Below are 111,812 nucleotides of genomic sequence, written 5' to 3' on the forward strand. Positions count from 1 at the left end.
CTGCAGGCGGCGATGGACCGCCACGAACTGCAACCGGGCCCGGCCGAGGTGCTGGCGCTGCAGTTCTTCAGCCTGGTGCGCTCCGAAGTCGAGCTGCGCCTGTACCTGCGCGACCCGCCGCCGCTGCAGCCGCACCAGGTCAAGGCGATGGCACGGCGCGCGGTCGAGATGTTCCTGGGCGGCTGTCGCGCCGTCAGCACGCCCGAGCCGGCGGCCTGAGCGGCGCGCTCACAGCGCGTACTTCAGCGGCAGCGCCGTCGTGTACTTCAGCTGCTCCATCGCGAAGCTGGAACTCACGTCGTGCAGGTGGGTGCCGGCGATCAGGCGCTTGTAGACGGCGTCGTAGGCCTTGATGTCGGGCACGACGACACGCAGCAGGTAGTCGACGTCGCCGCTCATCCGGTAGAACTCGACGACCTCGGGGATCGCCTCGCAGGTCGCGCGAAAGCGCTCGAACCACTCCTCGGTGTGCACCGCCGTGCGCACGCTGACGATCACCGTCACGCCGACGTTCACACGCTCGGCGTCGACCAGCGCCACCTGGCGCGTGATGACGCCCGCCTCCTTCAGCCGCTGCAGCCGCCGCCAGCACGGCGTGCTCGACAAGCCCACGGCCTCGGCCAGCTGGGCCAGCGGCGTCGTCGCGTCCTCCTGCACCAGCTCCAGGAGGCGGCGGTCGATGGTGTCCAGCGAAATGGCGGCGCTCACGGTGTCCTTGGAATCTGATTCCGGTTATCGGATTCTATGGAGCATCCACTTGCGCCACACGGGCCCGTGACGCGAAATTGAGCAATCGCCTGCCCTGCCCCCGCGCGCACAGTGTCGTCATCACCAAACTCTCTCGCGCAGCATCGTGAAGACCATCGGCCTGATCGGCGGCATGAGCTGGGAAAGCACCCTGCTCTACTACCAGACCCTCAACCGCGAGGTCGCACGCCGCCTCGGCGGCCTGCACTCGGCGCGTGTGCTGATGCACAGCCTGGACTTCGAGGAAGTCGTGCGCGGCCAGCGCGCCGGCGACTGGGACGCACTCGCCGCGCTGCTGCGCCAGGCCGCCGAAGGCCTGGCCGCGGCCGGTGCCGACTGCCTGCTGATCTGCACGAACACGATGCACAAGATCGCCGCCCAGGTGGCCGGCGAGGGCCTGCCGCCGCTGCTGCACATCGCCGACGTCACCGGCACCGCAATCCGCGCGCGCGGCCTGCGCCGCGTGGCGCTGCTGGGCACGCGCTACACGATGGAGCAGCCCTTCTACGCCGAGCACCTGGCGCGCCTGGGTGTCGAGTGCATCGTGCCGCCCGAGGACGAACGCGCCGAGGTGCACCGCATCATCTTCGACGAGCTCTGCCGCGGCCAGGTGCTGCCGGCGTCGCGCCAGACGCTGCAGCTCATCGTCGCCGGACTCACGGCACGCGGCGCCGAAGGCGTGGTGCTGGGCTGCACCGAGCTGCCGCTGATCCTGGCCGAGGACGACGTCGCGCTGCCGGTCTTCGACACGACGACGCTGCACGCGCTGGCCGCGGTCGACTTCGCGCTGCACGGTGCGCAGCCGGCGCTGGCCGCCGCCTGAGCCGCGTCAGGCCGGGAAGTCGAACAGGCCCCGACGCAGCAGCGCCGGCGTCGAGCCGGTCCAGCGCTTGAACGAGCGCCGGAAGTTGGCCGCATCGTGGAAGCCCAGGTGGCGCGCCGCGGCTTCGTTGTCCAGGCCGCCGAAGCGGAACAGGCGCAGGCACTCGTGGCGCCGCACCTGGTCGAGTTCGGCCTGGTAGTGCGTGCCCTCCAGCGCCAGCCGGCGCTTGAAGGTGGCGGGGCTGAAGCCGAAGGCGGCGGCCGCCTCCTCCAGCGCCGGCGGGTCGCCGACGCGGTCGAGCAGCAGGTCGTACAGCGCGGCCAGCAGCGCACGCGGCATGGCCTCGGCGCCGGCGGCCTGTTCGGCGGCGCGGCTGGCGGCCACCGCACCGGGGTGCGCGGCGGCGGGCCAGGGTTCATCGAGCCAGTGGGCGTCGATCAGCATCGCGTCGAGCTGGCAGCCGAACCGCAGCGCCGTGCCCAGGTGCACCTCGTGCTGCTCGGCGTGGCGCGCGGCGGCGCGGTCGAAGCAGAAGGTCCAGGGCAGCGCGCGCCCTGCCAGCCAGCGGCAGCACGACGCCACCGCGCTCATCTGCATCTCCACCAGCGCAGGGCGCAGCGCGCCCAGGCGGCAGGCGTCGGTCCAGTACAGCACTGCCAGGCCGCCCTCGACGTGCAGCCGCGGCACCAGCAGCGGCGACAGCCGGGGCTGGAAGCGCACCAGGCGCTCCAGCGCGTCGCGCAGGCTGGCGGCTTCACGCAGCGCGTGGCTGGCGGCGCCGTAGTGGCCGGGCAGCAGGTGGCGGCCCAGCACGAACGGCGCTTCGGCCGAGCCGAAGGCGCGCAGCGTGGCGGCCAGCAGCTCGCGCCACTGCGCCAGCGTCAGCGCCGCCGGCATGTCGGCCAGGCCGGCGGCGGCACGGATGGCCCCGACGTCCAGCTCCTGCGCACGCGCCAGCTCCAGCACCAGCGCCGGCTGGTGCGTGAACGGCACCGTGGCCGCGGTGTCGCCGGCGGGTGCGGCGGCGCGCATGGCGGCCCTCAGGACGCGGCCCGCGCCGGGCGGGCGCCGGCGAGGTCCAGCGCCTCGAGCTCGCGGTTCAGGCGCGTCAGCAGCGCCTGGGCGTCGTCGTCGCCCAGCGCGACGGCGCTGCGCATCGCCAGCGCCACCGGGTGCTCGGCGTCGCGCGGGCTGAAGCGCATCGCCTCGACCATGCCCACGAGGTGCTGGGCGCGCCGGCGTGCCGTGCCCAGCTCGGCCTGCGGCAGCAGCAGCACGAAACGCGCGCCGGCGTAGCGGCACAGAAGCTCGCGCGGCGGCAGGTTCAGCAGCAACTGGTGGGCCACGGCCTGCAGCACGCGGTCGGCCTCGGCGCGGCCGTGCGTGCGTTCGATCTCGGCCCAGTTGGCCAGCTCCAGCACCGCCAGGGCGCAGGGCCGGCCGGGGTGCGCGGCGCGCTCCAGCTCGATCTGGCGGCGCAGGTAGTCGGCGTCGGCGAGCTGGGTCACGCGGTCGTAGGCGCGGTGGTCGCGGAAGACACGTTCGCGGCGCTGCAGCTGCTCGCTCAGCACAGCCTGCTCCTGGCGCCACAGCAGCAGGCCCCAGGTCAGCGCCAGCATGCCCAGCGGCGAGAACACCGACTCGATCCAGCTCAGCGGCAGCGGCGAAGCCGCGACGGCGAAGAGCTCGTCCAGGCTGTCGGCGAAGGCGCCCAGCATGATCGCCGCCAGCCCGCCGGCCAGCCACAGCGTCACCCGCCCGCCGGGCCGGCTGCCCAGCACCAGCCAGGCCCAGACGCCGGCCATCAGCGCGGTGCCGCCTTCGGCGGCGATGTCCAGCCACTGCCAGGTGGCCACCGGCTTGGCCGGCGCGAACGCGGCGAACAGCGCCAGCAGCAGCGTGGCGCCCAGCGGCAGCAGCGGCTGCCAGGAACGGGGAGAGGTCGACATCGGCGGCCAAGGTAACGACGGCAGATGACAGGCGTGCGTCAGCGCCGGGCCACGTCCGTCGGTGCGATGAACAGCCGCCACGCCACGGCAGCGTCGGCGCTGGTCGCTCCGGACAATGGGTCGCCATGCCCGCCGCGTCCCGCCCGCTGTCACGCCGCCTCGTCCGTGCGCTGCAGGCGCGAGGCCTGGCGCGGCCGGGGCGCCCTTTCGGCTGGTTCACGGACGCGCTGGGCGCGGGCTCGTTCCGCGGCTTCTGGCAGCACTGGAACCCGCTGTACGGCGCCGTCCTCCAGACCCTGGTCTACCAGCCGCTGCGGCCCCGGGTGGGCCGCGCAGCCGCCGGGCTGCTGACCTTCGCCGTCAGCGGCTGGCTGCTGCACGACCTGCCGGTCAACCTGATCGTGCACGGCGCGGCGCCGTCGCGGTGGTGGCCGCCGATCGTCACGGTGTCCTTCGTGCTCTGCGCGCTGCTGGCGCAGGCAGGCGACCGCGCTGGCCTGCGCTACGCCGCGTGGCCCGCCCCGGCACGCGTGCTGGCCAACCTCGCGCAGGTCGCGGCCTGCGGGGCGGCCGGCAGCGCGATCTGCCGGCTGTTCTGAGGGGGCGACGGCCGGGCCGCCGCCCCCCGCACTCAGGGCAGCTGCGTGATGCGCGGCTTCTTCAGCGCCGCGGCGGCCGGGTCGTAGGCCGCGGCCGGGGCCTTGTAGCCGGCGAGGTAGGCCACCAGCGCGTCCAGGTCCTGGGCGCCGCCCAGCACGTCGGCGCCGCCGGTCAGCGTGCTGAAGCCGTCGCCGCCGGTGGCCAGGAAGTTGTTCACCGTCACGCGCCAGGTCTTGGCCGGGTTGACGACGGTGCCGCCGCTGACGATGAGCTCGGTCGCCCCGGTGGCCACCGGCGGCACGACGCTCACGTCGGTCGGCGTGAAGCTCAGGTCGACGATCTTCGAGCAGGCCGGCGCCGACGCGCTCCAGCGGTAGGCCACGCCGTTGCTGACCTGCAGGATGCGCTGCGAGGTCTGGCCGGCACAGCCCGGGAACTGCTGCTCCAGCAGTTGCTTGAGCTGGGTGGAGCTCAGCGTCATCGTCACCAGGCTGTTGCCGAAGGGCTGCACGGTGAAGGCCTCGCCGTAGGTGACCTGGCCGTCGCCTTCGCCGGCGCTGCTGCCGGCGTAGCTGAAGCCGGGGCTGCGCACGCCGCCCGGGTTCATGAAGGCCATCACCGCGCCGCCCAGCGGCGAGGGCTGGGTGGCGGCCAGCTGGGCGTCGGCGATCAGGTCGCCGGCGGGCATCTCGCCGGCGGCGTTGGCACTGTTGGGCAGCTCGGCGGTGATCGAGCCGATCACCGCGTTGGCCAGCGGCGCCTGCATCGTGTTGTAGGCGTCGACGATGGCCTTGACCTCGGCGTTCGGCGTCACCGTGGGGTCGCTGCGGTCGACGAGGCGGTTGGTGGCGGCCACCGAGATCACGTCGTGCGTGCGCGGGTCGATCTGCAGGTCGATGTCGGTGAGCACGCGGCCGAAGGCGCTGGCGCCGGTCACCGGGATCTTGCGGCCCGCCTTGTTGGCCAGGCCGGTGGCGCGCGGCGTCGTGCCGTTGTCCACCGTGCTGGCCGAGCAGTTGTAGGCGTTGTGGGTGTGGCCGGTGAGCACCAGGTCGACGGCGTCGTCCAGGCGGCCGACGATCTCGGCCACCTCGCTGCCCGCGAGGTCGCCGACGCAGCCGTTGATGTCGCTGAGGTTGCCGCTGCCGCTCTGCCCGCCGCCCTGGTGCAGCGCGAGCACGATGGCCTCGACGCCGGCCTGGCGCAGCCGCGGCACCAGCGCGTTGACGGTCTCGGCCTCGTCCTTGAACGTCAGGCCCTGCACGCCGGTGGGCGTGACGATGCCCGGCGTGCCGCGCAGCGTCAGGCCGATGACGGCCACGCGCACGTGGCCGAACTTGCGCAGCACGAACGGCGGCAGCAGCGGACGGCCGGTCTGGTCGCGCACGACGTTGGCCGCCAGGTACTGGAACTTCGCGCCCTCGAACGGCACCGGCGTGCCGGCCTCGGCGCCGCGGCAGCTGTTGGGGTCGGTCGAGCGGTCCTCGAGCTTCTTGCAGCCGCCGCGCTGCAGGCGCAGCAGCTCCTTCCAGCCCTTGTCGAACTCGTGGTTGCCGACGGCGCTGACATCGACGCCGATGCGGTTGAGCACCTCGACGGTCGGCTCGTCGTGGAACAGCGCCGAGATCAGCGGCGACGCGCCGATGTTGTCGCCAACGCTGACGACGATCGAGTGGGGCTGCGTCGCGCGCCACTTGGCGACGTGGCCGGCCAGGTAGTCGGCGCCGCCCACCGGCGGGCGCTGGGCCGAAGGCACGCCGGTGTTCTGGCCGAAGCTGCCGGGGCTCAGCAGGTTGCCGTGGAAGTCGTTGAACGCCAGGATCTTGACCGGGATCGGGGCGCGTTCGCGGGCCTTGGGCGGGTCGGCCTGGGCCGTGGCGGCGCAGGCGGCAAGCGCCGCGGCGACGAGGATCGAGCGCTGGAACATCGGGTGTCCTCCTGTGGATGTCGTGCCGGGATGCCGGCCGCGCCGCGCACGATCGCGGCGCAGCATGACGCCCGCATGACCCGGCGCTCGGCCGACTTGGGGGGGCCCCGCGGGCCGGGGGTCCGAACGGCTCACGGCCGCGGCACCGGGGCCCGCGGGGGCCACCGGCTGCGAGGTGGCGACGCCGGGGCCGGCCGGCTCAGCGCCCGCCGCGGGCGCCGCAGACGGCCGGCACGGCGCGGCCACCGTCACCGGACGGACACGGGCGCTGCCTACCGTGCGCCGCCGAACCCACCCCGCTGCCGGCGCCTGCAGAGCGCCGCGGCTCCACCGGAGTCTTCCCGTGTCCCTGAACCCCAAGCGGCCGCGCACGCCGCACACGCTGCTGGCGCTGGCCGCCGCGGCCGCCTTCCCGGCCATCGCCCAGACCCTGCCGGTGGAGACGATCGTCATCACCGGCCAGGCACTGGCCACCGACCGCGCGCTCAAGGACCAGGCCGCCGCCGACAACGTGGTCAGCGTCGTGCGCGACGACGGCATCGGCCGCCTGCCCGACAAGAACACCGCCGAGGCCCTGCAGCGCCTGCCCGGCGTGTCGATCGAGCGCGACCAGGGCGAAGGCCGCTACGTGCGCATCCGCGGCCTGGGGCCGGACCTCAACAGCGTCACCTTCGACGGCAGCCTGCTGCCTTCGCCCGAACGCGACCGCCGCGCGGTGATGCTCGACGTGCTGCCCTCGGCGCTGGTGCGCTCGCTGACCGTCAGCAAGACGCTGCTGCCCGAGCAGGACGCCAACTCGATCGGCGGCACGGTGGACGTGCAGACCGTCTCGGCCTTCGACCGCCCGGGGCGTTTCGTCGCCGCCGAGCTGGGCGAGTCCTACGAGACCAACACCGAACGCTCCAGCCCCAACGGCTCGCTGCTGTGGAGCGACCGTTTCCTGGGCGGCAAGCTGGGCCTGGCGGCCGGCTTCAGCCACGAGGTGCGCAAGTTCGGCTCGGACAACGTCGAGACCGGCGGCGCCTGGGACGGCGACGCGCTGGAGGAGTTCGAGCGCCGCGACTACCGCATCACACGCGAGCGCACCGGCCTGGCGCTGAACGCCGAGTACCGCCCCGAGGCGGGCACCGAGTACCACGCCCGCTACCTGCACAGCCGCTTCAGCGACGACGAGCAGCGCCAGGCGCACGTCATCGAGTTCGACGAGGCCCAGGAGCCCGGCGCCGTCGGCGAGGCCGAGTCCACGCGCGAGCTGAAGGACCGCAAGGAGACGCAGACCATCCGCTCCTTCGTGCTCGGCACGACGCAGGCGCTGGGCGACTGGAAGCTCAAGGCCGAGGCCGGCACCAGCCGCTCGGAGGAAGACACGCCGCTGCACATCGCCACCGCCAAGTTCGAGGCCGAGGACACGTTCGACGGCGTCGGCTACACCGGGCGCTCGCGCCCGCGGCTGGTCGCGCCGGCCGGCATCGACGACGCCTCGGCCTACGAGCTCGACGAGATCGAGATGGAGAAGTCGCTGGTGCAGGACCGCGAGCACAACCTGCGCCTGGACCTGTCGCGCCCGTTCGAGCTGGCCGGCATCGACGGCGAGCTGAAGTTCGGCGCCAAGACCAGCCGGCGCAAGAAGACCAGCGAGCAGACCACCTGGGTGATCGACGACTTCGGCAGCGCCGACACCAGCCTGGCGGCCTACGCCTCGGGCAGCGTCGACTATCCCTGGGGCACGTTCGGGCCGCGCATCGCCGCCAGCCCGCTGTACGCCCTGGCGCGTTCGGTGGACCTGGGCGACTTCGTCGACGATGAGGAGTCCACCGTCAACGACTACCGCATCGACGAGCGGGTCGACGCCGCCTACCTGCAGACCACCATCGACCTCGGCGCCACGCACCTGATCGCCGGCCTGCGCCACGAACGCACGCGTTTGGACGCCGCCGGCACCGGCGTCACCGACGGCGTCTTCGAGCCCATCCGCGCGCGCCGCGACGACCACCACTGGCTGCCCGGCCTGCACCTGCGCCAGGACCTGGACAAACGCACGACGCTGCGCGCCGCCTGGAGCAACTCGGTCGTGCGCCCGGCCTTCGGCCAGATCGCGCCGGGTTACGTCATCGACGGCGACGAGGCCAGCTTCGGCAACCCGGACTTGAAGCCGCTGCGCTCGGCCAACCTCGACCTGGGCATCGAGCGCAGCCTGGGTTATGCCGGCGTCGCGTCGGCCTACGTCTTCCACAAGCGCATCCGCGACTTCTCTTACCAGACCGACGTCGCCGGCACCGGCGCCTGGGCCGACTTCGACGAAGCCGTCACCTGGGCCAACGGCGACACGGCGCGTGTCAGCGGCATCGAACTCGCCTATTCCAAGGCGCTGCGCGAGCTGCCGGCGCCGTGGAACGGGCTGGTCGTCGGCGCCAACGCCACCTTCTCCAGCTCGCGCGCCAGGATCGCCGGCGCCGACGGCGGCTCGACGGTGTCGCGCAACATCCCGCTGCCCAGCCAGTCCAAACGCGTGTTCAACGCCGTCATCGGCTACGAGACCGCCGACTGGAGCCTGCGCGTGGCCGCCAACTACAAGTCGCGCTACCTGCTGGAGGTGGGCGACACCACCGACGCCGACCAGGACCTCTACGTGAAGGCCCAGACGCAGTGGGACCTGTCGGCCCGATACTCGCTGACGAAGAACCTCTCGCTGGGCCTGGAGGCGCTGAACCTCACCGACCAGCCCTACGAGGTGACGACCGGCCGCACCGACCGCAACGCGCAGTACGAGACCTACGGCCGCACCGTGCGCATGAACCTCAAGTGGGCGATGCAATGACGCGAGCGAGGACGCTGAAGACGCTGGCCGGCGCGCTGGCACTGGCCGCCGCCACCACGGCGCAAGCCGCACCCGCGGCGCCTCCGGCCGCCGTGGCTGGCGCGCGCGAGATCGCCGCGCTGTCCGACGGCGCCTGGCTGGCGCTGGACAAGAAGGCGCTGCGCCTGCTGGACGCCGACGGCAGCGAACGCGCGCGCCTGGCGCTGCGCGCCAAGCAGCTGGACACGCGGCCGGCGCCGCACGGCGCGCTGGCCGTCGTGCTGGACGCCGACACCCAGCGCACGCTGGCCATCACCGTCGACACGCGGGCGATGACGCTGGCCGCGCGGCCTGCGCTCGAGTCGCCGGCCTTCCCGGTGGAGGCGAGCTGCCTGTTCCGCGACGCCCAGGGGCTGGATCACCTGTTCGTCGTCGGCGACGAAGGCCTGGCCGAGCAGTGGCTGCTGGGCGCCCAGGGCGCGCGCCTGGTGCGCCGGCTGGCGCTGCCGCCGCAGACCGAGGCCTGCCGCGTCGACGACGCCGCAGGCTGGCTGTACGCGCAGGAAGAGGACGCCGGCGTCTGGGCCTACCGCGCCGAAGCCGAAGGCGTGCCGCACCGGCGCGCCGTGGCGCTGGCCGGGCCGCTGGGCCCGCTGCGCGGCGGCGCCCGCGCGATGGCCGTCGTGCCCGGTGGCCTGGCCACCGTCGACGGCCGCGGCCGGCTGCAGCTCTGGCGCGAGGCCGACGGGCGCTGGCGCGCCGACGGCCAGCCGCGGCCCACCGGCGCCGAGGCCGTCGAGGCGCTGGCCGCCAAGGCCGACCGCACCGGCCTGCGGCTGGCCTGGCACGACGAGGCCGCCGGCCGCTGGGCCACACGCGCCCTGCCCTGGGCCGCGCCGGCGCCGCGCGCCGTGCTGCCGGTGGTGCGCGCCATCGCCCAGACCGACCCGGTGCCGCGTTTCGGCGACGCCGCCGACGACCCGGCGATCTGGGTGCACCCGGCCGACCCGGCGAAGTCCCTCGTGCTGGGCACGAACAAGAAGCAGGGCCTGTTCGTCTACGGCCTGGACGGCCGCCAGCGCCAGGTGCTCGAAGCCGGGCGGCTGAACAACGTCGACGTTCGCCAGGGCCTGCGTTTCGGCGCGCTGGCGCTGGACCTGGCGCTGGCCACCCAGCGCGACGAGAAGGCGCTGGCGGTGTTCACCATCGCCGCCGACGGCACGCTGGCCGACGCCGGGCGCATCGCCACCGGGCTGGACGAGGTCTACGGCACCTGCCTGTACGCGCCGCCGGCCGGCGGGCTGGAGGCGCTGGTCAACGACAAGGACGGGCGCGTGGAGCGCATCCGCGTCGAGGTGGCGCCGGGCGCCGACGGCAGGCCGGTCTTCAGCGGCCGCGTCGTGCAGCGCTTCAAGCTGGCCTCGCAGCCCGAAGGCTGCGTCGCCGACGACGACAGCGGCCGGCTGTTCATCGGCGAGGAGGACCGCGGCGTCTGGGTGCTGGACCTGAACGCTGCCGAGCCGAAGCCGCAACTCGTGCTGAAGGTCGGCGGCCTGCTGCAGGCCGACGTCGAAGGCCTGGCGCTGTACCACGACCGCGAGGCCGGCCGCCGCTGGCTGGTCGTCAGCAGCCAGGGCAACGACAGCTACGTCGTCGCCGAGGCCGCGCCGCCCTGGCGCGTGAAGGGTGCGCTGCGCATCGGGCTGGACCCGGTGGCCGGCATCGACGGCGTGTCCGAGACCGACGGTCTGGAAGTCACCAGCACGCCGCTGGGCCCGGCGCTGCCGCGCGGCGCGCTCGTCGTGCAGGACGGCTTCAAGCGCCTGCCCGACGGCGCGCAGAACTTCAAGATCGTCGACTGGCGCGAGGTGGAGCGCGTGCTCGGGCTGCGCTGAACACGCGCAGGGCGGCGGCCGATAATGGCCGCCGCCATGCGAGTGCTCATCGTCGAAGACGACCCCGACCTCGGCGACGCGCTGCGCGCCGGCCTGCGCCAGGCCGGCCACGCCGTCGACCTGTTCCCCGACGGCCAGCTGGCCGACGCCGCGTTGCGCGACGCGCCCTACGACGCCGTCGTGCTGGACCTGGGCCTGCCCGGCACCGACGGCGTGACCTGGCTGCGGCGCTGGCGCGAGCGCGGCGTCGCCAGCCCGGTGCTGATCCTCACCGCGCGCGACGGCATCGAGCAGCGCATCGAGGGCCTGGACAGCGGCGCCGACGACTACCTCGTCAAGCCGATCGCCATCGCCGAGCTGGCCGCGCGGCTGCGTGCGATGGCGCGGCGCAGCGCCGGGCGCTCGCAGTCGGTGTGGACGCACGGCGCGCTGCGCTACGACCCGGCCAGCAAGCAGGTGCACTGGCGCGGCCAGCCGGTGGAGCTGCGCGGGCGCGAGCTGGCGCTGCTGGAGGTGCTGCTGATGAACCCGCAGCGCGTGCTGAGCAAGGTGCAGCTGCAGGAGAAGCTCTACGACTGGGGCGGCGCCGAGCCCGAGAGCAACGCGCTGGAGGTGCACATCCACCACCTGCGCCGCAAGATCGACCCGGCGATCGTGCGCACCGTGCGCGGCGTGGGTTACGCGCTGGGCGCGGCCGACGGGGACGAGGCGTGAGCGAGGACACCGGCCGCCGGCCGCAGAGCCTGCAGCGCCGGCTGCTGCTGGCGGTGCTGGTGGCCGCGCCGCTGCTGTGGGCCGTCACGGTGGGCGTGGCCACCGACAGCGCGCAGACCGAAGTCGACGAGATGTTCGACAGCGAGCTGATCCGCCTGGCCGGCACCGTGCACGGCGCGCTGTCGGGCATGGCGGCCAAGGGCGAGCTGACCGAGATCGAGCTCAAGCCGCCGGCCGAAGGCGGCACCGGCGCCGCCGAGCTGGAGGACATGGGCCTGGCCGCCTGGGACGCCGAGGGCCGGCGGCTGCTGTACGACGAGCAGGGCGCGCGCCTGCCCTGGCGGCGCGACGCCAGCGGCTTCGTCGACATGCAGGTCGACGGCATCGCCTGGCGCGTGTACTACCAGCAGGCGGCAGACGGCCGCTGGAGCGTGGCCGCCGCGCAGCGCCAGGAAGAGCGCGACGAGCTGATCTGGGGCCTGCTGTCGGGCCAGCTGGTGCCCTGGCTGCTGATGCTGCCGGCGCTGCTGCTGGCGCTGGCCTGGGCCTCGCGGCGCGCGCTGGAGCCGGTGCGCCGCATCGCCGGCGACCTGGAAGGCCGCGACGCCGACAGCCTGCGCCCGCTGCCGCTGGACGAGACGCCCGCGGAGCTGCGGCCGATCGTCGGCGCGATGAACGCGCTGTTCGAGCGCATCGAAGCCGCGCGCCAGCGCGAGCGGCGTTTCACCGCCGACGCCGCGCACGAGCTGCGCACGCCGCTGGCGCTGCTGCGCGCGCAATGGGACGTGGCGCGCAACAGCAGCGACCCGGCCGAACGCGCGCACGCCGAAGGCCGGCTCGAAGCCGGCATCGCACGCATGGACCGGCTGGTGTCGCAGATGCTGGCGCTGTCGCGCGTGGAGGCGGCCGAAGGCCTGCCGCAGCGCAGCCCGGTCGACTGGCCGCCGATCGTCGGCCAGGTGATGAGCGACACGCTGCCGCTGGCCGAGCGCCGCCGCATCGAGCTGGGCTGCGACTGGCCCGAGCCGCCGGCGTTGCCGCTGCCGCTGGACGGCGACCCGGCGCTGCTGGAGATCCTGCTGCGCAACCTGGTCGACAACGCCACGCGCTACGCCCCGGAAGGCGGCAGCGTGACGGTGGTCTTCGAGCCCGACGCGCTGCGTGTCGAGAACGACGGCCCGCCGCTGGCGCCCGAGCTGCTGCAGCGCCTGGGCGAACGTTTCCGCCGCCCCGAAGGCCAGGCCGAGAGCGGCAGCGGGCTGGGCGTGTCCATCGTGCAGCGCATCGCGGTGCTGCACGGGCTGGAGATGCGCTACGGGGCGCGGGCGGATGGGACGGGGGTGGTGGCGCGGGTGGGGCGCGACACTCGGCGGGCCATCAGTCGCCCAGTTCCTTCTGATGGCGAACGGCGAGGATGACGACGCTGTCGGGGCCGATGCGGTAGCGCGCCACGTAGCCGCTGTCGCCGAAGTCGATGATCCAGTCGCGGAACTCGTCGGGCAGATCGTCGACGGGGCGACCGATGGCGGGATGCTGCCCCAGCAGCCTGGCCCCCAGGCGGATGGCCTTCACCGCGCGCTTCGCGGCGTCGGGGTTGTGCGGCGAGAGAAAGCGGTACAGGCGGTGATCGTCGAGCAGCGCCGCCTGCGACCAGATCAGCCGTGGCATGCCGGGGGGGCGAGGTCTTCACCCTCTTCCAGCTTGGCCAGCCAGGCGTCGGCCTCTTCGGCGGACAGGTGCAGCCCGGTCGCGCGGTACGTCTCCCAGGCCTTCAGCGTGTCCTGCCGGAAGGCCTCGCGCTTCTCCTCCCGCTCCACGTACTGCGTGATCGCCTCGCGCATCAGCCAGTGGGACGTGCGCTGACGCGCGTCGGCCAGGCGCTTCAGGCGCGCCTTGGTGTCCTCGTCGAGCTTGATCGCCACGGGGCGGACAGTGGCGGCGGGCATGGCGGCCTCCGGCGGGATGTTGAGGTAATACCTAAGGATACCTGCGGGTGGAAAGGCGTGAGGAGGGACGTAACTGCCGCCCCTCAGGGCAGGCCACCAGCGGCAGCGGGCGCGGCAGCCGGCTGAGCCGCGCCAGTTCGTTCGGCGACCACCCGGCTGCGGGGCGGTCGCCGTCGAGAACAGCCGGTCAGCGCAAGCCCGCCCGGCGCCGAACAAGCCACCATCCCGTTGCCGTGCCCCAGCGTCGCACGCGCCTTTCACAATCACATCGATGAGCACTCCCGAAACCCCGCCGGCACGCAAAGTCAAGCAGCCCCCCGTCCTCTTCGCCAGGACGCAGTCGGTCATCGCCCGCGTCAGCGCCCTGGTGGGCGGGCCGCTGGTGACGTACTGGAACAACCCGCGCGGCTCGGTCTGCGGCAGCGACGTCATCGCCCTCAACGAGATCCTCGGCCAGCTCGGCTGGCACGAGACGATCTACCTCTTCATCAAGTCCGACGGCGGCAGCGGCCAGGTCTCGCTGCGCTTCGTCAACCTGCTGCGGCAGCACTGCCGCCGGCTCGTCGCTCTGATTCCGCTGGAATGCGCCTCCGCGGCGACGATGATCACGCTCGGCGCCGACGAGATCCGGATGGGGCCGACGGCCTTCCTCACCGCCGTGGACACCTCGCTGAACCACGCGCTGTCGCCGGTCGACCGCGACAACGACCGCGTCAGCGTCAGCCTCGACGAGCTGAACCGGGTGATCCGCCGCTGGCGCAGCGAGCAGCACGACTCGACCGAGAACCCGTACAAGAGCCTGTTCTCGTACGTCCACCCGCTGGTCATCGGTGCCATCGACCGGGCGGAGTCGCTGTCGGTGATGCTGTGCCGCGAACTCCTGGCCTACCACATCGCCGACGAGGCCCGCGCCCACGAGATCGCCGCCACGCTGAACTCCAAGTACCCGTCGCACAGCTATCCCATCCTGCTGAACGAGGCGCGCAAGATCGGCCTGAGGGCCACCGCGCTGGAGCCCGAGGTCAACGCGCTGCTGCTGGAGCTGAACCGCCTGTACAGCGAGATGGGACAGAAGGCGACCACCGACTTCGACGAGATCCGCGCCCACGGCAACGAGATCCTGAACATCCTCGAAGGCCCGGATCTCCAGGTCTTCTACCAGCACGACAAGGACTGGTTCTATCGCAGCGAGGAGCGGCGCTGGATCACGATGAACGACGAGAGCAGCTGGCGGCGCATCGCCCGCGTCCGGGGCCGGCTGCAGCGCAGCATCATGCACGTGGCCTAGCCGCGCCCCGGCAAGCACCGGACCGGCCCGCCCCATGCACGCACGCCTGATCGCCCTGCTCACGCTGCTCGCTGCCCTGCTCTGCGGCTGCGACCAGAACGCCGTCTTCGACCGCCTCATCCCCCAGGAAGAAGCGCGCCAGGCGCAGGTCTTCGTGGCGAAGATCGCGGCCCGCGACTACGCGGCCCTCGACGAGGCCCTGGACCCTGCCCTGAAGACGCCGGACCTGGTGCCGCGCCTGGAGGAGATGAGCCGGATGCTGCCGCCGGGCCCGCCGGCTTCGGTGAAGACCGTCGGCGCCCACACGATGAAGACCGACGCCGCCACGACGTACACCATCACCCTCGAGTACGAGTACCCGGACACCCGGCTGCTCGCGGCGGTGGTCATGGAACGGCGCGACGACAAGCTGCAGCTCAAGGGCATCAACTTCGTGCCGCGCACCCAGTCGCTCGAAGAGGAGAACCGCTTCACGCTCGACGGCAAGGGGCCGCTGCACTACCTGGTGCTGGCCCTGGCGGTGGCGATCCCGCTGTTCGTGCTCTACGCGCTCGTGCTGTGCGCGCGCACCAGGTTCCCCCGCCGCAAGTGGCTCTGGCTGCTGTTCGTGGCCGTCGGCTTCGTGCAGTTCCAGTTCAACTGGAGTACCGGCGACTGGGGCGTGCAGCCGCTGAGCTTCCTGCTGCTCGGGTCGGGTTTCGCCAAGAGCGGGCCTTACGCGCCGTGGATCTTCACGCTCGCGCTGCCCGTCGGCGCCGTCGTGTTTCTGCTGCGCCGCCCGTCGTTGCAGCGCCCCGCGGCCTGACATCACCAGCAGCCGCGGCCGGGAGTTCATGAGCACGGTGTCGACACGCCGGGCGGCCAGGCCATCAGGCAGACTGCCGCCAACCTAGAACCTGCCGCCATGCCCACCCGCCTCGCCTCCTGCTCCTGCGGCCGCCTCACCGCCACGGTGAGCGGCGAGCCGCTGCGCGTCTCGATCTGCCACTGCCTGGCCTGCCAGCGCCGCACCGGAAGCGTGTTCGGCCAGCAGGCGCGCTTCCGTCGCGAGGACGTGGTGCTCGCCGGCGCGTCGACCGAGTTCGTGCGTGTCGGCGACGACGGCGGCCGGGTGCGTTTCCACTTCTGCCCGGCTTGCGGCGCGACGGTCTGGTACGTCGTCGACGACATGCCGGAGTCCGTCGCGATCCCCGTCGGCGCGTTTGCCGACCCGGACTTCCCGGCCCCCATCGTCTCGGTCTACGAAGCGCGCAAACACGGCTGGGTGCAGCCGCCGCCCGACGCCGAACACATCCCCTGAGCCCGGCGCCGCCGGCCCATCGACGATGAAACCCCTGCTTGTCTCGCTCGCCCTGGCGCTGGCCGCGGCGTCGGCCACGGCCGCCGAACCCGTGCGCCGCATCGGCGTCTACGTGCTGCCCTACTACGCCGCCGCGGCCGACGACGGCGGGCGCCCGCAGGTGGCGGTCGGCAAGGCCTTCGACGAGCGCCTGGCGAGCGACGACCCGGCCGTCATCGCCGAGGTCGAGAAGTCCATCCGTGCGGCACCCGAGCTCGTCACGCCGATGACGCTGATGGTGCTGGCGATCCGGCTCTACGACGTCGGCCTGCGCGACGAAGCCGTGTTCTGGTTCTACGCCGCCAAGGACCGCTACGCGACGCTGGCCGCGGTGCTGGACATGTCGCATCCGGCGCGGGCCCAGGTGGCCCAGGCGACGAGGGACTTCGCCGTCACCGCCGGGCCCGACCTCAACGGCTATGCCTTCTGCGACCTGGGCCGCCAGGCGCGGCAACGGCAGGCGGCGCTGGACTGGGTGGCGGCGAACCCGTACCGGGCGCTGTTCATCGACGCGCTGCCGGCGCGCCCGGGGGACCGCCAGGCCCACCTCGAGGCCGCGCTCGCCGAGCTGCGCACGCAGGCCGCGCGCGAACGCGACGCGCTGGCGACGCCGGAGCTTCGCGCCCGCGTCGCGGCCACCCGCGAGGCCAACCGGATGCAGGACAAGTACTGCTGGTAACTGCTGGTAAGGGGGTCAGGGTCGCCGGGCGTGCGCCGGCTCAGCCCGCTGCGTCCCCGGCCTCGTAGGCCGCGGGCGTCACGCCAGCGCGGCCCAGGAAGGCGCGCACGTGCAGCACCGACTGCCGGTCGATCTCGTCGCCACCATGCGGCCGGTGCAGGATGTCTTCCACCCGGCCCAGCGTGACGCGCAGGCGCGCACCGGAGATCGGCTCCAGCGTGGCCCCGACGTGCTTGAGCAGCGACTCCACGTCGCGCCAGTGCAGGTTGTGCGGCGGCGGGTCGTGGAACAGCGCGCGGATCAGGTTCGTGTGATGACGGCTCATGCACGGCTCCCCGGAACTGGAGCACGAGCGTAGCCGATGGTCGCCGCGCCGGGCCGCGAAGGATCAAGCCTCGTCCGGTTCGCGCAGCCATGCCGGGAGGTCGCGCTGGCCGTGCAGCACGCGCCAGACGTCCACCTGATCGTCATGCTCGACGTAGAACACGAGGTACGGGTAGCGCTTCAGCGGCCAGGCGCGCAGGCCGGGGAGGTTCAGCTCGTGCCCCAGGCGCGGCGAAGCGCTCGCCGGATGCCGGCCGATGTGCGCATACGCCTGCTCCAGCGCGTCGACGAAGCCTGCAGCCGCCGCCCCTGCCCCTTCGGCGAGGTAGAAATCCAGCGCCTGCGCGACATCGTCGACGGCCTGCCGGCGCGCGACGACGGCCTTGCGCTTCACGCTTTGCGGCGCGATGCAGTGGCCGTACGCACGCGCTCGCGCAGCCCGTCGAAGTAGGCGTCGTCAGCCACCGCGGCCGGCGCCGACGCGGCACCGGCCAGCAGCAGGCCGCGCAGCTGCTGGCGCTCCTGGTCCTGGCGGATCAGCTCGCGCACGTACTCGCTGCTGGTGCCGTAGCCACGCTGGCTGACCTGCTCGTCGACGAAGCTCTTCAGCGCATCGGGGAGGGAGATGTTCATCGTGCCCATCGCACGAGCCTAGGTGCTTTGGCAAAAATTGGCAAACGTGCGACTGCAAACCGCTTGCAGGCAGCCCGGAAACCAGGGCGCCACGGCGTCCCTCCGGCAAGCGACGCCCCGGCGCCACGCCACCCGAAGCAGGGGATGCCGCGGCACGGCCGCCGCCTATGCTGTCGGCCGCACACCCTGCCCCCATGCTCCGCCGCCTGCTCGCCCCTCTCGCCCGTCTGGCCCTGCTCCTGGCCACCGCCACTGCAGCCACTGCTGCCGCCGCGCAGCCTGTCCCGCTGGACGAGGACGGGTTCACACGCCACGCCGCCGGGCTGCTGCAGCGCACGTCCTCGTCCGGGGCGGTCACCGTGCTGGGCCCGCTGACGCTGGGCCTGGGCGACGCCCAGATCAACCTCGACCGCATCCACGCCTTGTGCCAGCGTGACGACGAGGGCTGTGCCGAGCGGCTGGACGCCTTCCTGCACGACGTCACCACGGCGATGGGCGACGCCCAGGCCAAGCCCAGCGCCGACGCGCTGCGCGTCGTGCTGCGCTCGGCCGCCTATGTCACCAGCGCCCGGGCCTCGATCGCCCGCGGCAGCGTCCCGGGCCGGCTGGACGCCCGGCCCTTCTTCGGCGGGCTGATGGCCGTGCCGGTGCTCGACGGCGAACGTTCGGTGCAGCTGCTCGGCAGCAAGCAGCGTGAAGAGCTCGGGCTCGACGACGACCAGGCCTACGCCCGCGGCCTGCAGAACCTGCGCACGCGCCTGGTGCCCCTGGCGGTGGCAGCGCCGCCGGTCGCGCCGGGCCGGCTGGGCGTGCTGGCCGACGACGTCTACCAGCCCAGCCGGCTGCTGCTGCACGATAGCTGGGCCGGCCTGGCCGAGGCCCAGGGCGGCGTGCTCGTCGTCGCGGTGCCGGCCACCGATCTGCTGCTGTACTCGGCCGACGACTCGCCGGCCGGCCTGACCGCGTTGCGTGCGCTGGTGGCCGACACGATGGCGCGTGCGCCCAACCCGCTGGCCCCGCTGCTGCTGCGCTGGCGGCCCGAGGGCTGGGAACTCGTGCCCGCCCGCTGAAAACCTGTTTCAACGCCGAACGACATGTTCCGACGTCTCGCCACCCTCGCCACCCTGCTCGCCGCCTCGCTGATCGCCGGCTGCGCCGTCACGCTCAACGGCGTGACCGTCCCTCCCGCCACGCTGCAGAAAGCCAAGTCGATCGCCGTCGTCTCGGTGCTCGGCGACACCGTGCGCTACACGCGCCAGGGCTTGCTCCAAAGCGACGACGTTCCGTTCGACGTGCCCGGCTGGGGTTTGGACGAGCGCTATGCCGACCTCTACGCCGAAGCGATCACGCATTCGTTCGGCATCAGCGCCCGGCCCGTGCACGGGCCACTGCAGAAAGACCTGCTGCGCACGCTCTACGTGCGCAAGGGCATTACCGGCAAGGACCTGCCCAACTGGGAAGTCGCGGCACCGCAGCTGCGGGCCATCGTGCAGCAGACGCAGGCCGATCTGCTGGCCGTCGTGGTGCGCGACTGGACCCAGGCCCCGGTGGCCTTGGCCCAGTACGTGGTCGAAGGCCTGGGCTTCACCGGCGGGCGGGGTCTGTGCGCCACGCACGCCTACATGCTGGTGGCGCTGGTCGACGGCAGCAGCCTGGAGCCGGTGGCCGGCGCGGCGCTGAGTTGGCGCGATCCGCAATCGCGGTGGCACATGCCCGTCGCGCCCTTGCCACCGGAGATCTGCGCCCACGCCGCAAGCGGCAGCCTGTCGCCGCAGGAGCTGGACATCGTGCATCGGTCGGTCGTGCAAGCCGCCGCGCCGGAGGTCATCGAGCAGACGGTCAAGCGCCTCGTGAAGGCGCGCTGAGGCGAGCCCTTGGCCGGCGCGCGCCGGGTGCTCGGGCAAACTCCCGGTTCACGCCCATCGCCACCCGCCATGCGCATCGACATCGACACCCTGGACGAAGCCCAGCTGCTCGACCTCAACCGCCGCATCGTCGCGCGCCTGAAGCTGCTGCACGACATGAAGGCGCACGTGCAGATGATGGACTTCCGCGTCGGAGAGAAGGTGTCGTTCCAGCCCGACGGGCACCCGGTGCTGTTCGGGATCATCACCAAGTACAACCGCAAGACGGTCACCGTGATCACCGAAACCGGCATGCAGTGGAACGTCGCGCCGGCCTTCCTGCGCAAGCTGAAGACGGTGGACGAAGCCCCGGCCGCGGGTGCCGTGGCCCGGCATCACCCGGGCTGAAGGCCGGCCCGGCCTCAGCCGCCGCAGTCCACGACGCGCAGGCCCAGACTCTCGAATGCCTCGAAGTCGCGGTCGGCGTGCAGCAGCGTCAGCCCGTCAAGCAGGCAGCGCGTCGCGATCAGCATGTCGACCGTGCCGCGCACGGTGACGCCGGCCGCACGCAGACGGCGGTACAGCCGCGCCGCCTGCACCGCCACCTCGAAGCCGCCGATCTCGACCGGCTCCAGGCGGCCCAGCAGTTGCCTGGCCTCCTCGAAGCCGCGCTCGTCACGAAAGCCCTGCAGCACCTCGGCCAGGATCAGATCGCCGATGGCGAAACGTTCGAGGCCCAGGTGACGGTCCAGCCACTCGGCCTGGGCCGTAGGCTTGCCGCGGAAGAAGTCGATCCAGACGCTGGAGTCGACGAGGATCATGCGTCGCGCCGCATCGCGTCCAGGTCACCGACCCACTCGTACTTGCCACGCAGCCGCCGCAGTTCGGTCTGCTGCTGCAGCCGCAGCAGCGTGCGCAAGCCGGCCTCGACCGCCTCGCGCTTGGTCTTCAGCCCCGTGGCCTTCAGCGTGGCGGCCATCAACTCGTCGTCGATCACGATGTTGGTGCGCATGTGTGTACTCCATGTCGACTGAATACACATCATAGCGCCGCGCGCTTCACGCGAGGCGCTGAGCCTCGCCCTTCCGGGCCCGGCCTCAGCGCTTGATCTTCACCAGCAGCTGCCGCGCCTCCTCGCGCCGCCCGGCGTCGGCGATCTGGCGGCCCGGGCGGGCGGGCGCGTCGATGGCGCGCTGCAGGTAGGTCACGGCGTCGGCCTCGTGGCCGGTCTCGACCAGGTACTCGCCGTAGAAGTAGTTGGCGTCGATGCCCTGCGGGTTCAGCGCCAGCGCCTTCTGCAGCATCTGGCCGGCACGCGCCTTGTCGCCGAAGCCCAGCGGCCAGCCCGGCACCTTGTAGTACAGCACGCCCAGGCTGTTGTAGGCCGAGCCGTCCAGCGCGTTGCCGTCGATCTGGATCGCACGCTCGTACAGCGCCCGGGCCTGCTTGACCAGGCCCAGCGCGCCCAGCCCGCCCTTCTCGCCGGCCAGCGAGCTGACGATGATGCCTTCCCAGACCAGCGGCTCGGCGCGGCCGGGGAAGCTCTCGCTGGTCTTGTGGGCGTTGGCCACCAGCGTCTCGAAGCGCTTCTCGCGCTCGGCGGCCGGGGTCTGGTAGCGGATCACTTCCCAGTCGTGCTGCAGCGCGGTGACGGCGTCCTCGACCGGGCCGGCCAGCGCGGCGGGCAGCGCGCCCAGCAGGGTGGCGGCAGCGACGAGGGTGCTCAGCAGGGTGCGGCGGATGTTCATCGGGTCTGTCCTTGGGTGGGGGCCGCGGCCGGCAGGCTGCGGCGATGTTTGTTGAAGCCGGCGTCCATCCAGGCGCCCAGCAGGCCGTTCAGGCGGGCGAACACGCGTTCGCCGCCGCCCAGCGTGCGCTCGGGCGCCTCGCTCTCGATGAGCTGCAGCAGCGCCTGGGCGACGAGCTCGGGCGTGTCGCTGGCGGCGCCGGTGGAGACGTTGTAGGCCTGCGCCGCCGGGTCGTTGAAGCCGGTGCGCGTGGTGCGCGGGGCCAGCGTCTGCACGCACACCGGGCCGTCGGCCAGTTCGCGCCGCAGCGCCTCGGCAAAACCGTGCAGCCCGGCCTTGCTGGCGCCGTAGACCGAGAAGCCCGGCAGGCCGATGCGCCCCAGCACCGAGCCGACGAAGACGATCTGCGCCCGCGGCAGGCGCTGCAGCTGCGGCAGCAGCGCCTGCGTCAGCAGCATCGGCGCCAGCAGGTTGGTCTGCAGCACCTGCTCGATGCGCGCCGCCGGCACCTGGGCCAGCGCACCGAAGGCCGGCACGCCGGCGGCGTGCACGACGACGTTGGCGTGCCAGTCGGCCGCCGCCTGCACGACGGCCTGACGGCCTTCGGGCGTGGCCAGGTCGGCACGCAGCCAGGACGCGCCGGGGCCGCTGGCGCCGCGGCCGACGCCGAGCACCGCGGCGCCCTGCCCGGCCAGCGCCTGCACCATCGCGCGGCCGATGCCGCCGGCCGCGCCGGTCAGCACGACACGGGTCTGGGCGATCTTCATGCCGTCTCCTTCACGGGCTGCGGCTGCGGCAGCGGCAGGCTGCGGAACACGTCGCCGTACAGGCGGTAGAACACCCGCGCGGCGTGCACGATGGCGGCCTGGTCGGCGGGGTCGTGGATCTGGTCCATCAGCAGCTCGAAGTGCTGCACGTGCTCCTGGTCCAGCGTGCCGTGCGAGCGCAGGTAGCTGAACGCGGAGTCGGGCAGCGCCAGCGCCTGCTGGATGGCGTCGGCGGCGTGCAGCGCCAGCGACACGCTGGTGCCTTCGAGCACCAGCACCATGCCGAAGAAGCCCAGCGGGTTGCGCCGCGCGATCGTGTCGTAGGCGTAGGCGACCATGACCTCGGTGGCGACGCCGGGTGCTCCGTGGCGCACGGCCTCGGCGTCGCCGCCGGCGTGGGCGATGTCGTCGAGGATCCACTCGTCGTGGCCGGACTCCTCCTCGATGTACTCGTCCAGCGGGCCTTCGAGCCAGGCGTGGTGCGCGGGCAGCGCGGCGCGCACGGCCTTCAGCAGCGGCACCGTGTGGCGCACGTGGTGGAAGGCCTCGCGCAGAAAGGCCAGGTAGCTGGGCCGCGAGACCTCGCCGCGCAGCGCGCCCTGGATGATCGGCGTGGCGAGCAGGCCGTTGCGGGCCTCGGTGGTCTGTTCGAGCAGGGTGGCGTGGAATCCCATGGCGTGTCAGCAGGTGGCGATGGCAGGGGCCGCGCCGAGCCCGAGGGCGTCGGCATGGCGGGCGAGGATGGCGTCGCGGCGCGGGCGGCCGTTGGCGGTGGCCAGGCCCGAAGCGGCGTCGAAGGCGTCGGCGGCGCGGGTCCAGCGGGCGACGCGGGCGTAGTCGGGCAGCGAGGCGTTGGCGGCGGCCACGGCGGCGGCGAGCTGGGCATCGTCAACCGCCGGCGACGACGGCCACAGCACCGCCGACAGCGCCGGCTGGCCGTCACCGAGCACCACGGCCTGGGCGACGGCCGGCTGGCAGCGCAGCGCGGTCTCGGGCCATTCGGGCGAGACGTTGCGGCCGTAGCCGGTGATCAGCAGGTTCTTCTTGCGGCCGACGACGTGCACGAAGCCGGCGTCGTCGACGCGGCCGAGGTCGCCGGTGGGCCACCAGTCGACGTGGCAGGCGGCGGCGTCACCGACGTAGCCGGCGAACAGCGGGCCGCCGACCTCCAGCTCGCCGTCGGCGGCGACGCGCACGCGGGCGTGCGGCAGCGGCCGGCCGGCGCTGCCGGCGCAGTCGGCGCAGTCGGCGCAGTCGGCGCCGGGCAGGTTCAGCGTCTGCACCGAGGCGCCTTCGGACAGGCCGTAACCTTCGTAGGCCGGCAGGCCCAGCGCCCGCGCGGCCTGCAGCACCGGGGCGCCGACCGCGGCGCCGCCGACGGCGACGAAACGCAGCGAGGCCGGCGCGCGCCGGCCGCTGGCGGCCAGCCAGCCGCACCAGGCGCGCAGCATCTGCGGCAGCAGGATCAGGCTCTGCGCCTCGTGGCGCTCCACCGCGGCGTGCAGCCGCGCCGGATCGAAGCTCGACGAACCCGTCAGGCCGACCTCGGCCAGCGGCAGGCAGATCACAGTGCTGCCCTGGCGGCGCGGCGCCATCAACCCGGCGACGTTCTCCAGCAGCACTGCGTAAGGCAGCGCGGCGAGGTGGCGTTCGATGGCCAGCGGCGCCAGCGCCTGCACCAGGCCGTCGGCCACGGCGTCCATCGCCGCGGCCGTCAGGCACACGCCCTTGGGCGTGCCGGTGCTGCCCGAGGTGTAGGTGATCTTGGCGGTGCCGGCCGGCAGCGTCGGCCGCAGTGCCGGCAGGCGCGCGGCGGCGAGCGTGCCGGCAACGCTCGCCAGCGGCTGCCAGTGCAGCCCGGGCCAGCGCGCGGCCAGCGGCGCGGCGGCCACCAGCGTGTCGACGCCGGCCGAGGCCAGCACGTGGCCCAGCATCGCGGCGTCGAAGAACAGCGGCAGCGGCACGTGCACCACGCCGGCGGCGCGCGCGGCGTCGTCGAGCACGGCGAAGGCCGCGCCGTTGTCCAGCAGCGTGGCCAGCACCTGCGTGCCCTGGGCACGCAGCCAGCCGGCGGCGGCCTCGGTCGCGGCGGCGAGTTCGGCGGCGCTCCAGGCGCGGGCGCCGTCGACCAGCGCCGGCTTCAAACCGTGCCCCCGCGGCGGCGGAAACGCATGATCGCGGCGTCCAGCCGGCCGGCCAGCACCAGCGGCCGGTGGTCGTAGTAGGTGCCCCAGCGCACGGCATCGCGGCCCAGCACCGCCGGGTCGGCGACGCCCAGCGTCACCGGCGCGATGCCCAGGCGCACGAAGAGATGGCGCAGCTCGACGGTCAGCGTGCAGACCACCCAGTCGTAGCCCTGCGCGGCCAGATGCGGGCCGATGCGCGTGATGAGGCGGCGGCCTTCGCCGGCGCGCGCGGCGGCCAGGTGGCCGACCTCGACGATGCGCTCGCGCACCGCCGGTTCGCCCAGCAGCTGCTCGACCGGCGCGTCGAGATAACGTTCGAGGAACAGCGCGCCCTCGCGCGCCGGGCGATAGCCGGCGGCGGCGACGAGCTCGCCGCTGCCGTCGTGCAGCCCGACCATCGCCGGCGCGAACTCGCGCACGTCGGCTTCGTAGCGCTCGCGATAGACACGGCGCACCAGCGCCTCGACCTCGGGCCGGCCGCCGGACCCGCCAGGATGGACGCGCAGGCGCGGCTCGGCGCCCGGACGCTGGACGAGGCTCATGGCCGGCTCCCGCAGCATGCTCGGCATGCAGACTCCCTTCAGGCGCTGCCGCGGAATGCGGCAGCTGACGGGACGCATGCTCGCGGCCGACGATTAGCGCGGCATTAACGCAACGCGCACCGATGCCGCGCGGATGTGCGGCGCGTCACGCGCCGAGCACCGAAAACCCGCGTCTTGGCAACGCTTTGGCGCGTAACCCACGGGTCCGAGCGGTTTCCTGCCCCGGCCCGGTGCAGAGCCTGACAAAATCGAACGATCGTTCGAAAAGACCGTCCATTGCGGCATGTCAACGCAGCACTCCCCCGCCCTCGATCTCGATCCCGTCCGCACCCTGCCCGAGCTGCTGCGCTGGCGCGTCGCGCGCAGCCCCGACGCCGAGGCCTACCGTGAGCACGACGACACGCGCGGCTGGGTGAGCTGGACCTGGCGCGACTTCGGCGACCGCGTCGAACGCTGCGCCGCGGCGCTGGACGTGCTGGCGCCGGCGCGCGGCGCGCGCATCGCGATCCTGCTGCCCAACGGCCTGGACGCGGTGACGCTGGACCAGGCGGCGCTCGCGCGCGGCTGCGTGCCGCTGCCGATGCACGCGCTCGACAACCCGCTGTCGATCGCCTACATCCTGGCCGACAGCGGCGCCGAGCTGCTGGTCACGCAGACCGAGGCCCAGTGGCAGGCGATCGCCGGCTGCGGCGCGCTGCCGGCGACGCTGCGCCAGGTGGTGATCCGCGAACGCGACGAGGGCGCGCCGGCCGCCGCCGGTGGCCCCGAGCGGCTGTCGCTGGCGCAGTGGCTGGCACGCGGCCACGCCGCGGCGCCCGCCGCCGTCGAGCCGCCGCACGAGGACGACCTGGCGGCGCTGGTCTACACCTCGGGCACGACCGGCAAGCCCAAGGGCGTGATGCTCAGCCACCGCAACGTGATGGCCAACGTGAAGGCGGTGCTGGCGCGCATCGCGCCGCGGCCCGACGACGTCTTCCTGTCCTTCCTGCCGCTGTCGCACACCTTCGAGCGCACCGCCGGCTACTACCTGCCGATCGCCGCCGGTTCGACGGTGGCGTTCGCGCGCTCGACGCAGCACCTGCCCGAGGACCTGAAGACGGTGCGGCCGACGGTGCTGATCTCGGTGCCGCGCATCTACGAGCGGGTGTTCGTCAAGCTGCAGACGATGCTCGAAGGCTCGGCGCTGAAGAAGCGCCTGTTCGAGACCGCGCAATCGGTCGGCTGGCGGCGCTTCTGCCGCGAGCAGAAGCTGCCGGTGCCCGGCTCGGTGCCGGCGGCCTGGGACGCGCTGGTCTGGCCGCTGCTGGCACGGCGCGTCAGCGCGCCGCTGCAGGCGCAGTTCGGCGGCCGGCTGCGGCTGGCGGTGAGCGGCGGCGCGGCGCTGTCGGCACCGATCGCGCGCTGCTTCCTCGGCCTGGGCCTGCCGATCGTGCAGGGCTACGGCATGACCGAGAGCACGCCGGTCATCAGCTGCAACACGCCCGAGGACAACGACCCGGCGACCGTCGGCCGGCCGCTGGACGGCGTGGAAGTGTGCATCGGCGACAACCGCGAGCTGCTGGTGCGCGGCGCCAACGTGATGCGCGGCTACTGGAATCGCCCCGAGGACACGGCGCGGGCACTCGAAGGCGGCTGGCTGCACACCGGCGACCAGGCCAGCCTGGACGGCGGGCGCATCCGCATCGTCGGCCGCGTCAAGGAGATCATCGTCACCGCCACCGGCGAGAAGATCGCGCCGACCGACCTGGAAATGGCCATCGTCGCCGACCCGCTGTTCGAGTCGGCCTGGGCCTTCGGCGACAACCGGCCGTTCATCGCCTGCATCGTGGTGCTGGCCGCCGGGCCGTGGGAGCGGCTGGCGCGTTCGCTGGGCCTGGACCCGGCCGACCCGGCGTCGCTGCAGGCGCACGCGGCCCGCGAGGCGGCGCTGGTGCGCATCCGCGCCGCGACGGCGGCCTTCCCGCACTACGCCCAGCCACGGGCGGTCTGCCTGACGACCGAGCCCTGGACCATCGAGAGCACGATGATCACGCCGACGCTCAAGCTGAAGCGCAACAACCTCGAGTCGCGCTACGGCGAGCAGGTCGAGGCGCTGTACCGGCGCTGAAGCTCAGCGCGCGACGCGGAACACCGCCACCGCACGCGCCAGCGTCGCAGCACGTTCGCGCAGCGCCTGGCCGGCGGCGGCCGACTGCCCGGCGAGCACGGCGTTCTCGCCCGCGGCCGCGTCGATGCGCGCCACCGCCCGCGTGGCTTCGGCGACACCACGCGCCTGCTCGTCGGTGGCGGTGGCGATCTCGCGCTGGCGGTCTGCCACGCAGCCGACGGCGTCGACCGCGGCCTCGACGTCGGCCAGCGCCGCGCCCGCCCGGCGCGAGCCTTCGGCGACCTGCACGGCACAGGCCGAGACCAGCCGCGACACCTGCTGCGCCGACGACCGGCTGCGATGCGCCAGGGCACCGATGCGCGACGCCACCACGGCGTAGGCGATGCCCTCCTCGCCGGCACGCGCCGCCGCGGCCGAGGCTTCACGCGCCAGCAGTTCGGTCTGGTCGGCGATGTCCTCCATCAGCTCCACGGTCTCGGCAGCGGCACGCGTGGCACGTTCGATCGCGCTCATCGTCGTCAGCATCTCGGCCACCGACTGGCCGCCGCGCCGGGCGGTCTGGCGCGCGCCGGCCGCAGCCTGGTCGACCTCGCGCGCGGTGGCCGCCACGGCCTCGGCCGAACGCGTGATCTGTTCCATCGCGACGGCCGTCACCTGCACGTCGTCCGACTGCAGCGCGGCCAGGCGCGACAGGCCCAGGCTGCCCTGGGCGATGCCGTCGGCACCGCTTTCGATCGTGCGGATCTCGTGGCGCACGTCCTCGACGACGGCGCGCATGTTCAGGTTGGCCAGCCAGATGCCGTGCAGCAAGGTGGACAGCGGCTCGGCACGCGTGTGCTCGCAGTGCATGGCGAGATCGCAGCCGGCCAGGCGGCCGGCTGCGTCGGTCGCGGCCTGCAGGCCGCGCGCGACACGGCGCTCGAACCGCAGCACCAGCCACGCGGCCACCCCCAGCAGCAACGCCGCGTGCACGGCCATGCCGAGACCGAGCGGCGCGAGGGCGAGCACGACGAGCAGCAGCAGCCCGGCGGCCAGCTCCAGCGTCAGCCGACGCGGCGCATCCGCGCCGGGCGGCGCCGGGCGCGGCGCGGCGCCGCCCCCGTCCCGGGCGCGGGCGAAAGCCGCAAAGCGCGCTTCGGCCGCCTGCACCTGCCCCGGCGTGGGCCGGTGGCGCACCGACATGTAGGCGGCGACACGGCCGGCGTCCAGCACCGGCGTGACGTTGGCGACGACCCAGTAGTGGTCGCCGTTGCGGCAGCGGTTCTTGACCACCCCGCTCCAGGGCCGCCCCGCGCCGAGCGTGGCCCACATGTCGGCAAAGACCTCCGGCGGCGTGTCGGGATGGCGCACGACGTTGTGCGCACGGCCCAGCAGCTCGTCGGCGGTGTAGCCGCTGAGCTCGGCGAACGCGGCGTTGCAATGCGTGATGCGGCCCTGGGGGTCGGTCGTCGACACCAGGGTCAGGTCATCGGCGTACCGGCGCTCCACCTGGGTGACCGGCAAATTGAGCTTCATGGCGGAGCACAGCCCGTCGGGCAAGGTCGCAGGAATATCAATTTTGGCATTTCAACGCACAATCCCCGAACGGGACGCCTTCGGCGCCCGGGCATTTCCGCACGATCGGCACGGCCTTTGCCCCGGCTTGGCATGGACCCCGACATCCCTCCCCCTGCCCCCGACGCGGTGATCGACCTCCACGACGATGCTGCGCTGCACCACTGGGCCGAACACTTCGGCGTCACGCCGACCCAGATCGAGGAAGCGGTACGCGCCGCCGGGCCGCGTGTGCACGACGTGCAGCGCCACCTGCTCGACCAGGGAGCGAGCGCCGGCGCCGGCTGAACGCACTCAGCCGAGCCGGGCGCGCAGCGCCTGCACGAGTTCCGACAGCGGGGGCCAGGGGGCGGCCGCGAGGGGCTCGCGTGGCTCGTAGTCGACCCGCACGACGCGCTCGGGCACCGCTTCGTGGCGCGCATGGCCCTGGGCGTCGAGCCGTCCTTCGACCGTGCCACCGCCTTCGAAGTGGATGACGTAGCGCTGGCCGGCGAACGCCTGGCCGTCGGCGTCGTGGTGCTCGATCTCGATCCAGTTGGGTTGCGCCTGCGTGCACTGCTGCGGCAAGGCCGGCCGCGGCGCCTGCACCCGGCCCGGGCCGGGAAAACGGTGTGCGGCCGCGGCCAGCGTCAGCGTGCCGGGCGTCGTGATGTGGACGTCGGCCCCGTCGAGCACGATGCTGGAGCCGCCGCCGCGCAGCACCAGCCGGCGCCGTGCCACCAGGCGCAGTTCGCCACCCTGCGCGTGTACGCGCACCGCGCCTTGCGCCCGCAGGGCCAGCGTGCCGCCATGCGCACGCACCGCTGCGTCGCCGCGCGCGGCCACGAGGCTGGCGTCGCCGGAGCAGGCGAGCAGCTGCAGCGCGGCGCCTGCCACCAGCGCCGCGTCCTGCCCGGCGCTCTCGTGGCAGTCGGCGCCGACGACACCGGCCAGGTCGGCAGCGGCCGTGTGCACGATCTCCGCGCCGCTGGACAGCGCCAGCGTGGCACCGGACGCCAGCGCGAGCCAGGCGTCGGCCGCCTGCGGCGCCGCCTGGCCGTCCGGCGGCGCCGCCCCCGGCCGCTGCAAGGCCTGCACACCCGCAGAGAACACATCGCCCGCGCCCAGCGCCGCCGGAAAGGGGCACGGTGCCGCCTGCAAGCTGCGCTGCAAGGCCAGAGCCGACGCCTGGGCCCGGTCGAGCCGGGCGCTGGCCTCGGCGGCGTCCATCTGGCAGCCTTCGCAGGAGCCGCCGCGGGCGTGCCGGGCGTGGGTGGACAGCAGCAGGCCGCCGGCGGCCCGCAGCGTCACGCGCCCGGCGGTTGCGGCTTCGAAGCCGGCGCCGCGCGCGGCCCCACGCGACGTGCTGCCGCTGCCCTGCGCCACCAGCCATCCGAGGCCCAGTTCGGCCGCCAGCGGCAGAGTGGCAAGGCGTGTGCGCAGCTGTCCGGTGGTGTCGTCGAGCACCCATTCGCCCGAGGCCCCGGCGCCCGGTGCCAGACAGGCGCTGAGCACGCCGGACAGCGCCGAAGCGGCGTACGGCGGCCGGTCGCGGCCGTTGAACAGCGCACCGAGCACGACCGGGCGGTCGAGGTCGCCATCGAGATGGCCCACCAGCACTTCGGCCCCCACACGCGGCACGAACGCCGCGCCCCAGCCGCTGCCGGCGGCAGGCTGGACGACGCGCACCCAGGCGCCGCCACGTCGCCCGGCGGGCTGACGCAAGGGCCACGGCTGCTGCATCACGCCGTCCGCGGCCGTGTCGACATCGGCATCGGCCTGCCAGGCATGGCGAAGCTTGACGCGCAAGGCGCCGTCGGTCATCGGCCAGGCGTGTTCGACGCCGACGACGGTGGCCGTCTGCAGGCCAGGCGCCGTCGGCCGACGCGGCGCTGGCGGGGCCACGGGCAGCTCGGCCGGCACGGCGTCGAAACGGTTGCGATAGCGGCCGGCTTCGAGCTCGGCGTCGGCCAGCGTGCGCGCCAGGCCCGGGCCGAGTGCGTTGGCGGCCTCGTGCTGCACACGTAGCAGCAGCAGGCGGCGCGGGGGGCCGGGCAGGTCCTCCAGCGTGAACACCGCGCCGGCTGCCAGGTGGCGCACGCTGCCGCCCCCCTGGACCAGATGGCGGCGCAGATCGAAGTGGCGCAGCCGGCGCTCGGCGCACGCGGCGGCGGCCTGACGGTCGGCAAAACGGTCGACGCCCTGGCCGTCGTAGTGCTCCAGCCGCGGCCCGGGCGCGGTCTCGGACTCGCGGCACGCGGCGTGGCCGCCGCGCACGCCTGGGGCCCAGGAGCCGACGGTGACACGCGCCGGGGCACCGAACCGGTGCTCGGCGAACGCACTGACCGCGTCGCGCTGGCCCGGCAGCACCGCGGTCGGGTGTTCGGCGGCGAAACGCGCCGTCCCGAGGTCCACCCGCGTGGCGGCCTCGTCGGCGACGACCAGGCGGTGGCGCCAGCGTGCCGACTCCGCCTCGGCCGCGCCGAGGGCCTCGAAGTGCCAGCTCCAGCCTTCCTCGGCCATCAGCCGGGTGCAGAACTCCCAGTCGGTCTCGGCGTACTGCGTGCACGAGGCACGGCGCGCCGGCTCGCCCGACAGGGCCAGGCGCCAGCAGGCGCCGGGCACGGCGCGAAAGACACGTTCCAGGATCTCGGCGGCCGTCCTGTCCTCGTGACGCACGCAGTCGTGGCGCCGCTGCAGCAGGGTGGTCCAGGGACGCAACTCCAGCCGCCAGCGCACACCCGGGCCGGCGCGGCCGACACGCGTGGTCTCGACCGCGAGCCCGAACCAGCGGCGCTCTTCGCCATCGGCCTGGCGCAGGTGCACACCGACCTCCAGGCCGAGCAGCAGGTCGATCTCGGCGTCGGCCGCGGCAAGCGCGTCCACCCGCAGCACGAAGCCGTCGCCCAGGGCCTCGTCGGCGACGAGCCGTTCGGCCAGCATCGCGGCGCAGCCGGCCGGCGTCTCCAGGCGCAGCAGGCGCCCGTGGAGCGACCAGCCGCAGACCGTGTCGTCGAAAGCGGCCGCAACGCTGCCGGTCACGGCGCCGGTGAAGCTGCTCACGGCCAGGTGACCGTCAGCCGGGCGGGCTCGGGCAGCGGCTGCACGACGGCCGGAACCTGCGCCAGCTCATGCTCCGTCCGGTGCACGAGATGCAGGTGCAGCCCCGCCCACGCCAGCAGCACCAGCCCCGCCAGCACCGCCGCCACGGCCCAGCCCGGCACCTGGCGGCGCAGCCGGTGCACGACGTGGTCGGGCGCCTGCGCCCGCGGCGCGAAAGGCGCTCGGCCGCCGCGCCAGCGCAGGATCTCGTCGCCCAGCCGCTGCAGCAGCCAGGAGCGCGCCTCGGGCGGCTGGAACGCGTAGCGGCCCTGATAGCCCAGCAGCAGACACATCCGGAACACCTCGAGCACGGCCAGGTGCCTCGGGCCCTGCTCGCGCAGGCGCTCCAGGTGCTCGAAGAAACGCTCTCCGGCCAGGGTCTCGTCGAAGAGTTCGTGCTGGAGCGGGCGCTGCAGCCAGGCCTCGCGCAAGGGCCCCGGCGTGCCCAGCGCCAGTTCGTCGGCCAGCGCGGCAAACGCGAAACAGGCCAGCCGGACGTCCTCGGCGTCGAGGCCGAGCCTGCGCGCCTGCGCCTGCACGCCGCCCAGCCAGTCGCACAACGCCCGCCGGAACGCCGTGCCATCGGCGGGGCCGCAGCCGCGGCGCACCAGCAGCAGCGCGTAGAAACCTTCGTGCAGCAGGTCGAGCAGGTCGCGGCCGGGCGGCGAGGCGACTGCTTCGGCGGTGCCCGCGTCCATCGTTCAGCCGGCCAGCACGTGAAGCGCCAGCCGCAGCTGCGGCAGGCCCTCGGGCACGTGCACCGCGAGCGCGCGCGCGTCGAGCAGGCGCTGGTACCACGGCCCCAGCGGCTCGACGAGGAAACAGCAGGCCCCCGGTGGCAGCGGCAGACCCGGTGGCAGCTGCGCCGCGTGCACCAGGCGCACGCCGGCCACCGCGGAATGCACGAGGCGCTCGAGGTCATCCGGCGCGCCGAGCTTCAGGCGCGCCGGCACGGCCTCGATCAGTGCCGACAGCGGCATCTCGGCCTGCGCCGACAGGTACAGCGCCGCGCCGGGGCCGGGTTCGGCGGCGTCCAGCCGCGCGAGCTGCCAGGACGGGCGCGTCGCGTCCAGGCGCAGCGTCGTGCAGCGCCTGGGCACGGCGGCGTCCAGCAACTCCCGCAGCAAGGCTTCGAGCGCCTGGAAGCCGGCCGCCGCGGCCACATGCCCATAAGCCGGCAGCTCGGCCAGCGAGCGCCCGGGCACGAAGGCGACCAGCGCGCCGGCCAGTTCGAGCATCACGCCGAACAGGCTGTCCGGCGTGGCGGACGGGCCCAGGTGCGACAGCCGGGCGTAGGCGGCGCAGCAGATCTGCAGCAGACGCGAGGCGGGGCCGTCGGCGGGGTGGCCGATGACGCCCTGGCCCTCGGCGCCCGGGCCGCTGCCCTGCAACGCCGCGACCTTGGCACGCAGCCGGTCGAGCAGACGGCGCTGCAGCGCCTGCAGCGCCGGCACCGCACACAGCACCAGCGCCGGCGGAACGAAGGTGGGGTCGAGCTCGAAACCGCCGGCGGCTCGGCGGCGCAGGCGCAGCAGCGGCAGGCCGGTGCCGGTGTCGCCGGCCGGCTGCAGGCGGGGCCGGCGACGCAGCACGACGAGCTCGGCCTCGGGTGCGCCGGTGAACCAGTCGGTGGCACTCAGCACGTGCGCCCCGTAGCGTGCGCCGACACGCCGGTCCTCGCCCGCGGCGTGGTTGGCGGCGTCGGCTCGGAACGGTTCGAGCACGACCTCCCAGACGGCCGGGGCGGCAGCGCCCGGTTCCAGCGCCACCGGCTCGGGCAGTTCGTCGTCGCGCGGAGCGCAGACGAACTCGCCGTCGGGCATCACGGCGCGCAGCGTGTGCACCCGCAGCAGGCCGGCAGCGAGCGCGTCCTCGTCGACCTCGAGCGCGGCCAGCCCCCAGGCGTGCGGCAGCAGCCAGTGCATCGCCTGCGCCAGCCGGGCCTCGTGGTAGGCGTCCTGGCGCTGGAAATGCTGCGGCCGCAGGAACAGGCCTTCGCCCCAGAGGATCTTGGCGGACGCGATCATGGCAGCCCCGTGGCGGTCAGTCGGTGGAGGGGCAGCGCAAGTCGCCCAGGCGGTCGGCGCCGGCCGGGGCCTGCCAGGCGGTGCCGGAGGCGATGACGAGCGCGCAGCGGTGCAGCGACAGCCGGATCGGCTGCATCGCCGGCAGCGGAAACACCAGCTTCCAGCGCCCGGGCGCCGGGGCGCGGAACAAGGCCACGACACCCAGTGCCCGTGCACCCGCGGGGGCACGCTCGCGCAGCGTCACGCTGCGCCCGGGTGCGACGACGAGTTCACGCGCGCCGTCGCCGCCCGCCAGGCGTTCGTACGGGGCCCGCTGGAACGCCGCCGGATCGTCGAGCCAGCGCAGCTGCACGACCGCCGGCACCGCCACGCCGTCGGCCGCGGCGTTGAGCAGAGGGCTCGCGTGGAGTTCGAGCACCGTCTCCGCCGGCGGCGGGGGCGCCACCGGGGCCAGGCCCAACGCGGCCAGGGCCCGCGTCGTCCAAGGCGCGGGCGCCTCACCCGGGGCGGCGCAACCGCACAGCAGGCAGGACAGCAGGCAGGACGGCAGCGTGGACAGGAAGGCGTGGATGCGCATCGCGGGACCTCGTGGTGTGCCATTGCAGCGCGCCACGGCGCCGGTGCACGCCCCCCGCGTGGGCGGCCCGTGAGGGGGAGTCGGCGCGCCCCACGGCCTCCTAGAGTGCCCGGCATCGGTCTCGCACCGCCGCCCCGGAGGTCGCCCTCATGTTCAGCACGCCCCCGCCCGCTTCGCCCGGCGCCCTTGCCGCCGGCCTGTTCGCCGTCGTGTCGCTGCTCGGCGCCTGTGCGTCGCCCCCGGCCCAACCGAGTGCGCCGCTGCCGCTGGCCGAGCAGCTGCGCCAGGCCGAGGTGGCACGCGCCGAAGGCGTGCCGGGCCAGGCGCGCAGCCTGTGGCTGCAGGCCGCCCGCGACCACCCGACGAGCAAGCAGCCCTGGCTGCAGCTGGCCGACGACCACGTGCGCGCCGGCGAGCACGGCGGCGCCATCGCCGCCGCCCAGGAGGCCGTGCAGCGCGACCCGCTGGACCGCGAGGCCCAGAGCATCCTGGCGCTCAGTGGCCTGCGCATCGCCACCGTGGCGCTGGCCGGCCTGCGCGAGCACCCCGAGGGCCTGCCCGGCACGACCCGCGGCGAAGCGAGCGCGCTGACACGCCTGCTGAGAGAGTCGCTGGGCGAGCCGGCGCCGCCCGTGGCACCGGCCGCGCCGCCACCCAAGGCCCGCACCCGCGGCACGCGCCCCGCGGCCGCGCCACAGCCAGCCGCGGCTAAGCCCGCCGCACCAGCTCCGGCCGCACCCGCTCCGGCGCCAGCAGCACCGGCCGCACCGGCCGCAGCGGCACTTCGCAGCACCGTCGTGCTGCCTGCCGCCGTGCCCGGCCGGCCACCGGCGGCGGCCGTGCCAGCGCCCAACCCCTTCGACCGCCTGCGCTGAACGCGCCCGCCCCGACACGCAGCTTCTGCGAGGAGTCCACATGCCCCGATACGACAGCATCCAGTCGCGGCTGGAAACGGTACGCCCACCGCGCGTGCGCCTGACCTACGACGTCCAGGTCGGCGACGCGATCGAACACAAGGAACTGCCCTTCGTCGTCGGCGTTCTCGGCGACTTCAGCGGCGCCGACGGCGGCACCGCGGCAGAGCGGCCCCGGCTGAAGGACCGCCGATTCGTCCCGGTGGACGTCGACAACTTCGACGAGGTGCTGCGCGGCATCGCGCCGTCGCTGCGCCTGCGCGTGGCCGACCGGCTGTCGGCCCAGGTCGGCGGCCCCGGCGGCGAACTCGGCGTGGAGCTGCGCTTCGAGCGCCTGGAAGACTTCCGCCCGGAGTCGGTCGTGCGCCAGGTCGAGCCGCTGCGCCGGCTGCTCGAAGCGCGCACGCGGCTGGCCGACCTGCGCAACAAGATGGCCGGCAACGAACGTCTCGAAGAGCTGCTGGTGCATGCACTGCGTGAACCGGCGACGCTGGTGGCGATCGGCCACGACGCCCCGGCGGCATCGGAGTGAGCACCATGGAAGACGCCGTCCTGACGCCGGTCACCGCCCCGCCCCGCGACCTGCTCGACCGCATCGTGCTCGACAGCCGCGTCGCACGCGGCGACGCCGAACACGGCCGCGCCCGCGACCTGATCGTGCATCTCGCGCACGAGGTGCACGCCGGCACGGTGGCGGTGTCCGAGAACCTCGGCGTCGCGCTCGACGCACGCATCGCCGAACTCGACGAGCTGATCTCGGCCCAGCTCGACGAAGTGCTGCACCACCCCCGCTTCCAGCGCCTGGAGGCGGCCTGGACCGGCCTGCACTACCTCTGCCGACACGCCGCCGGCGGGCCGCAGCAGAAGATCGCGCTCTTCGACGCCACCCGGCACGAGCTGGTGCGCGACTTCTCCACCGCGATCGACTTCGACCAGTCGGCGCTGTTCCGCAAGGTCTACGAGGAGGCCTTCGGCAGCTTCGGCGGTGCGCCCTTCGGCGCGCTCGTGGGCGACTACGAGTTCGGCCGCGGCGCCGAGGATCTCTACCTCGTCGAGCAGATGTCGCACGTCGCCGCGGCGGCCCACGCACCGTTCCTGGCCGCCGCGGCGCCCGAGCTGCTGGGGCTCGAGGACTTCACCGCGATCGGCCGCCCACGCGACCTGGCCAAGGTCTTCGACACCGCCGAGTACGCGCGCTGGAAGAGCCTGCGCGCCAGCGAAGACGCGCGCTACGTCGGCCTGGTGCTGCCCCGTTTCCTCGGCCGGCTGCCCTACGACGCACGCCACGGCCGTTCGGTCGAAGGTTTCAACTACGTCGAACGCGTGGACGGCAGTGAGCACGCTCGCTACCTCTGGGTCAACGCCGCGTTCGCGCTCGCGGCGCGTCTGAACGCGGCCTTCGCGTCCTACGGCTGGTGCGCGGCGATCCGCGGCGTCGAAGGCGGCGGCCTGGTCGAAGGGCTGCCCACGCATGCCTACCGCACCGACGACGGCGAACGCGCGCTGAAGTGCCCCACCGAGGTCGCGATCACCGACCGGCGCGAGAAGGAACTGGCCGACCTCGGCTTCATCCCGCTGGTGCACTGCCGCAACACCGACTACGCGGCCTTCTTCGCGGTGCAGTCGGTGCACCGGCCGCGGCGTTACGACAGCGACGCCGCCAACGCCAACGCGGCGCTGGCGGCCCAGCTGCAATACGTCTTCAGCGTCTGCCGCATCGCCCACTACCTGAAGGCGATGATGCGCGAGAAGGTCGGCAGCTTCGCCTCGGCGGCCAACGTCGAGGAGTTCCTCAACCGCTGGATCCGCCAGTACGTCGTCGAGGACGACGGCGCGACCCAGGAGACCAAGGCCGCCTACCCGCTGCGCGAGGCGAGCGTGCAGGTCAGCGAGATGCCCGGCCGCGCCGGCGCCTACCGCGCGGTCGCCTTCGTGCGGCCGCACTTCCAGCTCGACGAACTGACGGTCTCGCTGCGCCTGGTCGCCGACCTCGCGCCGCGTGCCGCCTGAACCCACCCACGGAGCACGTTCATGAAGGACATCTACGTCAAGTTCGAAGGCGCCAGCGAACTGCAGGGCGACAGCAGCGACAGCCGGCACACGCAGGAGATCGAGGTCTCGGCCTTTCGCCACCGGGTGTTCCAGCCCAAGTCCTCGACGGCTTCGTCGGCCGGCGGGCACACGGCCGAACGCACCGAACACGGCGAGATGCTGTTCACCAAGCTGATCGACCGCGCCACGCCCAAGCTGCTGCGTGCGGCCTCGGCCGGCACCGTCTATCCGAAGGTGCAGGTCACCTTCTACCGCGCCTACGGCGGCAAGAACGCGACGGCGACCTCGCAGACGCGCATCGACTACTTCCGCATCGCGCTCGAGGACGTGGTCGTGTCCTCGGTCGAGACCAGCGTCGACGGCTCGGAACTGCCCTGCGAGACCTTCGGCCTGCGCTACGGCAAGGTGGCCTGGGAGTACAAGCAGCACAAGCTCGACGGCTCGGCCACCAGCACCGGCGTCGCCGGCTGGGACCTGCGCCGCAACGTCGCCGTCTGAGGCCGGCATGCGCCCACCGTCGCTGCTCGATGCGCTGCTTGGTGATGCCGGGCCTTGCGGAGCCGCTGCCGCGGACGACACGCTGCCGCAGCGGCTGGCGCGGGATCTCGAGCGGCTGCTCAACACCCGCTGCGCCTGGACACCCGAGCAGCTGGCGCCGTGGCCTCGAAGCGCGCGCTCGGTGCTGGCCTTCGGCCTGGCCGAAGGCGCGGGCCCGGGAGCCGACGGCGCCGAAGCGCTGCGGCGGGTTGCCGAACGCATCCGCCAGAGTCTCGCCGCACACGAACCGCGCCTGGCCGAGGTGCGCGTGGCCCCGCGACCGGGCGCCGGGCGGATGCCGGGCTTCAGGATCGAGGCTGCGCTGCGCCGCGGCGCACACACCGCCGGCCTGTGTTTCGAAGCCGAACTCGGCGCCGGCACGCGCCACTACCGCGTCAGGCCCGCCACCGGGCCGGCCGCCTGACGATGCAGGCGCTGCTGCCGCACTACGAGCGCGAGCTCGCCTGGTTCGACGAGGCGTCCAAGGCCTTCGCGCGGCGTTACCCGCGCATCGCCGGCCGGCTGGCCGCCGGCGGCGAGCTCGCCCAGGACCCGCACGTCGAGCGCCTGATCCAGGCCTTTTCGCTGCTGGCCGCCCGGCTGCACCGGCGCCTGGACGAAGACCTTCCGCGCATGGCCGAAACGCTGCTCGAACTGCTGCACCCGCTGGCGCTGCGCCCGTTTCCTTCCTGCAGCATCGTGCGCTTCGACGCGGCGCGCAGCCTGGCGCAGCTGAGCACGGCGCGGCGCATCCCGCGTGGCACGCTGCTGCACAGCACGCCGGTGCAGGGCGTGAGCTGCCGCTTCACCACCGCCTACGAGCTGGCCCTGGCGCCGCTGCGCGTGGCCGCGGCGGCAATCGGGCCACCCGCCAGGCCGGGCCTGCCGGCGGGCGCGGCGGCGGCCTGGTTCTCGGTGCGGCTGGAACTGCTGTCGCCCGCGGCGCAATGGGCGACGCTGGACCTGCCCTGCCTGCGCCTGTTCCTGGACCTGCAGCCCTCGCAGGCCGCGGCGCTGCGCGAGGCGCTGTTCGAGCGGGTGCGCGGTGTCTGGCTCGACGACGGGAACGGCGCCGCGCGGCCGGTGGCCGGCGCCGCACCGCGGCCTGTGGGCCTGGCCGACGACGAGGCGCTGCTCGACGGTGCCCCGCGCGAGCGCGGCGCCGAGCGGCTGCTGGCCGAGTACTTCGCGTTTCCGTGCAAGTTCGACTTCGTCGACCTGCCCCTGCCGGCCGCGCTGCGGCACGGCCAGAGCCGCAGCGTCACGCTGCACTACGCGCTGGCCGAGCGCCCGCGTGCACGTGCCGCCGGCTGGCCCGAGCTGGAGGGCATCGGCGCCGGACAGCTGCTGCCGGGCTGCACGCCGGTGGTCAATGCCTTCCGCCAGCGCGCCGAACCGATCCGCGTGACCCAGGCGCGCGAAGCCTATCCGGTGGTCGTCGACGCACGCCACCCCGGGGCCTACGAGGTGCTGCGCGTCGACCGGGTACGCCGCATCCGCCAGGACGCACGCGGCGCGGCCTTCGAGGACCTGCCACCGCTGTACTCGCTGCGCCACGCGTCGGCCACCGCGGCGGGCAGCTCCGACAGCTGCTTCTGGAGCCTGCGCCGCGACGCCGAACGCGCCGAGCTGGCGCCCGGCCACGAGGCCGAGCTGACGCTGGTGGACATGCGCCTGGATCCCGCGCTGGCTGCGGCCGAGACCTTGTCGGTGGACGTGACCGCAGGCAACCGCGACCTGCCGTCGCAGCTGCCGCTGGGGCGCCCCGGCGGCGACCTGCAGGCCGACGACGGTGGGCTGGCCGAGCAGATCGTGCTGTTGCGGCGGCCGACGCCGGGTTCCCGGCCGGTGCGCCTGGCCGATGCACCGTGGCGGCTGGTGTCGCTGCTGGCGCTGGACCGCTGCGCGGCTGCCGACGGCCTCGAACGCCTGCGCGAGTGGCTGGCGCTGCACGATCCCGGCAGCGACGCCTCGGGGCGGGGCCTCGCGTCCAGCCTGCTGAGCGCCGAGCGGCGGCCGGCACTGGCCTGGCTGCCCGGGCCGCCGGCGCCCTGCCTGGTGCGCGGCAGCGAGATCCGGCTCGTCGTCGACGAGGCCGCGTTCGTCGGCTCGGGCGTGGGCCTGTTCGGGCGTTTGCTGGCCCACGCGCTGGCGCTGCGTGCGCCGGTCAACGGCTTCACGCGGCTGACGCTGCACTCGGGCGCCGACGGGGCGCTGCTGTACGACGGCGGGCTGCCGCGGGCGCAGCCGGCAGCGGCCTGAAGCGGCGCCGGGGACTGCGACACGATGACCCGCTCACCGATCGAACGTCTGCTGGCCGAGCCAGGCGCCTTCGCGCCGTATCCGGCCCTGCGTCTGCTGCGCCGCTGGCTCGCCGACGAGGACCCGCGGACCTCGCGGCGCGTGCGCAGCCGCACGAACCCCTCGCTGTCGCCGTCCCCCGGCGAGATCGAATCGCTGCGGCTGCTGCCGGCGGCGTCTGGCGAGGCGCCGGCCGTCGAACTGGTCGCGGCCTTGGGATCGCTGCTGGGGGTGCACGGGGCGCTGCCGCTGCTCTACACCGAGACCCTGCTCGAGCGCCGCGACCCGCAGGCCCTGGCCTTCGTCGACCTGTTCCAGCAGCGGCTGGGCGCGCTGGGCGAACAGGTCTGGCGCCACGGCCGCCTGGCGATGGGGGCCGAGGCCGCGTCGGGCGACCGGCTCCTGTCGGTGCTGCTGGCGCTCGGTGGGCGTGGCGCCGCGCCCGGGCTGGCACCGCCGGCGCTGGCGTTCCATGCCGGCGCGCTGGCCTCGGGCCGGCCGTCGGCGGCCACGATCCAAGCCGTGCTGGGGCACTACTTCGACACGCGCGTGGACCTCGAACCCTGGCAGGGACGCTGGCACCCCCTGCCCGAAGGCGCGCAGGCGCGGCTGGGGCTGCGTGCCGTCACGCCGGGCCACGACGCGACCGTCGGGGCCCGCGTCTGGCAGCGCGACCTGTGCGTGCGGCTGCGGCTCGGGCCGCTGGCACGCGCGCGTTTCGACGCGCTGCTGCCCGGCGGGAGCGGGGCCCGCGCGCTGCAGGCCTGGTGGCAGGCCCTGGTCGGCGACACGCTGTGCGCCGAGCTGCGCCTCGTGCTGCGCGCCGAAGACGTCGTCACGGCCACGCTGGGCGCCGCCGCCGGCGCACGCCTCGGCCTGGACGCCTTCCTGCCGTCGTCGAGACTGGCGCAGGATCGCGACGACGCCGGCTACCGGCTCGGCGGCATCGGCGACGCACGATGACGGCGCTGTCGCAGCACGGCCGCCTGCTGCGGCTGCACACCGCGCTCGGCCCCGAACGCCTGGTCGTGCACGACGCCACGATCTGGGAGTCGATCGGCCCCGGAAACGATCCGGACCTGGAGCCGCCGCCGCGACTGGCCCATCCGGCCGGCGGCGGCGAGCACGAGGCGGCGGTGGGTTTCTGCATCGAGATCGTGGCGCTGGCCGCCGACCGGGCGCTGGACCTGAGCACGCTGCCCGCAAGCCCGGCGCTGCTGGAGATGCAACTGCCCGACGGCACGCAGCGCCCCTTCCACGGCCTGGTCAGCGAAGCCGGCTGGGTGGGCGGCGACGGCGGCCTGGCGCAGGTGCGGCTGCTGCTCGAACCCTGGCTGGCCTGGCTGCGCCACACCCGCGAGGCCTGGGTGTTCCACGAGGCCGACGTCGTCGAGATCGTCGAGCAGGTCTTCACGCGCCAGCGCCCGGGCTGGCAGCCGCCGGCCTGGCGCTGGGACCTCGCCGAAGCGGCGGCCCTGCCGCGGCGCGGCTGCTGCGTGCAGGCGCACGAGTCCGACCTCGCGTTCGTCGAACGGCTGCTGCTCGAAGAAGGCCTGTGCCACTGGTTCGAACACGAGGCCGATCCGCAGGCGCCTGGCCTGGGCCGGCATCGCCTCGTCATCGCCGACCACGCCGGGGCCTTTGCGACGAACCCGCAGCCCCATGTGCGCCTGGCCCCGGGCGGCGGCGGGCCGGGTGAAGACCTGTTGACGAGCTGGAGCACCCGCCACCGCCTGGGTTGCACGGCGCTGCGCTGGGCCAGCCGAGACGACCGCAGCACCCGGCTGCGGCCGGTGACCGCCGGCACCCAGGGCAGCCCGGGCACGCCGCGGCTGGAAGGTGTCGACGTGGCCGAAGGCTATGCCTATCCGACGCGGGAGCACGGCGAACGCCGTGTGCGCGACCGGCTGGACGCGCTGGCCGCCGCCGCAACGCGCTGCCATGCGCGTGGCCGCTGGCGCCAGGCGGCCGCGGGCACGAGCTTCACGCTCTGCGATCACCCTCGGCAGCGCGGGCAGGAGGCACCGCGAGATCGCTTCGTCGTCACCGCGTCCTGGCATCGTGTACACAACGATCTGCCCACCGGCGCGCCGGCCACCCGTCGGGCCGACGCCGGGCCGGGGCATCGCTGCGAGCTGCTGGCCCGTCCGGCGGCGCTGGCGCCGCGGCCGCTGGCGCTGGACGAGTCCGGCCGCCCCGAGCTGCGCGTCGTGGGCAGCGGCGACACCGCGGGGCCCACCAGCGCCCTCGTCGTCGGCGACGGCAGCCCGGTGACGACCGACCGCGACCACCGCGTGCAGCTGCAGTACGCCTGGCAGCGCGGGCGGCACTCCGCCCTCGGCCTGGCGTCGCCGCACGGCGACAACGCCAGCGCCGCGGCCCGCACCGGCGGCTGGGTGCGAGTGGCCACCCCGGTGGCCGGCGACGACTGGGGCGGCGTGCATCCGCCTCGCGCGGGCCAGGAAGCACTGCTGGCCTTCGTCGGCGGGCGGCAGGACCGTGCGCTGGTTCTGGGAGTGCTGTACGGCACCTCGGCCGACGAAGCCGGCGTCGGCACTGGGGGCACGACCCCACCCTGGCGGCCCGAGCCGGCCGCCGGCGATCCGGCGCCCGGGCCGGCGAATGACGGCCGGTTTGCCGGCTGGCGCAGCCGCAGGCTGCAGGCCAGCGGCGCCGCCGCCGGCGACGGCAACCAGCTGGTATTCGACGACAGCCCCGGCGCCGAGCGTGTCGAACTCTCGAGCGACGCCGCCACCACGCGGCTGCAGCTCGGGCGGCTGCGGCACCAGCAGGACGGCCGGCCGCTGGTGCCTCGGGGTGAAGGCCTGGACCTGCGCACCGCCGCCTGGGGTGCGCTGCGCGCCGGCGCCGGCCTGCTGCTGAGCGCGCATGCCCGTCCGGGCAGCCAGGAGGCCGGCCAGCAGCTGGACGCCGAGGAAACCACCGCGCGCCTGCAGGCGGCGCAGACGATCGCCGGGCAGCTGGGCCAGGAGGCGGCGGCTCACGCCGCCGGGCCGGCGCCGGTGCCGACGCTGGACGCCCTGTGCACCCGCCTGGCCACCGCCGCTCGGGCCGCGCCGGTGGCCTGGACACAGCCCGACCTGCTGCTCGCGGCGCCGGGCGGCGTGCTGCTGGGCTGCTCGGGCCACCGCGCCGACGCGGTGGACGGCAGCGCCGAACGTGTCGCCGGGCGGCTGCAGCACCTGGCCGGCCGCGACCTCGGCCTGGTGGCCGGCCGCGGACTGCAGTGTTTCGCTGCCGGCCACATGGCGCCGGGCGCGGCCGTCCTGCCGACGCTGTGCCTGCACGCGGCCCAGGGCCCGGTAACGCTCGAACTGGCTCGTGAAGCGCGGCTGCAGGCCAGCGGCGACGTGCGCCTCGCTTCCAGCGAAGACTCGCTGGAACTGGCCGGTGCACAAGGCCTCGTGATCGAGGCCGGCGGCGCGACACTGCATCTGGGGCCGCAGGGGGTGCGGCTCGGGGCAAGCGGCGCGGTGGTGCTCGGCGGCGCCCCGGTGCGCTTCGAGGCGCCTGGCACGGCGCCGCCCTGAAGCGGCACGCCCGGGCTCAGGAGACGAAACGCAGCGTGGCCGCCAGCGCCAGCGCCACCAGAACCGCCCAGCCCGAGAACAGCCAGCGCCAGAGCACGAAACGCGGCACGAAACCGACGCCGCGCACCAGGCCGGCGCTCATCGCCCACAGCAGCGCCATCGCCAGGCCGTGGTCGGCACGGCCGGCGGCGTCGGCCAGCAGCGGCGGGTAGACCGAGCCGCCGAACATCAGCACCAGCCCGACCAGCAGGCAGGGCCCGTGCAGGCGCGGCCGCGCCGCGCCTGCCGGCTCACTGGCCGCCGTCTTCATGGGCCCGGGCACGCGCTTCCTCGTGCTCGCCCCACATCGCGTTCATCACCGCCAGCAGGATCGCGAAACCGACCCCCAGCATCCAGGTGAAGTACCACATGGCTCGTTCCTTTCGTGCCTTCAGTAGGCGCTGTGCGTGTTGGCGCGGATCTGCTCGACGGTGACCTTGCCGCGCATCACGCGGTAGGCCCAGCCGGTGTAGAAGACGATCAGCGGCATGAAGATCAGCGTCGCCCAGAACATCAGCGACAGCGTCAGGTGGCTGGAGACGCTGTCCCAGACGGTCAGGCTGGCCGAGGGCGTGGTCGAAGAGGGCATGACGAACGGAAACATCGCCGCGCCCGCGGTGCCGATGACGCCGGCCAGCGCCAGCGACGAGGCGACGAAAGCCGTCAGCGTGCGCCGCGCCGCCACCAGGGCCGCGGCGGCCAGCGCGCCGGCGATGCCCAGCGCCGGCAGCACCCAGATCGCCGGCTGGCGCTCGTAGTTGATCCACCAGGCGCCGGCGTCGCGCAGCACGGTCTTGGCCAGCGGGTCGGGCAAGGCCGCCGGGTCCAGCGCCGAGCTGATCGCATAGCCCTCGATGCCGCCCCAGCGCAGCCAGGCGCCGGCGGCGACGAAGCCGACGACCGTCAGCACCGCCGCGCCCACCGCCGCCTTCACCGCCCTCGCCTGGATCGCGCCTTCGGTGCGGTGCGCCAGGTAGACGCCGCCGTGCATCGTGATCATCGCGCTGGAGACCCCGCCGGCCAGCAGCGCGAACGGGTTCAGCAACTGCCAGAAGCTGCCGGTGTAGGTCGGCACCAGGAAGCGGTCGAAGTGGAAAGGCACGCCCTGCAGCAGGTTGCCGAAGGCGACGCCGAAGATCAGCGGCGGCACCGCACCGCCGACGAACAGCCCCCAGTCCCAGGTGCGGCGCCAGGCCGGATGGGCGATCTTGCTGCGGTAGTCGAAACCCACCGGGCGGAAGAACAGCGCCCACAGCACCGCCAGCATGGCCCAGTAGAAACCGCTGAAGGCGCTGGCGTAGACCAGCGGCCAGGCGGCGAAGATCGCGCCGCCGCCGGTGATGAACCACACCTGGTTGCCGTCCCAGTGCGGGCCGACGGTGTTGATGACGACGCGGCGCTCGTCGTCGCCCTTGCCGACGAAGGGCAGCAGCGTGCCCACGCCCATGTCGTGGCCGTCCATGATGGCGAAGCCGACGAGCAGCACGCCCACCAGCACCCACCAGATGATTTTCAGGGTCGGATAGTCGAACACGTGTCGCTCCTTCAGGCGTGCGTGGGTTCCATCGCGTAGCGGCCGGTGCCCAGGCTGCCCGGGCCCTGGCGCGCGAACTTGACCATCAGATAGACCTCGACGACGAGCAGCAGCGTGTAGAAGCCGATGAAGCCGGCCAGCGAGCCGTACAGGCTCTGCACGCTGAGCGTCGAGACGCTCAGGTGCGTGGGCAGCACGCCGTAGATCGTCCAGGGCTGGCGGCCGTACTCGGCGACGTACCAGCCCAGTTCGCAGGCCAGCCAGGGCGCCGGCAGCATCAGCAGCGCCCAGCGCAGCAGCCAGCGGCGGTCGAAACGCCCGCGCACGGTGGACCAGAACGCCAGCGCGAACAGCGCCAGCATCAGGAAACCCAGCCCGACCATCGCGCGAAAGCTCCAGAACAGCGGCGCCACGCGCGGCACGGTGTCGTCGACGGCACGCTCGATCATCTCGGGCGTCGCCGCGCGAACGTCGGTGGTGTACTTCTTCAGCAGCAGGCCGAAGCCGAGGTCGGCCTGGTGGCGCTCCAGCGCCGCGCGCGCGGCCTCGTCGCCGCGGTCGGCGCGCAGCGCCTCCAGCGCCGCGACGGCCTCGATGCCGGCGACGATGCGCTGCCGGTTGTGGGCCTTGATCTCGCCGATGCCGGGGATCTGCTTGTCCAGCGAGCGCGTGCCGATCAGGCCCATGACCCACGGGATCTCGACTTCCCAGGTGTTGCGCTCGCCGGCCTCGTCGATGCCGGCGGCGAGCTTCAGGCCCGCGGGCGCGGGCTCGGTCTGCCACATCGCCTCGATCGCCGCCATCTTGGTCTGCTGCGCCTCGCCGACGGTGTAGCCGCTCTCGTCGCCGAGCACGATCACCGAGCAGACGCTGGCCAGGCCGAAAGCCGCGGCGACGCGGAAGCTGCGCTTGGCGAACTCGATGTCCCGGCCCTTGAGCAGGTACCAGGCGCTGACCGACAGCACGAACATCGCCCCGGTGACGTAGCCGGCCGAGACCGTGTGCACGAACTTGGCCTGGGCGTCGGGGTTGAAGACGATGGCCCAGAAGTCGGTCATCTCCATGCGCATCGTCTGCCAGTTGAACTCGGCGCCCACCGGGTTCTGCATCCAGCCATTGGCCACCAGGATCCACAGCGCGCTGAGGTTGGTGCCGATGGCCATCAGCAGCGTCACCATCAGGTGCTGGGCCTTCGTCAGCCGGTCCCAGCCGAAGAAGAACAGGCCGATGAAGGTGCTCTCCAGGAAGAAGGCCATCAGGCCCTCGATGGCCAGCGGCGCGCCGAAGATGTCGCCGACGTAGTGCGAGTAGTAGGCCCAGTTCGTGCCGAACTGGAATTCGAGCGTGATGCCGGTGGTCACGCCGAGGGCGAAGTTGATGCCGAAGAGCTTGCCCCAGAAGCGGGTCATGTCCTTCCACACCGTCTTGCCGGTCATGACGAAGACGGTCTCCATGATGACCAGCATCCACACCATGCCCAGCGTCAGCGGCACGAAGAGGAAGTGGTACATGGCCGTCGCGGCGAACTGCAGCCGCGACAGGTCGACGAGTTGTTCGGATATCAAGGTCGTGCTCCTGCGCCGCCCGCGGGCGCCGGCGCCGTGACCCGCAGCGCGGCGGTGTCGGCGTCGACGTCCACCCGGGCGTCGCGTACGAAGAGCCACCACAGGCCGGCCAGCAGCACGAGCTTCACGAGCACGGCCAGGGCGAGGTGGCGGAGAAGGCGGTGGTCCGCGCCGGCGCGCCCGGTGCGCGCCGGGCGGGCCTCAGGGGCGCAGCTGCGCATGGCCGTCGGCGTCGAAGGACCAGGGCGGGGCCTGGTCGCGCGGGTCGGCGGCACGGCGCGGCACGGGTTCGGCCGCCGGCTCGAGGCGCGCCGGCGCGACCTCGGGCGATGCGGCGGCGACGGCCGGATGTTCGTCCGGCGGCAGCGCGTCGACCCAGCCGCCGCCCCACCACAGGGCCAGGCCCTGGAAGGCGGTGAGGCCGGCGACCAGCGCAACCGCCTGGCGACGAGGACGAGTTCGATCGGCGTCACGCTGAAGCGGACGCGGCTCAAGGCTTGTCACGGTGTTCTCCCGTGGACCGGGCGCGAGGCCCGGTGGTCGACGAGGCACCGCGCGTCGACCGACGCGCGGCGGCGAGCGCTCAGACCGGGAGCGGAGGTGCGCGTGGGTGCGCGTCGGGCCAGCCGGGTTCGGCCGGCAGCGGGGTCGCGGCCGGCGGCACCGGCAGCGGTCGGCGATCGGGCCCGGGCTGCACCGCCACCGGCGCCGGCAGCGGCGCCAGGTCGGCCGCCTGCACCGAGCAGTAGGCGCAGTGTTCCGCGAGCTGCAGCGCCGCCGGGGCGACCGGCTCGCCACCTTCGTCGATCAGGAGGCGCTTGGGGCCCTGGGCACCGCAGATCTCGACCCAGGACACGCCGCGCGCCGACTCCAGTGCATGCGAGACGGCGGGCGCCAGTGCCGCGAACAGCATCGCCAGGACGGCGACCCAGCTAGCACAACGGACCCGGGCGCGAAAGCGGAACATGTCAAGCCAGTATAGGCAGCCAGCCGTGATCCGGACGAATGTCTGACCAGGCTCAATGCCGCTGGCATGATACCCACAAGGGTATCGAATGTCACGATCCGCGGCGTCCTGCCGCGGGCCTCAGAAGCGGGCGCGGGCGGCGAAGAAGTCGTAGATGGCCCGGTCGTCCATCTGGCGCGCGTTGGCCAGCTCGCCGGCCTGGGTGACGTAGAGCACGCGGCCCTCGGGCGAGAGCACGGCCACCGCCGGGATGCCCTGCTTGAGCGGCACGCCGTAGCGCTCGGCGAGCGCGACGTTGCGGTCGAAGCGGCCGACGTCGACCTTGACGACCTTGAAGCGGCTGGCGATCAGCGGCGCCGCGGCGCCCTGCTTGAAGGCCATGTCCAGCACCTTGCAGTCGCCGCACCAGTTGGCGCCGAAGACGACCAGCACCGGCTGGCGCGTGCCGGCAGCGGCCTGCAGCGCCGCGGCGATCTGCGCCGGCGCGTCGGCCCGTTCGTCGTAGGCCGGCTCGGCCGCGGTGGCGGTGGCGGCCGCGAGGGCCAGGCAGGCAATCAGGCGTCGCATCGTGTTCACTCCCGGGGCGCGACTGTACGTCAGCGCCGCGCCGGCCAGGCCAGGCGCAGCAGCGCCGGCCGCCAGGCCAGCGCCAGCGCGACGGCCAGCGCGGCGCCGGCCAGCAGCATCAGCCAGACCAGCACCGCCATGCTCGGCGGGTCGGCGCGCAGGCAGGCCACCAGGGACAGCACCACCGCGGCGGCGCCCAGCAGGCGCAGCGCGCGCCGCGGCAGCGCCGCAGCACCGCCCTGCACACGCTCCCAGTGCTCGTCCATCGCCAGCGCCAGCCAGGCGAAACCCGCCAGCGCGCACAGCGTCGCGGCCACCAGCATCCACGCGGGCTCAGACATGGCCTGCCTCCACGACGGCATTCGGCACGGCGGCTTGCGCCGGCCGGCGACGCGACAGCCGCCGCGCGGCCCAGGCCGCGACGCCGGCCGACACCAGCAGCGCCAGGTCCAGCCCGGCCACCGGCCAGTAAGGCTCGGAGATCGTCTTCAGCAAATGGTCGCCGGTGGTGACGGCATTGAGCACGACGGCGGCCACGGCCAGCGCGGCGATCGCGATGCACTGCTCGCGCCAGGCCGGGTTGGGCCGCCCCAAGGCCACCGGCGCGCTGCGCCAGGCGGCGTGCAGCGCGGCCAGCGCCCAGGCGCCCCAGAACACCCCCTGCTCCCAGGTGCCGCGTGCCGGCAGGTCCTCGGGCAGCAGCCGGTTGGCGACGAGGATCGCCGCCGTCGCCACCAGCATGCCGGTGACGGTGGCCACCGCCAGCGCGTCGACGACGCGTGCGCCCTGGCCGCCGTCGCGGGCGTGCTGGCGCTTGCGCTTCTCGACGAAGAGCACGAAGCCGGTGGCGATGCAGACCGCACCCAGCAGCCCGCCCAGCACGTACAGCCAGCGCAGCAGCCAGTGGCGGAAGTGCTGCAGGTGCAGCCCGGTCAGGAACTCGTTGACGCTGTCCACGGCCGTGCGCGGCGGGTCCTCGCGCAGCAGCTCGCCGGTCGAGGCCTTGAAGTGCATGCCTTCGCCGGTCAGCGCGATGCGGTCGGTGCCGGCGCGGTAGATGCTGACGTAGCCGTTGGCGTCGCCGACGTGCTGCAGCCACAGGAAGCCCACCTCGCCGGCGCGCCCGCGTTCGGCCCAGCGCCGCTGCGCCTGGGCGACCATCGCGTCGACCGAGGCCAGCGGCGCGGCGACGCCGGCGCGCTCATGCGGCAGCCCGGTCTCGACGGCTTCGATGCGCTCGTGCATCTCGTGCAGTTCGTGCAGCTGGGTGTGGCCCACCGGGAAGTACAGCCCGGCGAAGATCACCAGCCCGGTGAAGGCGAAGAAGAAGTGGAAGGGCAGCGCCGCGACGCCGCTCAGGTTGTGCAGGTCCAGCGTCGAGCGGCCCAGGCTCTTCCAGGGGCGGAAGGTGAAGAACTCGCGGAACAGCCGGCGGTGCATGACGATGCCGCTGACCAGCGCCGCCAGCATCACCAGCGCCGCCAGGCCGACGATCCAGGTGCCCAGGTCCTTCCAGTGCAGGTTCAGGCTGTAGTGCAGCGGGTAGAAGAAGCGGCTGCCGATCTTCAGACGGTCGTCGCTCAGCAGCGCGCCGCTGCGCGGGTCGACGGTGCGCGTGCCCCAGACGAGCTGCTCGGGGTCGTGCGCGTTGGGCACCTCGTAGGAGGCGAAGACCGACAGCACCGGGTCGCGGTGCGTCGTGTACGCACCCCAGCTGGCGACGGTGTCCCAGCGTTCGGGCAGCGGGCCGTCGACCAGGCCGCGCAGCGCCTGCACGTTCTCGGCGTCGGGCTGCATCTGCTCGAAGATCGGCCGCAGCATGCGGTCGAAGGACGGCATCGGCTGGGCCTCGAAACGCGTCTGGGGAATCGCCCAGCGGTCGATCTCGCGGTCGAAGACCGACAGCGCGCCGAAGAAGAAGGCGACGGCGAGCACGTAACCCAGCACCAGACCGAACCAGGTGTGCAGCCAGGCCATCGCGAGGCGGAAGTTGGCGAACATCGGCGGCTCCTTCAGACCAGCAGCGACTGGATGAACGACGCCGCGCCAGCCAGCGCCGCGCCGCCGGCCAGCAGCACCGCCCAGACCCGCACCAGGCTGCGTGCCGCGATCGCCCACAGGAAAACGACGAGGTAGGCGACGAAGGCCAGCATCGCGCTCAGGTGTTCGGCGTCGTGGAAGTCCATGCCGGCGGCATAGAACCCGGCCAGTCCGAAGGCCGTAAGCCCCCAGCAGAAGGCGTAGCCGCCGACGACGGCGGCGAGCACGCGCGAAACGACTTGCACGCGGGAAGGAGATGCGAGGGTGGCGGCCATGCGGTGGATCCGGTCGGGTGCCGAGGGGCCGGCCGGCAAGGGGCGCCACCGCCCCCCCGCCGGCCGGTGCGTCAGAAGCGGTAGTCCAGGTTCAGCGCGACGGCGCGCGCCTCGCCCCAGCTGTAGGTGCTGTAGACACTGAAGATCGTGTAGTACTTCTTGTCGAACAGGTTGGTGACGTTCAGCCGCCCGGTGAGCCGCGGGCTGAAGCGGTAGCTGACCATCGCGTCGGCCACCCAGTAGCCGTCGACCTCGTGGCGCACCGAGCCCAGCGTCGGGTGGCTCACGTCGCCCCAGGTCTTGTCCTGCCAGCGGGCGCCGCCGCCCAGCGTCAGGCCGGGCACGGCAGCCGGCTTCCAGCTGCTGAACAGGCTGAACTGGTTCTCCGGCGTCAGCGTCGAGACCTTCTCGCCGTCCTGACGCGAGACCTTGTGGCTGTAGCCCGCGTGCAGCTGCCAGTTCGGCGCCACCTGGCCCGAAAGCTCCAGCTCGTAGCCCTTGGTGCTGACGCCGTCGATCGCGCGGTAGGCCGTGCCGCCGCTGGGCGTCAGGCCGCCGGTCTCCTGGGCGTAGTTGTCCTGCTTCAGGTGGAAGACCGCGGCGCTGGCGTTGAGCCGGCCGCCGAAGAACTCGGCCTTGACGCCGGCCTCGAGGTTGCGGCCTTCCTGCGGGTCCAGCGTCTTGCCGGCTTCGGTCTGCGCCGACTGCGGCATGAAGATCGTCGTGCCGCTGGCGTAGACCGAGAAGCGCTTGTCCAGGTCGTAGACCAGGCCCAGGTAGGGTGTGAAGACACCGGACTCGTCGATGTCCGGGGCGTCGTAGTTCAGCACGCGCGCGCCGCTGATCAGCTTCAGGTCGTCGCGCAGGTTCCAGCGCACGGCGCCGTAGAGGCCGTTCTCGCGCGTGGTCTCGCGGTTGCGGCCCTTCCAGCTGGCGTTGTCCCAGTCGGGTTCTGGCAGGCTGCCGTCCCAGGCGTCGTAGTCCGGCACCTCGTTGCTGCCGGCCCAGTAGCCGCGGTTGGTCCAGCGCCGTTTGGTGACGCTACCACCCAGCACCAGCTCGTGGCGCCGGCCGAGCAGCTGGAACGGCCCGCTGGCGTAGACGTCGACGGCGTCGGCCACCGTCTTGCCGACGTACTTGCCTTCCCAGGTCGTGATGCCGCTGCCGTCCACCGGGTCGGGGAAGCCCGAGCCCGCGGAGCCCAACTCCGCGTCGTAACCGTTGATCTGGTGATTGAACTGCGCCTTGAGCACCCAGTCGTTGTCGAAGAAGTGCTCGACGGTGGCGAAGACGGTGCGCGTGTACTGGTCCCAGTGGCTCCAGTCGGCGCCGTTGTTGAAGGAACGCGGCCGCTCGTTGAAGCTGCCGTCGGCCGCGAAGATCGGGATGCCGCCCCAGGTCGAACGTTTCGGATCGTTGTTCTGGTAGTCGGCACCGACGGTCAGCAAGGTCGAAGGCGTGATGTCGGCCTCGACGACGCCGTAGAGCACCGCGGTCTTGCGCTCGTGGCCGTCGAGCTGCGACTCCTTGTGCTGGTAGGCGGCGACGCCACGCGCGCGCACCCGGCCGGCCTCGTCGACCGCGCCGCCGACGTCGACCTGGCCGCGCAGGTCGCTCCACGAGCCGACGCCGACGCTGGCCTGGCCCTGGAACTCGCGTGTCGGCTTCTTGCGGATCAGGTTGATCGTCGCGCCGGGCTCGCCGCTGCCGGTCAGCAGGCCGGTGGCGCCCTTCAAGACTTCGACGCGGTCGTAGATCGCCATGTCGCTGAGCGTGTTGCCCGCCGAGTAACCCGAGTCGCGGCGCATCGGGATGCCGTCGTACTGGAAGTTCTGGATCGCGAAGCCGCGTGCGTAGTACTCGGTGCGTTCGGTGTCGTAGGTGACGATGCTGACGCCCGGCGTGTGCGCCATGACCTCGTCGATCGTCGTCAGGCCGAAGTCCTCCATCTCCTGGCGGGTGACGACGCTGACGGTCTGCGGCGTCTCGCGCGGCTTGAGCACCAGCCGCGTCGCGGTGGCGATCGCGCCCGGCGTGTAGTTCCCCGAGCCTTCGGTGATCTCGCCGAGCTGGTTGGCCGTCGCGGTGAGCGCCGGCAGCGCCGCCGCCGAGGCCTGCACCACGGCCGGCGCCTGCGGCGGCGCGGCGCGCAGCACCCAGCCGCCGCCGTCCTGGCCCACCGCCTGCAGCCCGCTGCCGGCGAGGATGGCCGTCAGGCCGTCGGCGACGCCGTAGCGGCCGGCCAGGCCGGGGCTCTTCTTGCCGGCGGTGAGCGCGGCGTCGATCGTGATCATGAAACCGGCGCGCGCGGCGAAGCGGTTGAGCACCTGGTCCAGCGTGCCGGCCGGGATGTCGACCTGCAGGCCGGCGGCGGGCGCGGCGGCCTGGGCCTGGGCGGCGGGCAGCTGGGCGAAGGCCAGGCCGGCGAGCACGGCAGCCTGGGCAAGCGGGTGGCGAACGAAACGACGGCGCGGGGCGCGCGGCAGGCCGGAAGGCATCGGGATTCCTTTTCGTCGGGAGTCAGGGCGGCCCACCGGACGGCAGGCCTCATCTGCATTCCCGGACGAGCCGAAAAAAGTGCTACGCCCGGCCACGGGCGGGCTCCACGGTCAGCCACCAGCGCGTGGCGCGCGTCACGCGCACCGGCAGCGCGCGCACCAGCGATCGCAGCACGGCGTCGGTGTCGGCGAGCGGAAACACGCCGGAGACCCGCAGCTCGGCCACGGCCGGGTCGCAGCGCAGCACGCCGCGGCGGTAGCGCCCGAGCTCGGCGACGAAGTCCGCCAGCCGCAGACGCTCGGCCACGAGCAGGCCGCGTGTCCAGGCCGAGGCGGTTTCGTCCAGCACCTCGGGCGCGCCGACGGCCGAGGCGTCGAACGAGAGCTGCCCGCCGGCGTCCAGGCGCCGCGGCGCGCCGCCGTCGCGCGGGCGCAGCTCGACGGCGCCTTCGAAGACCTGCACGCGTGTCGCCGCGTCCAGGCAACGCAGCGCGAAACGTGTGCCCAGCGCCTGCACGCGGCCGGCCGGCGTCTCGACGACGAAGGGGCGGCGGGCGGCGTCGGCCGCGGTGCTGATGAGCACCTCGCCGGCGAGCAGGCGCACCCGGCGTTCGGTGGCGTCGTAGCGCAGGTCGATCGCGGTCGCGGTGTTCAGCATGAGGCGGCCGCCGTCGGGCAGCACCAGCTCGCGGCGCTCGCCGGTCGCGGTGCGTTCGTCGGCACGGGCAAGCTGCCAGGCGGGTGTCTCGCGCAGCAGCGCGGCCGAGCCCCCGGCACCGGCCAGCAGCAGCAAGGCGCGCAGCGTGCGACGCCGGCCATTGCCGGCGCTGGTCGCGCGCAGCACCGCGCCGGCAACCCCGCCAGGCAGCGCCTGCAGGCGGCCGCCGGCGCGCTGCAGGCGTTCCCAGGCAAGGCGGTGGGCCTCGTCGGCCGCCAGCCAGGCCTCGAAGTCGCGGCGCTCGGCCTCGCCGGCTTCACCCGACCAGAAGCACACCTGCCACTGCAGCGCGGCGCGCTGCACCGGGTCCAGCCGCGCGCCGGCCTCAGCCATCGCTGTCCAGCGCCAGGAAACAGGCTTCACCGGCTTTCAGCATGTACTTGCGCACCGTCGCCACCGCAATGCCCTGGCGCGCGGCGATCTCGGCATAGGTCAGGCCGTCGAACTGCGACAGCAGGAAGACCTCGCGCACCGCCGCCGGCAGCGCGGCCAGCGCCGCGTCCAGCAGCAGCAGCGACTCGATCGCCGCGGCGCGCTGCTCGGGCGACGGCGCCAGCACCTCGGGCATCGCGGCCAGCGCGTCGAGGTAGGCGCGCTCGACGAGCTGGCGCCGGTGGCGGTCGATCACCAGGCCCTTGGCGATCTGCATCAGGTGCGGCCGCGCCTGGCCCGGCGGCGGCGTGCGGCCGCTGACCAGCACGCGCAGATAGGTGTCGTGCGCCAGGTCGGCCGCATGGTGGGCGCAGCCCAGCCGGCGGCGCAGCCAGGCCTGCAGCCAGCCGTGATGCTCGCCGTAGAGCACTCGGACTTGCTGTTGCAGGGCGGGTTCGGCGGCAGCGTGCACGACGGGAGAGCGAACGGCAGGGCTCGTTAATAGGAATTGTTCTCATTCTATGACAAGCCCCCTGCCCTGCCGACGCAGACCTCAGAAGCGGTAGGCCGCGTTCAACGATGTCTTGCGCCGGCTGCCGTAGTAGCAGTAGCCGCTGCTGCAGTTGGTGATGACGTCCTTGTCGGCGAGGTTGGAGACGTTGAGCGCCAGGCTCCAGGCGCGCCAGTCCCAGCCCAGCAGCGCGTCGTACAGCGTGTAGCCGGGCACGTCGCGCGCGGCGGTCTCGCCGATGCCGCGGTGCGAGCCGACGAGGCGTGCGCCCAGGCCGAGCTTGAGCCCCGAGGCGAAACGCTGGTCGGCCCAGAGCGACAGCCGGTGGCGCGACACCGCGGTGGCCTGCTTGCCGACTTCGGCCGGGTTGGCGCTGCGCGTGACGTCGGCCTTGGGCGTGAAGGCATAGGACGCGGTGAGGTTCATGCCGGCACGCGGTTCGGCCACCGCTTCCAGCTCCAGCCCGCGCACCGTGACCTCGCCGTCGGCCGAAGGCACGTAGTCCAGGTCGTAGCTGACGTAGTTGCGGCGGCGAAGCTCGAAGACCGCGGCGCTGTAGCTGGCGGCGTGGCCGGCGGGCTCGAAGCGCACGCCGGCCTCGAGCTGGCGCCCGGTCTCGGGGTCGAAGGGTTTGCCGGTCGCGGGGTCGACGACGGTCGAGGGCGCGAACGAGCTGGAGTAGCTGGCGTACGGCGCCCAGCCGCCGGCGGCGCGGTAGACGACGCCGGCGCGCGCGCCGGTGTGGTGGTCGCGCTGGCGCGTCGAGCTGCCGGCCAGGTGGTCGTCGGTGTCGACGCCGGCGCGGTCGTGGCGCGCGCCCAGCGTCAGCACCCAGGCGCCGTGGCGGATCTGGTCCTGCAGGTACAGGCCGGTCTGGCGCAGCACGGTGCGGGTGTCGACCGACGGGTCGTCCAGCACGACGTCGACGCCGTAGACCGGCGCGTAGAGATCCAGCGGCGCTACCGTGGCGCCGAAGACGCTGACCTGATCGGCACGGCTGCGCTGCAGGTCCAGCCCGGCGAGCAGCGTGTGGCGCCAGTCGCCGAACACGAACTCGCCCTGGATGCGGCTGTCGACCACCAGCGAGTGGATCTTCTCGCGGCTGGTGGTGGCCGTGCGGCCGAGCACGCGCCAGGACGCCGGGTCCAGCGGGTCGGCGGGGTCGGGGTCCAGGTAGCCGGTCTGGTAGGCGTTGCGCATGTCGGCGTCCAGGCGCGCCCAGCGCAGGCTCTGCGAGAGCGTCCAGCGATCGTCGAGCCGGTGCTCGATCTCGTAGCCGAGCATCGCCTGGTCCTGGTCGAAGCGGTTGAACTCGGGGTCCTCGGCGAAGACCGTCGCCGGCAGGTGCGTGCCGGCCGGCGTGGGCACCAGCGTGCCCAGCTCCGGGAACACACGCGCATAGACGCCGGCACGCGTGCGCAGGAACTGCGACAGCAGCGTCAGCCGGGTGTCGGCGCCGAACTGGAGCGTCAGCGACGGCGCGAGGTACTGGCGGTCGTCGGCCATGCCGCCGGCGGGCAGTTCAGCGTCGCGCAGCAGGCCGACGAGGCGCCATTGCGCCGCGTCGCCTTCGCCGAACGCCCCCGAGAGGTCGGCCGCGAGATCGCGCCGGGCGTCGCTGCCCAGCGTCAGCCGCAGCTCCTGCGGCAGGTCGGCGGCGGGGCGTTTGCTGACCATGTTGATCATGCCGCCGGGCCCGTTCTGGCCCCACAGCACCGAGGCCGGGCCGCGCTGGATCTCGATGCGCTCGACGCCGTAGTTCTCGGTCTGCCAGACGGCCCACCAGGCGTTGTTGCGCAGCTGCAGGCCGTCCAGGTAGTAGCCGGGCGTCAGGGTCTCGAAGCCGCGCACCGCGATCCAGTCGTAGCGCGAGTCGTTGCCGTAGATCGTGGCGTCGACGCCCGGCGTGTAGGCCAGCACCTCGCCCAGGCGCGTCGCGCCCAGCGCCTCGATGCGCTCGGCGCCGACCACCGAGACCGACTGCGGCGTGTCCAGCAGCGCGGTGTCGGTCTTGGTGGCGGTGGCGCTGCGGCGCGCGACGTAGCCGCGCACCGGGCCGGTGGCGGTCTCGGCGGCGGCGCGTGCGGTGATCGCCGGCAGCGCCTCGGCGGCGGCGCCGTCGGCGCCGCGCCGCACCAGCGCCCAGCCGCCCTGCGGCTGTTCGCGCGCCTGAAGCCCGGTGCCGCGCAGCAGCAGCTCCAGCGCCGCGCCGACCTCGTGGCGGCCGCGCAGCCCCGGGCTCTGCCGCCCGGCGACCAGTTCGCTGGGGAAGGACAGCAGGATGCCGGCCTCGCGGCCGAAGCGGTTGAGCGCCGTCTCCAGCGGCCCGGCGGGGATGTCGTAGTCGGCACTGGCGGCCTGCGCCGCGGGCAGCAGCGTGGGCGCCAGCGGCAGCGCACAGGCCAGCGCGGCGGCCAGGGCCAGACTGGCCAGCGGCCGGCGGGGACGGTCGGTGATCGAAGACATGCGGTTCCTCTCGGACGTCAGGGGTTCGTCCTGCTTGTCACGCGAGAAACGAAAACGGCTCAGGTTTTGGCGTGCAGCGTCAGCCACCAGCGTGTGCGCCAGACGGCGGTGATCGGCAGCACCGCCGGCAGCGTGGCCAGCACGCGGTCGACGTCGGTCAGCGGGTAGCTGCCCGAAACCCGCAGCGCCGCGACCTCGGGCGCGCAGTCCAGCCGGCCGCGGCGGTGGCGGCCGAGCTCGGCGAGGAACTCGTCCAGCCGCAGGCCGCTGGCGACCAGCATGCCGTCGACCCAGGCCGCGGCGTCGGCATCGGCCGCCTGGCGCGGGCCGACGCCGGCGGTGTCGAAACGCGCCTGCTCGCCGGCGGCGAGCACCCGCGCGGCGCCGGTGGCCGGGCGCAGCTCGACCGCGCCTTCGTGGACCGCGAGCTCGAACTCGTCGCCGCGATCACGGACACGAAAACGCGTGCCCAGCGGGCGCAGCTCGCCGGCGCCGGTCTGCACGACGAAAGGCCGGCGCGCCGGGTCGGGCGCGGTCTCGACGAGGATCTCGCCGCGGCGCAGCACGAGGCGGCGCTCGGTGGCGCCGTAACGCAGGTCGACGGCGCTGCCGCTGTTCAGCGCCAGCCGCGTGCCGTCGGCCAGCACCAGGCGGCGGCGTTCGCCGACGCCGGTGCCCAGGTCGGCCAGACGGGCCTGCACGGCCGGGTCGCCGTGCAGCTCCCAGGCGGCGCCGCCGGCCAGCACCGCCAGCAGCGCCGCGCCCAGGGCGCGCCGGCGCGACGGTGCAGCTTCGGCAAGCGCCACCTGCACCAGCGCAGAAGCCCCGGGCACGCCGGCCAGCCCCTGGTGCACGCGGCCGTTCAGGCGTGCGCCGACGGCTTCCAGCCGCGCCCAGGCGCGGCGGTGGACCTCGTCGCGCGCCAGCCAGCGCTGCCAGCGCCGGCGCAGCGCCTCGTCGGCGTCCTCGGACTGCAGGTCGACCCACCAGGCGACGGCGCGGCGCGCCACGGCCGGCGGAATCGGCACCTCGGCGGCGTCCATCAGCGCAAGGCGAAGAAGCAGCGTGCGCCGGCACGCTGCAGATGGCGTTTGACGGTGGCCAGCGACAGCCCCAGCTCGGCGGCGATCTCGGCCAGCGGCAGGCCGTCGAGCTGGGCCATCAGAAAGGCGCGGCGCACGACGGCGGGCAGGCCGTCGAGCAGGCGGTCGATCTCCAGCAGGGTCTCCAGCAGCATCGCGCGCTCCTCGGGCGAGGGCGCGACGATCTCGGGGTGCGCCGCCAGCGCCTCCAGGTAGGCGCGTTCGAGCTGCTCGCGCCGCCAGTGGTTGCCCAGCACCCGCTGCGCCACCGTCGTCAGGAAGGCGCGCGGCTCCTGCAGCACCAGCGGCTCCTCGCGCGCGAGCAGGCGCACGAAGGTGTCGTGCGCCAGGTCGGCGGCGCGTTCGCCGCAGCCCAGGCGGCGGCGCAGCCAGCCGTGCAGCCAGCCATGGTGCTCGGCGTACAGCGTCTGGACCTGCGGATGGAGCGCGGAATCGGTCGCCATGGCCACAACAAATGAGAATCACTCTCATTGTAAAGCCCTGGCGGACGGCCTCAGTAGCGCAGGTTCAGCCCGACGTTGACGCTGCGCGGCGCGCCCCAGGTGTAGTGCAGCGCGCCCCAGTCGGTGACGCCGGCGAAGTACTTCTTGTCGAAGACGTTGGCGATGTTGGCGCTGACGCTGAGGCGGCGGTCGATCTCCCAGCGCGCCATCAGGTCCCAGACCCAGTAGGCGTCCTGGCGCAGCCGGGTGGCCTCGGTGCCGGCCGAGATCGTGCTCTGCCAGCGCGTCGCCGCACCCAGCGTCAGGCCGTCGAAGCTGCCGCCGCTCCAGCGGTGGCTACCGGCCAGCTTGAACTGGTGGCGTGGGCTGCTGCCGGCGCTCTCCAGGCTGCTGTCGTTGAGCACGTAGCTGCCCTGCGCCTGCCAGCCCGGCGCCGGCGCGCCGGCAAGCTCGAACTCGTAGCCGTGGCGGCGTGCGCCGGAGACCGCGCGGTAGATGCTGTCGCCGCCCGGCGTCAGCCCCACTTCCTCGGCTTCGTTGTCGGTCTTCATCCAGAAGAAGGCCGCGCTGGCGATCAGGCGCTTGGCGAAGAACTCGCCTTTGGCACCGATCTCGTAGGACAGGCCTTCCTTCGGCGGCAGCGTGCGCTCGGCGGCGTCCTTGGCGCTCTGGGCCTCGAAGATGCTGGCGTAGCTGGCGTACAGCGACACCTGGCGCGAGACGTCGACGACGACGCCGGCATACGGCGTCGTGACGCCGTGTTCGGTCATGCGGTACTGGTACCAGCTGATGTCGGTGAGGTCCTTCTGGCCGTAGTCGGTGACGCGCACGCCGGTGATCAGCTTCACCGGGTCGGCAAGGTTCCAGCGTGCGGCGCCGTAGGCGTAGCGGCGGTGGCGGCTGAAGAGGTCGTCGGACGCGGCGAAGCCGCTCCAGTCGGGCTGGGCGATGGCGCCGCCGCCCGCGGCGTAATCGATCGTGCCGGCCGGGTCGTTGACGTTGATGCGCGCCAGCGTCGTGCGGCTGTTCGACGCGCCGGCGCCCAGCAGCAGCTCGTGGCGGCGGCCCAGCAGCTCCAGCGGCCCCTGGACGTCGAGCGCGATGCTCTTGTTGCGCGCCTCGACGTCGCGGTAACGCGCCAGCCCGACCGCCCCCGACGCGTTGCGCAGATAGCCGAAACGCACATCGGGCGTGTCGACGCTCTCGTGCGCCACCTGCAACCTGGCATTCCAGCCGCCGTCGAAGCGGTGTTCGAGCCGCGCGAACAGGTTCAGCGTCTCCTGCTCGTAGCCGGCCCAGGACGCCCCGAGGTTGAACGAACGCGGCTGCAGGCCGACGAACGTGCCGTCGTCGGTGTAGGCCTGGATCGGCGTCGTGCCGCCGGCGCCGCGCAGTTCACGCTGGCGCCAGCTGAGGCCTGCGGTCAGCAGCGTCGACGGCGCGAGGTCGAACTCGGCCGTGCCGTAGACCAGCGAGCTGCGGGTCTTCTGGCGGTCGCGGAACGAACCGGCGTCTTCGTGCGAGGCGACCAGCCGCGCGCGCAGCCGGCCCTCGCGGTCCAGCGGGCCGGAGACGTCGGCCTCGGCGCGGTAGCGATCCCAGCTGCCGGCCAGCACGCCGGCCGAAGCCTGGAACTCGGCCGTCGGCCGCTTGCGCACGAGGTTGACCGTGGCACCCGGATAGCCGTCGCCGTTGACCAGGCCCGAGGAGCCCTTCAGCACCTCGACACGGTCGATCTCGGCCATGTCGTCGTTGGTGTAGAGGATGTGGGTGTTCCAGCCCCAGCCGTCGCGCGCCTGGCGCAGGCCGTCGGTCTGCAGGTTGACGTCGGCACCACGCACCGTGAAGGTCGTCATGTCGTTCTGGCGGCTGACGGTGACGCCGGGCGTCTGGTCCAGCACCGCGCTCAGCGTGTCCAGGCGGAAGTCGTCCATCAGCTGGCGCGTGACGACGGTGACCGACTGCGGCGTCTCGCGCGGCGTCAGCGCCAGGCCGGTGGCCGCGGCGCTGCGGCCCGGCGTCGCATAACCGCCGCCTTCGCTGCGGTCGTCGCTGATCGCCGCGGCACGCGCCTTCAGCGCCGGCAGCGCGGGCTGGTCCGGCGACATCGGCGGCACGGCGCGCAGGCCGTAGGCGCGGGCGCCCTGCGGCTGCAGCTCCAGCCCGCTGCCGCGCAGCAGGCGCTCGAAAGCCTCGTCCAGCGTGTGGCGGCCCTGCAGCCCGGCGCTGTGCCGGCCCGCGACCAGCGCCGGGTCGAAGGCCAGCTGCACGCCGAAGGCCGCGGCGCACTGCGCCAGCGTGTCGCCCAGCGGGCCGGGCGCGATGCTCAGCGCCTGCGCGCCGGCCTCGGCGGCATGCGCGGCCGGCGGCACGGCGACCAGCACCGCGCCGCAGAGCACGGCGATCGCCGCCTGGATGGCCACGCCGGCGGCGCCGGCCTTCAGGGCAAAGGCGCGCTGGCGGCGCCCGGAGGTCTGCTTCATGTTCTTCCTGTGCTGGGGATGCGGCGGCCGCTCGGCACGCCTTCATCCGCTACACCGGACGAGCGCCGGAAAGTGATCACCTGCGCTTCAGCGCGGCGCCAGGGTCACCCAGAACCGCGTGCGCCGCTCGACGCGCAAAGGCAGCGTGCGCGCCAGCAGCGCCAGCGCGGCGTCGGTGTCGTCCAGCGACAGCGCGCCCGAGACACGCAGCGCGGCCACCGCCGGGTCGCAGCGCAGCAGGCCGCGGCGGTGGCGCGCCAGTTCGGCCGCCACCTCGTCGAGCCGGCGGCCACGCGCCAGCAGCATGCCGCGCTGCCACAGCGTGTCGTTCTCGTCGGCAGCGCCGACACCGAGAACGCCGCCGGCGTCGAACTCGGCCTGCTCGCCGGCGTCCAGCCGCCGCGGCGTGCCGGCCGCCGGCTGCAGCTCGACCGCGTGTTCGTAGACCGCGACGCGGCAGCGATCGCCGTCCAGCCGCACCGAGAAGCGGGTGCCCAGCGCGCGCACGCGGCCGGCCGGCGTCTCGACGACGAAGGGCCGCGGCGAGGCCTCCTTCCCGGTCGTCACCAGGATCTCGCCGGCCCACAGGCGCAATCGGCGCTCGCCGGCGCCGAACAGCACGTCGACCGCGCTGGCGGTGTTCAGCACCAGCCGTGTGCCGTCGGGCAGCACGGTGTCGCGGCGTTCGCCGGTGGCGGTGGCCAGATCGGCGCGCCATTCGTGCCACGGCGCTTGTTGCCAGGCCAGCCAGGCGGCCGGCGCGCCGACGGCCAGGCCGCCGAGCGCGGCCAGCGTGCGCCGCCGGCCGCCACGGCCCAGCGCATGCAGCGCCTGGCGGCCGGCGCCCTCGGGCACACGGCCGAAGACCTCGAACACCGCCTCGGCGCGCGCCCAGGCCGCGGCGTGCTCGGCGCTGCGCGCGCGCCAGCGCTCGAAGGCCTCGCGCTCTTCGGCCCCGCCCTCGCGCAGCGTCAGCGCCCAGTCGGCGGCTTCGGACAGCAGCGCGGCGGACGGCTCGGCGCTCGCCATCAGACGCAGGCCATGCAGGCGACCAGCGCCTTGTGCACGTGGCGGCGCACGGTGATGACCGGCATCGCCAGGCGTTCGCCGATCTGCGCCAGCGTCAGGCCGTCGAGCTGAGCGAGCAGGAAACACTCGCGCGTGCGCGGCGCCAGGCCGGAGAGCAGCGTGTCGATCTGCACCAGCGTCTGCAGCAGCGCCAGCCGCGTCTCGGGCGACGGCGCCTGGGCCTCGGGCATCGCCGCCAGCGCCTCCAGGTAGGCGCGTTCGACCTCGCGCCGGCGCCAGTGGTCGACGACCAGCCCCTTGGCGACGTGCGTCAGCAGCGCCCGCGGTTCGTCGCCGAAGTGCTCGCGCCGCCCGGCGAGCAGGCGCACGAAGGTGTCGTGCGCCAGGTCGGCGGCCTGCTGCGAGTCGTCCAGCCGGCGCCGCAGCCAGGCCTGAAGCCAGCCGTGGTGCTCGAGGTAGAGCGTGCGGACCTGGTGCTGGAGGCTGACGTCAGGAGCGGACACGGGAGGGGCGCCGAGGATTCAAGGCTAATGAGAATGACTCTCATTATATCGAGCGACCCACCCGCCACCGTGCCGCGTCAGGCGGCCGCCGCCGGCCCCGAAGCCGCCTCGGCTGCTGCCCGGCCCGACCACACGCTGTCTTCGGCCCCCACCCGCACACGGCGCGCGGTGGCGCGCGCCAACACCACGAAGACCAGCGCGCCGGCCGCCGCCGTCAGGTCGACGCCGAGCGCAGCGCCGCTGCCGTGGGCCCAGAGCCCGAGCGCGGGCAGCGCCCAGGCCGCCAGCGTCGTCGCCGGGATCGCCGCGGTCGCCGCCGCGGCAGCCCACAGCAGATGCACCGAGGCGCGCGCCGCGCCCAGCACGAAGGCCCAGCCGATGGCGCCGAAGAAGACGGCGTAGTAGACGAGCTGGTGCGCCAGCGTCAGGTCCTCGACGCGGCCGTACAGCCATTTGCCGGCCACCAGCGTCGCCGAGATGCCGACGACGCAGCCCAGTGCCACGCCGACCGTCAGCGCCGCCATCGCACGCACGTCGCGGCGCTGCGCCGGCAGCGGCACGTCGCCGCGGCGCGCCTTGCGCCGCGACTCGACCCACAGCAGGTTGCCGCTGTAGAACAGCCAGGCCCCGGCCAGACCGAGCACGAAGTACATCCACTGCAGCGGCGTGCCGCCGAAGGTGGCGAAGTGCAGCGCGAACACGGTGCTGATGACCGTGAAGGCTGCCGTCTGTCGCTTCGGCAGGTAGTCGGTGGACAGCACCCGGCCCGTGTACGGGTCCAGGACGGCGAACCCGCCGGGAACCCGCGGCGACAGCGTCGCGGCGTCGCGCCCCCAGATGCGCACCGTCGGCCGCGGCCCGTCCAGGCGGGCGTACTGCAGCATCGTCGGCTCGAAGCCGGGCGCGAGCGCACGCGCCTTCTCGACCAGCAGCGCCGGCGCCAGCATCGCCGCCGGGTCGCGCACCGCCGATGCATCGCCGCTGCGCGGCGGCGCGAACGTGGCGCCCAGACGGCCGTCGTGCAGCAGCCGGTCCTGCAAGGCGTAGATGCCGTCGTGGAAGGCGAAGCCCACCGCCGTCAGCGCCATCAGCAGATGGAACGGCAGGCTGACGATGCCGACGACGTTGTGCGCGTCCAGCCACATGCGCTTGAGGTTGCGGCCCAGGCGCAGCGCGAAGAAGTCCTTGACCAGCGTCGGCAGCAGCACGACGACGCCCGAGACCAGCGCCAGCACGTAGGCGACGCAGACCGCGCCCATCAGCCAGCGGTGTTCGTCGCTGTCCACCGGCAGGCCGACGACGCGGTGCAGCACGTCGATGAACTCGGCGACGCGCGAGCCGTCGGCCTCGGCGCTGCGCAGCGAGCCGTCGGCGTCGAGCACCGCGGCCATGCGCCGGCCGGCCAGTTCGTCATGGTCGTCGGCGCCGGGTTCGTGCTCTTCCCAGCTCAGCCGGCCGGCGCGGTGTTCGGCCGCCACCAGGTGCAGGCTGAAACCCTCGGCCGCCTGCGGGTGGGCCGCCAGCGTGCGCGCGATGAGTTCGGGGGCCGCGGCCAGCGGCGTGGCCTCGACGCCGGCGGCCGGCGGCGCGCTCCAGCGCTGCAGCGGCTCCTTGAACACCGTCAGCGCGCCGGCATAGAAGGCGATGAACAGCGCCAGCCCGGCGACGATGCCGGTCCAGGTGTGAACGCTCTTGTAGACACGGATGAAGTCGGTACGCATCGTGCCTCCTCAGAACGCGCGCGCCACGGCCAGCGCGCCGAAGACCAGCGTGTTGGCCGCCACCAGCCAGAGCCAGGCACGCAGGCCGCTGGCGAAGAAGTAGACGCCCGAGAACACGCCCAGCCAGACCGGCATCACCGCCCACATCATCAGCTGGCTGCGCGCCGGTGCGGCCACGCCCGCCAGTGCCAGCCCGAGCAGCCCGCTGGCGCCGACGGCCAGCGTGAAGCCCAGCAGCAGGCCGGCCAGCGTCTTGGCGAGCCAGTCCCGGCGCAGCTCGCGCCGGCCCGTGGCCGCGCTCACCGGCCGCCTCCGCGCAGCGTGCGCCCGGCACCCAGGTAAGGCAGCAGCGTGAACGCCAGCATCGCCCAGGTCGCCAGCACCAGCACCGCGGTCAGCGGCAGCAGCGCCTGCAGCAGTGCCACCAGCGCGGCGGCCCACAGCAGCGCGCCGGCGGCACGCGCCGGCCGTGCCGGCCAGGCGCGCGCCGCCAGCCGCTGATGCGGCGACGCGAGGTAGACGCAGGCGCCGCCGGCGGCGGCCAGCAGCAGCCCGGCGGCCACGGCCGCCGCCATCAGAAGTCCACCGTCGCCGACAGGCTGACGGTGCGCGGCTGGCTGAGCGAGGCGTAGCCCTCGCCGTGATAAGGCCCGGACCAGTAGTCCTTGCCGAGCAGGTTGACGACGCTGCCGCGCCAGGTCGTGGCGCGCCCGGCGATCGTGGTCTTGTAGCGCAGGCTGGCATCGACGCGGGTCCAGCTCGGGATGCGCAGCGTGTTCGCCGAGTTCAGGTACTGGTCGTCGGTGTGCACGACGCGGCCGCCGACGGTCAGCCCGGGCAGCCAGGGCAGGTCCCAGTCGGCGCCCAGGTTGGCCTGCCAGTCGGGCACGCCGTAGGCATCATTGCCGTCGTTGGCGCCGGTGCTGGTGTGCACCAGTTCGCCGCGCGCCAGCGTCAGGCCGCCGAGCACGCGCAGCCCCGGCCTCGGCGCGCCCATCGTCGTCCATTCCAGGCCGCGCACGCGCTTCTCGCCGTCGACGCTGTAGATGTTGCTGGCGTCGTAGACCATGCTGGGCTGCTTGATCTCGTACAGCGCCAGCGTGTGCGCGAAGCTGCCGCCGTCCCACTTCAGGCCGATCTCCTTCTGCTTGGAGACGTAGGGCTCGAAGACCTCGTTGGCGTTGGCCGCCGTCACCGGCGCGGTGTCGCCTTTGCTCAGCCCTTCGACGTAATTGGCGTACAGCGCCAGCCGCGGCGACCAGGGCTTGACGACGAGGCCCACCGCCGGCGTCGTCACGCGCTCGTCGTAGTCGGCCGTCTTCGCGCCCGTGGTCGAGCTGTAGCTCCGGTCCTCGACACGCTGGCTGCGGATGCCCAGCGTCAGCGCGCCCTTGCCGCCCAGGAACGAGACGGTGTCGGCGATGGAGATGCCGCCGAGATCGGTCTCGCCGGTCTTGGGCGACTTGCCCGGGTCCGCTGCCAGCGCCGGTGTGGCCGGGTCATAGATGTTCGAGCCGAAGCGCGCGCTGCGGGTGTAGACCATGCCGCTTTCCAGCGACAGCCCGTTGACAGCGAACACCGCTTCGTGTCGCAGCGGCCCGGTCTCGAAACGCGCCCGCAGGCCGATCTCGTAGCTGACGCTGTCCTTGTAGCCGTTCTGGTTCACGGTCACGCCGGAGTAGCTGCCATCGGCGGCGACGCTGGCGGCGTTGGTGCCGTTGATGTAGCCCTTGTAGTCGGTGCTGCGCCGGCCGAGCGCGGCATAGGCCTCCAGGTGTTCGTTCAGGTCGGCCTCGACGCGCAGCGCGGCGGCGCTGTTGTCCATCTCCGAATGGGTGCCCTTGAAGGCATTGGTCGACGAATCGGGCGCCGACAGCACCCGGGTCGCGAACGACACGATCAGCGGCGTGCCGTTGTCGGTCTTCTCGTGGCTGTCATAGAGGTCCAGCGTCGCGCGCAGGCTCTCGCCGCGGTAGTCCAGCGCGACCGCGCCGAGGCGGCGCCCCTTGTCCTGGCCGTCGACCTCGGTGCCGCCGTCGCGGTAAGCGGCGTTGACGCGGATGCCGAAGGCCCCGCGCTCTCCGAAGCGGCGGCCGAGGTCCGCGTGCAAGCCCGCCTGCGAGGCGCCTTCGTAGTCCAGCGTCAGGCGCGTCAGCGGCGTGTCGCCGGCGCGTTTGGGCACGAGGTTGACGACGCCGCCGACGGCGCCGTCCGGCGCCATGCCGTAGACCAGGCCGCTGGTGCCCTTCAGGATCTCGACGCGCTCGATGAACTCGGTCGGCACGTGGCCGTAAGGTGCGACGCCGTAGAGCCCGTTCATCGCCATGTTCTCGGCGGTGACGAGAAAGCCGCGGATCTCCAGGTTCTCGGTCATGTGGCCCGACGGCGTCATGAAGCGCACCGAGGGATCGTTCTGAAGCACGTCGGCCAGGGTCTTGGCGTTCTGGTCGGCGATCAGCTCGCTGGTGTAGGACATGGTGCTGAACGGTGCATCCATGAAGTCCTGGTTGCCCAGCAGGCCGACGCGGCCGCCACGCGCGGTCTGGCGGCCGTAGGCCTCGGGCGTGGCATCCGGATCCTGGATGCGGGAGGCGCTGGCGCGCACCGCCGGCAGGCTGGTGCCGGCCTCGCCGCCGGCGGCCGCCGGCGCGGCCAGCAGCACGTAGCCGGCGGCGGTGCGGCCGATGCGCCAGCCGCTGCCTTCGAGCAGGCGGGCAAAACCCTCTTCGACCGTGACCGCACCGCTGAGCCCCGGGCTCCTCAGGCCGGCGATCTGGCCGGCGTCGACGACCAGCGCCACACCGGCCTGCAGCGCGAAGCGGTTGAGCGCCTGCGCCAGCGGCCCGGGCGGCACGTCGGCCTGCACGGCGGCGGCAGAGCCGGCCTGCGCGTGCGCCGGCAACGCGGCAGCGCCGGCCAGCACGGCAGCCAGCGCCAGATGCGCGGCCAGGGCGACGGCGCGCCGTCGGGGTGCGCCGGAGACGGCGCCGCGGTTCTTGATGCGGGACATGGACGGTTCCTGGACTCTCGAAGCGGATGCGGACCACCCGCGCCGCGACGCGGCGGGGCAACGGACCGGCTGCATCGCCGGTCTTCAGATGCATTGACGAACGAGACGCCCGAACAGGAACCGGCGGCGGCGAAAAATCTCAGCCGGGCCTGTCGACCAGCACCAGCCAGCGCGTCAGCAGACGCACGCGCAGCTGCGGGAAGCTGTTCTGCAGCAGTTGCAGCGCGCGGTCGGTGTCGTCCAGCGGCAGCACCGCCGAGACCCGGATGCCGGCGATCGCGTCGCGGTCGTAGCGCAGCAGGCCGCGGCGGTGGCGTGCGAGCGCATCGAGCACCTCGGCCAGCGGCAGGTCGTCGGCGACCAGGCGCCGGTGCTGGAACGCCTGTTCGGCCGCGCCGGCGTCGACCGCGCCCAGCAGCGTCACGCCACGAGCGTCCAGGCGCGCGCCCTGCCCGGCAACGACGACGGTCTCGCCGCCGGCGGCCGGCGGCGCGGCGCTGACGGCGGTGCTGGACTCGATCATCGTCAGCAGCGTCGTGTCGGCGTCGCGGCGCACGATGAAGCGCGTGCCCAGCGCACGCACGCGGCCGTGCGCCGTCTCGACGACGAAGGGCCGCGCCGGGTCCTTGGCGACCTCGACCAGCACCTCGCCTTGCAGCAGCGAGACGCGGCGCGTGCCGGCGTCGAAACCGACATCGACCGCGCTGCCGCCGGCCAGCGTCAGGCGCGAGCCGTCGGCCAGCACGCTGAGGCGCTGCTCGCCGGGGCCCGTGGCCAGGTCCGCCAGCAGCGCGGTGGCCGGCTGCAGCCGCAGCAGCGCGGCGACACCGACGGCGACGAACAAGCCGAGCGCGGCGCCGGCCAGGTGCCGGCGGCGCGGCGTTGGCGCCAGCACGCCGCCGAGCGCACTGCGCGCCGCACGCCGGGCCGGCGCGGCGGCGCCGAGCCGGCGCGTGCCTTCGACGAACGCTTCCAGCCTCGCCGCCACCGCCGCATGGCGCGGATCGGCCGCTTTCCAGGCCTCGAAACCGGCACGCGCGGCCTCGCGTTCGGCGCTGTCGTCGGCGCTCAGACGCACGATCCAGCCGGCCGCGGCGGCCGCGACCGCATCGTCGCCGCCCGGTGCAGCACGGTTCACGGGCACACCGCCGGTCGCACCGGCTTGTCCTGCCGTCCCATCACGCGGCCTGCAGCGCGTGGCACTGCAGCAGCACCCGCGCCAGGTACTTCTGCACCATCTTCGTCGACACGCCGAGCTCGGCGGCGACCACCGCATGGGTCTGGCCGTCGAGGTAGTGGCGAACGAAGGCGCTGCGCGCCTTGGCCGGCACCGCCTCGAGCACCGCTTCGAGCTGGGTCAGCGCCTGGACCGCCGCCAGCGTCTGCTCGGGCGACGGATAGGCGGCGCCGTCGGCGGCGCGTGCCAGCTCTTCCAGCCAGGCCTGCTCGAGGCGGCGGCGGCGCGCCTCGTCGATCACGAGCCGAGTCGCCGTCGTGCTCAGCCAGGCGCGCGGCTGCTGCACGCCCAGCAGCGCGTCGCGCGCGGCGATGACCCGTACGAAGGTGTCGTGGGCGATGTCGGCGGCGTGCTGAGGACAGCCGAGCTTGCGCGCCAGCCAGGCATGCAGCCAGCCGTGATGGTCGCGGTACAGGAGCTGGAGCTGCCGCTGCAGCACGTCGGCGGAGGACAAGACAGGCCGCGGGACGCGGCTGTGCGCCGTCGTCGCTGGTTTATTGGTTGAGAATCGTTCTCATTCTATGGATCAGGAGAGCGTTGGGCAAGCCGCTGCGGCTCACCAGCGATAGGAGACGCTGCCCGTCACGCGCCGCGGCTCGCCGTAGAAACACAGGTAGGTGCAGGACGCGACGTAGGTCTTGTCGCCCAGGTTGGCGACGTTGAGCGCCAGCCGCCACGGGCCTTCGGTCCACGACAGCATCGCGTCGACGACGGTGTAGCCGGGCACGTCCACATCGAGCCAGACGCCGGGCGCCGAGCCGACGTGGCGCAGGCCGGCGCCGGCCTTCAGCGCCGGCAGGCCGAAGGCGCCGAAGCCGTAGTCCGCCCAGACCGAGGCCTGGTGGTACGGCACGGCGCCGGTGCGCTGGCCCTCGGCCTCGGGCGTCAGCGGGCTGCTCTTCAGCGTGCGCGCGTCGGTGTAGGCGTAGGCGGCGACGAGATTGGCGGCGCCCACACGCGTACGAGCCTCGAGCTCCAGCCCGCGCGAGCGCACCTCGCCGAGCTGCACCGAGTAGTTGGTATCCACCGGGTCGGTGACCAGCACCTTGCGCTGCGTGAGCTGGTAGAGCGCCGCCGACAGCAGCGTCTGGCTGCCTTCGGGCTGCCAGCGCAGGCCCAGCTCCCACTGCGTGCCGCGGGTCGGGTCGAAACGCTGGCCGCCGCGGTCGGTGCCGGTCTGCGGCTCGAAGGACTGGCTGAAGCTGACGAAGGGCGCCAGGCCGTTGGGCGCGAGGTAGACCAGGCCGGCGCGGCCGGTCGTGGCATTGGACTTCTCGCCGTCGGCGGCGACGTCGTCGCTGAAGACCGCGCTTTCGTCGTAACGCACGCGGTCGTGGCGCAGCCCGGCGACGGCGACCCAGCGGCCGGCGATCTTGGCCTGTTCCTGCGCGTAGAGCCCGACGCGGCGCAGCTCCGAGCGCGACGAGAACGAGTTCGGCTCGGGCGCGCCGAACGCGCCGCCGTAGACCGGGTCGTAGAGATCCAGCGGCTCGGCGCTGCGGTCGTAGCGCACGGTGCGGAAACGTTCGCGCACGACGTCCAGCCCGACCAGCGCCGTGTGCTCGACGCTGCCGCTGCGCCACTTCGATTGCAGCGAGGTGTCGGACATCAGCGCCCGCGCGCGGTCCTCGCGGTCCTGGGCGCCGCGGTAGGCCGTGGTGCGGCCGTCGGCCTGAAGGCCGGAGATCCAGATCGAGGGCATGTCGACGTCGGCGCGGTAGCTTCGCAGCGAATGGCGCAGCGTGAACCGCTCGTCGAAGACGTGTTCGAACAGATAACCCAGCGAGCGCCGCTGCAGGTCGTAGCGGTCGTAACCGGGCTCGCCGACGAAGGTGTCGCGCGGCAGCCGGCCGCTGGGGTTGGCCAGCACCGTGCCTTCGGCCGGCAGGCCGTAGACGTAGGCCGTGTGGTCGTGCTGCAGGTCGGCCTGCAGCGTCAGCGAGGTCGCGGCGTCGGGCTGCCAGCGCAGCGACGGCGCGAGGTAGCGGCGGTCGTCGTCGACGTGCTCGACGAAGCTGCCGCTGTCGCGCACCAGCGCGGTCAGCCGGTACGACCAGACGCCAGCGTCGTCCAGCGCACCGCCGAAGTCGCCCGAGAGCTGGCGCCGGTCGAAGGAGCCCAGCTCCAGGTTCAGCTCGTGCAGCGCCTCGTTCGTCGGGCGCTTGCTGACGGTGTTGATGATGCCGCCCGGCGCCGAGTTGCCGTAGAGCACCGAGGCCGCACCCTTGAGGATCTCGATGCGCTCCAGCCCGTAAGGCTCCTGGCGGCCGTCGTAGAGGTTGACGCTGTACTTGCTGCCGTCGCGGTAGAGGTTGCCCTGGCTGGCCGTGGCCTGGAAGCCGCGCATCACGAAGCCGTCGCCGGTGCGGTCCACGCCTTCGGAGCGCAGCACCGAGGCGGTGTAGCCCACCGCCTCGGCCAGGCTGTCGGCCTTGCGCACCTCGATCTCCTCGGCGCCGACGACGGTCAGCGTCTGCGGCGTCTCCAGCATCGGCGTGTCGGTCCTGGTCGCGGTGGCGCTGCGCCGCGCGGCGTAGCCTGTCAGCGGCCCGGTAGCGCTGTCGCCGGCGGCGCGGGCGGTGATCGCCGGCAGCGAATCGGCCGCGGCCTGCGGCCGGCGCTGCACGGTCCAGCTGCCGTTGGGCTGGCGCACGGCCTGCAGCGCGTGGCCGGCGAGCAGCGCGGCGAAACCGTCCTCGGCGCCGTAGCGGCCATCGAGCCCGTTGCAGCGCAGGCCGTCGAGCAGCGCGGTGTCGACGCTGAGCTCGACACCCAGCGCCGCGGCGAAGCGGTTCAGTGCCGCGCCCAGCGGGCCGGGCGCGATCTTCAGCGCACGCGGCGCCTCGGCGGCCGGCTGCGCCGACGCGATGCGCGGTGCGAGCGGCGCCGCGGCGGCCAGCATCAAGGCCAGGCAGGCGGCGGCGGTGGGACGTTGGCGGAAGAAGGCGGTGTGCTGCATCGGAGGGCCGAAGTGGTGGGGGTTCAGCCCGTCTTCCGGACGAGAACGCAAAACCCTCAATCGCCCGGCGGGCGGGCGTTCAGCGGCGCTCCGGGTCGGCCTCGACCGTGATCCACCAGCCGCCGACCCGGCGCAGGCGCAGCGGCAGCGCCAGCGTCAGGTTCTGCAGCGCACGGTCGGGGTCGTGCAGCGGAAAGACGCCGCTGACGCGCAGCGCGCCGACCGCCGGGTCGCAGCGCAGCACGCCGCGGCGGTAACGCGCGATCTCGGCGACGAGCTCGTCGACCCGCCGGCCGTCGGCCAGCAGCAGGCCGCGGGTCCAGGCGGTGTCGGCTTCGTCGGCCGGGCCGCCGGGCGTGACGCCGTCGTCGGCCAGCCGCGCCGACTGGCCGGCGTCCAGGCGCCAGGGCGCCGACGCGCGCTTCGCCGGCTGCAGCTCGACCGCGCCTTCGTAGACCACGACCCGGTCGGCCGCGCCGAGATCGCGCACGAGAAAACGCGTGCCCAGTGCCCGCACCAGGCCGTGGCGGGTGCGCACGGCCAGCGGCCGCCGCGCCGCGTCGGGCGCGCTGGTGACGAGGATCTCGCCGGCGCGCAGCACGATCAGGCGCTGTTCGGCGTCGTAACGCAGGTCGACGGCGCTGGCGCTGGCCAGCACCAGCCGCGTGCCGTCGGGCAGCGACAGGGTGCGCACTTCGCCGGTGGCGCAACGTTCGTCGGCGGCCCACAGCGCCCAGGCCTCGCTTCGGCGCACGGCTTCGCCGCTGCCGATCACGGCCACCGCCAGCCCCAGCGTGCGCAGCACGCGCCGGCGTGTCGCACCGGGCGCCTGCAGCGCGCGGCGCGCGGCCTCTCCGGGCAGGCCGCGCAGGCGGGCGTCGAAGCCCTGCATCGCCTGCCAGGCGCGTTCATGCTCGGGATGCGCGGCGCGCCAGCGCGCGCAGGCGGCGTGGTCCTCGGCGGCCGCGTCTTCGGCCCACAGCCGCGCCATCCAGCGCGCCGCCTGGCGCGCGACCTCGGCGTCTTCGGCTGCGGCGCTCATCGCGGCTGCAGCGCCTGATGGCAGGCCAGCAGCGCCGCGGCGACGTACTTCTCGACCGAGGACACCGAGACCCCCAGCCGCGTGGCGATCTCGCGGTAACCCAGGCCGTCGAGCCGGCACATGAGCAGCGCCGCACGCGCCTTGGGCGCCAGCGACTGCAGCGCGGCGTCGAGCTGCACCAGCGCCTCGACGGCCAGCGCGCGGTCTTCGGGCGACGGTGCCTGCGCGGCGGGCAGCGCCGCCAGCGCCTCCAGGAAGGCGGCTTCGATCGCGCGCCGCCGGTATAGATCGACGACGAGACCGTTGGCCACCTGAGCCAGATGCCGGCGCGACTCGTCCTGCGGTGGCACGTGGCCGCTGCGCAGCAGGCGCAGATAGGTGTCGTGCGCCAGGTCGGCGGCATCGCAGGCGTTGCCCAGCTTGCGCCGAAGCCAGTCGCGCAGCCAGCCGTGGTGCTCGGCGTAGAGACGCTCGAGCGGATGCGGTGGGGCGAGGTCGGTGGCCGGCACGGTTCGGAACCCGGCTCGACCGGGTGGGCAAGGGCGACGAATGAGAATCGTTCTTGATTGTAGCCGTCCCCACCGCCCCCGCAAGCCGCCGCGGCAATCCAACGATTCACGCGATTCGCCATAAACGGAATTGCGATTAATGGGTTTGTTGCATTGATGGCGATCAGACGAAGTGAATTGCGTTATTTGCGAATGACTCATCGCGTGAATTAGTGCCAGGCCATTTGCGGAATTGAGCGCCATTTCGGGCCCGGGGACTCTCACGACCGGAGAGCGCAAGCCGAAATCGAGGCAACCCCTTCGTTCGCCTCAGGAAGCCCATGACCCGCTTGAGAATCGCCCTGCGCCTCGCCCTCGCGTTCGCCCTCGTGCTCGCGATCACCGTCGCCATCGCCGCCGTCGCCGTCTGGCAGCTCCAGGTGCAACGTGACGCCACGGCGTCGATGGTCGAGCGCGAGATGCAACGCAACGAACTGACCCAGCAATGGGCCTCGCTGCTGCGCATCAACCTGTTCCAGGTGAGCTCGGCGCTGAAGACCAGCGACGCGGCCTACGCCGCACGCCTGCAGTCCGACGCGCTGGAAGGCTCCAGGACTGCGGTCCCGCTGCGCGAGAAGGTCGTGCAGCTCACCGACGACGGCGAAGGCAAGGCCTTGATCGCGGCCATCAACGACGTGCGCCAGAAGTACCTGGACGTTCGCACCGACCTCTTCAAACGCAAGGAGGCCGGTGGCGAGGTGTCGGCCGCCGTCGATCAGGAGCTGCAGCCGCTGGCCGAGGCCTATCTGGCCCGGCTGCAGGAGGTCGTCGACCACTCGCACCAGGTGCTCGACCGCAAGATCGAGGCGCTGGACGCAGGCACCCGGCTGAGCCAGTGGGCGATGGCCGCCGGGGCGCTGGTCGCCGTCGCGCTCGGCGCGGTGTTCGCCCTGCTGGTGAGCCGCTCCATCACGCGACCGATCTCGCGCGCCGTCTCGGCGGCCGAGGCCATCGGCGGCGGCGACCTGTGCACGGCAATCGACTCGCGCGGCAGCGACGAAAGCGCGCGCCTGATGCAGGCGCTGGCCGGCATGCAGGCCAGCCTGGCCCGCACCGTCGCCGAGGTGCGCCAGTCCGCCGACAGCGTGGCCACCGCCAGCCAGCAGATCGCGCACGGCAACGCCGACCTCTCGGCACGCACCGAGCAGCAGGCCAGCGCGCTGCAGCAGACCGCGGCGTCGATGGAACAGCTCAACGCCACCGTGCGCCAGAACGCCGACAACGCGGTGCAGGCCAACCAGCTCGCCGCCGCCGCCAGCAGCGTGGCCAGCGACGGCGGCCGCATGGTGGGCGAAGTGGTGCAGACGATGAACGGCATCAGCGACAGCTCGCGCCGCATCGCCGACATCATCGGCACGATCGACGGCATCGCCTTCCAGACCAACATCCTGGCGCTCAACGCCGCCGTCGAGGCGGCGCGTGCCGGCGAGCAGGGCCGCGGCTTCGCGGTCGTCGCCGGCGAGGTGCGCACCCTGGCCCAGCGCAGCGCCGAGGCGGCACGCGAGATCAAGGCGCTGATCGGCACCAGCGTCGAACGCGTGGAGGCCGGCAACGCGCTGGTGCACCAGGCCGGCACGCGCATGAACGACGTGCTGGCCTCGATCCGCCGCGTGGCCGACATCGTCGGCGAGATCAGCAGCGCCAGCGCCGAGCAGCGTGACGGTGTCGGCCAGGTCGGCGACGCGGTGGCCCAGATGGACCAGGCGACGCAGCAGAACGCCGCGCTCGTCGAAGAGAGCGCCGCCGCCGCCGAAAGCCTGCGCACCCAGGCGCGCCAGCTGGTCGACGCGGTGGCCGTGTTCAGGCTGTCGCCCCAGGCGGACAGCCGCCCCGTGGCCGCCGCGCCGGCTTCCGCAGCGCGCCCCGCGCCGTCCCGCGCTGCCGCGCCGGCCAAGGCAGCGGCGGACTGGGCAAGCTTCTGATCATCAGGAGGGAGGGCGCCGCCCCGGCCGGCGCTTGATCATTCGCAAGCCCTGCCACGGCGGCCCGGTCGAGACTGCATTCGGCCGGGCCGCCATGATCTTCGTCCTCGACGACACAGCGCCGGCCCTTACGCGAGCCAGCCTTACGCCAGCCAGCGTCGTGCGGCGCGCCGGTCGTCGCCCACGACGCCCGGACTGCGGCCGTAAGGTTCACCAGGAGCTTCTCGAATGCTGCATCTCGTCCCCTTCGCCGCCGGCGTGGCCGCCGGCGTGTTCGCGCTGCGCTGGATCCAGCGCGGCAAGAACTCCAGCGCCGCCGACATGGCGCCGCCGGCCCCGGCAGCGACGCCGGCCGATCCCGCACCGGCTGAGCCGGCCGCAACCGACAGCGCCGCGCCGCGTGCACGGCGCCCGCGCAAACGCGCCGCGGCGGACGAGGCGGCGGCGTGACGCGCGCGCTCGCGGACGGCAGCTTCACGCGCGGCTTCGTCGCCGCCGCCTGCCTGTCGGCCTTCCAGGACCGGCCCGGCTTCGACGGCCGACGTGTGCTGCGCCATGCGCTGCAGGGCGGTGCCGCACTGACGGCGGGCACGCAGGCGGCGCGCTCGCTGCAGCGCGGCCAATGGGTCGGCGCCCTGACCGCGGTGGCCGCCGGGGCGGCGGCCGTGCAACTGATCGAAACCCTGCTCGGCGAACCTGCCGGGCGCGACGAGGAAAACGAACGTGGGTAAGAAGGCGAAGAAGAAATCGAAGATGGCCTGCCCGGGCTGCCCGGCCTGCGGCTGGAACGGCGGCAACGCGCCGGCGGGCTGGAACGCCGGCAATGCCGGCAACGGCGGCGGCCTGTTCGGCAACCTGCCATCGTGGATCCCGGGCAACCCGGCGCAGCAGCAGTTCCTCGTCGGCCTGGCGCTGGGCGCCGGCGCGGCCTGGTTGCTGGGCGACGAGGACCGCCGCGCGGCGCTGCTGAAGACCGCGATGAAGCTCTATTCCGGCCTGGCCGGCGGCTTCGAGGAACTGAAGGAACAGGCCGCCGACATCCGCGCCGAGATGGACAGCCAGCTGCACCAGGCGCCGTGACGGGCAGCCGCTGGCTGGCGGCACTCGAACCGGCGCACGCCTGCGCCGGCCGGGTGCGCTGGCGCTACCGCGTCGAACGCGGCGGCGCGCTGGACGCCCGTTCGCTGCGCCGGGCCGCCGAGGCCTTGCGCGGCGTGCGCGAGGCGCGGGTCAACGCCGCGGTGCGATCGCTGGCACTGCGTTATGACCCGGCGCTCACCGACGTGGCGACGCTCGCCGCGCAGCTGCTCGCGCTGGCGCCGCCCGGGCGCGCCCCGGCCGCCGGCTCGGCGCCCGAGCCGGCGCTGGGCAACGTGCTGGGCACCGGCGCGGCACTGCTGCTGGGGCCGGCACTGCCGCTGGCGCTGCGCGGCCCGGTGGCCACCGCCAACGCCGTGCCGCTGCTGGGCGAGGCGCTGGAGGACTTCCTGCGCGCCGGCATCACCTCCCACGTGCTGGAGGCGGTGGCGGTGGCGATCTCCATCGGCCGCGGCGACCACGTCGCGGCCAACACCACGTCCTTCCTGCTCGCCCTGGGCGAGTACCTCGAACACTCGATCGAGCGCCGCTCCGACGCCCTGCTGTCGCAGCTGCTGCGCCCGGCCGACACCGAGGTCTGGGTCGAGCGCGAGGGCCGCGAGACCCGTGTCGACGCCGACGCGGTGCAGGTCGGCGACACGGTCATCGTCGCCACCGGCGCGGTGATGCCGGTCGACGGCACGGTGCTCGGCGGCGAGGCGCTGGTCAACGAGGCGACGATGACCGGCGAGAGCGTGCCGGTGGCGCGCCGCCGCGGCGACCACGTGCTGTCGGGCACGCTGGTCGAGGAAGGCCGGCTGCGCGTCTATGCCGAACGTGTCGGCCGCCAGGCGGCGGCGGCGCGCATCGCCGACTTCGTCGCCCAGTCGCTGGAGACCAAGGGCCAGACGCAGCTGGAGGCCGCGCGCCTGGCCGACCGCCTGGTGCCGATGGTGCTGGCGCTGGCCGCCGGCACCTGGGCGCTGTCGCGCGACGGCCGCCGTGTCGCCGCGGTGCTGCAGGCCGACTACTCCTGCGCGCTGAAGCTGGCGACGCCGGTGGCCTTCAAGTCGGCGATGGCCGAGGCCGGGCGCAGCGGCATGCTGATCAAGGGCGCACGCGCGCTCGAACGCCTGGCCGCGGCCGACACCTTCGTCTTCGACAAGACCGGCACGCTGACCACCGGCCGCCTGCTGGTCACCGACACCGTCGCGCTGGACCCGGCGCTGACGCCGGCGGACCTGCTGAACCTCGCCGCCTCGGTCGAGGAGCACTACTTCCACCCGATGGCGCTGGCCGTCGTCGAGGCCGCGCACCGCCTGCCCGAGCGCCAGCACTTCGACCACGCCGAGGTCGAGTTCATCGTCGCCCACGGCGTGGCCAGCGAGATCGAGGGCCGGCGCGTGGTCGTCGGCTCGCGCCACTTCGTCGAGGACGACGAAGGCATCGCCGTGGCGCCGCACGCCGCGCGCCTGGAGGCGCTGGAGGCCGACGGCAAGACCCTGCTCTACATCGGCTGGGGCGGCACGCTGATCGGCGTGCTGGCGATGCGCGACCAGCTGCGCCCCGACGCCGCGGCCACCGTCGCGCGGCTGCGCGAGCTGGGCGTGCGCCGCGTCGTGATGCTCACCGGCGACCACCCCGAACGTGCACGCGAGAGCGCCGCCGCGCTGGGCCTGGACGACTACCGCGCCGGCCTGATGCCCGAAGACAAGGCGGCAGTGCTGCGCGAGCTGGCCGCCTCGGGCGCGCAGATCGCCTTCGTCGGCGACGGCGTCAACGACGGCCCGGCCCTGAGCGGCGCGCACGTCGGCATCGCGATGCACCGTGGCGCCGACGTCGCCCGGCTGGCCGCCGACGTCGTGCTGCTCGAGGACCGCATCGGCCACGTCGCCGAGGCCAAGGCGCTGGCGCTGGCCACGCGCGAGCTGATCGACACCAACTTCAGGCTCACGATGGGGCTGAACTCGACGATCCTGGGCGCCGCCGCGCTGGGCGCGCTGAGCCCGGTGGCCGCGTCGATGCTGCACAACGGCAGCACGATCGCGATCCTGCTGCGTGCGCTGGCCGGCGCCGGGCTGCCGCGCGGACGCCGCCAGAAGGGCTGAGTCAGCGCAGCAGGCTGCGCCGGTGCATCGCCAGGTGCACGCCCAGCAGGCCGAGAAAGACGCTGCCGGTGGCGACGTGCGCGGCTTTCGCGCCGGCAGCGGCCAGCGCCAGCGAGCTGCCCAGGCTGGCGAGCATGCCGACGTTCGTCGCCCGCGCCAGCTGGCGCCGCCGGCCGGGGCGGCGCGGCCGGGCAGCCGCCGGTGCGGGGCTGGGCGCCGCCTCCCGGGCAGGCAGCCACGGCGCGACGGCGTCGAGCACCTCGCGGCACATCGCGGCCTCGTCGACACGCGTGCCGTCGTACTCGACGACGACGCTGCCGGCGGCCGCGTTGGCGCGCAGCGTGCGCAGCGCCGGCAGCGAATCCAGGCGGGCCAGCACCGCGTCACGCAGCGCATCGCGGCGCAGGCGCGCGTCGCGCAGGCGCAGCCGTCCAGGCACGGACGAGACGATCGGGAGAGAGCGGGCGGTGTCCATGCCGTCGTTTTACCGCGCCCCGCACCGCAGCGGACGGCAGTGGGTCAACAGCGAACGCCGTGCGCGCCCCGACGCCGAGCGCTCGTTTCACGCGGCATAATGCGAACCATTCTTATTTGATCGCACCCCAGACCAGCCAGCCGCCAGTCTCCCGCCCGCCGGTGCCGGGCCTCCTGGATGAGTTCGGCCGTGCTGGAGCGTCATTACCGCGAACTGCTCAACTTCCTCTGCCGCCTGGTCGGCGACCGCCATGCCGCGGCCGACCTGACGCAGGAGAGCTTCATGCGCGTGCTCGCGCTGCAGCAGGCCGGCCAGGCCGTGCTCGACGGCCGCGCCCTGCTCTACCGCACGGCGCGCAACCTCGTCGTCGACCGCCACCGCCGCGCCGCGGTGCGCCGCCACGACGCGCTGGAAGAACTGGCCGAAGACGAACACCCGAGTGCGCCGCCGCGCTGGCAGCCCGACGAAGCGCTGGCCTCACGCCAGGATGCGCAGGCCTGCCTGGCGGCCATCGAGGCACTGCCGCCGCGCTGCCGCGAGGCCTTCGTGCTGCATGTCTTCGACGAGCTGAGCCAGGCCCAGGTCGCCGAACGCATGGGCATCTCGGTCAGCATGGTCGAGAAGCACGTCGCGCGCGGCCTGCTCGCCTGCCGCGACGCACGCTGCGGAGGATGAGGACACGCGGCCGCTCGTGCGTCTACCGTCACGACGACCGCCCCGACGATGCAGCCGCCCCACGAAGGACCGCCCCGAGCGCCGACCGAGCCTCACGAAGAGGAGGCGGCGCGCTGGGTCGCACGCCGGCGCGACGGCCTGGACGCCGCGGGCCGGCAGGCGCTGCAGGCCTGGCTGGACGCCGACCCGCGCCACCTGCGGGCCTTCGCCGAGCTGCAGGACACCTTCGTGCGTGTGGCCGCGCTGCCGGCCGGCGGGGTTGCCCGGCTGCGCGCGGGCATGGCGCCGCACGGGCCCGCGCGGCCGTCACGGCGGCTGGGGCGCAGGCTGGGCGCTGCGCTCGCGCTGGCCGCGCTGGGCCTGGGCTGGACGGCCTGGGACCGCTGGTCGATGCAGCCGCGTTTCGATCAGCACTACGCCACACAGCGGGGTGAACAGCTCGCCGTGACGCTGCCCGACGCCGCCGGCGGCGGCAGCCGCGTGCGCCTGGACAGCGCGACGCGGCTGGACGTTCGCCTCCACCGCGACCGGCGAGAACTGCGGCTGCACGAGGGCCGCGCCAGCTTCGCCGTGCATCACGACCCCGCACGCCCGTTGCACGTTCGCGCCGGGCCCCTGGACGTGCTCGTCACCGGCACCCGATTCTCGGTGCGCCACACGCGCGAGGGCCTGGACGCCGGGCGTGTCATCGTCGAGGTCGAGCAAGGCCGGGTGCGCGTCAGCTCCGAGGCCGGCAGCGGCAAGGCGGCCGCGGTGGAACTGCGCGCCGGCCAGATGCTGGGCACCGACGCGGCCGGCGTCCCGGGTCCGGTGCGCCCGCTGGTCGCGGCCGCCGCCACGGCCTGGCGCGAAGGCCGCATCGCCTTCGACGGCGTGCCGCTGGCCCAGGCGCTGGCCGAGTTCGAGCGCTACGGCCCCACCGGCGTCGTCGTGCGCGACCCTGCGGTCGGCGCACTGCCGGTCGGCGGCAGCTGGCGTGTCGGCGACGCGCGGCGCTTCGCCGAGACGCTGCCCGAGCTGCTGCCGGTGCGGCTGGAGTTGCGCGACGGGGTGATCGAGCTCGTCGCGCGCCCGTCGCCAGCGGGTCACGCGACTTAACGCGAAATATTCTCATTCGCGACGTGAGGGTTGGGCGCAGCCGTGCGTCTGCATCGGCAGGAACGGGGCGGCCACTGCGCGTCCCGCGATCAAGAACCGACCGAGAACCCCTGCAATGCGCCGAGCGCGATTCACCCCTGCCCCCCTGGCCCTGGCGGCCGCCGCCGTCGTCCTGAACCTGGCGAGCACCCTGCCCGTGCAGGCCCAAACCAGCACCACCGCAGCCGCGCCGCTGACGCTGGACCTGCCGGCCCAGCCGCTGGGCCAGGCGCTCAACGAGCTGGCGCGCCGCGCCGATCTGCAGCTCAGCTTCCCGGCCGAAGCCGTGGCCGGCAAGACGGCGCCGGCCGTTTCCGGACGGCTGACGCCGGCACAGGCGCTGGAGCGCCTGCTGGCCGGCAGCGGCCTGGCCGCCAGCGTCGACGGCCAGCATGTCGTCGTCAAGCCGGCCGCCACCGCGCGCGAATCGGCGCTGCCGGCGGTCAAGGCCAGCGCCGGCGCACTCGCCAGTGAACTGCCGGCGCCGCATGCCGGCGGCCAGGTCGCGCGCGGCGCCCGCGTCGGCGCGCTGGGCAACCTGTCGGTGATGGACACGCCGTTCAGCACCGTGGCCTACACCTCCGAACTGATCGCGCAGCAGCAGGCACGCACCGTGGCCGAGGTGCTGACCAACGATCCGGGCACGCGTTTCACGACCTCGGCCGGCCACGCCTACGAGAACTTCCGCGTGCGCGGCTTCGACGTCAACGCCGGCGACCTGGCGATCGAGGGGATGTACGGCCTGGCGCCGGTGGGCCACTCGCCGGTGGAGTCCCTGGAGCGTGTGGAGCTGCTGAAGGGCCCGAGCGCGCTGTTCAGCGGCATGCCGCCCGGCGGCGGCGTCGGCGGCGTCGTCAACCTGGTGCCCAAGCGCGCCGGCGACGACCCGTTGACCCGCGTCAGCTTCGGCCTGCAGTCCGAGTCGCAGGCCGAGCTCGCGCTGGACCTGGGCCGGCGTTTCGGCGAGCACAAGCAGTGGGGCCTGCGCGTGAACACCGCCTACAGCGACGGCGACACGACGCTGGACGAGCAGAGCAAGAAGCGCGAGTTCCTGTCGGCCGCGCTGGACTACCGCGGCGAGGCGCTGAGCGCCACGCTGGACGCCTACACCAGCACCGAGAAGTTCGACGGCGGCACGCCGGCGATGTACTGGTTCGCGACCACCGACATCCCGGGCGCGCCGGATCCGAGCACCAACCAGTTCCGCAACGGCTGGGGCGAGCTCGAGAGCAAGGCCGTCATCGCACGCGCCGAGTACACGATCAACGCGCAGCTCGACGCCTTCGCCGGCATCGGCCGCCGCGACCACGATTACGCCGGCTTCATCAACGGCACGCACGCGCGCCAGATCGACGCCGACGGCAACTACACCGGCCGCATGGTCGGCCAGCGCGGCTACAGCGACTCGAGCTCGGCCGAAGCCGGCCTGCGCGGGCGCCTGGACACCGCCGGCATCCGGCACGAGCTGGTGCTGCACGCGACGCGGTTGAAGCAGGAGGACGGCTCGGCGGTCAACATGAGCACCTTCACGTCCAACATCTACGACCCGGTGACGCCGGTGATGGTGGCCGTGCCGGGCAGCGCGTCCAAGACCGGCGAGACCACGCTGGACAGCCTGGCGCTGGTCGACACCCTCTCCTTCCTGGACGACCGCCTGCGCCTGACGCTGGGCGCGCGCCACCAGGGCGTGGAGACGAAGAGCTTCAGCACCGCCGGCGCGGTGACCGCGCACTACGACGAGAGCGCGCTGACGCCGGCCGTCGCCGTCGTCGTCAAGCCCTGGGGCCAGGACGTCTCGCTGTACGCCAACTACGTGCAGGGCCTGAGCAAGGGCGACACCGTCACCGACACCGCGGCGACCAACTACCAGCAGGTCTTCGAGCCCTACAAGACCGAGCAGATGGAGTTCGGCCTGAAGTGGACCAACGGCACCTTCACGAACAGCCTGAGCGTGTTCGAGATCACCAAGCCGACGATGATGGCCACCGGCGACAGCGCCGCACCGACCTACAGCGACGACGCCGAGAAGCGCGTGCGCGGCATCGAGTGGAGCAGCTTCGGCGCGCTGACGCCGCAGCTGCGCGTGCTCGGCGGCGCCAGCTACAACCAGGGCATCCTGACCCAGACCGCCTACGGCCAGTACGACGGCAACACCGCGGTCGGCGCGCCGCGCTGGCTGGGCAACCTGGGCGCCGAGTGGGACACGCCCTGGGTGCCGGGGCTGACGCTCAGCGCACGCACGACGGTCACCACCGGCCAGTTCCTCGACGCCGCCAACACCCAGCGCATCCCGGGCTGGAGCCAGGTCGACGTCGGCGCGCGCTATGCCACCGAGCTGATGGGCCGTGCGACGCAGTGGCGCCTGGGCGTGACCAACCTGTTCGATCGCCACTACTACTCGGGCAGCTTCAGCGACAGCACGCCGATCGCCACGCTGGGCCCGGCACGCAGCGTCGCGGCTTCGGTGACGGTGGACTTCTGAGCGCCGTGCGCGCGACGACCCTGAGGCGCGTGTTCGCCGGCCTGGCGCTGGCGTTGGCCGCCGGCGCCGCGCCGGCGGCCGACGCGCCGGTGCTGCTGCCCGGTGCACGCCAGTTCGACATGGCGTCCGAGGCCACCGGCCAGCGCTACCGCATCTTCGTCTCGGAGCCCGACGCGCCGCCGCCGCCGGCGGGCTACCCGATGCTGGTCGTGCTCGACGGCAACGCCGCCTTCCCGGTGGCGGCCTTCCTGGCGCGTTCGGTGGCCGCGCGGCGCGAGGTCACCGGCCACCCGCCGGTGCTCGTCGTCGGCGTCGGCTACCCCGGCGAGGCCGACTTCGACGTGCCGGCGCGGCGGCGCGACTACACCGTCGGCGTCGGCGAACGCGGACACGCCGGCCAGGAAGGCGGGGCCGAGCGTTTCCTCGACTTCATCGAACGCGAGCTCAAGCCCCGCATCGCCGGGCGCCACCGGCTCGATGCACGCCGCCAGGCGCTCTTCGGCCATTCCTTCGGCGGCCTGCTGGTGCTGCACGCGGCGCTCACGCGGCCGGCGAGCTTCTCGACCTTCTTGGCCTCCAGCCCGTCGATCTGGTGGAACGGGCGGCGCGTGCTCGACGGCCTGGACGGCGCGCTGGCGCTGCCGGCGGCGGCGCTGCCGCGGCTGCAGATCAGCGTCGGCGCGCTGGAGGACGAGCCGCCGCCCGGGCGCCTGTCGCCCGAGACGCGGGCCCTGCTGGCGCAGCGGCCCATGGTCGGCGAGGCGCGCTCGCTGGCCGCGCGGCTGCAGGCGCAGCCGTCGTGGCAGGGCCGCGTCGCCTTCCACGAGTTCGCCGGCGAGAACCACGGCTGGGTCTGGCTGCCGGCGCTGTCGCGCGGCATGCAGTTCTTCCTCGATCAACCCGACGCGCCGGCGCCCGCCGGGCGCGACAAGGACCGCTCATGAGCTTCACGCTCCTCGGGCTGATCGCGACGCTGGCCGGCAGCGCCAGCCTGTACCTGGCGTCAGCGCACCAGCGCTGGCGCCCGCGTCCCTGGCCGGCGCGTCCGGCGCGCGCGGCCGCCTGGCTGCTGTGGGCCGCGGCGATCGGGCTGTTCGGCCAGGGCCTGCAGCCGCTGGCCGCGGCCTTCTGCTTCGCCACCGCGCTGATGCTGACGCTGACCGTGCTGCCCTACCTGGGCGCGCTGCGCGGCATGCTGCGGAGACCCGACGATGGCCCGCGCTGAACCGATCCGCCGCGACTGGCTGGCCAAGACGCTGGCCGGCACCGTGCTCGGGCTGACGCTGGGCCTGGGCTGCAGCGCGGTGTTCAGCGTGCTGGCGACCGGCCTGCCGCTGCCCGTGCGCGCCCAGCTCGCGATGTGGATGGTGGCGCCGATCTGGCTCGGCACGCTGTCGGGCTGCTACTTCTTCGCCGACGGCTGGCGGGCATGGCGGGGCCTGGGCCTGGCCAACCTCGCCGTCTTCGGCGCCTGGGCGCTGCTGCGCCAGTTCCTTTCCTGACCCGCCATGCGAGCCGACGTCCTGCGCATCTACAAGTCGGTCCACACCTGGACCGGCATCGTCTCCGGCATGGCGCTGTTCATCGCCTTCTATGCCGGCGCCCTCACCGTCTTCAAGGAGCCGCTGGAGCGCTGGGCCAGCCCGCCGGCGCAGCAGGCCGCGGTGCCGCTGGAGCGTGCCCAGGAGCTGATCCTGCGCACGCTGCAGGCCGAGCCGGCGGCCGCACGCGGCTTCACGCTGCATCTGCAAGACACCGAGAACGTGCCCGGCCGGCTGAGCTGGACGGTGCGCGACGGCGACGGGGACGACCACGACCACCGCCACGTACGCCACTTCGCCGCCACGCTGGACGCCGAGGGCCGCGCCGTCGCGCAGCCGGCGGCGCCGTCGCAGCTGGGCGACTTCATCGACGTGCTGCACCGCGTCGTCGGCCTGCCGGTGGACAACGACCCCAACCGCTGGGTGATGGGCGTGGTGTCGGCGCTGTACGCCGTCGCGCTGGTGTCCGGCGTGATCGTGCTGCTGCCGTCGCTGGTGAAAGACTTCTTCGCGCTGCGCCTGGGCCGCAACCTCAAGCGCATGTGGCTGGACGCGCACAACGTCGTCGGCATCGTCAGCCTGCCCTTCCACGTCGTGATGGCGCTGACGGCGGTGGTCTTCGCCTTCCACGACGGGATCTACGCCTTGCAGGACCGCCTGCTGCACGAAGGCCGGCTCGCCAGCGCCTTCCAGCGCCCGGCGGCCAGTGCTGGCGCGGCGCCGCGCGACCTGGCGGCGATGCGCGCGCCGGCCGAACTGCTGGCCGCGGTGCACGCCGTGGCGCCCGGCTTCGAGCCGACGGCGATGCAGTACGTTCAGGTCACCGGCCCACGCGCCGCGGTGCGCGTCTGGGGCCAGGACGAAAGCGCGGTGGCGCCACGCGCGCGCGGCGGCTTCGTCGTCGTCGACCCGTACAGCGCACGCGTCGTCAACCACGATTCGCTGCCCGGCCACCAGTCCGCCCCCAACCAGGTCATCAGCAGCTTCTTCGCGCTGCACATGGCCTCGTTCGCCGGCGACCCGGTGAAGTGGATGTACTTCGGGCTCGGGCTGGCCGGCGCCTGGCTGTTCTACAGCGGCAACCTGCTGTGGATCGAGAGCCGGCGCAAACGCGGCGCCGAGCCGCCGCGGCGCACGCGCTGGATGGCCGCGGCGACGATCGGCGTCTGCCTGGGCAGCGTCTGCGGCCTCTCGGCGACGATCGCGGCGGCCAAGTGGCTGCCGGGGCTGGTCGACGACGTCGGCGCCGGCCACCGCTGGCTGTACTACGCGGTGTTCTTCGCTGCGCTGGGCTGGGCCTTCGTGCGCGGCAGCGCGCGGGCGTCGGTGCACCTGCTGCGGGCCGCGGTGGTGCTGACGGCCGCGATCCCGGCCAGCTCGCTGGTCGGCGTGCTCGCGCCCGGGCTGGGCCCCTGGGCGCCGGCCTCGGGCGCGGCCCTGGCGGTGGACCTGACGGCCACCGCCGGCGCGGCGCTGCTGGCCTGGATGGCGCACGCGACCGCCCGGCGCGTGCACCACGGGCCGGCGCCCAGTGTCTGGGCGGCGCCAGCCGTGTGCGCCGACGCGACGCCGGCATTCGGCGGCCGCGAGCGCTGACCGGGCGGGCCGCCGACCTCAGCGCCGCCGCGCGGCTTTTGTCAGCCAGTCCCGCGGCGTGCAGCCGACGTGGCGCGTGAACGCGGTGCTGAAGTTGCCGGGATGGGCATAGCCCACCTGCCAGCCAGCCTGGGCCACCTGGCAGCCGGCGTCGAGCAGCGCCTTGGCCCGCTCCATGCGCAGCTGCAGCAGCATCTGTCCGGGCGGAACACCGAAGGCCTCGCGGAAACCGGCCTTGAAGCGAGTCTCGCTCATGCCGACTTCGGCGGCGAGGCCGGCAATCGTCAGCGGTCGGTCCAGCCGCGCGTGCATCAGGTCGCGGGCTCTGGCCAAACGGTCGTGCTCGTGGCGACGCGACGGCCCTGACGCGGCGGGCAACGACAGGCCCAGCACGCGCACCTGCTCGGCCAGCAGGCTGAGCGCATGAATCCGGCGGTCCAGGGCCGCCAACCCGCGCGCCCCGGCGCCGCGCAGCAGGGCCTGCGCGTGGGCGATGCCGCCGGGCGACGAGCGCGCCGAGCTCAGTGCACGCACGCCACGCGCCGGCATCAGGCGACGGCAGACCTCCGGCCCCAGCCACCTGGCGACCGCGTCCTCGTCCACCAGCAGGCGCAACTGCACCACGCGCTCACCGGCTGCATAACAGCGCTCGCCGGCGCTGCAGACGAAAGCCGCGGCGGTGACGTAGCCCGCCGCGAAGCCGAGGTGCTCACCGCGTGCGCCACGGAAAGCCGATCGCCCCTCGAGGCCGACGGTCAGCACCAGCGTGCCGCGGCCCGGCGGGTTGGTGCTCGCCTCGCGCACTTCATCGCGCGGCAGCACGCTCGAGCGCACCACCGTCAGCCCGGGTTCGATGTCCAGCTTCTCCACCGTGCTGCCCGGCAGCGCCGGCAGGCGCTGCCAGCCGGCATCGGCCGGGGCCGCCAGAGCGGTATCCGGCGCAGCGTGCTCGCAATCGAGGGGCATGGGTATCGGGACGGAACGGTCCGCACGCAGACGAATGAGGCCGGCTCGCAGAAGAACTCTAATGATAGTCATTCTCATCTGAAGAGAGACTGGCGAGGTCCGAATCCCGGCTGCCGCACCGCAGGAAATCCACTCCGTGACCTCTCTCCGGCTCTGTCCCGATCTTCCCCGCGCGCTCGGCGCGCTGACCCTGGCCGGTCTGGGCCCGCTCGCCCAGGCGCAGGACCCCACCGCGCCGCCCTCCGTTCTGCCGGCCATCACCGTGACGGCCCACAAGCAGGCCCAGCGCATCGAGGCCGTGGCGGCCAGCGTGACGGTGCACGACGGCGAGCTGCTCGACGCCGACGGCGTCGATCGCCTGGAAACGCTGGAGCAGATCACGCCCGGCCTGTCCTTCCAGCCCTTCGGCCAGGCAGGCGTGCACTCGGCGGTGATGCGCGGAGTCTCGGCCCAGTTCTTCTCGTTCTCCTCGTCGACGCTGCTGCTGGTCGATGGTGTTCCGACCCTGATGGCCCAGGGCTTCGAAGACGGTCTGCTCGGCGTCGAGCGGGTGGAGGTGCTGCGCGGCCCGCAGTCCACGCTGTACGGCCGCAACGCCGAGGCCGGGGTGATCAACATCCAGACCCGCCAGCCCGGCAACACGCCACGCAGCGCGGTGTCGGCAGGCCTGTCCAGCCGCTCGGGGCGTTCGTTGCGCATGGAACTGAGCCGCCCCCTGGTTCAGGACACGCTGTATGCGAGCTTCGCCGGCGACTGGAGCCGTCAGGACGGCTTCATCGACAACCTGGAGACCGGCCGGCGCGCCGACGACCGCCGTCGGGAACAGCAGAAGCTGGCGCTGCGCTGGACTCCCGACAGCCGGACCGACGCCACGCTGCGCTACGCCCGCCAGGCCTTCGACGACGGGGCCGCCCTCTGGGGCTCGCCTTCGGCCCGGCGCGCGACCGTGCGCTCGGGCACGCCAAGCTGGAACCGCTCTTCCGGCGACACGGCATCGCTGAACCTGGCCCGCGAGCTCGGCGGCAGCCTGAGCCTGCACTCGGTCACGGCCTACAACCTCTACCGCGACCGGGTCCAGCAGGACACCGACTTCGAGCCCGCCGACAGGCTGCACATCGCGCGCGACCACCGTTTCCGGAGCCTGTCGCAGGAACTTCGGATCGAGGACCGGGATGCGCGCGCGCCCTGGCTGCTGGGCCTCTACGCCGACCGCGACAACCACGACCTGCTCAACGTCCAGCAGATGGCCGCGACGAGCCTGCGCTCGCCAGCCACTCTGCAGGGACACGGCATGGCGCTGTTCGCCAACGGCAGCCTGCCGCTGACCGCACGCTGGACGCTGCAGGCCGGTGCGCGCGTCGAGCGCCACGCGATCGAGTTCCAGCCACGAGGCCAGGACCGGCAGTCGACGCGCAGCACCCCGGTCTCGCCGCGGCTCGCGCTGCAGTACCAGCCCGGCGCGGCGACCGCGCTGCATGCGAGCCTGAGCCGCGGCGTGCGCGCCGGGGGGTTCAACGTGTTCGTTCCTGCCGCCGGCTACGCCGCCTATGCGCCCGAGAAGCTGCAATCGCTGGAACTGGGCGTCAAAGGCACGTTGGCCAACCAGCGGCTGCGCTATTCGGCGTCGCTGTACCGCATGCGCATGGACGACATGCAAGTTCAGCAGATGCCCCAGCCGGGCCTGGTCTACATCACCAACGCCGCCCGCGGCCACGCCACCGGCGCGGAGCTGGAGCTGGACTGGCTGCTCGGCGAGGGCTGGCAGTTGCAGTCCGGGATGGCGCTCAACCGCACGCGCCTGGACCGCTTCCGCGACGGCAGCGCGGTCTACGACGGCCACCGCAACCCCTTCGCCCCGGACGCGTCGGGCCACCTCGTCCTGCGTCACGACGCGGCGGCCGGCTGGCACGTCCAGGCCCAGCTGTACGCGACCGGCAAGGTCCACCTCGACGCCGCGAACCGCTACAGCCGCCCCGGCTACGGGCTGCTGAACCTGCAGGCCGGGCAGCGCCTGGGGCGCTTCGAGATCGGCGCCTACGTGCGCAACGCCGCCGACAGGCGCTACGACGCCGTCGGCTACCAGAACGGCAACGTCACCGTCTACAGCCCACCCCGCGAGTTCGGCCTGCGCCTGGACTGGCGAATCTGAGGACCCCCCTGAACATGAACAGCTCGTCTCTTCACCCCCTTCACGCCTGCTGGGACCTGGCAGCCAGCGCCGTGCGCGCCGAAGCCCTGGACACGGCGCTCGACCTCGGCTTGTTCGAGGAGCTGCTGCAGCCCTCGACGGCCGCGCAGCTGGCGGCTCGGCGCGGCCTGCATGCCGCCAACACCGCCCATCTGCTGGAGCTGCTCTGGAGCATCGGGCTGCTGCAGCGGCAACCCGGAGAACCGGCCCGCTACGAACTCGCGCCGGTGGCCCGGGAACACCTTGCACGTCCGTCGCCGCGCTTCTGCGGCGACGCCTGGCGCTACCGGCTGGCCTCGCTGCGCTGCCTGTCGGGCCGACTGCGCCAGCACGTCGAGAAGGGCCCTCGCCTGACCGACAGCCCGTTCCAGTCAGCCACCGGCGCCGGCTGGGCCAGCGCGGCACGCGCCCAGATCGGGCAGGAGCAGCGCGCGGTCAGCGCGGCTGCGGCTCTGGCGATCCTGGAGCGTCTGCCCCAGGCGGCGCAGGCACGCCGGCTGCTGGACCTGGGCGGGGGGCCGGGCTGGATCGCGATCGCGCTGGCGCAGCGCTTCGCGCAACTCGAAGGCGTGGTGTTCGACTGGCCCGAGACCGCTGCCGTGGCACACGAGAACATCGAGGTCGCCGGCCTCGGCGGGCGCCTGCAGGCGCAGGGCGGCGACATCGCCGCCGACCCGCTGCCGACCGGCTTCGACCTCGTGTGGTGCTCGTCGGTGCTGCACTTCGTGCCCGAGGTCGCGGCCACGCTGGACAAGCTGATGGCGGCCATGGTGCCGGGCGGCTGGCTGGTGTGCGTGCACGCGGAACTGTCGGCCGAGGCCGAAGACGCCGCGTGCGTCATGCCCTTCTACCTGCCGATGCGCCTGGCCGGGCGCCACGTGCTGGCGCAAGGCGGCACGGCTGCCGCGCTGGCCGCCGCCGGCTTCTCCGACATCGAACAGACCACCTCGGGCCTGTTCCCGATGGCGCCGGTGCAGGTCGTGGTCGCGCGCAAGCCGGCGGCGCCCGCACAGGCCCAGGCCTGCCATGTCTGAGCGGGTGCGCCTGCTCGGCCTGCAGGCGTTGTTCGGCTGGCTGAACCTGGCGCTGACGGCACCCAGCGTCTACCTGTGGCTGGGCCTGCCGCTGCTGATGCGCCAGCACGGATGGTCGGGCGTGGAGATCGGCCTGTTCCAGCTCGCCGGGCTGCCCACGGTCTGCAAGTTCCTGCTCGCACGGCCGCTGGAGCACGGCCGGCAGCCCTCGCTGCGCTACCGGCAATGGGCCTTGGCGCTGTGCCTGCTGCTGGCGGGAAACCTGCTGCTGCTGGGCTGGAGCGATCTGCTCGGCAGCCCGTGGAGGCTGTTTGCGCTGGCCTTCAGCGCCGCGTGGCTGGCCACCTGGGCGGACGTGCCGGTCAACGCGCTGGCCATCCGCTGCCTGCCGGCGGACCAGCGCCTGCGCGCCGGCAGCCTGCGCTCGGCGGCGCTGTCGCTGGGCGCCATCGTCGGCGGCGGCCTGATGCTGATGCTCCAGCTTCGCTGGGGCTGGCGGGCCCCGTTCCTGGTGCTGGCCGGCATGCTGCTGGCGGGCGCCGTGCTGCTGCTGCCGCTGCGCTCCAGTGCCGCGAGCGAAACGGAGCGTCGCCGTGCGCCGGGTCCGGGACACAAAAGCCTGCGCCGGGACCTGCACGGCTTCATCGCACGACCGGGGGCGCTGACCTGGAGCGCGCTGCTGCTGCTTTACTTTCCGTTCGTGGGCACCGCCTGGTTCTACCTGAAGCCGCTGATGCTGGACCAGGGCTTCGAGCCCGGGCAGGTGGCAGGCCTGGCGGGCGTCGGCGGCGGCACCGTCGCCGCGGTATCCAGCCTAGCCGCCGCGGCCCTGGCGCGGCGCATCGGCCTGCGCCGCGCGGTGCCGGCGGGCGCCTGGCTGGGCTTCGCCGCGCTCGCCGCGCTGGCCCTCGCCACCTCGCGCCACAGCCCGGGCCCGCTCATCGTCGCCGCCGCAGCCGGCCTCGCTGCGGCGATGGGCTACATCGCCGCACTGGCCTTCGCGCTGACGATGCACTTCTCGCGGCAAGACCTCGCGGCCGCCGACTACGGCCTGCAGTCGAGCCTGTTCGCGCTCGGCCGGCTGGCGGTGCCCGTCCTGGGCGGCCTGCTGCTGGACCGCACCGGCCACGTCGGCCTGCTGCTCGTGCTGGCGGCACTGATGTTCGCCGTCGGCGTCCTGTGCAGCTGGCGCGCGAACGATCTCCCGCCCCGCCTGGACCGGGCGGCGCGGGGGCAGACGACGCCTCGCGGCCGGGTACCGGCACGCCCGACGCCGCGCCGAGCCTGAGCGGCGCGCGGGCGACACGGCTGGCCGGGGTCCAGCCAGCGCGGCGCGCCGCGGACCTCAGACCGGCTGCCAGCGCCCGGCGATGTTCTTCAGCAGCTGGTTCACCGCCGCGAGCTGGCGGTCGCGCAGCGCCAGCCAGCTGCTCTCGCTGGTGTAGGCGGCGGTCTGCGCCGTCACGACGGCGAGGTAGCTCGCCGTGCCGGCACGGTACTGGTCCTGCGTGATCTCCAGGTTGCGCCGCGCCGCCTGCAGCGCCCGCTGCTGCCACTCGGCTTGCTGGCGCAGCTGGTCGGCGAGCACGAGGTTGTCTTCCACCTCCTGCAGCGCCGTCAGCACCGTCTGGCGGTAGCTGGCGCTCGCCTGGTCGGCGCTGGCACGCGCCTGGGCGCTGGCCAGCCGCTGTGTTGCTGCCGGCCCCCGATCGCGTCAGGCCGGGCGCCGCTGCACCAGGCTCAGGGCCTCTTCGAACGAGTAGGCGGTGTGGTGGTGGCGCTCGGACGACAGCGGGTCGCGCGGCGGCTGCGCCGCCATCTGGGCCGGCAGCAGCGCGACGACACGCGCCTGCGGCAGCTGCGCCAGGCAGGCGTCGAGCGCACCGACGTCCTCGGCCGAGGCCTCGCCGCTGCAGACCACGAAGACCACGCCGACGGCGTCGGCGCGTGCGTCCGGCGGCACCTCGGCGAGCTCTTTGACGGTCGCGTGGCGGGCGTCTAAGCGCTCGCTGCGCAGCACGCGCACCAGCAGCTCGGCGCTGAGCTCGGAGCCGGGGTCGGGCAGGCTGACGCAGAGCATCAAGGAGCCCGGCGGCACGTCCAGCGGGCCCTGCCAGCGCCCTTCGACGCTCTCGCGTTCGCGGCGCAGGCGCAGGCCCAGGCCGCTGCCGTCGAGCACCGCGGCGCGGCGGCGTGCCGGCAGCGGCGAGCGTGTCAGCTCGGCCAGCACCTGCAGGATCACGCGCTGCGCCGCGGCCTGCTGCTGCGGGCTGATCTGCTGGCGTTCGAAATCCTGCCGCGCCAGCTCGAAGGCCGGCATCACGACCTTGTCGCAGTACGCGGCCAGCGGCTTGCGCTTCAGGAATGCACGGGCGTCGGCCAGGATCTCCACCGCGTCGCCGCTGATCGAGCGCTGGTAGAAGCGCTGCGACAGGTCCAGCGCCGGCGCGTCGCCCAGCAGCAGGTCGAGGAAGGCGAGCGACGGCACATGACGCCCGGCGACCACCAGGCACAGCGTCAGCGGCGTCGACAGCAGCAGACCGACGGGCCCCCACAGCGCGCCCCAGAAGATCGCCGCGACGACCACCGAGAACGGCGACAGGCCGGTCGTGTGCCCGTACAGCTGGGGCTCGACGACGTAGGCGGCGGCGAGTTCGACGGCGAGGAACACGGCCAGCGTCTGCAGCATCAGCTCCCAGCCCGGCACCATCGCCGCGGCCATCGCGCCGGCCAGCAGCGCCGCCGCCGGGAAGCCGACGTAGGGCACGAAGCGCAGCAGGCCGCCGAGCACCGCCCAGACCGCCGCGTGCGGCACGCCCAGCAGCGCCAGCAGCCCGCCGATCGCCAGGCCGACGCCGGCGTTCACCGCGAACTGCGAGATGAAGTAGCGCGACAGACGCTGGCCGGCGTCGTCGAGCGCGCTGGTGGCGGCACGCAGGTCGCGCCCGCCGACCAGCCGCACCAGCCGGTCGCGCAGCGCGCCCTGCTCGAGCAGCGCGAACACCAGCACCAGCACGACGACGCCGACGAAACCCAGCGGCCCCCAGACCGCGGCCACCAGCTGGCCGGCCAGCGAGACGCTGGCGCCGTCGTCGGCCGGCTGCGGCGCGGCAGGCTCCGCCGACGGCGCCGGCCCGAGATCGCCGACGATGCGGCCGGCGCGGCCCTGCACCTCCTGCAGCGGCCGCAGCATCGTCTCGCGCAGCGTGCCGATCTTCTGGCGCACGTTGTTCTCGTAGCGCGGCAGTTCCTGCGACAGATCGCCGAGCTGGCCGACGATGACGCTGCCGATGGCGCCCACCACCGCGCCGACGAGCAGCAGCGCGACGATCGCCGCCGGCGCCTGGCCCAGGCCCAGGCGGCGGATGCGGTGCACGATCGGCGCCATCACGAAGCCCAGCATCATCGCCAGCGCGATCGGCTCGAACACGTCGCGGCCCATGTAGAGCAGACCCAGCAGCGCGACGCCGACCAGGATCTTCAGGGCCAGGGGCTGCGGCGTCGGCGAAGTCATCGCGGGAATCGGAACGGCATGGCAGACGCGAGTATCCCAACACTCGCCGCACCCGGCGTGCGCCGCCACGATGGCGTAGGCTTGCGCCCCGCCCGGCGTCGGTGCGCGCCGGCGGAGTCCACGACCGATGCCACGCCTTCCGATCCCCCGGCGAATCGTCTCGATGCTGACGGCCTTGGCGGCCTGCACCGGGCTGCTGGCGGCCAGTGCTGCGGCGGCCGCGCCGCCGCAGCCCGTCGAGATCCCCACCGCCGGCCTGTCCTCGTCGCCGGCGCCGCTGGCCGGCTTCGTCTTCGCGCCCGAGGGCGCCGGCTCGCACCCGGCCGTCGTGATGATGCACGGCTGCGGCGGCGCCTACGGCCGCGACGGCACGCTCAACCCGCGCCACCGCATGTGGGGCGAGTTCCTCGCCGCGCACGGCTACCTGGCGCTGATGCTCGACAGCTTCGGCCCGCGCGGCGTGCGCGAGCTCTGCACCCAGCCGATGAAGGAGCGCACGCTGAAGGAACACGACCGCGCCGGCGACGCCGACGCCGCGCTGGCCTATCTGCGCACGCGGCCCGAGGTGGCGGCCGGACGCATCGCGCTGCTGGGCTGGTCGCACGGCGCCGGCAGCGTGCTGGCGACGATCACCGGCCAGCGCCCCGGCGCGCCGCGCTACGACGCCGCGATCGCCTTCTACCCCGGCTGCAGCGCCCGCGCCCGCCATCCCGAGGACTTCCACCCGGCGGTGCCGCTGCTGCTGCTGATCGGCGAGGCCGACGACTGGACCCCGGCCGAGGCCTGCCGCGTGCTGGCCGCCAGCGCCAATGCGCGTGGCGACTCGGTGCGCCTGGTCACCTACCCCGACACCTTCCACGACTTCGACAACCCGGCGCTGAAGGCGCCGCGGCACCGCGCCGACGTGCCCAACGGCGTGCATCCCGGCCAGGGCGTCACGGTCGCGCCCAACCCGGCGGCGCGTGAGGACGCCCAGCAGCAGGTGCTGCGTTTTCTGGCCGAGCGGCTGGGCAGCACGCCGACGCTGGCCGAGGTCGGCTTCGAGTTCCACCGCCACAGCGTCGTCGTCCAGGCGATGCTGGCCGGTTCCGGGCCTTACGAGGTGCTGCTGGACACCGGCGTCAACCCGTCGGGCATCGACGCCGCGACGGCCCGCGAGCTGGGCCTGCAGACCACCGGCCCGGCAGCCGAGGTGGCCGGCGGCGGCGCCGGCCGCAACCCGGCGCGCGAGACGCGCATCCCCAGCGTGGCCCTGGGCGCGCTGCAGGCCCGCGACGTGGACGCGCTGGCGCTGGACCTGTCCCAGGTGCGCGAGGCGCTGGGCCGCCCGATCCGCGCGGTGCTGGGCTACAGCCTGCTGGCCGGGCGCGTCGTGCAGTTCGAGTATGCGCAGCGGCGCATCCGCTTCCTGGCCGCGATGCCGCCCGCGCTGGACGCGGCGGCGCTGCCGTTTCGCGACGAGGACGAGATCCTGATCGACGGCGCGCTGGTCGACGGCCACCGGCTGGTCGCCAACCTGGACACCGGCTCCAACGCCAGCCTGCAGCTGACGCCGCGCGCCGCCGCGGCGCTGGGCCTGGACGGGCGCCTGGACGAACTGCCCGCGGCGAGCTCGGTCGGCATCAACGGCGCGGCCACGCACCGCCGCACCGAGGTGGGCGAGTTCCGCCTGGGCCCGGTGGCGGCGCGCCGGGTGCCAGCCGTGCTCTACGCGCCGGGCTCGGGCCACGACGACGAGCGCTGGGATCTGCGCATCGGCAACGCCTTCCTGCAGGACTACGTCGTCACGATCGACTACCCCCGGCGGCGCATCAGCCTGCAGCCGGCCGCCCCGGGCCGCTGAGATCCGGCGGCCCCGCGCCGCGTTTTCACGAGGAGACAAGATGCCATTCGCGGAGCTTCATCCGGTCGCGCTGGTCTGCACCGCGCTGCTCGGCCTGCTGCTGTTCGGGCTGGGCCTGGCGGTGTCGGGCGCCCGCGGCCGCAGCCGGCGGCTGATCGGCGTGGACGACGATCCCGACAGCCTGCTGAACCGGCTGGTGCGGGCGCACGGCAACACCGCGGAGTACGCACCCTTCCTCGGCCTGCTGTTCCTGCTGCTTGGCAGCCGCTCGCCTTCGGGCCTGGTGCTGGGGCTGATCGTCGCGGCCACCGCCGCGCGCCTGCTGCTGGCGCTGGGGCTGCTGACGGCCAGGACGCTGTCGCGGCCGTCGGCGCTGCGCTTCGTCGGCGCCGCCGGGACCTACGTCACCGGCGCCTGGCTGTCGCTGCTGCTGCTGACGGGCGCGTAGGCGGCGCGCGGCAAGGATCCGGCGCGCGGCTCCCGGCCTCAGGGCGCGGCACCGGGCCAGTAATGACGGTCCGGCAGCGCACGGGCGCCGAAGATCGCCTGGCCGACGCGCACGACGGTGGCGCCCTCCTCGACGGCGATCTCGAAGTCGCCGGACATGCCCATCGACAGCTCGTCGATCACGAGCCCTGACGGAGCGTCCTGCCGCAGGCGCTCGCGCAGCCCGTGCAGCAGACGAAAGCACTGGCGCACGCGTGCCGCGTCGCTGGAGAACAGCGCCAGCGTCATCAGTCCGCGCACGCGCAAGGCACTGAAAGCCGGCAGCGCCCGGACGAAGGCCGGCAGGTCCTCGGGCGCCAGCCCGTACTTGCTCGCTTCGCCCGAGGTGTTGACCTGCACGAAGACGTCCAGCGCCCGCCCTTCGAGCTGCAGGCGGCGGTCCAGCGCCGCGGCCAGCCGCAGGCTGTCCAGCGCCTGGAACTCGCTGGCGAAACGCGCCACCAGCCCGGCCTTGTTGGTCTGCAGATGGCCGATGAGCGACCAGCGCAGATCGGCCAGGTCCTGCATCGCCTGCCATTTGAGATGCGCTTCCTGGACCTTGTTCTCGCCCAGCTGGCGGCAGCCCGCGGCATGCGCCAGGCGCAGGCGGCTCTCGGGTTGGGTCTTGCTCACCGGCAGCAGGCGCACGCCGGCCGGATCGCGGCCGGCACGCCGGCAGGCGGCGGCGATGCGGGCCTGCACCTCGGCCAGGTTGCGGCCGATGTGCTCGACGCTCGTCGCCTCGGGATAGAGCCCGTGGCGGTCGTGGCCGGTGGGCGTGTCCATCAGACAGCCCGCCTGTCGGCCGGCAGCGCCACGGCGGCCGGCTGCCGCCGCGGCCAGCGGCCGTTGAGCAGCGCGTGCGCGGCCAGCCCGATCACCAGGCCCCAGAAAGCGCCGCCGACGCCCAGCAGCTGGATGTTGGCCGCCGCTGCCAGGAAGGTGATCAGCGAGGCCTCGCGGGTGCGCGGCTCGGCCATCGCCGCGGCCAGGCTGCCGGCGATCGTGCCCAGCAGCGCCAGTCCGGCCAGCGTCGTGATGAAGGTCGACGGGAAGGTCATGAAGACCGCCGCCAGCGTCACCCCGAAGACGCCGACGAGGATGTAGAAGACGCCGGCGGCGATGCCGGCGATCCAGCGTTTGGACGGGTCTTCGTGCGCCTCGCGGCCGGTGCAGATCGCCGCCGTGATCGCGGCGATGTTGAAGGCGTGCGAGCCGAACGGCGCCATCAGCAGCGAGCCGAAGCCGGTCAGCGCGACGATCGGGTTGGCGCTGCAGCGGAAACCGTCGTTGCGCAGCACCAGCATGCCGGGCATGTACTGGCCGGTCAGCGTGATCAGGAACAGCGGCAGCGCGACGCTCAGCAAGGCGTTGAGCGAGAACGCCGGCATCGTGAACACCGGCCGGGCCAGCGTCAGGCTCAGGCCGCCGAGGTCGACACGCTGCTGCAGCAGCAGGAAGGCCAGCCCCAGCACCAGGATGCCGACCACCGCATACCGCGCGGAGAAACGTTTGAAGCCGACGTAGGCCAGGATCAGCAGGCCGGCGAGCAGCGGGTCCAGGCTCATGCCGCCGAAAGCGCCGATGCCGAAAGGCAGCAGGATGCCGGCCAGCAGCCCGGCGGCCACGCCCGGCGGGATCAGCCGGATGACACGCTCGAACCAGCCCGACAGGCCCAGCAGCACGAAGGCCGCGGCCGAGACGAGGTAGGCGCCGACCGCCTCGGCGTACGGCGTGCTCGCCAGCGCCGTGACGAGGAAAGCCGCCGCCGGCGTCGACCAGGCGGTGATGACCGGCTCGCGCGACAGACAGCTGAGCACGATGCCGGTCACGCCGACGCCGATCGACACCGACCACACCCAGGACGCCGTCAGCTCCGGCCCCAGGCCCGCCACCCGGGCCGCCTGGAACACCAGGATGAAGGTGCCGCCGTAGTTGACGATCACCGAGATCAGCCCGGCGACGACGGGATGCGCGACATCGCGCCAGCGAAACGGCGAAGAGGACGGGACGGACGACATCGGGCGAAGGCTCCTGGCGGCGACATGCAGCGGCGGTGACGCCGTTTATAGTTTTGCAATGGCCGGATGAGCCCCGCCATTTTTCCAACAAGCACCAGACCAATTGTTCAAACACGCCCAGCTCGAGTCGGTGAAAGCCTGGATCGGCGACCCGGCGCAGCGCGCGCTGCCGCTGCATGCCCGGGTGCAGCGCGCGCTGCGCCAGCTGATCCTCGACGGCGTGCTCGACGTCGGCCGGCCGCTGCCGGCGTCGCGTGCGCTGGCGCGCTCGCTGGGCGTGTCGCGCGACACCGTCGAATCGGCCTACGCGCAGCTGCATGCCGAAGGTTTCATCGAGCGGCGGGTCGGCAGCGGCAGCTTCGTCTCCGAACGCGCCCGCCGCCTGCCGGGGCGCGGCCAGCCGCGGCCCGCGCCTGCGGCCCCGGCGCCGGCGCTGCGGCTGAGCCGGCGCGGCCAGGCGATGTTCGACGGCGGCGGCGTGCACGACTTCCCGGCGCCGCGCCCGTTCGCGCCCGGCGTGCCCGACACGCGCGGTTTCCCTCTGCCGACCTGGGAGCGGTTGGAGCGCCAGGTGCTGAAGGAACACGGCGCCCGGGCGCTGCTGCACAGCCCGCCGCAGGGCGTGGAGGCGCTGCGGCGCGCCATCGCCGACTACGTCAACCTCGAACGCGGCGCCCGCGCCAGCGCCGAGCGTGTGCTGGTGCTGACCAGCTCGCAGCAGGCCCTGGCCTTGTGCGCCCAGGTGCTGCTCGACGCCGGCGACCCGGTCTTCATCGAGGACCCGGCCTATCACGGCGCACGCAAGGCTTTCGACGCCGCGGGGCTGGCCTGCGTGCCGGTGCCGGTGGACGCCGACGGCCTGTGCGTCGAGCGGCTCGTCGCCGCGCCCTGCCCGCCCGGCGGCGCGGCGCCGGCCGTGTTCCTGACGCCGTCGCACCAGTTCCCCACCGGAGCCACGCTGGCGCTGGACCGGCGCCTGGCGGTCATCGAATGGGCGCGGCAGCGGCAAGGCTGGATCATCGAAGACGACTACGACAGCGAGTTCCACTACGCCGGCAAACCCACGGCCTGCGTGCAGGGCCTGGACGCGCACGAGCGCACGATCTACATCGGCACCTTCACCAAGTCGCTGTTCCCCGGCCTGCGCATCGCCTACATGGTGTTGCCGCCGCCACTGGTGGCGCCAATGACCGTGGCGCGCACGCTGATGGACGGCCACAGCGCGCCGATCCCGCAGCTGACGCTGGCGCGTTTCATCGAAGGCGGCCACTACGGCGCCCACGTGCGCACGATGCGTGCCGTCTACGCCGAACGGCGCGACGCGCTGGCGCGGCTGCTGCGCGAGCACCTGGCTGAGCTCGTCGAAGCGCGTGTGCCGGCCGGCGGCCTTCAGATGCCCTGCGTCTTCGTGCGCGACATCCCCGAACGCGACGCCGTGGCCGCGGCGCGCCGCGCCGGCATCGACGTTCTGGGGCTGACGGCGCTGCACGCGTCGGGCCGCCACGAGGCCGGTTTCCTGATGGGTTATGCGGCCCACGCCCCGCACGAGATGGAAGCGGCGGTGCGCACGCTGGCCGAGGTGTTGCGGCCGCTGTGCCAGCGCCCCGGTGCGGCGGGCGCGGCCGGTTCGTGAACTACGCCCGCCTGCCCCGCAAAAGCAGCTTGCCCATCGGGTTTGATACCGCGCCGATCGTGTGATACGCACGGCCGGCACCGTCAAGCGGGATCGCGCACGGCCGAAGAAAACGAGGCCATCCGGAGGAGTAATAGATGAGCGTTTTGAAGCGGTTCAGCATTTCCCAGCGGCTTTACGCGGTCTCGGGGGCCTTGATCCTCGCGTTGGCGAGCCTGGCGGTTTCCAGTTGGGTGCAGCTCGGGCAGGTCTCGGCCCTGGCCAAGGACGCGGGGGCGGTGAAGATGCTGCAGCTCGAGCGCATCGCCAGCACCGAGCTGGCCGTCACCCAGGTGATGGCGGCGATCCGCCACGCGCTGCTCGTGACCTCGCCGGCCGAGGTCGAGGCCGCAGCCAAGGAGATCGCCTCGCGCCGCGAGCAGATCACGCGCAACGACAACGCCTTCCTCGCCGACATCCCGACCGAAGAAGGCAAGCAGGCCTTCAAGCAGGTCTGGCTGGCGATGCAGGACCGCACCTGGCCCGTTGCCGTGGAGAACATGAAGCTGGTGCAAGGCGGCCAGAAGGACGCCGCGTTCGAGATGCTGCTGAAGACGACCGTGCCGACCTTCGCCGGCATGCAGCAGTGGCTCAGCGAGGAACGTGGGCGCCAGAGCAAGCTGCTGTCCGACGAGGTCGCGGAGGTCGAGCACAAGGCCGACGCCACGCGGCTGCAGCTCGGCGTGCTGGTGGTGCTGATCACCGTCGGCCTGATGGTGTTCTCGTGGAGCATCGCGCGGCGCCTGAAGACGCGCGTGGCCGCGGCCCGCACCGTCGTCGAGCGTGTCAGCGCCGGTGACTTCACGGTGCCGGTGCGTGACGACGTGCGCGACGAGCTGTCGCCGCTGCTGCAGACCATGTCGCAGATGCAGGACTCGCTGGCCAAGGTGGTGCACTCGGTGCGCCAGAACGCGGACAGCGTGGCCACGGCGAGCGTGCAGATCGCTCAGGGCAACCAGGACCTGAGCCAGCGCACCGAGGAACAGGCCAGCGCGCTGCAGGAAACCGCGGCGACGATGGAGCAGCTGGGTGGCACGGTGCGCAACACCGAAGGCAACGCCAAGCAGGCCAACCAGCTGGCCCAGGGCGCTGCCGACCTGGCGGGCCGCGGCGGCGAGGTCGTCGGCGAGGTCGTCAGCACGATGCAGGGCATCAACGGCTCCAGCCGCAAGATCGGCGACATCATCGGTGTCATCGACGGCATCGCCTTCCAGACCAACATCCTGGCGCTCAACGCCGCCGTCGAGGCCGCGCGTGCCGGCGAACAGGGCCGCGGTTTCGCGGTGGTGGCCGGCGAGGTGCGCACGCTGGCCCAGCGCAGCGCCGAGGCGGCGCGCGAGATCAAGGCGCTGATCACCCGCAACGTCGAGCAGGTGGAGCAAGGCAGCGCGCTGGTGGACAAGGCGGGCCAGACGATGCAGGACATCGTCGCCTCGGTGCGCCGTGTCAGCGACATCGTCTCGGAGATCACCGCGGCCACCGTCGAGCAGAGCGGCGGCGTGCAGCAGGTCAGCAGCGCGGTCGGCCAGATGGATCAGGCGACGCAGCAGAACGCCGCGCTGGTCGAACAGAGCGCCGCCGCCGCGGAGAGCCTGAAGGTGAAGGCCCAGCAGCTCGTCGAGGTGGTCTCGGTGTTCAGGCTGTCGGCGACGGCCCACGGCTGAGCCGCCGGCTTCACATCGAGAACCGGACGGTCAGCGGCGCGGCCCCCGGCCGGTTCACCGTCGCGATGGCCTTCGCGCCCTTGCCGACGACGATGCCGGCGGCGTCCAGCCGGTTGCCGCCGGCCGGCTTCAGCGCGGCTTCGGTCTTGCGCGTGCCGTTGAGCACGACCAGCCGGCCGCCCATCGCCGACGCATCGGCCGGCTGGCCGTGGTCGACGACGTAGAGCGCCGCGCCGCCGGGCTGCGCCACCAGCTCGAACTGCAGGTCCGACACCACCTGGACGACACCGCCGTACATCGGCGTGGCGTCGCCGTGCGCCTGCGCGGGAACGGCAAGCGCCCACACGAACGTGGCGGCCAGGGTCAGGGCAGTCTTCTTCATCATGATCTCCGACAGGGGGTTCAGAAAGCCTCGCGCGGCCGGCCCGGGGGCTCGTCGGACGGCGAAGCGAGCAGACGTTCGGCGGCTTCGCGGCCCCAGCGCAGGAACATCACCGGCGTCAGCAGCGTGTCCAGCAGCGTCGAGCTCACCAGGCCGCCGAAGATGACGACGGCCACCGGGTGCAGGATCTCCTTGCCCGGTGCGTCGCCCGACATCAGCAGCGGCGTCAGCGCGAACGCGGCCACCAGCGCCGTCATCAGGACCGGCGTCAGCCGCTCGAGCGAGCCGCGCACGACCATCGCCTCGCCGAAGGGCTCGCCTTCCAGCCGCATCAGGTTGAGGTAGTGGCTGATCTTCAGGATGCCGTTGCGCGAGGCGATGCCGGCCAGCGTGATGAAGCCGATCATCGAGGCCACCGACAGCGTCACGCCGGCCAGCCAAATCGCGACGACGCTGCCGATTAGCGCCAGCGGGATGTTGGCCATGACGATCGCCGCCAGCAGCGCCGAGCGGTAGCGCGAAAACAGCACCAGGAACACCATCGCCAGCGACACCAGCGACAGGGCCGCGATCAGCCGCGTCGCCTCCTCCTGCGCCTGGAACTGGCCTTCGAGGCTGACCGAGACGCCCGGCGGCAGCGCCGTCGCGGCGATCGCGGCGCGGATCTCGCCGACGATGCGCGCCATGTCCGAGCCGTCGCTGTTGGCGTAGACGACGATGCGCCGCCGGCCGTTCTCGCGTCCGATCTGGTTCGGGCCGTCGGTCTGCTCGACGGTCGCGATCGCCGACACCGGGATCCGGCCCGAGGGCGTGTCGATCAGCGCCTGCGCCAGCGGCCGCGGGCCGCGCGCGTCGTCGGGCAGGCGCAGCACCAGGTCGTAGCGGCGGGCGCCGTCGATGATCTGCGCCGCCGGCACGCCGTCGGTCAGGGCCTGCAGCACGCGCACCGCCTCGCCCGGCGACAGGCCGGCCTGCGCCGCCTTGCGATGGTCCAGGCGCACGACGAGCTGCGGGATCAGCACCTGCTTCTCGACGCTCAGGTCGACCAGCCCGGCCACGCCGGCCAGCCGCTGGCGCAGCTGTTCGGCGACGCCGCGCAGCGTGTCGGTGTCCTCGCCGAAGACCTTCACCGCGACCTGCGCGCGCACGCCCGACAGCAGGTGGTCCAGCCGGTGCGAGATCGGCTGGCCGACGCTGACCTGCGCCGGCAGCACCGCCAGCACCCGCCGCAGATCGGCCATCACCGCCTCGCGGCCGCGCCCGCCGGGCTTCAGGTCGACCTCGATCTCCGACGAGTGCACGCCCTCGGCGTGTTCGTCGAGCTCGGCACGGCCGGTGCGGCGGCCGACCTGGGCGACCTCGGGCACCGTGAGCAGCAGCGACTCGGCGAGCGCGCCCATGCGCCGGCTCTCCTGCAGCGAGGTCCCGGGGTCGAACAGCAGGCCGACGACCGCCGAGCCTTCGTTGAAGGCCGGGAGGAAGGCCCGCGGGAAGAACGGCACGCTGGCCGCGGCGGCGGCCACCGCGACGGCGGCCGAGCCGATCAGCAGCGTCGAGCGCCGGAACGACCAGGCCAGCAGGCGCTCGTCCCAGCGCTTGAGCCGGGCCACCAGCGCGCTGTCGCCGTGGTCGAGGTTCTTCATGCGCGGCAGCAGCCACGACGCCAGCGCCGGCGTCACCGTCATCGACACCCCCATCGACGCCAGCACCGAGACGATGTAGGCGATGCCCAGCGGCGTGAACAGCCGCCCCTCGATGCCCGGCAGCGCGAACAGCGGCACGAAGACGAGCACCACGATGACCGTCGCGTAGACGATGCCCGAGCGCACCTCGACGCTGGCCTGGCGCACGACCTCGAACACCGGCAGCGGCTCGGCCAGCCGGCGGTTGTGCCGCAGCCGCCGCAGGATGTTCTCGACGTCGACCACCGCGTCGTCGACCAGTTCGCCGATGGCGATCGCCAGCCCGCCGAGCGTCATCACGTTGATCGACTGGCCCAGCGCCTTGAAGACCAGCGCCGTCACCGCCAGCGACAGCGGGATCGCCAGCAGCGAGATCAGCGTCGTGCGCGCCGACAGCAGGAACGCGAACAGCACGATCGCGACCATCAGCGCGCCGTCGCGCAGCGCCTCGCCGACGTTGGCCACCGAAGCCTGGATGAAGTCGGCCTGGCGGAACAGGACCTCGGGGGCGGCCAGGCCGGCCGGCCGCGCGCGCGCGAGCTCGTCGAGCGCGGCCTCGATCGCGCGCGTCACGCGCACCGTGTCGGCGTCGGGCTGCTTCTGGATGCTGAGGATCACCGCGGGGGCGCCGTCGTGCCCGGCGTCGCCACGCTTGACGCCGGCGGCGAAGCCGACCCGCGCGACCTGCTCGAGCAGGATCGGCCGCCCGTCGCGCCAGGCGACGGCCAGGCCCTGCAGGTCCTCGGCACGCGTGGTGCGGGCGAGGTGCCGGATCAGGACCTCGCGGCCGCCGAGATCGACGAAGCCGCCGCCGGCGTTGGCGGCGAAGCCCTGCAGCGCGGCCTCGATCTGGCCGAGCGAGACGCCGGCCAGCGCCATGCGCGCGGTGTCGGGCTCGACACGCAGCTGGCGCACCTCGCCGCCGATCGGGATCACCTGCGCGACGCCCGGCACCGACAGCAGCCGCGGCCGCAGCACGAAGTCGGCGTACTCGCGCGCCTGCATCGGCGTCACCGCCGCGCGCGCCGACGCGTCCAGCGGCAGCGCCAGCAGCATCACCTCGCCCATGATCGACGAGACCGGCCCCATGGCCGGGTTGACGCCCGCGGGCATCTGCTCGCGCACCAGCGCCAGCCGTTCGGCGACGAGCTGCCGGTTGCGATAGACGTCGGTGCCCCAGGCGAACTCGGCGTAGACCACCGACAGGCCGACGCCGGAGGTCGAGCGCACCCGCGTGACCCCCGGCATGCCGTTGAGCGCCGTCTCCAGCGGGTAGGTCACGCGCTGCTCGACCTCCTCGGGCGCCATCCCGCCGGCTTCGGTCATGACGGTGACGACCGGCTTGTCGAGCGCCGGAAAGACGTCGACCGGCATGCGCAGCGCGCTCAGCGCGCCGTAGACCAGCAGCAGCGCCGCGAAGGCCAGCACCAGCAGCCGGTTGCGCAGGCTGTGGCGCACGATCCAGTTGAACATGGCGTCTCCCGGGGCTTCAGCGGATCTGGGCGATCAGATTCGCGCCCTGGACGACGACGCGCACGCCGGGCTCGACGCCCTGCACGACGACCCGCGTCGCATCCAGCGGCTGCGCGCGCACGGGCTGCGGCACGAAACGTTCGGCGCTGGTCTTGAGCCAGACCACCGGCTCGTTGGCGGCGTTGCGCACCACGGCGTCGGCGGGCAGCACGACGCCTTTCAGGCTGCCGGCCAGCCGGGCGACGACCTGGACGGGCTGGCCCAGCGCCAGCGCCAGCGGCAGCGCGCCGCGACCCGAGGCGCGGAAGCTCACCGGCATCGCGCCGTCGCGCAGCGAGCGCGCCGCGCCCAGCAGCTTCAGCTCGACGCCGGGATGGCCGAGCAGCGCCGCGCCGACGATGCCCGCCGCGATCGCCGGGTCGGACGTCGTCGCCTCGATCAGCAGCCGGCCGGGATCGACGACCTCGAACAGCAGGTCACGCGGCTCGACCACCTGGCCGGCGACGACGTCGGCGCGCGCGATGACGCCGTCGACCGGGGCCAACAGCGCCTCGGCAGCGCCGACGCTGCCGGCCAGGGCTCGCTCGCGGCCGGCCAGGCTCTGCACCGCGGCCTGCGCGGCCTCGATCTCCCGGCGCGCCACCGTGCCTTCGAGCGACTGCAGGCGCTGGGCCTGCTGCCGCGCCAGCTGCAGTTCGGCGCGGACCTCGGCCAGCTGGGCGCGCTGATTGGCGCGCTCGAGCGGGCTCGGCTGGAACACGACCCGGGCCAGGACCTCGCCCTTGCGCACACGCTGCCCCGGCACCGGCAGGCCGCGCGGCCCGGGATGCACGGTGCCCCCGGTGGCCGTCTGCACGCGGCCGCTGCTGTTCGGGTCCATCACGACGCGCGCCGGCAGCTCGACGCTGGCCGCGGCGTCGCTCAGCTCGCCGAGCTGGGTGCGGATCTGCAGCCGGCGCTGCGCCGGCATCGGCAGCACGACGCTGCCGTCGGGCAGGCGGGCCAGGACGTCGGCGCTCGCCGCGGCGGGCGCCGCGTCCAGGTGCTCGCCGTTCGGGCCGTGGGCCCCCGGGCCGGCGTGGGCCGCGGCGGCCAGCGCCAGCAAAGGCAGGACGAACAGGCGCTTCATGCCGTGGTCTCCGGGAAGCGGCGCCGGCGTCGGCGCCAGACGATGCCCAGGCCCGCCGCAGCGGCCAGGACGAGCAGCGCGGGGCCGGCCAGCCGGCGCAGGCCGGGCCCGGCGTCGGGCGTCTCACCGGCCACCGGCGCCGCCGGCATGTCCAGCGTCGCGTCGAGCAGGTCGGCCTCGTCGCCGGCGGTCACCGTCAGCACCAGCGGGTGCGGACCGGGCCGGGCCAGCGCGGCGACGAAGGCGGCATCCTCGACGCGGTAGTCGCCCCGCGCGGCCCGGTAGCGGGCGACCGTCTGCAGCGCATCGAGCTGGAGTTCGAGCGCCGCCGCGGCCACCGGCTCGCCGCTGGCGAAGCGGTTGAGCCACAGCGTCAGCGCGCCGTCTTCCAGCCGGCCGACGAGCTCGAACAGCGGAGTCGACGCCTCGAAGCGCGGCCCGGTGGCGGTGGCGGCCGCCGGCGGGTGCGGGGCATCGCCGTGCGGTTCGTCGCCGTGGGCGACGGCCGCGCCGGCGGCGATGGCCAGGGCCATCGCCCCGGCGTGAAGCAGTGGGTTCATGGCATCACTCCTCGTGCCTGTTCGAGCCGGATCACCGCCAGCGCCGCGGCGACCGCCTGGCGGCGCGCCGCCGCCTCGGCCTGCGCGGCTTGCGACAGCGCCCGCAAGGTGTCCGGCAGCGGGGTCTGCCCGGCGTCGAACGAGGTGTGGATCAGCGCGGCGCGCTCGCGCAGCAGCCGGGCCCGGGCGGTCTCGTTGTCCAGTTGCCGGCGGGCCGCCTCGGCCTCGCGTTCGGCGTCGCCGAGCTCGAGGTCCAGCCGGCGCCGGACCTCGGCCTCGCCGGCCTCGGCCAGTTCGACCTCGGCCAGCGCGGCGCTCATCAGCGGCTCGTTGCGGTCGGCGGTGGCCAAGGGGATGCGCAGCGCGACGCCGATGCCGCGCGTGTCGGGCTCGCCGCCGGCCACTTCCTGGTGGGCGCGCACGATGAGCTCGGGCGCGTCGCGGCGCGACAGCCGCACCGACTCCAGGCGCTTGCGGGCCAGCGCCAGCCGGGCCGTCGCTTCGCGCAGCAGCGGGTGCTCGACGGGCGCGCCGGACGGCGCCGCGCCGCGGGGTGCCGGCGGCGGCGGAGGCATCGCTGCCAGTCCGGTCAGCGCGGTCCAGCGCGCTTCGGCCGCCTGCAACTGCAGCTTCGCCTGCGCCTGCGCATCCAGCTGGGCCAGATGCTCGGCATCGGCGGCGAGCGCGTCGGCACGCGCCAGCTCGCCCGCCTTCACGCGGCGCGCGACGTCGGCGGCCAGGGCCTGCAGCGCCTGCGCCTGCAGTTCGGCGGACTCGAGCTCGGCGCGCCGGGCCAAGACCGCCGCCGCGGCGTCCAGGACCGAGCGGGCCATCTGCAGCCGCGCGGCGTCGGTGGCCGCGGCCGCCGCCTGCGCCTGGGCCTCGGCGGCCGCCAGGCGCGCGTCGCGCTGGCCGGGCAGCCAGAGCGGCAGCGCGATGCCGAGCTCGGTCTCCCGGCTGGCGACGCCGGGCCGCTGGCGCTTGCGCAGCTGCTCCAGCTCCACCGCCGGCGAGCCGGCCCAGAACGAGGCCGCCGCCGCACGCTCGGCCAGGGCGGAGCGCCGCTGGCCGCCGGCCTCGGCCGCCTGCACGCTGCGCTGCCAGGCCGCTTCGACGGCGCTGCGCCAGTCGCCGGCCGGCACGGGAGCCGCCGTCTGGGCCGCCGCCTGCAGCACGAAGGCCAGCCCCAGCAGGCCGCTCGCGTGCCGGATGACGATGCCGGCCATGTCAGCGCGGGCCGCGGGAGGGAGCGCCCATCGTCCCACCCTCGCCGGCCCTGCGGGCATCGGGCGCGGGAGGGGCGAAGAAGGGGGACGTCGCGTGCGCGACGTCGACGGCAGGCAAAGCCAGGGAGGGCATGGGACACCTCGAAGATCTGACGCGTGGACCGCGGGTCCACGCAGCGGCCCGCGCCGTACGGGCGCGGGTGCTCACGGCCTCAGGCGAGGCCGGACGGGGTCAGATGCTTCGGGGTGGGCGCTCCTGGCCATCGGTCAGATGGCTGGGAGCGGGGGCGTCGAGCGACGACGCGTGGGACTCCGGGGCCCAGCCCGGAGCCGGGACGACCGGCATCGCGCCGAGCAGCGGCGACATCGAGCAGCTGGCGCTGCAGGTGTTGCACTTGGCGGCGGCGCCCGATGCGCCATGAGGGTCGGCGGCGGCTTCCTCGGCCTCGTGCGCGCCGTCCGCGTGGTCGGCCACCGCCGGCTCGCAGTCGTGCTGCGCCACGGCCGTGACCGCGTGCTCGCCATGCGACACGGCGGCCGCATGCCCGGCGCACAGCAGCACCTCGGCCACCGCGCCCCGCAAGGGCAGCAGCAGCGCCAGGAGCACCAGCACCAGGAGGCGGATCGTCTTCACGCGGGGGAGCTTAGCACCGTCGCTTCAGGCGCGGAGGGGGCGGCTCACTCCCACTCGATCGTCGCCGGCGGCTTGCTGCTGACGTCGTAGGTGACGCGGTTGATGCCGCGGACCTCGTTGATGATGCGGCTGGAGACCTTCTTCAGTAGCGCGTACGGCAGCTCGGCCCAGTCGGCGGTCATGAAGTCGCTGGTCTGCACGGCGCGCAGCGCGACGACGTAGTCGTAGGTGCGGCCGTCGCCCATCACGCCGACGCTCTTGACCGGCAGGAAGACGGTGAAGGCCTGGCTGGTCAGGTCGTACCAGGTCTTGCCGCTGGCCTCGTCGCGGAAGTTGCGCAGCTCCTCGATGAAGATCGCGTCGGCGCGGCGCAGCAGGTCGGCGTAGTCCTTCTTCACCTCGCCGAGGATGCGCACGCCCAGGCCCGGGCCCGGGAACGGATGGCGGTAGACCATCTCGTGCGGCAGGCCGAGCGCCACACCCAGCTCGCGCACCTCGTCCTTGAACAGGTCGCGCAGCGGCTCCAGCAGCTTCAGGCCCAGCTGCTCGGGCAGGCCGCCGACGTTGTGGTGGCTCTTGATCGTCGTCGCCTTCTTGGTCTTGGCGCCGCCCGACTCGATGACGTCGGGGTAGATCGTGCCCTGGGCGAGGAAGGTCGCGCCCTTGTGGCCGCCGGTGCCGGCCTTCAGCTTGGCGGCCTCGGCCTTGAAGACGTCGACGAACAGGCGGCCGATGATCTTGCGCTTGGCCTCGGGGTCGGAGACGCCGGCCAGTTCGCCCAGGAACAGCTCGCTGGCGTCGACGCGGATCACGCGGGCGTGCAGCTTGCCGGCGAACATGTCCATCACCATGTCGCCTTCGTTCAGGCGCAGCAGGCCGTGGTCGACGAAGACGCAGGTCAGCTGCTCGCCGATGGCGCGGTGGATCAGCGCCGCGGCGACGCTGGAGTCGACGCCGCCGGACAGGCCGAGGATGACCTCCTCGTCACCGACCTGCTCGCGGATGCGGGCCACGGCTTCCTCGACGTGATCACGCATCACCCAGTCGGGCTTCGCGCCGGCGATCTGCAGCACGAAACGTTCGAGCAGCGCGCGGCCCTGCACGGTGTGCGTGACCTCGGGGTGGAACTGCACCGCGTAGTAGCCGCGTGCCTCGTCGGCCATGCCGGCGATCGGGCAGCTCGGCGTGCTGGCCATCAGCTTGAAGCCCGGCGGCAGCGCGGTGACCTTGTCGCCGTGGCTCATCCAGACCTTGAGCATGCCGTGGCCTTCGGCCGTGGCGAAGTCCTGGATGCCTTCGAGCAGCTTCGTGTGGCCGTGGGCGCGCACCTCGGCGTAGCCGAACTCGCGTGTCTTGCCGCCCTCGACCGCGCCGCCCAGCTGCGCGGCCATGGTCTGCATGCCGTAGCAGATGCCCAGCACCGGCACGCCCAGGTCCCACACCGCCTGCGGCGCGCGCAGGTCCTCGGCCTCGTAGGTGCTGGCGTGGCTGCCCGACAGGATGATCGCCTTGGGCGCGAACTCGCGCACGAAGGCGTCGGAGACGTCGTTGGGGTGGATCTCGCAGTAGACGTGCGCCTCGCGCACGCGACGTGCGATCAGCTGGGTGACCTGCGAACCGAAGTCGAGGATGAGGATCTTGTCGTGCATCGTCGGGCTCTGAAGCGAAGAAGGCCCGCCGCGCGCACCACGTCTTGCAGGACGGGGCGGCGAGGCAGGCGGGAGTCGGTCACGCGGCGTTGGTGGCCAGCCGCGCTCGGCGTTGTTTGCGGAAGTGGGCGATCGCGAAGGCCAGCGCCAGGGCCTGCAGCACCGCGGAGAAGAACATCGGCGTGCCGATGCGCCAGTCGCCCTGCGGCAGGTTGGACACCAGGCCCAGCAGCGGCGCGGCCAGCGTCGGCGCGACGACGGCCATCAAGCTGTTGAGCGAACTCACCGAGCCCATCGTCTGGCCCTGGTTGTCGTGCTGCGCCGCGCCCGAGACCAGGCCCTGCAGCGACGCGGTGATGGTGTTGCCGAGGATGTTGGCGGCGATGACGACATACATCATCCAGCCCTCGGTGACGAGGCCGAAGGCGACGAAGGCCAGTGTCGACGACAGCAGCCCCATCACCGCCAGACGCTGCGCGCCGTAGTGCTTGAGCAGACGCCCCAGCAGCCCGCCCTGCACGATCGCCGACACCAGGCCGATCGCGAACAGCGACCAGCCGTTCTGCGCCGGGCCCCAGCCGAACTTGAAGGTCGTGTAGAGCACCCAGGTCGTGTACAGCGAGAACTGCGCCAGCGCGGCGCAGGCCAGCACGATGACCAGCGCGCCGACCCCTTTGAGCTGCGCCAGCTCCCTCAGCGCCGACAGCGGGTTGGCGCGCTTCCACTGGAAGGGCCGGCGCTTGTCCAGCGGCAGCGACTCCGGCAGCACGAAGTAGCCGTAGGCCAGGTTCAGCAGCGCCAGCGTGCCGGCGACGAAGAACGGCAGGTGCGGGTCGATGCCGCCGAGCAGCCCGCCGATCACCGGCCCGAGGATGAAGCCGATGCCGAACATCGCGCCCAGCATGCCGAAACGTTTGGCGCGCTCCTGCGGTGGCGTGATGTCGGCGACGTAGGCGTTGGCGACCGCGGCGTTGGCCTGCATCGCGCCGCCGACGATGCGCGACGCGACCAGCATCCAGATCGACGTCGACAGCGCGGTGACGAAGAAGTTGAACGCCAGGCCGCAGAAGCCCAGCAGCAGCACCGGGCGGCGGCCGTAGCGGTCGGACAGCGCGCCCAGGATGGGCGCGCCGATGAAACACGCCACCGCGTACGAGAACGCGACGACGCCGTACCAGTAGGTCTGCTCGGCCGGGCTGGTGGTGAAGACACCGACCAGCGCCGGCAGCACCGGCGAGATGACGCCCACCGCCAGCATGTCGATGAGCACGACCAGCATGATGAAACGCATCGCTGCCGGCCGGCCGCCGGGATGCACCGGCGCGGGGGACGTCTCCAAGCCGATCACTCCATGCGGTAGTTCGGCGCTTCCTTCGTGATCTGCACGTCGTGCACGTGGCTCTCACGAATGCCGGCGGCGGTGATCTCGACGAACTCGGCCTTGCTGGCCATCTCCTCGACCGTCGCGCAGCCGCAGTAGCCCATCGACGCGCGCAGGCCGCCGGCCATCTGGTAGACGATGGACAGCATCGAACCCTTGTACGGCACGCGGCCCTCGATGCCCTCGGGCACGAGCTTGTCGGCGTTGGGGTTCGAG

The 111,812-nt window shown here is 73.5% G+C and carries 108 protein-coding genes (2 of these 108 cut by a window edge); 43 read left to right on the plus strand and 65 right to left on the minus strand.

What is annotated here, in order from left to right; genetic code table 11:
- Positions 1–219: the 3' portion of a TetR/AcrR family transcriptional regulator gene (locus EV684_RS09175; RefSeq protein ID WP_132646433.1), read on the plus strand. Its footprint begins 411 nt before the window's first position; only the last 219 of its 630 coding nucleotides appear in the window; the start codon falls outside the window, past its left edge; it ends in the stop codon at positions 217–219.
- Positions 220–228: 9 nt separating this feature from the next.
- Here the strand turns inward: EV684_RS09175 and EV684_RS09180 are convergent, their stop codons facing one another.
- Positions 229–690 carry an Lrp/AsnC family transcriptional regulator gene (locus EV684_RS09180; RefSeq protein ID WP_132646862.1) on the minus strand — a complete coding sequence of 154 codons (462 nt, stop codon included), beginning with the start codon at positions 688–690 and terminating at the stop codon, positions 229–231.
- A gap of 163 nt (positions 691–853) precedes the next feature.
- Between EV684_RS09180 and EV684_RS09185 the strand changes: the two genes are divergently transcribed.
- On the plus strand, positions 854–1,570 hold the full coding sequence (locus EV684_RS09185; protein ID WP_132646435.1) for an aspartate/glutamate racemase family protein: 717 nt from the start codon (positions 854–856) through the stop codon (positions 1,568–1,570).
- 6 nt (positions 1,571–1,576) lie between these two features.
- Here EV684_RS09185 and EV684_RS09190 read toward each other — a convergent pair whose 3' ends face one another.
- A complete protein-coding gene (locus EV684_RS09190; protein ID WP_132646437.1) occupies positions 1,577–2,602 on the minus strand; it encodes an AraC family transcriptional regulator in 1,026 nt (341 codons plus the stop codon).
- Positions 2,603–2,610: 8 nt separating this feature from the next.
- Positions 2,611–3,519 (minus strand): GGDEF domain-containing protein, encoded by a 909-nt coding sequence (locus EV684_RS09195; protein ID WP_132646439.1) that lies wholly within the window; start codon positions 3,517–3,519, stop codon positions 2,611–2,613.
- Positions 3,520–3,644: 125 nt separating this feature from the next.
- On the opposite strand from EV684_RS09195, the gene EV684_RS09200 reads away from it, so the two are divergent.
- On the plus strand, positions 3,645–4,118 hold the full coding sequence (locus EV684_RS09200; RefSeq protein WP_132646441.1) for a hypothetical protein: 474 nt from the start codon (positions 3,645–3,647) through the stop codon (positions 4,116–4,118).
- 32 nt (positions 4,119–4,150) lie between these two features.
- Here the strand turns inward: EV684_RS09200 and EV684_RS09205 are convergent, their stop codons facing one another.
- Positions 4,151–6,046, minus strand: coding sequence for a bifunctional metallophosphatase/5'-nucleotidase (locus tag EV684_RS09205; protein ID WP_132646443.1), 1,896 nt, complete (start codon positions 6,044–6,046; stop codon positions 4,151–4,153).
- 343 nt (positions 6,047–6,389) lie between these two features.
- Here EV684_RS09205 and EV684_RS09210 point away from each other — a divergent pair, with 343 nt between their 5' ends.
- From EV684_RS09210 to EV684_RS09225, 4 genes are read left to right on the plus strand one after another with little or no spacing between them, the layout of a single operon-like run.
- Positions 6,390–8,864, plus strand: a complete 2,475-nt coding sequence (locus tag EV684_RS09210) for a TonB-dependent receptor (protein WP_132646445.1) — start codon at positions 6,390–6,392, stop codon at positions 8,862–8,864.
- Positions 8,861–10,738: a phytase gene (locus tag EV684_RS09215; RefSeq protein ID WP_132646447.1), complete on the plus strand. Its 1,878-nt coding sequence runs from the start codon at positions 8,861–8,863 to the stop codon at positions 10,736–10,738. Before EV684_RS09210 ends, EV684_RS09215 begins: the two co-directional genes overlap by 4 nt.
- 36 nt (positions 10,739–10,774) lie before the next feature.
- Positions 10,775–11,452, plus strand: coding sequence for a response regulator (locus EV684_RS09220; protein WP_132646449.1), 678 nt, complete (start codon positions 10,775–10,777; stop codon positions 11,450–11,452).
- The gene (locus tag EV684_RS09225) at positions 11,449–12,870 is read left to right on the plus strand and encodes an ATP-binding protein (RefSeq protein ID WP_132646451.1); all 1,422 of its coding nucleotides are present in this window, start codon (positions 11,449–11,451) and stop codon (positions 12,868–12,870) included. Before EV684_RS09220 ends, EV684_RS09225 begins: the two co-directional genes overlap by 4 nt.
- Here EV684_RS09225 and EV684_RS09230 read toward each other — a convergent pair.
- Positions 12,830–13,120, minus strand: coding sequence for a type II toxin-antitoxin system RelE/ParE family toxin (locus EV684_RS09230; protein ID WP_132646453.1), 291 nt, complete (start codon positions 13,118–13,120; stop codon positions 12,830–12,832). The two genes, EV684_RS09225 and EV684_RS09230, sit on opposite strands and share 41 nt — an antisense overlap.
- Positions 13,108–13,398 (minus strand): CopG family ribbon-helix-helix protein, encoded by a 291-nt coding sequence (locus tag EV684_RS09235; protein WP_132646455.1) that lies wholly within the window; start codon positions 13,396–13,398, stop codon positions 13,108–13,110. Before EV684_RS09235 ends, EV684_RS09230 begins: the two co-directional genes overlap by 13 nt.
- A gap of 271 nt (positions 13,399–13,669) precedes the next feature.
- Here EV684_RS09235 and EV684_RS09240 point away from each other — a divergent pair, with 271 nt between their 5' ends.
- The 4 genes from EV684_RS09240 (at position 13,670) to EV684_RS09255 (ending at position 16,704) form a co-directional block, all read left to right on the plus strand.
- Positions 13,670–14,686 (plus strand): SDH family Clp fold serine proteinase, encoded by a 1,017-nt coding sequence (locus EV684_RS09240; protein ID WP_132646457.1) that lies wholly within the window; start codon positions 13,670–13,672, stop codon positions 14,684–14,686.
- A gap of 34 nt (positions 14,687–14,720) precedes the next feature.
- Positions 14,721–15,491, plus strand: a complete 771-nt coding sequence (locus tag EV684_RS24330) for a hypothetical protein (protein WP_242478497.1) — start codon at positions 14,721–14,723, stop codon at positions 15,489–15,491.
- 99 nt (positions 15,492–15,590) lie between these two features.
- Positions 15,591–15,986: a GFA family protein gene (locus tag EV684_RS09250; protein WP_132646459.1), complete on the plus strand. Its 396-nt coding sequence runs from the start codon at positions 15,591–15,593 to the stop codon at positions 15,984–15,986.
- Between the two features lie 25 nt (positions 15,987–16,011).
- On the plus strand, positions 16,012–16,704 hold the full coding sequence (locus tag EV684_RS09255; protein ID WP_132646461.1) for a hypothetical protein: 693 nt from the start codon (positions 16,012–16,014) through the stop codon (positions 16,702–16,704).
- Between the two features lie 40 nt (positions 16,705–16,744).
- Here EV684_RS09255 and EV684_RS09260 read toward each other — a convergent pair whose 3' ends face one another.
- From EV684_RS09260 to EV684_RS09270, 3 genes are all read right to left on the minus strand, one after another.
- The gene (locus EV684_RS09260) at positions 16,745–17,029 is read right to left on the minus strand and encodes a type II toxin-antitoxin system HicA family toxin (RefSeq protein ID WP_132646463.1); all 285 of its coding nucleotides are present in this window, start codon (positions 17,027–17,029) and stop codon (positions 16,745–16,747) included.
- Between the two features lie 63 nt (positions 17,030–17,092).
- Positions 17,093–17,422: a type II toxin-antitoxin system RelE/ParE family toxin gene (locus EV684_RS09265; protein ID WP_132646465.1), complete on the minus strand. Its 330-nt coding sequence runs from the start codon at positions 17,420–17,422 to the stop codon at positions 17,093–17,095.
- The gene (locus EV684_RS09270) at positions 17,419–17,670 is read right to left on the minus strand and encodes a type II toxin-antitoxin system ParD family antitoxin (protein ID WP_132646467.1); all 252 of its coding nucleotides are present in this window, start codon (positions 17,668–17,670) and stop codon (positions 17,419–17,421) included. The genes EV684_RS09265 and EV684_RS09270 overlap by 4 nt, the downstream gene beginning before the upstream one ends.
- A gap of 185 nt (positions 17,671–17,855) precedes the next feature.
- Here EV684_RS09270 and EV684_RS09275 point away from each other — a divergent pair, with 185 nt between their 5' ends.
- The 3 genes from EV684_RS09275 (at position 17,856) to EV684_RS09285 (ending at position 19,913) form a co-directional block, all read left to right on the plus strand.
- Positions 17,856–18,731, plus strand: a complete 876-nt coding sequence (locus tag EV684_RS09275) for a hypothetical protein (RefSeq protein ID WP_132646469.1) — start codon at positions 17,856–17,858, stop codon at positions 18,729–18,731.
- A gap of 24 nt (positions 18,732–18,755) precedes the next feature.
- Positions 18,756–19,526: a hypothetical protein gene (locus tag EV684_RS09280; RefSeq protein ID WP_132646471.1), complete on the plus strand. Its 771-nt coding sequence runs from the start codon at positions 18,756–18,758 to the stop codon at positions 19,524–19,526.
- Positions 19,527–19,595: 69 nt separating this feature from the next.
- The gene (locus EV684_RS09285) at positions 19,596–19,913 is read left to right on the plus strand and encodes a hypothetical protein (RefSeq protein ID WP_132646473.1); all 318 of its coding nucleotides are present in this window, start codon (positions 19,596–19,598) and stop codon (positions 19,911–19,913) included.
- Positions 19,914–19,927: 14 nt separating this feature from the next.
- On the opposite strand, the gene vapC is transcribed toward EV684_RS09285, so the two are convergent.
- The 7 genes from vapC to EV684_RS09320 form a co-directional block, all read right to left on the minus strand.
- Complete coding sequence (gene vapC, locus EV684_RS09290) at positions 19,928–20,326, minus strand: type II toxin-antitoxin system VapC family toxin (RefSeq protein WP_132646475.1); 399 nt, start codon at positions 20,324–20,326, stop codon at positions 19,928–19,930.
- On the minus strand, positions 20,323–20,517 hold the full coding sequence (locus tag EV684_RS09295) for a type II toxin-antitoxin system VapB family antitoxin (protein ID WP_132646477.1): 195 nt from the start codon (positions 20,515–20,517) through the stop codon (positions 20,323–20,325). The genes vapC and EV684_RS09295 overlap by 4 nt, the downstream gene beginning before the upstream one ends.
- 85 nt (positions 20,518–20,602) lie before the next feature.
- The gene (locus EV684_RS09300; protein ID WP_132646479.1) at positions 20,603–21,253 is read right to left on the minus strand and encodes a hypothetical protein; all 651 of its coding nucleotides are present in this window, start codon (positions 21,251–21,253) and stop codon (positions 20,603–20,605) included.
- Positions 21,250–22,020 (minus strand): SDR family oxidoreductase, encoded by a 771-nt coding sequence (locus EV684_RS09305; RefSeq protein ID WP_132646481.1) that lies wholly within the window; start codon positions 22,018–22,020, stop codon positions 21,250–21,252. Before EV684_RS09305 ends, EV684_RS09300 begins: the two co-directional genes overlap by 4 nt.
- Positions 22,017–22,694 carry a TenA family transcriptional regulator gene (locus tag EV684_RS09310; protein WP_132646483.1) on the minus strand — a complete coding sequence of 226 codons (678 nt, stop codon included), beginning with the start codon at positions 22,692–22,694 and terminating at the stop codon, positions 22,017–22,019. Before EV684_RS09310 ends, EV684_RS09305 begins: the two co-directional genes overlap by 4 nt.
- A 6-nt stretch (positions 22,695–22,700) precedes the next feature.
- Positions 22,701–24,164 carry an AMP-binding protein gene (locus EV684_RS09315; protein ID WP_132646485.1) on the minus strand — a complete coding sequence of 488 codons (1,464 nt, stop codon included), beginning with the start codon at positions 24,162–24,164 and terminating at the stop codon, positions 22,701–22,703.
- On the minus strand, positions 24,161–24,748 hold the full coding sequence (locus EV684_RS09320) for a thermostable hemolysin (RefSeq protein WP_243651125.1): 588 nt from the start codon (positions 24,746–24,748) through the stop codon (positions 24,161–24,163). The genes EV684_RS09315 and EV684_RS09320 overlap by 4 nt, the downstream gene beginning before the upstream one ends.
- A 283-nt stretch (positions 24,749–25,031) precedes the next feature.
- Here EV684_RS09320 and EV684_RS09325 point away from each other — a divergent pair, with 283 nt between their 5' ends.
- Positions 25,032–26,855 (plus strand): AMP-dependent synthetase/ligase, encoded by a 1,824-nt coding sequence (locus EV684_RS09325; RefSeq protein ID WP_132646489.1) that lies wholly within the window; start codon positions 25,032–25,034, stop codon positions 26,853–26,855.
- A 3-nt stretch (positions 26,856–26,858) separates the two neighbouring features.
- Here the strand turns inward: EV684_RS09325 and EV684_RS09330 are convergent, their stop codons facing one another.
- Positions 26,859–28,370 carry a methyl-accepting chemotaxis protein gene (locus EV684_RS09330; protein ID WP_132646491.1) on the minus strand — a complete coding sequence of 504 codons (1,512 nt, stop codon included), beginning with the start codon at positions 28,368–28,370 and terminating at the stop codon, positions 26,859–26,861.
- A gap of 168 nt (positions 28,371–28,538) precedes the next feature.
- Here EV684_RS09330 and EV684_RS09335 point away from each other — a divergent pair, with 168 nt between their 5' ends.
- Positions 28,539–28,697, plus strand: coding sequence for a DUF3606 domain-containing protein (locus EV684_RS09335; protein ID WP_200222329.1), 159 nt, complete (start codon positions 28,539–28,541; stop codon positions 28,695–28,697).
- A 6-nt stretch (positions 28,698–28,703) separates the two neighbouring features.
- Here EV684_RS09335 and EV684_RS09340 read toward each other — a convergent pair whose 3' ends face one another.
- The 4 genes from EV684_RS09340 to tssJ are packed head-to-tail and all read right to left on the minus strand — an operon-like array spanning position 28,704 to position 34,094.
- The gene (locus EV684_RS09340) at positions 28,704–31,451 is read right to left on the minus strand and encodes a type VI secretion system Vgr family protein (RefSeq protein ID WP_132646495.1); all 2,748 of its coding nucleotides are present in this window, start codon (positions 31,449–31,451) and stop codon (positions 28,704–28,706) included.
- Positions 31,448–32,188 carry a DotU family type IV/VI secretion system protein gene (locus tag EV684_RS09345; RefSeq protein ID WP_132646497.1) on the minus strand — a complete coding sequence of 247 codons (741 nt, stop codon included), beginning with the start codon at positions 32,186–32,188 and terminating at the stop codon, positions 31,448–31,450. The genes EV684_RS09340 and EV684_RS09345 overlap by 4 nt, the downstream gene beginning before the upstream one ends.
- 3 nt (positions 32,189–32,191) lie before the next feature.
- The gene (gene tssK / locus EV684_RS09350; protein WP_132646499.1) at positions 32,192–33,517 is read right to left on the minus strand and encodes a type VI secretion system baseplate subunit TssK; all 1,326 of its coding nucleotides are present in this window, start codon (positions 33,515–33,517) and stop codon (positions 32,192–32,194) included.
- Positions 33,518–33,533: 16 nt separating this feature from the next.
- Positions 33,534–34,094, minus strand: coding sequence for a type VI secretion system lipoprotein TssJ (gene tssJ / locus EV684_RS09355; RefSeq protein ID WP_132646501.1), 561 nt, complete (start codon positions 34,092–34,094; stop codon positions 33,534–33,536).
- A 149-nt stretch (positions 34,095–34,243) separates the two neighbouring features.
- On the opposite strand from tssJ, the gene EV684_RS09360 reads away from it, so the two are divergent.
- Genes EV684_RS09360 through EV684_RS09395 form a run of 8 tightly spaced genes read left to right on the plus strand, consistent with a single transcriptional unit; the run spans position 34,244 to position 43,449 of the window.
- Positions 34,244–34,969, plus strand: coding sequence for a tetratricopeptide repeat protein (locus tag EV684_RS09360; protein WP_132646503.1), 726 nt, complete (start codon positions 34,244–34,246; stop codon positions 34,967–34,969).
- Positions 34,970–35,009: 40 nt separating this feature from the next.
- The gene (gene tssB / locus EV684_RS09365) at positions 35,010–35,540 is read left to right on the plus strand and encodes a type VI secretion system contractile sheath small subunit (RefSeq protein WP_132646505.1); all 531 of its coding nucleotides are present in this window, start codon (positions 35,010–35,012) and stop codon (positions 35,538–35,540) included.
- 5 nt (positions 35,541–35,545) lie between these two features.
- Positions 35,546–37,018: a type VI secretion system contractile sheath large subunit gene (gene tssC, locus EV684_RS09370; protein ID WP_132646507.1), complete on the plus strand. Its 1,473-nt coding sequence runs from the start codon at positions 35,546–35,548 to the stop codon at positions 37,016–37,018.
- 21 nt (positions 37,019–37,039) lie between these two features.
- On the plus strand, positions 37,040–37,558 hold the full coding sequence (locus EV684_RS09375; protein ID WP_132646509.1) for an Hcp family type VI secretion system effector: 519 nt from the start codon (positions 37,040–37,042) through the stop codon (positions 37,556–37,558).
- A gap of 7 nt (positions 37,559–37,565) precedes the next feature.
- Complete coding sequence (gene tssE / locus EV684_RS09380) at positions 37,566–38,021, plus strand: type VI secretion system baseplate subunit TssE (protein WP_132646511.1); 456 nt, start codon at positions 37,566–37,568, stop codon at positions 38,019–38,021.
- Positions 38,022–38,023: 2 nt separating this feature from the next.
- Positions 38,024–39,859 (plus strand): type VI secretion system baseplate subunit TssF, encoded by a 1,836-nt coding sequence (tssF, locus tag EV684_RS09385; RefSeq protein ID WP_132646513.1) that lies wholly within the window; start codon positions 38,024–38,026, stop codon positions 39,857–39,859.
- A gap of 24 nt (positions 39,860–39,883) precedes the next feature.
- Entirely contained in the window at positions 39,884–40,861 is a 978-nt protein-coding gene (gene tssG / locus EV684_RS09390; RefSeq protein ID WP_132646515.1) for a type VI secretion system baseplate subunit TssG, read from the plus strand.
- The gene (locus tag EV684_RS09395; protein WP_132646517.1) at positions 40,858–43,449 is read left to right on the plus strand and encodes a type VI secretion system Vgr family protein; all 2,592 of its coding nucleotides are present in this window, start codon (positions 40,858–40,860) and stop codon (positions 43,447–43,449) included. The genes tssG and EV684_RS09395 overlap by 4 nt, the downstream gene beginning before the upstream one ends.
- Before the next feature lie 16 nt (positions 43,450–43,465).
- On the opposite strand, the gene EV684_RS09400 is transcribed toward EV684_RS09395, so the two are convergent.
- The 29 genes from EV684_RS09400 to EV684_RS09540 form a co-directional block, all read right to left on the minus strand.
- A complete protein-coding gene (locus tag EV684_RS09400) occupies positions 43,466–43,759 on the minus strand; it encodes a cyd operon YbgE family protein (protein ID WP_132646519.1) in 294 nt (97 codons plus the stop codon).
- On the minus strand, positions 43,740–43,859 hold the full coding sequence (gene cydX / locus EV684_RS09405; RefSeq protein WP_132646521.1) for a cytochrome bd-I oxidase subunit CydX: 120 nt from the start codon (positions 43,857–43,859) through the stop codon (positions 43,740–43,742). The genes EV684_RS09400 and cydX overlap by 20 nt, the downstream gene beginning before the upstream one ends.
- A gap of 20 nt (positions 43,860–43,879) precedes the next feature.
- Complete coding sequence (gene cydB / locus EV684_RS09410) at positions 43,880–45,022, minus strand: cytochrome d ubiquinol oxidase subunit II (RefSeq protein ID WP_132646523.1); 1,143 nt, start codon at positions 45,020–45,022, stop codon at positions 43,880–43,882.
- 11 nt (positions 45,023–45,033) lie between these two features.
- Positions 45,034–46,587, minus strand: a complete 1,554-nt coding sequence (locus tag EV684_RS09415; protein ID WP_132646525.1) for a cytochrome ubiquinol oxidase subunit I — start codon at positions 46,585–46,587, stop codon at positions 45,034–45,036.
- A complete protein-coding gene (gene cydP / locus EV684_RS24670; RefSeq protein ID WP_132646527.1) occupies positions 46,584–46,808 on the minus strand; it encodes a cytochrome oxidase putative small subunit CydP in 225 nt (74 codons plus the stop codon). Before cydP ends, EV684_RS09415 begins: the two co-directional genes overlap by 4 nt.
- Entirely contained in the window at positions 46,789–47,091 is a 303-nt protein-coding gene (locus EV684_RS09425) for a hypothetical protein (protein WP_132646529.1), read from the minus strand. Before EV684_RS09425 ends, cydP begins: the two co-directional genes overlap by 20 nt.
- A 79-nt stretch (positions 47,092–47,170) precedes the next feature.
- Complete coding sequence (locus tag EV684_RS09430; RefSeq protein WP_132646531.1) at positions 47,171–47,554, minus strand: DUF2946 domain-containing protein; 384 nt, start codon at positions 47,552–47,554, stop codon at positions 47,171–47,173.
- Positions 47,555–47,674: 120 nt separating this feature from the next.
- The gene (locus tag EV684_RS09435; protein ID WP_165908446.1) at positions 47,675–48,121 is read right to left on the minus strand and encodes a thioredoxin family protein; all 447 of its coding nucleotides are present in this window, start codon (positions 48,119–48,121) and stop codon (positions 47,675–47,677) included.
- A 29-nt stretch (positions 48,122–48,150) separates the two neighbouring features.
- Positions 48,151–48,462, minus strand: a complete 312-nt coding sequence (locus tag EV684_RS09440) for a DUF3325 domain-containing protein (RefSeq protein ID WP_165908447.1) — start codon at positions 48,460–48,462, stop codon at positions 48,151–48,153.
- Positions 48,455–50,122: a PepSY-associated TM helix domain-containing protein gene (locus tag EV684_RS09445; protein ID WP_132646533.1), complete on the minus strand. Its 1,668-nt coding sequence runs from the start codon at positions 50,120–50,122 to the stop codon at positions 48,455–48,457. The genes EV684_RS09440 and EV684_RS09445 overlap by 8 nt, the downstream gene beginning before the upstream one ends.
- Before the next feature lie 11 nt (positions 50,123–50,133).
- Entirely contained in the window at positions 50,134–50,436 is a 303-nt protein-coding gene (locus tag EV684_RS09450; protein ID WP_132646535.1) for an iron uptake protein, read from the minus strand.
- Between the two features lie 71 nt (positions 50,437–50,507).
- The gene (locus EV684_RS09455; RefSeq protein WP_200222330.1) at positions 50,508–52,934 is read right to left on the minus strand and encodes a TonB-dependent siderophore receptor; all 2,427 of its coding nucleotides are present in this window, start codon (positions 52,932–52,934) and stop codon (positions 50,508–50,510) included.
- Positions 52,935–53,016: 82 nt separating this feature from the next.
- Positions 53,017–53,985 carry a FecR domain-containing protein gene (locus EV684_RS09460; RefSeq protein WP_132646537.1) on the minus strand — a complete coding sequence of 323 codons (969 nt, stop codon included), beginning with the start codon at positions 53,983–53,985 and terminating at the stop codon, positions 53,017–53,019.
- On the minus strand, positions 53,978–54,496 hold the full coding sequence (locus EV684_RS09465) for a sigma-70 family RNA polymerase sigma factor (RefSeq protein ID WP_132646539.1): 519 nt from the start codon (positions 54,494–54,496) through the stop codon (positions 53,978–53,980). The genes EV684_RS09460 and EV684_RS09465 overlap by 8 nt, the downstream gene beginning before the upstream one ends.
- Positions 54,497–54,577: 81 nt before the next feature.
- Complete coding sequence (locus EV684_RS09470; RefSeq protein WP_132646541.1) at positions 54,578–57,001, minus strand: TonB-dependent siderophore receptor; 2,424 nt, start codon at positions 56,999–57,001, stop codon at positions 54,578–54,580.
- Between the two features lie 59 nt (positions 57,002–57,060).
- Positions 57,061–58,044 carry a FecR domain-containing protein gene (locus tag EV684_RS09475; RefSeq protein WP_132646543.1) on the minus strand — a complete coding sequence of 328 codons (984 nt, stop codon included), beginning with the start codon at positions 58,042–58,044 and terminating at the stop codon, positions 57,061–57,063.
- Positions 58,044–58,547 (minus strand): sigma-70 family RNA polymerase sigma factor, encoded by a 504-nt coding sequence (locus EV684_RS09480; RefSeq protein ID WP_132646544.1) that lies wholly within the window; start codon positions 58,545–58,547, stop codon positions 58,044–58,046. Before EV684_RS09480 ends, EV684_RS09475 begins: the two co-directional genes overlap by 1 nt.
- A gap of 50 nt (positions 58,548–58,597) precedes the next feature.
- A complete protein-coding gene (locus tag EV684_RS09485; RefSeq protein WP_132646546.1) occupies positions 58,598–61,030 on the minus strand; it encodes a TonB-dependent siderophore receptor in 2,433 nt (810 codons plus the stop codon).
- A gap of 87 nt (positions 61,031–61,117) precedes the next feature.
- Positions 61,118–62,059, minus strand: a complete 942-nt coding sequence (locus EV684_RS09490; RefSeq protein ID WP_132646548.1) for a FecR domain-containing protein — start codon at positions 62,057–62,059, stop codon at positions 61,118–61,120.
- Entirely contained in the window at positions 62,059–62,562 is a 504-nt protein-coding gene (locus tag EV684_RS09495; protein WP_132646550.1) for a sigma-70 family RNA polymerase sigma factor, read from the minus strand. The genes EV684_RS09490 and EV684_RS09495 overlap by 1 nt, the downstream gene beginning before the upstream one ends.
- A 77-nt stretch (positions 62,563–62,639) precedes the next feature.
- A complete protein-coding gene (locus EV684_RS09500; RefSeq protein ID WP_132646552.1) occupies positions 62,640–64,283 on the minus strand; it encodes a PepSY-associated TM helix domain-containing protein in 1,644 nt (547 codons plus the stop codon).
- Positions 64,284–64,292: 9 nt separating this feature from the next.
- Positions 64,293–64,586: a hypothetical protein gene (locus EV684_RS09505; RefSeq protein WP_132646554.1), complete on the minus strand. Its 294-nt coding sequence runs from the start codon at positions 64,584–64,586 to the stop codon at positions 64,293–64,295.
- The gene (locus EV684_RS09510) at positions 64,583–64,858 is read right to left on the minus strand and encodes a hypothetical protein (protein WP_132646556.1); all 276 of its coding nucleotides are present in this window, start codon (positions 64,856–64,858) and stop codon (positions 64,583–64,585) included. The genes EV684_RS09505 and EV684_RS09510 overlap by 4 nt, the downstream gene beginning before the upstream one ends.
- The gene (locus EV684_RS09515; RefSeq protein ID WP_132646558.1) at positions 64,858–67,293 is read right to left on the minus strand and encodes a TonB-dependent receptor; all 2,436 of its coding nucleotides are present in this window, start codon (positions 67,291–67,293) and stop codon (positions 64,858–64,860) included. Before EV684_RS09515 ends, EV684_RS09510 begins: the two co-directional genes overlap by 1 nt.
- Before the next feature lie 139 nt (positions 67,294–67,432).
- The gene (locus EV684_RS09520; RefSeq protein ID WP_243651126.1) at positions 67,433–68,431 is read right to left on the minus strand and encodes a FecR family protein; all 999 of its coding nucleotides are present in this window, start codon (positions 68,429–68,431) and stop codon (positions 67,433–67,435) included.
- 40 nt (positions 68,432–68,471) lie between these two features.
- Positions 68,472–68,984: a sigma-70 family RNA polymerase sigma factor gene (locus EV684_RS09525; protein ID WP_207184424.1), complete on the minus strand. Its 513-nt coding sequence runs from the start codon at positions 68,982–68,984 to the stop codon at positions 68,472–68,474.
- Positions 68,985–69,086: 102 nt separating this feature from the next.
- Positions 69,087–71,489, minus strand: a complete 2,403-nt coding sequence (locus EV684_RS09530) for a TonB-dependent siderophore receptor (protein ID WP_242478498.1) — start codon at positions 71,487–71,489, stop codon at positions 69,087–69,089.
- Between the two features lie 79 nt (positions 71,490–71,568).
- A complete protein-coding gene (locus EV684_RS09535; protein WP_132646562.1) occupies positions 71,569–72,531 on the minus strand; it encodes a FecR domain-containing protein in 963 nt (320 codons plus the stop codon).
- Positions 72,528–73,040, minus strand: a complete 513-nt coding sequence (locus tag EV684_RS09540; protein ID WP_132646564.1) for a sigma-70 family RNA polymerase sigma factor — start codon at positions 73,038–73,040, stop codon at positions 72,528–72,530. Before EV684_RS09540 ends, EV684_RS09535 begins: the two co-directional genes overlap by 4 nt.
- A gap of 320 nt (positions 73,041–73,360) precedes the next feature.
- Here EV684_RS09540 and EV684_RS09545 point away from each other — a divergent pair, with 320 nt between their 5' ends.
- The 5 genes from EV684_RS09545 to EV684_RS09565 all read left to right on the plus strand — a co-directional run bounded on the left by EV684_RS09545 (position 73,361) and on the right by EV684_RS09565 (position 78,186).
- Positions 73,361–75,001: a methyl-accepting chemotaxis protein gene (locus tag EV684_RS09545; RefSeq protein ID WP_132646566.1), complete on the plus strand. Its 1,641-nt coding sequence runs from the start codon at positions 73,361–73,363 to the stop codon at positions 74,999–75,001.
- 228 nt (positions 75,002–75,229) lie between these two features.
- On the plus strand, positions 75,230–75,451 hold the full coding sequence (locus tag EV684_RS09550) for a hypothetical protein (RefSeq protein ID WP_132646568.1): 222 nt from the start codon (positions 75,230–75,232) through the stop codon (positions 75,449–75,451).
- Complete coding sequence (locus EV684_RS09555; RefSeq protein WP_132646570.1) at positions 75,448–75,732, plus strand: hypothetical protein; 285 nt, start codon at positions 75,448–75,450, stop codon at positions 75,730–75,732. The genes EV684_RS09550 and EV684_RS09555 overlap by 4 nt, the downstream gene beginning before the upstream one ends.
- Complete coding sequence (locus EV684_RS09560) at positions 75,725–76,081, plus strand: YtxH domain-containing protein (RefSeq protein WP_132646572.1); 357 nt, start codon at positions 75,725–75,727, stop codon at positions 76,079–76,081. The genes EV684_RS09555 and EV684_RS09560 overlap by 8 nt, the downstream gene beginning before the upstream one ends.
- The gene (locus EV684_RS09565) at positions 76,078–78,186 is read left to right on the plus strand and encodes a heavy metal translocating P-type ATPase (RefSeq protein ID WP_132646574.1); all 2,109 of its coding nucleotides are present in this window, start codon (positions 76,078–76,080) and stop codon (positions 78,184–78,186) included. Before EV684_RS09560 ends, EV684_RS09565 begins: the two co-directional genes overlap by 4 nt.
- Before the next feature lies 1 nt (position 78,187).
- On the opposite strand, the gene EV684_RS09570 is transcribed toward EV684_RS09565, so the two are convergent.
- On the minus strand, positions 78,188–78,661 hold the full coding sequence (locus EV684_RS09570; RefSeq protein WP_132646576.1) for an HMA2 domain-containing protein: 474 nt from the start codon (positions 78,659–78,661) through the stop codon (positions 78,188–78,190).
- Positions 78,662–78,850: 189 nt separating this feature from the next.
- Here EV684_RS09570 and EV684_RS09575 point away from each other — a divergent pair, with 189 nt between their 5' ends.
- The 7 genes from EV684_RS09575 to EV684_RS09605 all read left to right on the plus strand — a co-directional run bounded on the left by EV684_RS09575 (position 78,851) and on the right by EV684_RS09605 (position 86,092).
- A complete protein-coding gene (locus EV684_RS09575) occupies positions 78,851–79,336 on the plus strand; it encodes a sigma-70 family RNA polymerase sigma factor (protein WP_132646876.1) in 486 nt (161 codons plus the stop codon).
- A gap of 48 nt (positions 79,337–79,384) precedes the next feature.
- Positions 79,385–80,434, plus strand: a complete 1,050-nt coding sequence (locus EV684_RS09580; RefSeq protein ID WP_132646578.1) for a FecR family protein — start codon at positions 79,385–79,387, stop codon at positions 80,432–80,434.
- A 115-nt stretch (positions 80,435–80,549) separates the two neighbouring features.
- Positions 80,550–82,955: a TonB-dependent receptor gene (locus EV684_RS09585; protein WP_132646580.1), complete on the plus strand. Its 2,406-nt coding sequence runs from the start codon at positions 80,550–80,552 to the stop codon at positions 82,953–82,955.
- 5 nt (positions 82,956–82,960) lie between these two features.
- Positions 82,961–83,899: an alpha/beta hydrolase gene (locus EV684_RS09590; protein WP_132646582.1), complete on the plus strand. Its 939-nt coding sequence runs from the start codon at positions 82,961–82,963 to the stop codon at positions 83,897–83,899.
- Positions 83,896–84,180 (plus strand): hypothetical protein, encoded by a 285-nt coding sequence (locus tag EV684_RS09595; protein ID WP_132646584.1) that lies wholly within the window; start codon positions 83,896–83,898, stop codon positions 84,178–84,180. The genes EV684_RS09590 and EV684_RS09595 overlap by 4 nt, the downstream gene beginning before the upstream one ends.
- Complete coding sequence (locus EV684_RS09600) at positions 84,167–84,457, plus strand: hypothetical protein (protein WP_132646586.1); 291 nt, start codon at positions 84,167–84,169, stop codon at positions 84,455–84,457. Before EV684_RS09595 ends, EV684_RS09600 begins: the two co-directional genes overlap by 14 nt.
- Before the next feature lie 6 nt (positions 84,458–84,463).
- Positions 84,464–86,092, plus strand: coding sequence for a PepSY-associated TM helix domain-containing protein (locus EV684_RS09605; protein ID WP_132646588.1), 1,629 nt, complete (start codon positions 84,464–84,466; stop codon positions 86,090–86,092).
- 18 nt (positions 86,093–86,110) lie between these two features.
- Here the strand turns inward: EV684_RS09605 and EV684_RS09610 are convergent, their stop codons facing one another.
- Positions 86,111–87,136, minus strand: a complete 1,026-nt coding sequence (locus EV684_RS09610) for a helix-turn-helix domain-containing protein (protein WP_243651129.1) — start codon at positions 87,134–87,136, stop codon at positions 86,111–86,113.
- 58 nt (positions 87,137–87,194) lie between these two features.
- Between EV684_RS09610 and EV684_RS09615 the strand changes: the two genes are divergently transcribed.
- Genes EV684_RS09615 through EV684_RS09625 form a run of 3 tightly spaced genes read left to right on the plus strand, consistent with a single transcriptional unit; the run spans position 87,195 to position 91,568 of the window.
- The gene (locus tag EV684_RS09615) at positions 87,195–89,207 is read left to right on the plus strand and encodes a TonB-dependent receptor (protein ID WP_243651131.1); all 2,013 of its coding nucleotides are present in this window, start codon (positions 87,195–87,197) and stop codon (positions 89,205–89,207) included.
- Between the two features lie 14 nt (positions 89,208–89,221).
- The gene (locus EV684_RS09620) at positions 89,222–90,280 is read left to right on the plus strand and encodes a methyltransferase (RefSeq protein ID WP_132646590.1); all 1,059 of its coding nucleotides are present in this window, start codon (positions 89,222–89,224) and stop codon (positions 90,278–90,280) included.
- Positions 90,273–91,568, plus strand: coding sequence for an MFS transporter (locus tag EV684_RS09625; protein WP_132646592.1), 1,296 nt, complete (start codon positions 90,273–90,275; stop codon positions 91,566–91,568). The genes EV684_RS09620 and EV684_RS09625 overlap by 8 nt, the downstream gene beginning before the upstream one ends.
- A 57-nt stretch (positions 91,569–91,625) precedes the next feature.
- On the opposite strand, the gene EV684_RS09630 is transcribed toward EV684_RS09625, so the two are convergent.
- Complete coding sequence (locus EV684_RS09630) at positions 91,626–91,964, minus strand: TolC family protein (RefSeq protein ID WP_132646594.1); 339 nt, start codon at positions 91,962–91,964, stop codon at positions 91,626–91,628.
- A gap of 30 nt (positions 91,965–91,994) precedes the next feature.
- Positions 91,995–93,794, minus strand: a complete 1,800-nt coding sequence (locus tag EV684_RS09635) for an AI-2E family transporter (protein WP_132646596.1) — start codon at positions 93,792–93,794, stop codon at positions 91,995–91,997.
- Between the two features lie 163 nt (positions 93,795–93,957).
- Here EV684_RS09635 and EV684_RS09640 point away from each other — a divergent pair, with 163 nt between their 5' ends.
- Both EV684_RS09640 and EV684_RS09645 read left to right on the plus strand, forming a co-directional pair.
- A complete protein-coding gene (locus EV684_RS09640) occupies positions 93,958–95,637 on the plus strand; it encodes an aspartyl protease family protein (RefSeq protein ID WP_165908449.1) in 1,680 nt (559 codons plus the stop codon).
- A 40-nt stretch (positions 95,638–95,677) separates the two neighbouring features.
- Positions 95,678–96,085: an MAPEG family protein gene (locus EV684_RS09645; protein ID WP_014429276.1), complete on the plus strand. Its 408-nt coding sequence runs from the start codon at positions 95,678–95,680 to the stop codon at positions 96,083–96,085.
- Positions 96,086–96,123: 38 nt separating this feature from the next.
- Here the strand turns inward: EV684_RS09645 and EV684_RS09650 are convergent, their stop codons facing one another.
- Together EV684_RS09650 and EV684_RS09655 are read right to left on the minus strand one after the other, a co-directional pair.
- On the minus strand, positions 96,124–96,909 hold the full coding sequence (locus EV684_RS09650; RefSeq protein WP_132646600.1) for a YggS family pyridoxal phosphate-dependent enzyme: 786 nt from the start codon (positions 96,907–96,909) through the stop codon (positions 96,124–96,126).
- Entirely contained in the window at positions 96,909–98,144 is a 1,236-nt protein-coding gene (locus tag EV684_RS09655) for a benzoate/H(+) symporter BenE family transporter (RefSeq protein ID WP_132646602.1), read from the minus strand. The genes EV684_RS09650 and EV684_RS09655 overlap by 1 nt, the downstream gene beginning before the upstream one ends.
- Before the next feature lie 103 nt (positions 98,145–98,247).
- On the opposite strand from EV684_RS09655, the gene pdxR reads away from it, so the two are divergent.
- Both pdxR and EV684_RS09665 read left to right on the plus strand, forming a co-directional pair.
- Positions 98,248–99,777, plus strand: a complete 1,530-nt coding sequence (gene pdxR / locus EV684_RS09660) for a MocR-like pyridoxine biosynthesis transcription factor PdxR (RefSeq protein ID WP_132646604.1) — start codon at positions 98,248–98,250, stop codon at positions 99,775–99,777.
- A 137-nt stretch (positions 99,778–99,914) separates the two neighbouring features.
- A complete protein-coding gene (locus EV684_RS09665) occupies positions 99,915–101,480 on the plus strand; it encodes a methyl-accepting chemotaxis protein (RefSeq protein WP_132646606.1) in 1,566 nt (521 codons plus the stop codon).
- A gap of 10 nt (positions 101,481–101,490) precedes the next feature.
- On the opposite strand, the gene EV684_RS09670 is transcribed toward EV684_RS09665, so the two are convergent.
- The 9 genes from EV684_RS09670 to guaB form a co-directional block, all read right to left on the minus strand.
- Positions 101,491–101,862, minus strand: coding sequence for a hypothetical protein (locus tag EV684_RS09670; protein WP_132646608.1), 372 nt, complete (start codon positions 101,860–101,862; stop codon positions 101,491–101,493).
- 20 nt (positions 101,863–101,882) lie between these two features.
- Positions 101,883–105,017 (minus strand): efflux RND transporter permease subunit, encoded by a 3,135-nt coding sequence (locus EV684_RS09675; protein WP_132646610.1) that lies wholly within the window; start codon positions 105,015–105,017, stop codon positions 101,883–101,885.
- A 16-nt stretch (positions 105,018–105,033) separates the two neighbouring features.
- Entirely contained in the window at positions 105,034–106,146 is a 1,113-nt protein-coding gene (locus EV684_RS09680) for an efflux RND transporter periplasmic adaptor subunit (RefSeq protein ID WP_132646612.1), read from the minus strand.
- A complete protein-coding gene (locus EV684_RS09685) occupies positions 106,143–106,706 on the minus strand; it encodes a hypothetical protein (protein ID WP_132646614.1) in 564 nt (187 codons plus the stop codon). Before EV684_RS09685 ends, EV684_RS09680 begins: the two co-directional genes overlap by 4 nt.
- Complete coding sequence (locus tag EV684_RS09690; RefSeq protein ID WP_132646616.1) at positions 106,703–107,932, minus strand: TolC family protein; 1,230 nt, start codon at positions 107,930–107,932, stop codon at positions 106,703–106,705. The genes EV684_RS09685 and EV684_RS09690 overlap by 4 nt, the downstream gene beginning before the upstream one ends.
- Before the next feature lie 232 nt (positions 107,933–108,164).
- Positions 108,165–108,566: a hypothetical protein gene (locus EV684_RS09695; RefSeq protein WP_132646618.1), complete on the minus strand. Its 402-nt coding sequence runs from the start codon at positions 108,564–108,566 to the stop codon at positions 108,165–108,167.
- A 44-nt stretch (positions 108,567–108,610) separates the two neighbouring features.
- Positions 108,611–110,215 (minus strand): glutamine-hydrolyzing GMP synthase, encoded by a 1,605-nt coding sequence (guaA, locus tag EV684_RS09700; RefSeq protein ID WP_132646620.1) that lies wholly within the window; start codon positions 110,213–110,215, stop codon positions 108,611–108,613.
- Positions 110,216–110,294: 79 nt separating this feature from the next.
- Positions 110,295–111,563: an MFS transporter gene (locus EV684_RS09705; RefSeq protein WP_375138642.1), complete on the minus strand. Its 1,269-nt coding sequence runs from the start codon at positions 111,561–111,563 to the stop codon at positions 110,295–110,297.
- Positions 111,560–111,812, minus strand: partial view of an IMP dehydrogenase gene (gene guaB / locus EV684_RS09710; RefSeq protein WP_132646622.1) — the end only. The gene runs 1,220 nt beyond the window's last position; the window shows 253 of its 1,473 coding nt (coding positions 1,221–1,473); its start codon lies off the right edge, out of view; it ends in the stop codon at positions 111,560–111,562. Before guaB ends, EV684_RS09705 begins: the two co-directional genes overlap by 4 nt.

Source organism: Rubrivivax gelatinosus, from assembly GCF_004340905.1.
Classification (GTDB): Bacteria; Pseudomonadota; Gammaproteobacteria; order Burkholderiales; family Burkholderiaceae_C; genus Rubrivivax; species Rubrivivax gelatinosus.

Bases quoted from the DNA above. Each gene is read 5' to 3' on its own strand.
- EV684_RS09480 (WP_132646544.1), bottom strand. From the start codon at position 58,547: ATGGCGACCGATTCCGCGCTCCATCCGCAGGTCCAGACGCTGTACGCC.
- EV684_RS09320 (WP_243651125.1), bottom strand. From the start codon at position 24,748: ATGAGCCTCGTCCAGCGTCCGGGCGCCGAGCCGCGCCTGCGCGTCCAT.
- EV684_RS09195 (WP_132646439.1), bottom strand. From the start codon at position 3,519: ATGTCGACCTCTCCCCGTTCCTGGCAGCCGCTGCTGCCGCTGGGCGCC.
- EV684_RS09535 (WP_132646562.1), bottom strand. From the start codon at position 72,531: ATGAGCGCCGCAGCCGAAGACGCCGAGGTCGCGCGCCAGGCGGCGCGC.
- EV684_RS24330 (WP_242478497.1), top strand. From the start codon at position 14,721: ATGCACGCACGCCTGATCGCCCTGCTCACGCTGCTCGCTGCCCTGCTC.
- EV684_RS09650 (WP_132646600.1), bottom strand. From the start codon at position 96,909: ATGGACACGCCCACCGGCCACGACCGCCACGGGCTCTATCCCGAGGCG.
- EV684_RS09275 (WP_132646469.1), top strand. From the start codon at position 17,856: ATGCTCCGCCGCCTGCTCGCCCCTCTCGCCCGTCTGGCCCTGCTCCTG.
- EV684_RS09585 (WP_132646580.1), top strand. From the start codon at position 80,550: ATGCGCCGAGCGCGATTCACCCCTGCCCCCCTGGCCCTGGCGGCCGCC.
- tssG (WP_132646515.1), top strand. From the start codon at position 39,884: ATGACCCGCTCACCGATCGAACGTCTGCTGGCCGAGCCAGGCGCCTTC.
- EV684_RS09460 (WP_132646537.1), bottom strand. From the start codon at position 53,985: ATGGCTGAGGCCGGCGCGCGGCTGGACCCGGTGCAGCGCGCCGCGCTG.
- EV684_RS09395 (WP_132646517.1), top strand. From the start codon at position 40,858: ATGACGGCGCTGTCGCAGCACGGCCGCCTGCTGCGGCTGCACACCGCG.
- EV684_RS09625 (WP_132646592.1), top strand. From the start codon at position 90,273: ATGTCTGAGCGGGTGCGCCTGCTCGGCCTGCAGGCGTTGTTCGGCTGG.
- EV684_RS09445 (WP_132646533.1), bottom strand. From the start codon at position 50,122: ATGTTCGCCAACTTCCGCCTCGCGATGGCCTGGCTGCACACCTGGTTC.
- EV684_RS09530 (WP_242478498.1), bottom strand. From the start codon at position 71,489: ATGCAGCACACCGCCTTCTTCCGCCAACGTCCCACCGCCGCCGCCTGC.
- tssB (WP_132646505.1), top strand. From the start codon at position 35,010: ATGCCCCGATACGACAGCATCCAGTCGCGGCTGGAAACGGTACGCCCA.
- EV684_RS09450 (WP_132646535.1), bottom strand. From the start codon at position 50,436: ATGGCCGCCACCCTCGCATCTCCTTCCCGCGTGCAAGTCGTTTCGCGC.
- EV684_RS09475 (WP_132646543.1), bottom strand. From the start codon at position 58,044: ATGGACGCCGCCGAGGTGCCGATTCCGCCGGCCGTGGCGCGCCGCGCC.
- vapC (WP_132646475.1), bottom strand. From the start codon at position 20,326: ATGATCCTCGTCGACTCCAGCGTCTGGATCGACTTCTTCCGCGGCAAG.
- EV684_RS09205 (WP_132646443.1), bottom strand. From the start codon at position 6,046: ATGTTCCAGCGCTCGATCCTCGTCGCCGCGGCGCTTGCCGCCTGCGCC.
- EV684_RS09645 (WP_014429276.1), top strand. From the start codon at position 95,678: ATGCCATTCGCGGAGCTTCATCCGGTCGCGCTGGTCTGCACCGCGCTG.
- EV684_RS09595 (WP_132646584.1), top strand. From the start codon at position 83,896: ATGAGCTTCACGCTCCTCGGGCTGATCGCGACGCTGGCCGGCAGCGCC.
- EV684_RS09330 (WP_132646491.1), bottom strand. From the start codon at position 28,370: ATGAAGCTCAATTTGCCGGTCACCCAGGTGGAGCGCCGGTACGCCGAT.
- EV684_RS09655 (WP_132646602.1), bottom strand. From the start codon at position 98,144: ATGTCGTCCGTCCCGTCCTCTTCGCCGTTTCGCTGGCGCGATGTCGCG.
- EV684_RS09635 (WP_132646596.1), bottom strand. From the start codon at position 93,794: ATGACTTCGCCGACGCCGCAGCCCCTGGCCCTGAAGATCCTGGTCGGC.
- EV684_RS09220 (WP_132646449.1), top strand. From the start codon at position 10,775: ATGCGAGTGCTCATCGTCGAAGACGACCCCGACCTCGGCGACGCGCTG.
- EV684_RS09310 (WP_132646483.1), bottom strand. From the start codon at position 22,694: ATGGGATTCCACGCCACCCTGCTCGAACAGACCACCGAGGCCCGCAAC.
- EV684_RS09270 (WP_132646467.1), bottom strand. From the start codon at position 17,670: ATGGGCACGATGAACATCTCCCTCCCCGATGCGCTGAAGAGCTTCGTC.
- EV684_RS09605 (WP_132646588.1), top strand. From the start codon at position 84,464: ATGCGAGCCGACGTCCTGCGCATCTACAAGTCGGTCCACACCTGGACC.
- EV684_RS09640 (WP_165908449.1), top strand. From the start codon at position 93,958: ATGCTGACGGCCTTGGCGGCCTGCACCGGGCTGCTGGCGGCCAGTGCT.
- EV684_RS09680 (WP_132646612.1), bottom strand. From the start codon at position 106,146: ATGAAGCGCCTGTTCGTCCTGCCTTTGCTGGCGCTGGCCGCCGCGGCC.
- EV684_RS09200 (WP_132646441.1), top strand. From the start codon at position 3,645: ATGCCCGCCGCGTCCCGCCCGCTGTCACGCCGCCTCGTCCGTGCGCTG.
- EV684_RS09230 (WP_132646453.1), bottom strand. From the start codon at position 13,120: ATGCCACGGCTGATCTGGTCGCAGGCGGCGCTGCTCGACGATCACCGC.
- EV684_RS09375 (WP_132646509.1), top strand. From the start codon at position 37,040: ATGAAGGACATCTACGTCAAGTTCGAAGGCGCCAGCGAACTGCAGGGC.
- EV684_RS09325 (WP_132646489.1), top strand. From the start codon at position 25,032: ATGTCAACGCAGCACTCCCCCGCCCTCGATCTCGATCCCGTCCGCACC.
- EV684_RS09240 (WP_132646457.1), top strand. From the start codon at position 13,670: ATGAGCACTCCCGAAACCCCGCCGGCACGCAAAGTCAAGCAGCCCCCC.
- EV684_RS09490 (WP_132646548.1), bottom strand. From the start codon at position 62,059: ATGGCGAGCGCCGAGCCGTCCGCCGCGCTGCTGTCCGAAGCCGCCGAC.
- EV684_RS09580 (WP_132646578.1), top strand. From the start codon at position 79,385: ATGCAGCCGCCCCACGAAGGACCGCCCCGAGCGCCGACCGAGCCTCAC.
- EV684_RS09600 (WP_132646586.1), top strand. From the start codon at position 84,167: ATGGCCCGCGCTGAACCGATCCGCCGCGACTGGCTGGCCAAGACGCTG.
- EV684_RS09440 (WP_165908447.1), bottom strand. From the start codon at position 48,462: ATGTCTGAGCCCGCGTGGATGCTGGTGGCCGCGACGCTGTGCGCGCTG.
- EV684_RS09470 (WP_132646541.1), bottom strand. From the start codon at position 57,001: ATGTCTTCGATCACCGACCGTCCCCGCCGGCCGCTGGCCAGTCTGGCC.
- tssK (WP_132646499.1), bottom strand. From the start codon at position 33,517: ATGATCGCGTCCGCCAAGATCCTCTGGGGCGAAGGCCTGTTCCTGCGG.
- EV684_RS09620 (WP_132646590.1), top strand. From the start codon at position 89,222: ATGAACAGCTCGTCTCTTCACCCCCTTCACGCCTGCTGGGACCTGGCA.
- EV684_RS09435 (WP_165908446.1), bottom strand. From the start codon at position 48,121: ATGCGACGCCTGATTGCCTGCCTGGCCCTCGCGGCCGCCACCGCCACC.
- EV684_RS09250 (WP_132646459.1), top strand. From the start codon at position 15,591: ATGCCCACCCGCCTCGCCTCCTGCTCCTGCGGCCGCCTCACCGCCACG.
- tssC (WP_132646507.1), top strand. From the start codon at position 35,546: ATGGAAGACGCCGTCCTGACGCCGGTCACCGCCCCGCCCCGCGACCTG.
- guaA (WP_132646620.1), bottom strand. From the start codon at position 110,215: ATGCACGACAAGATCCTCATCCTCGACTTCGGTTCGCAGGTCACCCAG.
- EV684_RS09305 (WP_132646481.1), bottom strand. From the start codon at position 22,020: ATGAAGATCGCCCAGACCCGTGTCGTGCTGACCGGCGCGGCCGGCGGC.
- EV684_RS09360 (WP_132646503.1), top strand. From the start codon at position 34,244: ATGTTCAGCACGCCCCCGCCCGCTTCGCCCGGCGCCCTTGCCGCCGGC.
- EV684_RS09430 (WP_132646531.1), bottom strand. From the start codon at position 47,554: ATGTTCCGCTTTCGCGCCCGGGTCCGTTGTGCTAGCTGGGTCGCCGTC.
- cydP (WP_132646527.1), bottom strand. From the start codon at position 46,808: ATGCGCAGCTGCGCCCCTGAGGCCCGCCCGGCGCGCACCGGGCGCGCC.
- EV684_RS09260 (WP_132646463.1), bottom strand. From the start codon at position 17,029: ATGAGCCGTCATCACACGAACCTGATCCGCGCGCTGTTCCACGACCCG.
- EV684_RS09455 (WP_200222330.1), bottom strand. From the start codon at position 52,934: ATGCCTTCCGGCCTGCCGCGCGCCCCGCGCCGTCGTTTCGTTCGCCAC.
- EV684_RS09485 (WP_132646546.1), bottom strand. From the start codon at position 61,030: ATGAAGCAGACCTCCGGGCGCCGCCAGCGCGCCTTTGCCCTGAAGGCC.
- EV684_RS09235 (WP_132646455.1), bottom strand. From the start codon at position 13,398: ATGCCCGCCGCCACTGTCCGCCCCGTGGCGATCAAGCTCGACGAGGAC.
- EV684_RS09545 (WP_132646566.1), top strand. From the start codon at position 73,361: ATGACCCGCTTGAGAATCGCCCTGCGCCTCGCCCTCGCGTTCGCCCTC.
- EV684_RS09280 (WP_132646471.1), top strand. From the start codon at position 18,756: ATGTTCCGACGTCTCGCCACCCTCGCCACCCTGCTCGCCGCCTCGCTG.
- EV684_RS09610 (WP_243651129.1), bottom strand. From the start codon at position 87,136: ATGAGAATGACTATCATTAGAGTTCTTCTGCGAGCCGGCCTCATTCGT.
- tssF (WP_132646513.1), top strand. From the start codon at position 38,024: ATGCAGGCGCTGCTGCCGCACTACGAGCGCGAGCTCGCCTGGTTCGAC.
- cydX (WP_132646521.1), bottom strand. From the start codon at position 43,859: ATGTGGTACTTCACCTGGATGCTGGGGGTCGGTTTCGCGATCCTGCTG.
- EV684_RS09690 (WP_132646616.1), bottom strand. From the start codon at position 107,932: ATGGCCGGCATCGTCATCCGGCACGCGAGCGGCCTGCTGGGGCTGGCC.
- EV684_RS09685 (WP_132646614.1), bottom strand. From the start codon at position 106,706: ATGAACCCACTGCTTCACGCCGGGGCGATGGCCCTGGCCATCGCCGCC.
- EV684_RS09295 (WP_132646477.1), bottom strand. From the start codon at position 20,517: ATGCGCACCAACATCGTGATCGACGACGAGTTGATGGCCGCCACGCTG.
- tssE (WP_132646511.1), top strand. From the start codon at position 37,566: ATGCGCCCACCGTCGCTGCTCGATGCGCTGCTTGGTGATGCCGGGCCT.
- EV684_RS09215 (WP_132646447.1), top strand. From the start codon at position 8,861: ATGACGCGAGCGAGGACGCTGAAGACGCTGGCCGGCGCGCTGGCACTG.
- EV684_RS09285 (WP_132646473.1), top strand. From the start codon at position 19,596: ATGCGCATCGACATCGACACCCTGGACGAAGCCCAGCTGCTCGACCTC.
- EV684_RS09190 (WP_132646437.1), bottom strand. From the start codon at position 2,602: ATGCGCGCCGCCGCACCCGCCGGCGACACCGCGGCCACGGTGCCGTTC.
- EV684_RS09665 (WP_132646606.1), top strand. From the start codon at position 99,915: ATGAGCGTTTTGAAGCGGTTCAGCATTTCCCAGCGGCTTTACGCGGTC.
- tssJ (WP_132646501.1), bottom strand. From the start codon at position 34,094: ATGCGCATCCACGCCTTCCTGTCCACGCTGCCGTCCTGCCTGCTGTCC.
- EV684_RS09515 (WP_132646558.1), bottom strand. From the start codon at position 67,293: ATGTCCCGCATCAAGAACCGCGGCGCCGTCTCCGGCGCACCCCGACGG.
- EV684_RS09345 (WP_132646497.1), bottom strand. From the start codon at position 32,188: ATGGACGCGGGCACCGCCGAAGCAGTCGCCTCGCCGCCCGGCCGCGAC.
- EV684_RS09670 (WP_132646608.1), bottom strand. From the start codon at position 101,862: ATGAAGAAGACTGCCCTGACCCTGGCCGCCACGTTCGTGTGGGCGCTT.
- EV684_RS09570 (WP_132646576.1), bottom strand. From the start codon at position 78,661: ATGGACACCGCCCGCTCTCTCCCGATCGTCTCGTCCGTGCCTGGACGG.
- EV684_RS09550 (WP_132646568.1), top strand. From the start codon at position 75,230: ATGCTGCATCTCGTCCCCTTCGCCGCCGGCGTGGCCGCCGGCGTGTTC.
- EV684_RS09255 (WP_132646461.1), top strand. From the start codon at position 16,012: ATGAAACCCCTGCTTGTCTCGCTCGCCCTGGCGCTGGCCGCGGCGTCG.
- EV684_RS09500 (WP_132646552.1), bottom strand. From the start codon at position 64,283: ATGCGTACCGACTTCATCCGTGTCTACAAGAGCGTTCACACCTGGACC.
- EV684_RS09510 (WP_132646556.1), bottom strand. From the start codon at position 64,858: ATGGCGGCGGCCGTGGCCGCCGGGCTGCTGCTGGCCGCCGCCGGCGGC.
- EV684_RS09300 (WP_132646479.1), bottom strand. From the start codon at position 21,253: ATGAACATCCGCCGCACCCTGCTGAGCACCCTCGTCGCTGCCGCCACC.
- EV684_RS09675 (WP_132646610.1), bottom strand. From the start codon at position 105,017: ATGTTCAACTGGATCGTGCGCCACAGCCTGCGCAACCGGCTGCTGGTG.
- EV684_RS09400 (WP_132646519.1), bottom strand. From the start codon at position 43,759: ATGAAGACGGCGGCCAGTGAGCCGGCAGGCGCGGCGCGGCCGCGCCTG.